The sequence below is a fragment of the Rickettsia endosymbiont of Polydrusus tereticollis genome (assembly GCF_964026385.1).
Taxonomy (GTDB): Bacteria; Pseudomonadota; Alphaproteobacteria; order Rickettsiales; family Rickettsiaceae; genus Rickettsia.
The window spans coordinates 1614803-1730145 of record NZ_OZ032142.1 but is presented as its reverse complement, the minus strand read 5'-3'; the positions used below and the strand labels follow the sequence as shown (position 1 = coordinate 1730145).

Below are 115343 nucleotides of genomic sequence, written 5' to 3'. Positions count from 1 at the left end.
TAATTATGTATTAGAAAATTATAATCAAGAGATACATAATTTTTTATGTTTGAATATTGAGAAGCACAGTTTAAATCCTTATACATTATCTTGCGATCTTGGTTTTCATAACTCAGTAATTCAACAATTTATTACAGATACTACTGCAACAAGGACATTAACTACACCAGTCATTATTGCTGTAGCAGATTATTTTAAAATATCTATTGATGAAATGATTAACAGGATTTCTTCAGAAAACAGTATTAATAATTAATAAGTTTGTAGCATTATGTACAAGTCTGTACAATACAACACAATATAAACTAGTAACATAAAGCAAAATTATGGCTTATATAGTATCCGTTATACAAACTAAGGGTGGAGCAACTAAAACTACTACTAGTATTAATCTTCTTGGTGCCTTACTAGAATGTAGATACAAAGTGGTACTATGCGACATGGACAAAGATAAGCCGGATGCTATATATTGGTCTGACTTAGGAAATTCTTTAAGAGAACATGTGATACCATTATACGAAGATAATCCCAAAGACACGCTGCATAAATTAAGTTTAGAGTATGATTTTATAATAATAGATACTCCACCCAATATGCAGGCTGCATCACTAAAAGCTGCAATTCTCTCTGATTTCATTATAATACCATGCTCCGTTTCTGAACTAGATAAAAATTCATTGAACCAATCAGCATCTGTAGCAATAATGGCTAACAAGCCATATTCATTTTTAGCAAGTAGAACAACAAAAAATACCAAATCTACTAAAGAATTATTAAAACAGCTTGCTGAAACAAACTTATATTTTGAAACAGATATAAGTAATAGCGTAGATATGATAGAATGCCAGAAAAAAGGACAATGGATAGGAGAGTACAAACCTTTTTGCAATAATCATCTACAATATTCTTCTCTTATAAAAGAGTTGATAAGCAAAGTAAAAAACATCCCCGCTGCGGACAACAAGGTATTTTAGAAGAAAAATAACTGATAATCCTAATGTATGCAGTTTATTATATTCTTTGTCCTGACTAATTTCTCATTAATAACCGCTTATGTAGTTATATATGCGGTCATCCAGTAATCCTCCCTTTATATTATGTCACAAGCAGCGGAGAATACAGCCCAAAAGCGATTAAAGGTATAATTATATTGTACAAATGTGTATATTATTGTATTATACAGTACTTAATGAAACTGTTACAAAACGAATGTTTTGTTTCAAATTTTCTAATTTGAGAACGAAAGTATCAGGATTTCGGGGTCTATATTTTATAATGTTATCACAGTCTCTTAACACAAATACGAGGAGCTTATGTCAAACAGAGGTATAATTAGTACATTGAATATTGCAGAAAGACTAAAAGCTGCACAAAAAGAAATTGATAATCCAATAGAACATAAGGCTAACTCTTCCTTACAACCAATTTTATTTGTAAATGGCAGATTAAACAGAAAAAATTACCCTTATGTAGCTAAAAATTTTGCTATCTTAAAAGGAATAGAAGATGAAATAAAACATATATGCCGTGGACTTGACTTAGTAATACTCAATTATTTACTGTTTAGGGGTATAGAATCTATTAAAAAAGAAAAGGATTTATTATCTATAGATTATCCCGAGATTGAAAAATTATATAATTCTATAAAGGATAAAGTCGGGGATAATCTGCCGTAGATTATTTTGTATTGACACTACATATTAAATGCAATAGATTAATACTAGATGTAATGTGAAATATCAATCTAAATAACTAAATGATCCTAGCAAGTGCTATCTAACTTTTGCCGGTTTAATGTACTTGCTGGATCTGTAACTAACCTTAAGCAAAGGTATCGTACCATGAATCTAACATATATCCTTCACAAAATCAAGTCCCTGTTATCTTTTGAACATACCAAATTCTCAACAAATCATCTATTCAAGCAAAATTCTAACAATCTAGCATCTTTTACATCTAGATTACACTGTTGCTTACAATTAGTGCCTTTCATTTGTCGGTTCGTTTGCTTGAGCCATTCTTCGCAGTTTCAAGCTGCAGGAGGGTATTAATATGAGTCTTCCTGAAATCAACACCAAGTTACAGAATATAGAAAGCAGTATCCGTGCATTATCAGGTATGATGATGTCCTCCATGACTAGTACTGCTAACAATAATAGACGCTTTGAAACTTATTTAAGAATGATTGCTAAAACACAAATGGAGATGAAAAAAGATATTGGACTCCTTTTAGCTAATTTAGAGATCAGAAAAGCTTGGGATGAGGAAGAGGGATTGGATGAGTTCTTTAACAATTTTAACAAGGAGTTCAAATAATGAACTTATTACAAACTCAACTACCTATTTTACCAAATGATCCTGAATTATTCAGCTCTTTAAATCAAAATAGGAAAGAAACTCCTGATAATAATAAACAATATATCTCTATAATTCCTTGTTTATTTGAAGTGATCTTAAGGCAATACTCCAAAGAACTCTCACCTCGGGACATAGTATTTTTCTCTCAAGTGTTAGCTTTATATCAGTCAACCTTAAGCAAAGGTAAAGAATCGATCATCTATTCTTCAGAGAAAATAGCAGGACTTCTTGGATACAAGTCCAAGAATAAAAGCAATATGCGTAGTATTGCTTTAAGGATAACAAAAAAACTTGAACAGATAGGACTTTTGCAAGTTACTAGAGGCAAGACCAAAAAAGGCACAGATAAAATAAATGAAATAATCCCAATGCTGCCTGATGATCTATATGAGTACATTAAATATGAACCTGATAAGCATAACGGAGATAGTAGCAGACTTGCTAATGAATCTAATCTTGAGCATATCCTGCGCACTAAACTTTATGTACCTATTACCATAGAATTTGCTAAATCTTTATTTGATAATCCAATGTCAAATAAATATAAGCTCTTCTTCTTTAACTGTGTAATTACTGCTTATAAGAATTATAGGATTAATGGTAATTTATCTTTTGCTGCTACATCTCGCGAATTAATACAAAAAAATAATATCAGTAAACGTACTCTATTTAACATATTGCAATATATCAAAAACCAAGCTCCTGATTTTTTTATAACAGCAGAACACAAATATACAAATTCAGATGATATCGATAGCAATAGATATGATAAATCTATATTTACTATCTCTATTAATCCACTTGTAATACCTAATTGCCAAATTGAAGCTGCAGATTCTAAAAAATCTACTGAAAAACCTTATACTTATACAGCTTCTGAGACGGGAGTGCAAATTTGTAAGCCTAGTAGTGCAAATTTGTACGCCATAATAATAAAGAATAAAGAAAAAAGAATTAGTATTAAAAATATAGATTATATAAATGAGCAAACTAATGAAAATAATCTTGATAGTCCACCAACGTTAGAGCAAACATCAAATATTTGGCATTTAGAAAATGAGCTTTGCTCATTTCCATCTAAATTTTATAAAAATTCTATTAAGGATGTTATAGATACTTCACCTTCTTCATCCAACATTCACTCTGAGCTTGGTTCTAGAACCATCAATGATGATATAACAAAAGAAAGGAATAAAAGAAACAGAGTTTTCTGTAATGCTACAGACAAAACAAGAGACACGGCAATACGTACAGAAACAAACACCACAATAAAAAAAACCGCTGTAGAAAGTAATGCAAAGGCAAATAAGGTAAAACGTTACGATCAAAATAAAACCCTGAAATGTTACTATCCCCTAACCAAAGGAGAAGTATGTTCTATTAATTGGGATTCTGGTAGGGAATTCTCTACCAATTTTGCCAATCAGCTCATGCTGAAGCTTATCTCAAAATTCCCAGAGAATAAATTCGCCACGAAAAATCATATGAAAAAATACATGACCAAAGCTTTTAAATATGAATTACATCAAGGACCACTTGTTAACCACGAAACATTCAGACTTAGTTATAATTTGAATAATAATGCAACAAAAAACAATAATGAGCCTGATCTTAAAACTATAGAAAGATTCCTAACTGAAGTAGAAAATAGTTATGACACAAGTTATGAAATGCAACTCAAACGTAAAATAGCTGGTTTACTTGAAAATAAAAAAGCTTATGAAATACTAATAAATAGCTATTTTAGTTATTGTGACAGTGTCTTTAGTATCGAATTCCGTAACAAAATAGTCCTTACAACAAGAAAAGAAGAAATACTTAAAAATGCTATCAAATCAGTTTATGGAAACGATATTGATATTCAGATCATAAATCCAAATGAAATTAACGATAAATTCAATAGTATATCAGAAACAAACAAAAATAATTCTATCTTTAATTCATTTAAACGTAACAACTTAAGCTTGCGGGAATCAAAAGATAAAAGTAGCGATGAGACAAACCAATATCCATTAAGAGCAGTAGATAAGAATAGTTCTTGGTATAAGATTAGAAAAGGATTAATAGAGGAGCTAGGATTAGATATAGATAAAGCTTGGTTCTCTAAACTTATAGCAGAGGAAAATCTAGATACTAAAACTTTAATCTTAAAAGCTCCTACTAATTTTATGAGAGATTGGATAAGTGGCAAATATGGTTATGTAATTCGCAGATTATCTAATGAGTTCAATTTTCAATTTGTAGAATATAGTTATGATGATAATAGCTTATGAAAAAAACAAACTTTTTAAATCTTCTACATATATTATCAATTTTAACTTATCGTTAATAAAATGATAAAAATGTTACATATTTCCTTCTAACAGTGAAGCTCCTACTAAAAATTCTTATGTCATTGTACTATAATAGAATTAATATGGGTATATAAAATGTTTGAACGACTAATTGTACAAAAAACACCACAGGATAGTACTTTATGCAAACATATCATAAGATTGTGGAATCAATGATGAGAAGCTGAAAATGATGAAAATAACAGTAGATGTTAAAGAAGCAAATGATAATAGCCCTATGAATGTAGATCATATACCTAATCAACAGCCTAATAAACGTAAGTCATCTGAACATAGATCATCTTCAAAAAAGTTGAAAACATCAAATTTAAACATATCAAATTTATCAGATGAACAAACAAAAATTATTAAAGATCTAGTACAGAGCTTCAACTTCGATAATAGCAATATATCTATAGAAGAAATACCAAATTATGGTGAGTCTGCGAGATGAAAAATTTTTGATAAAATTATAAATATATACTTCTTTAACTTGAAAAGTTGGAAAATGAATATTTAGATGAGCGAATAATCAATGTTCTTATGGATAATTAATATCTAATACTACCAATTCTTCAGGTAAAAGAAGTATATACCCTAAAATCCTGATACTTTCGTTCTAAAATTAGAAAATTTTAAACAAAAAATTCATCTCGCAACAGTCCCATTGTCTGCGTTAATCTAATTTTATTTTGCAAAACTCATAATTATTTTGTTTCCAAAATATATTTTTTATGATTTTATTATATATGTTTAAAAAGTTCTGAAGGAGTAAATAATAAATTATCAAAGGTATGTGACTTTAACTGATATAATTTTTATTAACAAAGCTGGTGTATAATATTATTTATGACTAAGTAAGCACAGATAAAATTTAAAAAATAAAGAAAATTAATATTCAGCAACATTATCTAAGAGGATATAATGAAGAGAATAAGTATAGAAGATTTGAAAAAAGAGCAAGCTGCAAGTAAGTTATATAAAGAAGCCAAACAGATATCGCATGAAGCATGGGAATTTGCAATAGCTAAAGCTGATGATAAGTATGATAAAGAATTTGATGCAAAGTTTCAAAAATTCAAAAGTAAATTAGCTGAAGCAGATGCACTTATTCCTAGTAATAGTGAATATCAGAAGTGGACTATAGTCGAAAGGTTTTTAGCAAGTTCTGTAGCAGAGGATGATCCACATTGTGATGTAAAACGTTTTGAAATTAAAAAATGGTTTGAATATCATACACGTTTTCTTAATAAACAGATAAAACACCCAAGTGATTATATGGTTGAAACTATCTATAACATATTATCTGATAGTGAATGTTGGAATAATCTTGAGCTTAATAGAACTACTGTTGCAAAAAAATTAATGACATCTAAAATGTTAGATGGTGAAAAGTTGGAGGGTTTTGAGTTATACCATATTGCTTGTCAGTTTTGTTTAGAAGATGAGATTAATAATATATTTGAGGAAAGTAAAAAAGAAGGATATCCTATAGAAGAATATATACGTAGTGCTACTAAATTACCAAATCTGAAAATTTTTTGGTATTATCATGCAAATGTTATTAATGTTGAAAACCCTGATCCAGAGATGGTTAATAAGTTTAAGAAACTAGCAGGTAATATAGAAGATAAGCAAGTCTTGTATAGATATGGGATTGATTGTGCAGTAGAGCGTGGCAGCAAGGAAGCAGTAGAGTTTTTCTGGAATAAACTACCTAATAAAGATCCTGAAATTCTAATAGAGGCAGCAATAAAAACTAAAAATAGTAGTTATGCACCTAGTAATTCTTATATTGTAGCTTTTTGTGTTGATCAATTAGATTCTTATGGACAACCAGATATCTTTAGGAAGCTTATAAGAAAGGATTTGATAAAGAATAGTGATTATTATGATAGTTATTCTCATGTGATGGGTAATTTAAGGCCAGATCATTTTTATAAACATATAGAAAAAGTAATTAAACATTTAAATCCAAGTGATTTGCCTGAAAAAGAGTATGAGAAGTTAACTTGGAACACATGTGAGAGTATAGTTTCTGGTCCTAGGGCTGTATTTGACCAAGCAGTACATTTCTTAACTTGGCTATGGAATTTACCAGGTTATGAAAATCATCAACAACATTTTCACGATACTGTAGAAACAACATCTAGTATGTTAGGTGATCTTATAAAAATTGGGGTATTAGAACCTGTTCATAAAATCCTTGATCCAATGGATAGTTTTCATACTAAATTATTTACTCTAACGTGCCAAGAAGGAAATAATGTTTGTTACAGTTTATACACTCAAAATGAAGGAAAGTTATTACAAAAACTTTTAAGCTCTATTAAAACTACTGTTAAGAAACCTACTAAGAAGTTTTTAGAAAAACTAGACCAAGATGTACTGCAAAAATTAGAGAGCGTGTTATGTGATGATAAGAAACTAGCCTCCCATAAAGGAGAAGGTGATAGTTGTTCAAGTGATAATGTTTCAATTTCTTTACAAGCATTTAATTTTTACAAGCAATATGATAGGCAATCGCTAGAAAAACTATTATGTAATATACTTGGTGATGCTAAAGGAGGAAAACTTTTACACAAAATAGATCAAGTAATGTCAAATAAATTAGGTAATATGATTGCTAATACTCAGAAATCATATAAAGAGTCTCTATTTTATAACTCTAGTGATAGTGATCACCATGAAGATCTACAAGATGATAGTGATTCATTAGATTTTTCAGTATTAGTAATGGGAGAAGAAAATGTTGCTGAATTTACTAACAGTTAATAGTAAATAGTTTTAATAATGAGCTATTTTTATCTTTTCAGTAGATAGTGATTTTGTTTTCTTAATTTTAGTAAATACTATTTTTTCTTAAAAAATTAAGTTGTATTGTTATAGAATTTATGTGACACTCATATTAATAAGCATAACTTGTTGCATAAAGATATGGAGGTAGTTATGAAGACCATGGAGAGCAGTAGCTGGAATAAAAAATGGCAGCTAAAGGAAGGAAATATTGTCAATGATAATAAGGAGTTATCATTAAATCCCACCACAAAAAATAATCTCAATGATGACTTAGAATTTGCTGAGTCTCCAACACAAGAAAATCCACAAAATCTTATAAGGTATCGCCGTTCCAATGGTGATAACAATCAACCACCAAGCATATTTGTGCCTGTTGATGTACCAGGGGATGGTAGTTGTTTGTTTTGGGCTACTGCCTTAGCTTACTTAATTCCTGTTGAAGATAATTCTGTTGCTTTTGCAGAGAGGTTTAAAAGATTATTTGGAGAAGAAGAGTCTGGTAATATAGGGCATATAAGGGAGTTAATTAGAGAATATGGTCCACTTTCAAATAATGTTCGTAGTGATAGAATTTTTAATAGGTTAATTACAAGAATATTACGTAATAGGGTAGTTGATTATATATCATCTGATGCAGATAGATACAGAGAATTTATTACAGGTGATTTTAATCAGTACCTGAATAACATAAGAGATCGAAATAGTTGGGGTGGTGAGCCTGAAATCGAAGCCATGGGTCGTATGCTTGGTGCAACTATTAATGTAGATGCTGATGGAGTGGTGCATACTCGTGGGAATGGTAATATTCCAATAAGATTATATCATGTGAATGCAGCAAGAAGTGCGAGTCAAGGTAATGAAGGTAATCATTATAATTTTGGTTTAGAAAGCAATCTTCATCAACAAGTTACTAATGAGGTTGTGCCTGAATTAGTTGACCATCTTTTTCAAATAGATGAGAATAATAATTTTAAACAAAGGTTTCAATCATTTTTAGATCAAATACCAAGACCAAGTGGTGTAGGTGCAGCACCAGCAAAGAAAGGATTTTATGTGAATTTTTTTGCTGGGATGTTTACTACTTTAAAAAATACAGAACTTTTTGATAGGTTAGGATTAGCCGAACTTCATTTTAAGCTTTGTACTATAAGTGATGCTGATGAAGTACCATTTTTAAAAATTGTTGCTATTACTGAAGAACCTACTACTAAAAAATTAGAGGAATATGTTTTTGTTATTTCTGAGAAGAGATATAGCAGACAGATTATGGGAGCAATATTTAGTAGAGATGATAGAAGGTGGTTAGAGGAAAGTAGATTATTATTTAGTGAAGGAGATGATACGTATCATTTAAGATCTAGAGCTCACACAAAAGCTGATGATATAGAATTTAAATCTGGGGCTGCAATAATAATCAGTAAAAGAAATAACAAAGATAGAGTTAATGTAAGAGCAGAACAACTTACAGATCAGGAACTACCTGAAAGAATGAGAGTTAAATTTAGAAGAATAGAGCAGCATCGCAAGCATAAAATAGGTGAGTATAAATCAAATCTTTTAGAAGATATTGTTAAGAATCTTAGCAAAGAGACTATAAATGATCCTCGTAGAGATATAGACATTGTACAAGCAGTGCAAAGCAATGTTAAGAAACTATTTGAGTATATATATGATATTAATGGAATATATCATAAAAGATTACCTAATATTCAAGGAGCATTAGAGGCAGCTGATCATGGCTTTACAGCTGGTGCTTTAATAAACTTTAAATATCGCTATAATTTAGAGTTATATTTAGAACTATTATTAGGAATAGAGGGCTATATTGACATAGCTTTATTGGTACGTGGGAGTCAGCGTGTTAAGAAGGCCATGCCAATTCTTGTGGAAATAAAAACTGGGCAGGAACAAAATGGTAGGACAAATCCTCAGCAGGCGTTAAGAGAAGCTGAAAGTTATACGCAAGGTTTACAGCAGAATAATAGACCTTTTGTTACTCTTGCTGATCGAGTAGTGCGTGTTGGTTTTAATATGGATTATGCTAATCCTATTGAGACAAGTGTGGCTGAATTACAACCTCCAGCTCCTATTATTAGAAGCATCTTTAAAAGTGTTAATAGTATATTAAGAGGTCAAGAAAGACGTGATGATATAAAGACAAGTATTACAAATCAATTAAAGAAAATTTATAAGTTATCGCCAGCTATACAAGGTTCAAGTGAACCACAATATTTAAGTAGGCTGTTTATTGGACATTCAATTTTAAATTCAGTAGAAACTAGAGGAAAAAGAATAGATAAGCATATACTGACCTATAGGAAATTACAGGACACAACGAGGGGAACTCGTCGTAGCCATGATATTACTACATCCGTGTTTATTGAAAGAATAATAGCAGGAAGTAATACAGGAGATAGTAGGGTATTGGTTATACATTTTCATGAGGGAGGACGTGGTGACGTTGATATAAATGATCCAACACTAAGAGTTCCTCTTAATGGAATAATAAACCAGGCTAATTGCAAGGAAGTAATAGAAGTATATGTTGATGCTAGATCTGGTAATGATGGTTCTTTGAAATTTTTAGGAGAAGATAATGGTGTAGTAATTCAAGATTTTACTAATTCTGTAAATGATTATTTCCAGGCAAATGTTGTTAATCATTGGGAAATACATAATATGCCAGATTTCAATCAGGCTGGCAATCTAAAGAAAACACTTGATGCAACAGTGAGTTATCAACCTCAAAGAGGTCAGAACAATAAAGTAGATTTAGGGCCTTATGGTGATATGTTTACTAATATAGGAAAAAATCTATTCTCTGTTAAGTCTTTAATTACAAGTGAAGCGTATTTTGCAGCAGTTTTATCTGGATTGCTTAACAGTTACAGTGATATTGAATTTGATCAAGGGGACTTTAAAATTAACGTAAGACCTGAATTTCAAGTAGGGGGTGGTGAGAGAATTGATTTATTCATCAATGTGATGAGCAAGAACCCTGCTGATAGTGATGTGTTAATTGGTTTGGAATTAAAATATGGTGACGGTAGAGCCACTGTAGATAGTATGGATAGGGCACTTGAAAAAGCTGAAAAAGTGCAACTAAGAAGATATGGGATAAGTCGTAATATAAGAGCGATAACTGAAGGAGCCAATTTTTTTGTAACGTTACCTGTTGGTTTTGTTAGCCGTGCTGAAGCTCCTGATTCTTTAGTGATAACAAGGGAACAATTTGTTGCTTATGATATTGAGCGTAGTTTCCTTGGTCAGGTTCATCAACTAGGCAGAAGCGTACAGCGTAATGAACAAACTCTTGAAAGTGTGACATTACAACAAAATCCTGATTACAGATATTGGTTATCGGACCAGGACATTAGAAGGATTGCTCACCTAGATAATACATATAGCAATATGTTTGATGTACATGCGATGAATAATAATTATGACACTAGTGGTAGAGGAGTTGTTGTAGTTACAGACCGTGATCAAGGTATAAATACTGGAGAATTACGTGAGCAAATACGTCAATTTATAGATAATGTTGATAATAATAGAATAGTGCAGCAACAAGGGGTGCCAAGACGAACATTTATTGTTAACCAAGGAGGTGATCATTGGACTACTTTAGTTATTTCTCAGCAAAATGGACAATATCATGGATATTATGTGGACTCATTAGGTAGTGGGATACCAGACAATATTCGTCAAATTTTGCAACAAACCCAAATAGCTGATAATAATATTCATGATATTCAAATTAGTCAACAAGCAGATGGTTACAATTGTGGTCTTTGGGTACTCGAGAATGCTAGAGACATTAACACTATGTTGCAGGAGAATAGAGATGTGCAGTGGCTTAGAGCGCAACTAGCTCCTGAAAGACTTAGTAGAAATAGTGAACAATATTTTATAGACAAGAGAAAAGGATTTTCACAAGTCCTACATGATAATCAACCAAATGGAGATAGTTCTCAGAGTAGTGATACAGACTCTCCACCAACAAAGAAACGAAAATTAGACTTACAATGCTTACATGGAAGTAGGAGTAAGAGAAGTGTTAATGATTGTCTGTATTCATGGGAGGATGTAGATGAGTTTAATGCAGCAGAGCAAGAAGATAGGAGAAATAGAGACAAGATTAAAATTGATAGTGAGAAATTCTTGAATCACATAAGAAATACAGAAGATAATGATAAACGTGTTCAATTAGTTCAGTTTGCTGATGAGATAATTCATTCAGCAAGTGATGGTGAAGAGAAAGTTGTAGGTAGGTTCCAGAATCTAGTTAATAAACTTATTAATAATCATAAAGTTACTGATCATTTGGATAAAGTGGGAAGAATCTCAGGAATGACTATGTACGGAATGATGGGTAAACATGCTCTAGCTGATTTCTTTCAGGGAGACTATAAGGGAGTAGCAATTAACATAGGTTTTATTGCTGGTGGTCAAGGTTTAGCTAAAGTTTCTGAAATTGTGTCGATGAAAGGATTAAAATTAGTTTCAGGAGGAAAACTAATACTTGGAAGATCTCTAGGAGCAGCATCACCTTTTCTTGCCCGAGGAACTTCAGCCTTTGTTGTATACGATTTAGTGAATCAAGTTAAGGAACTAAAAGCTGGTAATAAAGATGCATTAGTTGGAGTAATAGGAGATAGTGTTTATTTAACTATTGATGTAGCTGAAGTTGGAGTAGAACTTGCTGAAGTTTTCGGGGCATTAGAAGGACTTTCATCAGTTACTGGTCCTGTTGGAGCCGCAGTAGGAGCTGTAGTGTTTGTTGGAACTGATATTTACTTTGCTGTAAAAAAAGTTGATAAAATTGATCAAGTAATCCATTTAACTCGATGGGAGAAGTTTAAAGAAGGATGGCGTGCATTTTTAGGTATGAATCCTGAGGGATATTTAGAAGAAGTAATAGAAGAAAAAGAGGCAAATAACCGGCTTGTTAGACAAAAAATTGAATTTTTAAAACAACATCCTGATATTCAAAGGTACGTTTTCCCTACTAATGAGGTCATTATAAATTGTAAAGAAGTTATAGATACAGAGTGGGATTGTAATGATCCTTGGGGTGGTGTTGGTACAGCTATGCAATCCTGTAGACCAATAGAAGTACCACATGAAAAATGTACGACCAAGATTCAGGAATACTTAGATAATACAGTTTTACTTGATGAAAAAAGAACTAATATAAAATGGATTAGAGCAAAACCTGATAATCCAAGTGGAGGAAAAATATTCTGTTATCCTGAAGGATATTACGAACAAGTACCAAGTGGTAGTGCTTATAAATGTAAAAATGCTATTGGTATTACTGATTCAGTAGTTAAATCAGGGAATTATACCCTTATTGATTTAGGAAAAGGTCATGATAAAGTAATAGGGTTCCCAGATAGTCCTAATATTTTTCTTATTGATGATGGAAGGAAGAATATATCTGGTGGCAATAAAAATGATGTTTTTATTCTACATGGAAATAGTACTGTAGGCTACATTAATGGAGGTAAAGGAGACAACGTTATAGATTTAAGTGATTTTGCCACAAGAGAAAAGGCGCTATTGGTTATGTTGTCTATTACTAGTTATCTATATACGTGGAATGATGATCATGATCTAAGTCTTGTTGAGGCATTGATATTAGAAAATAATCTAAGTCTTGATGAGGCATTGATATTAGAAAATATCAATAGTATTGTAGGTAGAAAAAATAAACGGGACATTATATACAGCGACAGCTGTGATACAAAATATATTAATAGCAGAGGTGGTAGTAGTTATGATGAAGAAGATACAATTATAATTGAATCTTTAAGTGGTTGTTTTCATAACATACAACTACAGTTAGAATATAACACTCAGGTGAATAACTATGCATTACAAGGAAACTTTTCTTATATTATTACAGCTGGAAATGGTGTAACTAATATTATTACAAATGGAACAAATTTAAGAAATAATTTCTTTTTTAATTATACATTGTTTGAGGTTCAGAATGTTACTAATACCAATAATAATATTACTATTTCTTTTTTAAATTGGTATAGAAATGATTCTTCCTTGAAAGTAAACATTTATCCGAATAGCAATAATAACTTTTATCGTTTAAGTGATAATACTGAAATGAAATTGAGTGGGAAAAATCTATATGCAATTCAAAACACTAATAAATCTGTAGACAAAATTATTCAAGAATATCCGGCTATAGCACATAGGCTAGAGATGTTTATGGTTGTAAGATCTTCTGTAAGTAATGAGACTGTGTCTATAGGACACGGAAACCATGAAGTAATTTCTAATGATGCTTTTCACAAGAGTCACTTAGTTGGTGGTAAAGGTGAAGATATATATGTTATTACTTCAGGTTATGGAAAACTTAATAGTACTGATGAACTAAGAATTCCTGAAACAACTATATATAGTTTTAATGGATCAAATCAAACAGATATCATAGATTTACGCCAACTGTCACAGCAGATAGAAAGATATCTGGGAGATGAGTTATTACTAGAGAGTGTGCGTAAAGATGGAAGAGATGTACTAATAGAACTATTTATACCAGGCAATGATCTTCAAGATATGAAGTATGTGACAGCAATTAGATTAAAGGATGCATTTGAAAGCAAGTGGTATGAAAAATTACAAGTAATTTTGAATAGTGTACCTATGAAGATAAATTATAGTGAAGATAAATTATCTTTAATACCAGAACCTATAGTTTTTGGCAATGATACACAAATTATTGTTATTACAGAAAGAGACATAGATAGAAACACGGAATTAGTAATACCAAAGAAAATAGGTCAATATAGTTTTTTTTATATTGAAGATAATTCACATAATTTTGAGAATGATTTGGTTGTAACTAATGTTTTTGATTCTAATATAGGAAAAGAAAACTGGTACACTATCTTATTAAGTAATTTTTATGAGAAACCTGATAAGATGCAGACACTGTACGTTAAATTTGTGGACAAAAGAATAGCATTAAAAGATGAACTCGAGAAAATAAATAATGCAACGGAATTTTTGGATCAGTTAGGTCAGTACGAGAGTGATATTTATAGTTCTATTTTTGATCAAATGGATAGTCAAATTGTTAATATTACGCCTGGTACTGCTGAATCTCATCACCATGGTGAAGGTAGTAATTACCGTCATTCTCGTGCAATAAGTGAAGGTGATGAAACTATTGCTCAATCTATGTCTTCTAGTGCATCTAGATTAGAATTTTGGCCGGTTAATTTAGTTAAAAGTATGTGGTCAACAGCGATAGATGCAGTGAACTATTTAAGTTCTAACTCTTCTGAAAAAAGAGCCCAATCTTTATCCAATACTAATGATACAACAAGATTAGGTAGCAGCTTTGAACCCTATCCAAGTAACATGGGGAATAATACAAAATCACAACAGAATAATATTACAACTCATCACCATCGTCATCTTCGAGCAATTAATGTAGCTGATGAATATGTCGCTAGTAGTTCAGCTATAACGCTCTCCTTACCTATAAATAGTAGGGTTAATTGGTTTAAAGAAGCAGGTATTGTGTTAATCAACGTAGTAAAACCAATAAATAGATGGTATAGTGTAGAGAATGATAATACAGAAGATAAAGTAAAAATTAATGGGAGTGCAAGTTTAGTAGAGAATAAAGCAGTAAAGGATATAAATGCAAACATGCCATTTTGGTGGACAAGTAATGTATATAAGGTAAAAGAGCAAATAGTTACACAACATCAACAATATGGACCAACTACCCTTGATATAGGTGATCAGTTAGTAAATCAGACCAATAAAAACGGTATTCTACAATTACTAGATTTATTTATCAGAAAATGGACTGGCCAAAAATTGCCGAGATGGAGAGTAGATGTTTCAGATTCTGCGGTAGAAGTTGTCGTACAAGCAGAGAGTATTATTGATGAGTTTATGCAACAAATTAAGGAAAGTGCAATGAGCTGCGGTATACAACCTACAGTCAAAAAAATTATCAATTCCTGTGATTTACAAGTTGTAAAAGCAAAAATACAGCAAAAGCTCAATGCTGGTCAAATAGAAGATATACCACAAATATTATATGACAAGATTGTACAAGCTAATATAGGAAGAATAGAGTTATATTCAACGCCAAAACAATCTAAAAAATTATCACAAGATATGCTTGGTAAGCTTTCTAAAATAAAACAATTATTATTAAACAAAGAAGTAGAGTTACCTATAACACAAAAAGCTATATTTGGTCACTGTACCCGTAATAGGTTTAATGGTTATATAGGAAGAAGGAGCCATAATAACCTATTGTCAGCTAAACTCAATAAAGATCAGCATGTTAAGCAAAATAACTCTATGAATATCAATAATGATGGTAATGATCAGGATAGTGATAGTATAATTTCAACAATCAAGAATAATGATTTGAAAATGCTAAAAGCATATCTTGAAGCAGGAAAAGATGCTAATACTTTTTCTCGTGGAGGTATGACTCTGCTTATGAGAGCTGTAAGTAATAATTGTAGTACTGATTTGGTAAAACTTTTAATAGAGTATGGAGCGGATGTTAATACAGAAGATAAAGATAGAGAAACTGCTATTAATATAGCTTCTTATAATGGGAATTTGGAGTTAATAAAAGTCTTGATATCTGAAGGAGCTATAATAAAAAATAAAACTGCAAGAAATTCTCCTTTCAATAGTGTTGCAGAAAGTTCTATGCCTCAAAATATTAAAAATAAAATAATAAAATTGCTATCTAATAATCTAAGCAGTGTAGATAGCAGTAATAATAAATTAAATAAAGATAATTATGTAATAAGTAATTTAGTAGAACAAATGTCAGCAATGAATAGTAGTAATGGTAACGTTGGATTCTCTACTGCAGAATCTACAAATGTAGTGCCACCATATTTAGGCCAGAACCCAAATTGTTATAATGAGGTTAAAGTATTTGCCTAGGTTTAGGTGTTATTAGCAAGCTAAGTAGCATGGGGGACAATATGATTTATATGTTACAGGTAGTATCAATAAATAAGGAGTACTGATCTTATTAGGTAGGTAATAGTTATAACAAAATGCTGTCAATATAACTTATGATTTATGGGGTGTATGACAGAAAATGTAAAAACAGCTATGGCATGTAGTAGGTTACTATTGCAGTTAGTGGGAATTAAGGTTACCGAGGATGTAATTCAGCACTCTAGTCAGAGTAGTGATTTGGGTTCTTCTCAGGATATCAGCACTAGTTTGACAAAGCTGAGTAAGACTTATAATGTAAAGCTACAACAGAAGAGACTAGTTTATAATAAATTAACTATTAAAAATTTACCGCTAGCATTTCTTGCTAATGATGGAGAGTACATAGTACTTGCTAAGATGGATCAAGATAATGCTTTAGTGCAACATCCATTTAAGTCTAATACTGAGTTATGGTCTAGGGAGCAACTATGCCATCAATGGAGTGGAGCAGTGATTATCTTATCTACTCCATCATTTAAATTCAATATATCATGGTTTGTACCAGTTTTTTGGCAATATCGTTATATTTTAGCTGAAATACTATTCTTGTCACTAGTACTACAGTTACTGGGATTGGTGTTACCTTTATTCTTTCAAATAGTGATGGATAAGGTTCTGGCTTATCAGGTTGTAGCTACACTAGATGTATTAGTGTTTGGTTTAGTAATTACTAGTATTTTTGAGGTTTTATTAAAGGGATTACGGGAGTATCAATATAATCATACAGCAAAACGTATTGATATTTTACTTGGTATAAAACTAGTAAAACATCTTCTTGGACTGCCGTTAATTTATTTCAAAAATCGCTCAGTTGGTTCATTAGTAGCTCGTGTTCGTGAATTAGATAGTATCAGGGAATTTTTAAGTAGCTCACTATTTACTCTATTTGTTGATATTAGCTTTATGGGTATATTTTTAGCGGTAATGTGGTTAATATCCCCAGCATTAACTGTAATAGTGCTTATTTCTATACCTTTTTATGTAATAGTAGCTTGGTGGTTTACTAAGCCGTTGCAAGCAAAATTAGAGACTCAGTTTCGCTATAGTGCAGCTAATACTGCCTTTCTCACAGAAACTATCGCTGGAGCTGAAACAGTTAAAAGTTTAGCAATAGAGTCACGTTTAACAAGACGTTGGGAGGAGCAAACTCGAAACTTAGTAAGTACTAGTTATCAAACGCAAATCTTCTCTTCTTTATCTGAACATTTAGTTCAGGGAGTTGGTAAAGTAACAAGTGCTCTAATTTTATGGTGTGGAGCTAGAGCAGTGATTAATCTCGAGATTACTCTTGGTCAATTAATTGCATTTAACATGCTATCGCAGCATTTTGCTCAGCCTTTAGCTAAATTAGTTGAGTTATGGCGTAAATTTATCCAAGCACGAGTAGCAATAGATATACTTGGTGATACTTTGAATTTACCAGTAGAACAAGAATCTGAAGGTAAGAAAACTAATTTACAAGGTGAAATTACCCTAAAGCAAATTAGTTTTCGTTATCAACCAACCGCTCCCTTGGTATTACAAGACATTTCATTATATATTCCATCTGGTGAGCAAATCGGTATAGTAGGTGAATCAGGCTCTGGTAAAAGTACACTAGCTCATTTATTATTACGACTCTTTTTACCAGAACAAGGACAAATATTATTGGATAAAGAGCTATTAAATAATTTAGATGCTTACCATTTGCGAAAACAAATGGCAGTAGTACAGCAGGAAAATTACCTCTTTAATAGTACTGTTCGTGATAATATAGCAATATCACAGCCACAAGCTTCTTTAGAGGCAGTAATTAGATCTGCTAAACTTGCTGGAGCTCATGAGTTTATTTTACGTTTGCCACTTGGTTATGATACAGTTATTGCTGAAGGTGGTAGTTCGTTATCAGGAGGACAGCGTCAACGCATTGCTATTGCTAGAGCCTTATTAATTGAACCTAAAATACTAATTTTTGATGAAGCAACAAGTAGTTTAGATGATGAATCACAATCTGTGATCCAAACTAATATGGCTAAAATAGCTTATGGTCGTACAGTAATTACTATTGCTCATCGCTTATCTACCGTACAACGATGTGATCGCATCATAGTATTACAGCAAGGAAGAATTATCGAGCAGGGGACACATCAGGAGCTGTTAATATTAGGTGGTAAATATGCTTATTTGTGGCAACTGCAACAAGATTTACGACAGGCAGTCTGATGAATATAATAAAACAATTATTATTGTTAAAAAATTACTGTCAGCAAGCTAAACTAAATAATAGGCTTAAAAATATCACTAGCAAAATTAAATTTTGTTGGTACCGAGCTAGGTCTTATTTTCAGACTCATGATGTAAAATATGAGTTTTTACCGTCTTATCTTGAGTTAATGGAATGTCCTCCTTCTGCTACTGCTAGAATTACAGCAATGGCAATAAGCATATTAGTATTATTAGCATTAATTTGGGCTTATTTTGGTCAGTTAGATATTCATGCCACTGCTACAGGTAGATTAATTTTACCCAGCCGTTCTCAGACTATTCAAGTCTATGAATTAAGTGAGGTAGCAGAGATTTTGGTCAAGAATGGACAATATGTTAAGAGTGGTGATAAGTTGTTGGTGCTTAACATAGTAGGTATTACGCAAGAAATTCGTCGTCTTCAAGAACAAAGATCTTTTCAGCAACTGGAATTAGCCCGTTATCAAGCATTACTTAGTGATGAGCCATTAAATGCACTGACAATGCAGGATAATATTGAAGAATCAGCTGCAATAAGGTCTAGAGCTCATCTTATTAGTATCTGGCAGGAACATCAAGCAATCTTAGCTAAATTTGATGCTGAATTAGCAGCTAATCAATCTGAACAAGTCGCTAATCACGCTAGTATAGTTGGGCTACAAAAATTGCTACATAATATTCAACAACGCCTTGCTCCAAGTCGTGAGTTGTTAAAGTCTAAATTTGTATCTAAAACTGAGTTATTAGCGAAAGAAAAAGAAGCATTAGAGACTGAATTATCAATTACAGTTAAGCAGCAGGAATTGGAAGTATTACAGGCTCGTGCTAACACCATACGGGAGAATAAAGCTAGCTATATTGCTCAAAAATATCGTGAGTGGCATGATAATTTAAATAAATCTCAATCTGTTTTGTTAATAACAGAACAAGAGCTAGCTAAAGCCAAGGAGCGAGATCGCTTACAAATCTTACGAGCACCAATGGATGGTATAGTACAACAACTAGCTGTTCATACTGTTGGTGGGATTGTGCAAGGTGCTCAGAAATTAATGATAATTACTCCTCATGATGCACCGCAACAAGCAGAAGTCAATATTGCTAATAAAGATGTAGGTTTTATTAGCCCTGGGCAACCTGTAACAGTTAAAATTGAAGCATTCCCATATAGCCGTTATGGTACTATTAGTGGTCAAGTACAAAGTATCTCTCTTGATTCAGTTAAACTTAATGAGTCAAGTGCTGAGTTAGTATTTCCAGCTCAGATTGAATTAGCTCAAGATCATGTCATGATAGATAATAGTTTAGTTACTTTAACCCCTGGTATGTCTGTTGTTGCTGAGATTAAAATTGGTAAACGCCGAGTTATTGACTATTTATTGAGTCCAATTCGAGAATATAAATCAGAAGCTTGGAGAGAACCATAATGGGTCAAAAGATGATTACTGGTACACATGGTATACCAGCAATTATTAGAGCTGTTAAACAGTTTCAAATATTAGTAACTGAGGAGTTGTTACGTCATAAACTTGGTATAGATTGCCAAGAATTAACATGGATAGATGTTTGCCGAGCAGCTCGAGCAGTAGGATTGCGGGCAAAATATTATGAAGAAATTAGTGGTGATCTGCAAACATTACCCTTACCTATATTGGTTTGTTTAGCTAATCAATGGAGTGTGATTGAAAAAGTTGAAACAGAATATTGGTGGCGTTATGATGTAGCTACTGGGGAGCTTAGTAAGGAGCTACTTCCTACAGCTAATAATAGTAAATATAACCTATCAATAATATTATTAGCAGAGCAAGAAGTGCAAATTACAGATGTTAAATTTGGCTTTAATTGGTTTTTGCCTTCGATATTGCGGCATATAAATCAGTTACGTGATGTATTAGCTTTATCATTAATGTTGCAGTTGATTGCTTTAGTAGGTCCTAAATTATTCCAAAATGTTATAGATCGAGTATTAGTTAGTCGTGGTATTTCAAGTTTAAAGGTACTAGCTATTGCTATATTAGCACTTGCTCTAGCTGAGCCTTTATTTAGTTATTTACGAGGTAAAATCTTTAGCAATTTAGCTAGTAAGATTAACTCTGAACTTTCCGGTAAATTATATCGTCACTTGTTAGTTTTACCACTAAGCTATTTTAGTAATCGACAAACTGGTAAGATTGTTGCTCGTGTGCGTGAAATGAACCAGATTCGCCAGTTTTTAACTGGTTCAGCTTTAATGTTGGTATTAGATATTATTTTTATTCTGATGTTTTTAGTAGTAATGTTTAGTTATGCTAAAATGTTAACTTGGATAGTACTTGGATCCCTAGTGTTATATGTCGTATTTTGGTTAAGTATTGGGCCGATATTAAGACAACGAGTTACCAAAGAATATGACGCAAGTAGTCTTGCTACAGCTTATTTAACTGAAACTATTACTGGCATTGAAGTATTAAAAACTACTGCTACAGAATCAGCTTTTTTAAAGCGTTGGCAGCAAGTTTTAGCTTGCCAGTTACGAGTAATATTTTCAGCTAAGAAGGTATCAATAATTGCTAGTCAGGGAATTAGCTTAATACAAAAATTAACTTCAGCATTGCTATTATGGTTTGGCGTTAAGATTGTACTACAACATGAGTTAACAGTTGGAGGGTTAGTAGCTTTTAATATGCTGGCTAATCATATAACTCAACCAATTCTAAGATTGGCACAAATATGGCAAGAGTTTCAGCATAGTTTAATAGCGTTACGTCGTATTGGAGATATTTTGGATACTAAGTCAGAAGCAGTTGGTAAGGGAGTTGCTACTATGCCAAAATTAACCGGAAAAGTAGAATTTCAATATGTGCGTTTTCGCTATCAAGCTGATACACCGGAAATATTAAGAGATTTATCCTTTATAATACAACCAGGAGAATTTATCGGCATTACCGGTCCATCTGGTTCAGGTAAAAGTACACTAACTAGATTATTACAACGCCTCTATATTCCTCAGCATGGTCAGATTTTAGTAGATGGTATGGATATAGCCATAGCTGATCCTACTTCATTACGTTGCAATATGAGTGTGGTATTACAGGATAATATGTTATTTGCCGGCTCAATATTAGAAAATATTAAGCTCTGTTGCCCAGAAGCTGGTGAAGAAGAAATTGTACAAGCAGCGAGGCTAGCTGGTGCAGATGATTTTATTAGACGATTACCGCAAGCTTATCAAACCATGATCGGCGAAAAAGGCAGTGGTCTATCTGGCGGCCAGCGTCAGCGAATAGCTATTGCTAGAGCTTTGTTAGTAAATCCAAGGATTTTAATTTTAGATGAAGCAACTTCAGCACTTGATTATGAATCTGAGGCAGCTATTATGGCTAATATGGATCAAATCTGCCGTAATCGTACAGTAATTAGTATTGCTCATAGATTGAATACTATTAAGTATGCTAATCGCATTCTGGTGCTAGATCAAGGCATGATTGTCCAACAAGGCAGTCACGCGGAACTATTACAGCAGCAAGGTATATATGCTAAGCTTTGGCACACTCAAACTAATAGTAAACCCATGGCATAATCTTAGTGTGGTAGCTCATGTATCTATTAAATCTAAACTTCTACACATGATTAGCCCTTTTCTTCCTGTTTATTAGTAGCTAAGCTTACGAAGCGTTGGCCTGAAGTATCTAGGGCTCGGCACGCTATAGATTGTACTTGTTGTGTTGCATTATCAGCTTTGGCAGTTAGCTCTTGGATAGTATTTTCCTGCTTCTTGATTTTATCTTCAAGATAGATTATGAAATGACAGATATGATTGCCGCGGGGTGACAGGAATCTTTGCCGCTGATAAAGTAGGCATCTGAACTAATTTTGGATTAAACAGATGCCCGGTAAAAGAATAACACACCAACAATGCAAGGTATATATGACATTAAGAAAAACAGGTTTAAATCAAACAATTTGTGCGGCTAAAGCAGGGTTTTCGCCACGCAGTGGTAGGAATGTAGAACATAAAGATATTTTATCTTTTGAATCGCAAAAAAAGGTTTTAAAAAAACATAACGATCCATTAGAAGGAGTATGGCAAGCAACACTAGTACCTTTATTAGAGCAAGTACCGTACTTAACCTCATGGACATTACTTGAGCATCTTCAAGATCAATATCCTGGACAATATCCAGACAGTATTTTAAGGACAGTGCAACGACGTACCAGTAAGTGGAGAGCATTATATGGTCCAGAGAGGGATATTATCTTCCGGCAACTGCATGCACCCGGTCGTCAAGGTTTATCAGATTTTACCAGCTTAAAAGACATAGAGATCACCATTAGCGGTCAATCATTCAAGCATCTTTTGTATCATTTTCGTCTAGCTTATAGTAACTGGTCATTTATAAAAGTGATTCAAGGCGGAGAAAGTTTTACTGCACTCTCTAAATCGCTACAGGAGGCATTATGGAGTTTTGATCTGTCAACAGTTTTCCGGACAGTTTTTTACGCACATTTTTGTATTTTTTCGTATTGTACTGGTGATAGATAATCGTTAGCAGAATGCATTCTTATACGATTATAAAATACCTCTATATATTCAAATATAGCATGTTTTGCTTCCTCCCTAGTTTTAAATTTATGTTGATAAATTAATTCTGTTTTTATAGTATGAAAAAAGCTTTCAGCAACAGCATTATCCCAGCAATTTCCTTTACGACTCATACTCTGTATAATACCATGTTGTTTTATAAGTTTTAAATGACTATCAGAACAATATTGGCTACCTCTATCAGTATGCCAAATAAGCTTTTTAGGTGGTTTACGTTGCCATATTGCCATTAGCAAAGCATTATTAACTAAATCAGCTTTCATATTACTATTCATTGACCAGCCTATTACTTTTCTAGAAAATAGATCAATAACTGTTGCTAAATATAACCATCCTTCTCCAGTTGGGATATAGGTGATATCACCAACCCAATAACAATTAACATTAGAAACTTTAAACTGTCTATCCAATAAATTAGGAGCAACTTGCTTATTATGCTTAGAATCAGTAGTTGCTTTAAATTTATACTTAGTTTTACATACTAAGCCAGCTTCATTCATTAGTCTTGTAATTCTCCTACGACTAACAATTATGCCTTGCCTCAACAAAGCCTTTTTAATGGGTCTAGATCCATAATTTCGTCTACCTTCCTGAAAAATAGCTCTAACCTTACAGGTTAATTCTCTATTTTCTTTATCCCTATTGCATCCAGGGTTATTTAACCACTCATAATAACCGCTACGTGATACCTTCATACATTTGCACATAATTGCAATTGAGAAATCATCTTGATGCTTCTTTATCCATGCATACCTTACAGGGACTCTTTTGCAAAGTACGCTGCAGCCTTTTTTAGTATATCACGCTCCTGTGTTACTATCACCAGCTCTTTCTTTAATCTTTTTAATTCATCATACAGATGTTCATCTGTTCTTGTTATTGATTCTTCAAATTGTTTAGAATATTTATCTATCCAACTATATAAAGTATTCTTACTGATACCTAATTCTTTTGCAGTCTGAATAACAGGTCGCTTCGATTCAGTTGCCAATTTAACTGCTGATTCTTTAAATTCACTAGAATACATTTTTGTTTTTGTCATACTGTATTTCCTTTCTGTTAATATTGTCTCATACTAACTGTCCGGAATACTATAGCCACATCACTTTTATAAAAGGCGTAATTGTTAGCAGTATTTTTATAAAAAAATAAACAGTGGAAAAATAGTTTTGGACTTTTTCAACAGCCCCGAACGTTTCCGTACACCCCTTGTTCCTATGTCCATAAATTATATTGACTTACTTTAGTACAGACCTTATATTCAGGACACCCTTTTTAATACAATTTACACTATCTTCTATGTCTCGTACTTTTGCATATGCCCGCGTTTCTAAACTCGAACAAATACCTGAAAATCAAATCAGGGAAATTGAATCAGCTGGATTTATTATTGCACCACATCGTATAATTACTGAAACGGTTTCTGGTTCTATGCCTATAGCTAAGCGTCAAGGTTTTGCACATCTGTTAAATAAGATGGAAAATGGCGATGTTCTAGTTGTTACCAAGTTAGACCGATTAGGACGTGATGCTATTGATGTCAGCATCACAGTTAACAAATTAGAGAAAATAGGAATTAAAGTTCATTGTCTTGCACTTGGGGGTGTTGATCTTACCAGTTTAGCTGGGAAAATGACTATGGGAGTAATTAATGCTGTTGCTCAATTTGAGCGTGATTTGTTAATAGAGTGTACTCAATCTGGGCTTGCGAGAGCTAAAGCAAATGGTAAAACTCTCGGACGACCACAAATTTTAGCAGAATTACAAAAAAAACAGGTTATACAGCAACTACAAGTTGGCAAAACTATCACATCTATTGCAAGACATTTTAATACAAGCAGGCAAACCATTATGCGTATCAGAGATAATAACCTCTAATACTTGCTTGTACCGCTTTACATTCATTGATGATAATAAACACCCAAGATTATGTAAAACAAATTTATAACTTACTTATCTTCTATTTTGTGCTATAATATGTTAATGTATATACAAATATTAGTAACTAATTATGGCAGTTTCAAAGTTCCTCGATCCTAAAAATGATGTCGCCTTCAAGAAAATCTTTGGTTCTGAAAAGAACAAAGACATTCTTATTCACTTTATTAATGATATCATGGAATTTAAAGATGATGAACAAATAAAGGATGTTACTTTCCTAAGTCCTGTCCAAGACCCTGATATTGCTTATAAAAAACAATCTCTTGTTGATGTTCTATGTAAAGCTCAAAATGGCACACAAGTCATTGTAGAAATGCAAGTCTCCCCTTCTAAAGGCTTTGAGAAAAGAGCTCAATATTATGCTGCTAAAGCCTATTCTCGACAACTATCCCAAGGACAAAAACAAGACGGTCTCTATGCTAACCTCAAGGAAGTCATCTTTATTGCTATTAGTGATTATATTATCTTCCCTGATAAAGCTGATTATATCTCTCATCATGTCATCCTTGATAAAGTTACTTTTGAACATGACTTAAAGGATTTCTCTTTTAGCTTTATTGAACTACCTAAATTTAATATAGATAAAATTGAAGACTTAAAAACTATTACCGAAAAATGGTGCTATTTCTTTAAGTATGCTGCTAACACAAGTGAAGCTGACCTGCAGAAAATTATAGGTAGTGATCTTGTAGTAGGGCGTGCTTATGAAGCATTAAATCAGTTTAACTGGAATGAAGCAGAACTCCTTGCTTATGAGCAGGAAATTAAACGCATCATGGATAACAAAGCAGTAGAACAATATGCTCTAGAACAAGCTGAAGCTAGAGGGGAAGCCAAAGAAAAAATAGCCATAGCAAGAAACTTGAAAAGATCAGGAGTGGCAATTACGATAATATCTGAGTCTACTGGCTTAACTAAAAAGCAAATTGAAGAATTAGATGATTAAATTTAAGTTGAGTTTACTATAAAGTAAGTGCATATTTAAATAACAGACCAGCCATTGGAATTACTAAGAATCAGTTAACTATATTGGTATAGAATACATTGAATGGCATGACCCAATATGGTTTGTAAGCGTCTGGTGAAGGCTTAGCATTACCCATAAGTTTCTATATCTCTATTCCAACTAAAATCTTGTAATCACTAACCATATTCATCAACCTAGTCCACCCACGCCATAAGCTTATAATACCAGGTGGATGATCACGGTTTCTACCAATATACCCACCCAATTTAGCAATCAATTTAATTGCTTCTTTAGCTGATAACTCTTTAGGTGGATTAGCACCATTATTAAACCTTTTAAATAACAACTTCTGTTCTAAAGGAGTGTAGAAGTCAAGATTTAATCTTACAGACACTATAAATTTTATATCTGAATGTCTGATAAGTTATGACTGTCAGACGAGTACTCAAGATATAAGATTTTGTTATTCTTTTCAACAGCTAATTTTTTACTATCCTTGAAAGTTTGCATAGGAGTTTTTCCATAACAATATTTTCCAGCATGTGGTCTTTCATTATTATAATGTTCTAACCAAATGTCAATATCTAGTTGTAGATCGTCAAGATCAGTATAAATCTTTTTCCGCATAGCTGTATCAAAGAATTCTTGTTTTATAGTTTTATTAAAACGCTCACACATACCGTTTGTTTGAGGAGAATATGCTTTAGTAGTAGTATGCTCTATACCTTCGATACTTAGAAACAATTCAAAAGCATGATGCTCTATATTGCCCTTATATTCACTACCTCTATCAGTTAGAATACGAAGTATTGGTATTTGTTGACTCTCATACCATGGTAATACCCGATCATTAAGCATATCAGCAGCGGTAAGTGCTGTTTTATCAGTATATAGTTTAGCATCAGCGACTCTGCTGTAACTATCAATAAATACCTGAGAATAAACCTTACCTATACCTTTAAAATTGCCCACATAATATGTATCCTGACACCCTAAATAACCCGGATGCTGCGTATCAATCTCTCCATGTGCTTCTTTCTCATTACGACGCTTCTCTAGCACTTGTAACTGAGCCTCGGTAAGAACAACACCATCCTGAGCCATCTTAGCTTCTAATGCTTTAAGTCTTTTACTGATATTATTTAAATCATTACGCAACCAAATTGATCTTACTCCTCCAGGCGATACAAGAATACCAGTCTTTTTAAGTTCATTTGATACTCTCATCTGACCATAAGCCGGGTATTCTATTGCCATATCTAGTACTGCTTTCAAGATCAAAACGATAAATCTTCTCTTGTTTCAAAGATCTCCAAAAACGTTCAATAAATACATTATCTAAGGCTCTGCCTTTGCCGTCCATACTAATAGCTATGCCTTGTTGCTCAAGTATTTGAGTAAAATCTTTTGATGTAAATTGTACTCCTTGATCCTATTAAAAATGTCAGGCTTGCCATGTATAGATATTGCTTCATTTAGAGCTTCAATACAAAAATCATTTTCTAAACTAATCGACACCCGCCAACTCAAAATATAACGACTATACCAATCCATTATAGCAACCAAATATACAAAACCTTGCTTTAATCTTATGTAAGTAATATCTGCACAGTAAACTTGATTGGGGCAAACCACCTCTATATTATTTAATAGATATGGGTATACTTTATGAGCCTGATTCCTACGGCTTAAATTAATCTTTGGGTATACTGCTTCAATACCAAGTATTTTATAATATTTTCTTATCATCTTACGACTAACATTTAACCCTTCGGATTTTAGGACATGAGACATTCTTCTAGTACCATAATAGGGATGCTCTGTAAAAATCTCATCAATTCTGTTCAGTACTCTATACTCCTTATCATCTAAGGTATTCCTAGCTCGGTAGTAGTAACTTGAGCGGTTTAAATCTAAAAGTTCGCATTGTCTTGCTATGGTTAATTTTGAAGCATAACTTATCATTTTTTTCCTAACCTCTAAATCCAAAGATACTAGATTTTTTTTTGAGCCAGTCTCTTTCAACTGTTAACTGGCCTATTTGCTCAAATAATGATTTAATTAAATCTTCTTGGCCGGTATCTTGTTGTTTAGATTTCGATTTAAATCCAGAAACCATAAAATCTAAAGCTTCTTTCTTCCATTTATAAATCTGATTAGCGTGAACACCATATTTGCTGGTAATTTGAGCTATAGTCATTTCTCCAGATATTGCTTCAATTGCTATTTTTGCTTTTTCTTCTGCACTATATTTTTTAACTTGTTTTTTCATTTTTTGCTCCTTTTCCTAGGAGATATTATACCTACTTTTCTCTATTTTCTTGTCTAGTTTTTGGGTACCATTATACTTATAGAAATGATGGACTGGTCCATGACCTTTTCCTACGCTTTGATCTTCTGCTGCCTGAATTGCTTCAAATAAATATTGCTTGGCAAGTTTGCAAGCTTCAAGAAGCCCTACGCCTTGAACTAGAAAGCTGCTAATTGCAGCAGATAATGTACACCCTGTACCATGTGTATTTTTTGAAATAATGCGTTTTGAAGATAGGATGTGCAAGCCATCATTACGGTCTAAGAATATATCATCAGATGTTGAACCACTTTCATGCCCACCTTTAAGAAGTACAGCGCTGCATCCTAAGTTTAGTAAATGATTTGCTAACACTTGCTTCTTATGCTCTCCTGCAATTAAAGTTCGAGCTTCGGGTAGGTTTGGTGTAATTATTGTAGCAAGCGGGATGAGTATTGATTTTAAGGCTTCCACTGCATTTTCTTGCAACAATAAATCGCCGCTCTTGGCTATCATGACAGGATCTAAAACAATGGGAATATTCTTAGCTCGCTCACGTAAGCACTTTGCAACAAGCTCAATGATCTCAGACGAAAATAACATACCGATTTTTATTGCATCCGGCACAATATCATCAAAAATAGCTTCTAATTGTTCCTTGATACAGGTTAGTGAAATATTATAGCAGCCTCTAACCCCACATGTATTTTGTACAGGTAAGGCTGTTAGAACGGTCATGCCGTAACAACCAAGAGCAGAGAAGGTTTTAAGATCTGCTTGGATACCAGCACCACCTGATCCGTCAAATCCAGCAATGGATAAGCATTTATATTTCATAATTTTTCTCCGAAATGGATAAATGGCTGGATAAGCCAATTTATAAATTCGTTATTTTCTCTGAAAGATACAGATGTCAACCCCGGTCGAAAAATGATACAGATTTTTAATATGAGCCGACTGAAAATTAATACAGTATCATAAAAAAATTATCCGATATTTAAATCATAAGATTATCCTCCTGTTTGTTAATGATTCCCGTTGGTACAAAACCAGCTTTCTTTTTATCCTTAAGCCTGAAACTATCACCTTTAATATTGAGTATAGTAGAGTGGTGAAGTAGACGATCTAAGATAGCAGCTGTAAGAGCAGCATCCTGAGCAAGACTATTATGCCATTGCCCAAATGGAAGATTGCTTGTTAGGATTATGCTCCCCTTTTCGTAACGCTTTGCTATAACCTGAAATAACAGATTGACCTGTTCCTGTTTTAACGGCAGATACCCAAACTCGTCTATTATAAGTAATTTATATGGTAGTATTACTCTTTTGAATATGGAGTCCAGGGTTCCCTGATTTGTAGAAGTCAAGATTTGATCTTACAGACGCTATAAATTTTGCACCTGATTGTCAGTTAAATTTTGACTGTCAGACGAGTATTCAAGATACAAGATCTCATTATTTTTTTCAATAGCTAATTTCTTACTATCTTGAAAAGTTTTCATAGGAGTTTTACCATAACAATATTTTCCTGAATGTGGTCGCTCATTATTGAAATGCTCTAACCAAATATCAAGATCTAATTGTAAATCATCAAGATATGTATAAATCTTTTTCCGCTTGGTTACGTAATGATTTAAACAATATCAGTAAAAGGCTTAAAGCATTAGAAGCAAAGATGGCTCAAGATGGGATTGTTCTTACTGAAGCTCAGTTACAAGTACTAGAGAAGCGTCGTAATGAAAAAGAAGCACATGGAGAAATTGAGACGCAGCATCCAGGTTATCTAGGATGTCAGGATACGTATTATGTAGGTAATTTTAAAGGTATAGGTAAGGTTTATTCTCAGGTATTTATTGATAGCTATACTAGGGTAGCGGATGCTAAACTATATACTGATAAAACAGCAATTACTGCTGCTGATATGCTTAATGACCGGGTGTTACCATGGTATGAGAGCCAAGGGATACCAATACTGCGTATTCTTACAGATCGTGGGTCAGAATATAAGGGCAATATAGAGCATCATGCTTTTGAGTTATTTCTTAGCATAGAAGGTATAGAACATACTACAACTAAGGCATATTCTCCCCAAACAAATGGTATGTGTGAGCGTTTTAATAAAACCATGAAACAAGAATTCTTTGATACAGCAATGCGGAAAAAGATTTATACATATCTTGATGATTTACAATTAGATCTTGATATTTGGTTAGAGCATTTCAATAATGAGCGACCACATTCAGGAAAATATTGTTATGGTAAAACTCCTATGAAAACTTTTCAAGATAGTAAGAAATTAGCTATTGAAAAAAATAATGAGATCTTGTATCTTGAATACTTGTCTGACAGTCAAAATTTAACTGACAATCAGGTGCAAAATTTATAGCGTCTGTAAGATCAAATCTTGACTTCTACACTCATACTTAACTCTTTTTTGGGCTTGAAGTAGTTATTATGAGCTCGATCTGCTTTAGGTTTATTACTTAGTACAATCTGAATATCAATATCGTTTCCATAGACAGATTTGATAGCATTTTTAAGTATTTCTTCTTTTCTTGTAAAAGGACTATTTTGTTACGGAATTCGATTCTAAAAACACCGTTTAAATAGCTAAAAACACTATTTGGACCAGTGTTAAGGTAGCTGCGATGAGCCGCCACATTTAATGTAAAGTTCCAACATTTTAAGTTCCTAAAAGAATATTGTTGACACTTTTTAGTATTTATATTAAAAGATACAGCTAATAATATTTGATTATAGGTAGTATTGTTCGTAAATAGTACCGACATTAGGTATTCTAGGAACATACAAAATAATATATGTCAAATTTACTATCATTAGAAGATTTTAATCTATGCAACACAAAAACTGGTAAAATCAATCAACTAGCTTTTGGAGTAATGTTAATTTATTTTCGGTCTCACATTAAATTCCCTGCAGCAGAAGAAAAACCAATATCATTAAAATTAATATCAGCCATTGCTTCAGAGTTGGATATTGAAGAGTCTATTCTTTCAAAATTTAATTGGAGCGGTAGAACAGCAGAAAGATATCATCAGGATATTAGAAAATATCTGGGATATCGCCAAGCAAATAATAATGATGTTTTAATATTTACAGAATATCTAACAAATAATATTCTACCTCATTATCCATCTAATGAATTATTAATGGAGCAGACTAGGTTATTTTTTGACCAAAATAAAATTGTACTATTCAAGAAAAAACAGTTGGATCGTTATGTTGCTTCAGCAAAGCATCAATTTGAACAAAAACTTTTTGAAAAGATATTTAACCCGGATATTGCATGAAGTGAGATTTAAAGTAAGAAATTGAGTAATTTATAATATTAGCAATGATACTTTTGTAAAAATTTTGCCAAAAAGTGCTTTGAAGCCGTTATTTTCAAATTTTAGATGTAATGCCCCTTACCCCATTTTTTCTAAGCACCGGGAACAGTGCTAATCTAGGTTATTCTAATGCTAATTTCTTCATCACATGATTCCATACCTGTCGGTAAGGATATGATGAAGATAACAAAAACTTAATACGCCTAGTATTACGGATAATTACTACCCCAATTTTTAATAATTTTAAACGTATTGTACCTATTTGTGCTTTTGCTAATGCACTACCTTGTAATAAATTACCTCTGATATATTCTACTAAAGTGTATGCAAGACCCGATAAAATCATTCTGAGCTGATTAGCCCACCATCTATGACAAGAAGTACGATCTGCAAATAATTCTAGTTGTTGCTCTTTTATACGGTTTTCCATATCACCACGACCACAGTAAACTTTGTCGTATAAATCTTCAGGTTTATCTGATAAATTAGTTACTATATACCTTGGATTTTCTCCAAGCATTGTCATTTCTGCCTTACCAATTATTCTACGTTCATGACTCCAACTACCAGCCTTATATGGAAACTCACTAAAAAGACGTTGCTTTTCTTGGGTTATAATAAATGCTGCTTTTGACTTCTCCATTGTAGGTTTCAGTAACTCATTTAGTCTGTTATTTTGGGGCATTCCTACAATATATTTTATATTATGAATATCACACCAATCAAACATCTGATGACGACAAAATCCACTATCACCACGAAAAATAATCTTTACCTCTGGCCAAGCTTGGCGAAAACGTTTTACTAACAATGATAATATTGCCCAAGAATGTTTTGCTTGATCCTGCTTTGACGTCCTAAGATAACTAACTAACAGATGCTTTCCACAAAAAACATACAAAGGTAAAAAGCAATTATGACCGTAATAACCATGATAAAACTTACCTTCCTGTTGCCCATGAATTTCATCATCCGTAGCATCAAAATCAAGTATTAGCTGCTTTGGTACTATTTTATGAGACTTAATAAATTTATCAAGCATTAGTTCATGCACTTTAATTGCAAAGTGTCTATCAGCATTGTTTTCTATACGACATAAGGTAGAACTACTTGCCATATCATCAATTGTTTCCATAGCTGTTTGCATAGCAGGACATTTTCGTAGATAATTGTGGTCATTTAAATCTTCATAACCTAATGCAATACCATAAATTCGTTGCCTCAGCATTGTTGCCATATTATGGGTAATTTTACTACCATCTCGTCTATCAGGAAATATTTTAGCAAGCTCCTCTGTTATACCAAGCCTTTTATCTGCTTCTCTTAATAACAACACACCTCCATCGCTACTAATATCACCTCCAGTGAAATTTATCTCTATTGTCCGATTTTTTACTTTGGAAAACTGGTAACTATATGCTATACAATTTGTCATGACAAAATCCTTTGTATTATTCTAATGAAATACCAGTATTATACAGCTTTACGAGGATTTTGTCTCCTATATCTCATGCAATATCCGGGTTAAAAGTTTAAGTCAAGATAACTGTTATTTGATTGACCAAATCCTTGAACAAAGCGAACAGTCAAAGAATGGTATTATAGAATTATCAGAGTTAAAAAATGATATACCTGGGGTTAGGCTAAAAAATGTTAATTTTGCTTTGGATAAGATCGCTTTATTAAAAAAAATTACTTTGCCCAAATCGATTGTAGATTTAGTAGATAGAAAATTACTGCTGAAATATTATGATCGTATCATGGTTTTATCGCCTAGTAATATTTTAGAGTTTAGCCCTGTGGCAAAATATGCGACTATGGCAATATTCTGTTATATAAGATTGCAGCTAATATTAGATAGTTTAGCTGATACATTAATTAAGCTTATAAAACGTATACGTTCTAGTTCTGAAAAATACGTAGATAACTATATTGTAAAGGAGGTTAAGCGTGTTGATGGAAAATTTGATATTCTAGAGAAATTAGCATCTTTATCAGTTAACAATCCTAAAAGTACAATTGAAGATAAGATTTACCCTGAAGTTTCTAAAGAAAAACTAGAAGCAATAATTACTGATTTACAGCAACGCGGTAAATGGTATCAACAACAGGTACAAAATAAGATTCATTCAAAGTATGCGTATGGAAGTAGAACCACACTACTACCAATACTACAAACTTTTCAGTTAAAAGAAGATCACTCTAGTTATCAACCGATTTTGAAAGCTGTTGAATTTATTAATAAGTACTGGAATGAATCAGACTCAGAGTATTATGAAACGGAGCCGCCTATTGAAGGTATAATACCTACAAATTGGCATCCAATGGTTGTTCAAGTAGATAAAGATGTGATTAAAGTTAATAAATATAACTATGAGCTTGCCGTTTTAGAAGAATTGAAGCGTTTTTTAAACTTCAAAGCAATATGGATTAAAAGAAGTTATCGATATAGAAATCCTGAAGAAGATATACCAAAAGATTTTGAACAAAAAAAGCAACAATATTATCAAGAACTTGGTCTACCTTTAGATGATAAGGAGTTTATTACAAAGTTACAAAATGCCTTAGAAAGGGGTTTAGAAAATCTAAATAGCAAAATACCTAATAATAATCTTGTTAAAATCAAGACAAGTACTGTTGGGAAGAATATTACTATTACCCCATCAGAAGCACAAAAAGATCCAAATAACATCATTGCACTACAAAAGGAAATTACAGGTAGGTGGTCAAGTATAAACCTTATTGATATTTTAAAAGAAACTGATCTACTTACCAATTTTACACGGCAAATGGAAACTATTGCTAAAAGTAGTAGTATTGAACCGTCAGGCCTTAGAAAAAGACTTTTATTGTGTTTATATGGTATAGGTAGCAATACAGGATTGAAGAGAATAAGTATTGCCAATGGTGATGTTAATTACAGCGATTTACGTTATATTAAGAAGAGGTATATTAATGCTACAAATGTTAGAAACTCTATTCGTCTAATTATTAACAATATTCTCAAAATACGTAATCCAGATATTTGGGGAGAAGCAACAACATCAGTAGCATGCGATTCAACAAAGATAAGTAGTTGGGATCAAAATCTTATTAATGAGTGGCATCACCGTTATCAAGGTCGAGGAGTAATGATTTATTGGCATGTCGATAAGAAATCATTATGTATTTATTCACAATTAAAAAGTTGTTCATCTTCAGAAGTAGGGTCAATGATTAAAGGTATAATTGATCATGATACAGAGATGAACATGAACAGAGTATTTGTTGATACTCATGGTCAAAGTGTGATAGGTTTTGCTATTAGCTACTTACTTGATTTTGATTTACTACCTAGATTAAAAGCAATAAATAAACAAAAACTTTATGGGGTTGCATCTGGAGATAAATGGAAATACCAATATATTTCTGAAATAATTAAAGGTGGTATCAATTGGAAATTAATTGAGGAGAATTACAATGAAGCCGTTAAACATCTTGTAGCATTAAAATTGGGTATTGTAGAACCTGATGTACTAGTAAAACGTTTTAGTAATAATAATTACGAACATCCTGTATATAGAACTTTGTTAGAAATTGGTAAAGCAAATAAAAGTATTTTTCTATGTAAATACCTAGATTCAGAAGATCTTAGAATTGAAATCAATGAAGGGTTGAATGTAGTAGAACGCTTAAATTATATAATGGATTTTATTTTCTATGGGAAACTAGGAGAGCTCACAACAAACAATATTGGTGATCAAGAATTATCAATATTATGTCTACATTTATTACAAGCTTGTATTGTCTATATTAATACTCTTATTATTCAGCAAGTATTATCTGAGCCTCACTGGCAAAACAAACTGACTCCTGAAGATTACAGGGCATTAACACCGTTACTTTCAACGCATATTAATCCATACGGCTTGTTTCCAATTGATTTTAACCAACGTATATTAATATATTCGCAAGCTGGGTCGGGGTATTACCGATGACAATAATAAACCGTACTCCTGTAAGAGAAAAAGCCAGATACTTTTTGAAGGATTTAAAAAAGGAACAACCAGATTATAATTACTTGAGAGAATTATTTAGACATATTCGTAAAGAACTCGATGTAAAAGTAGACAATAGCACCACAAAGAAATTACCTTATGTACCAACAGAAGAGGAAATTAGTAAGTATTATAAGGCTGTATGGAAATCAAGAAATATGAAGCATGTAGTAATTATTAAGACGTTACTTTATACTGGGGTACGAGTATCGGAATTGGTAAAAATAAAAATATCAGATATAGATTTAGATAGTTGTCAAATTAGAATTAACCACGGAAAGGGTAGTAAAGATAGAATAGTTCCGTTTCCTAATGCATTTACAGAAGTATTAGCTGTACACATTGAAAATGCAAAGAAAAATAAGACAGTTTACCTATTTGAATCTAGTTGGAAGAAACCGTATTCTGATCGAGGTATTAGGAAAATATTAATGAATTACACAAAAGAAGCTGGCATTGAGAACTCAATATCACCACATAAATTACGGCATTTTCTTTTTACATGGATGAAGAAAAAAGGCGTGGATGATGCATTAATCCAACCTTATTCGGGGCATGAGAGTCGTCAATCACTTGAAATATATTCAAAATTATCACTCGTAGACTGCCAACCAGAGTATGAAAAAAAGATTAAAGAATTCCCTGTTTAAATATGGCGGCTCATCGCAGCTACCTTAACACTGGTCCAAATACCGGTACTAAATATTCTCCTTCAACCACAGGAAAAGTTTTTTAAGTAGGTTAGTATTTTCGTTTAATTCAATATAAAAAGATTCTTTTTGTTGTTTTAAGGCATGAATTTTTAGCATACCGATAATTGTAGAATAAATAGCCGGGTTATAATCTTCGGCAAAGCCGTCGATAATATCCGGTTTGCCGATTCTAGCTTGTCTCTCAAAAATTCTACTAGCAAGTTCCTTTACTCCTCTAAGCATTGACCCGCCGCCGGTGATAATAGTCCGAGAAACAACCATTTGACCTTTTGTTGCTTTATCATATTCTATTTTTACCATGGTTAATATTTCTTCTACCCTAGGACCGATTACTTCGGTAAGCTTGTAAATAGTGATTGCCGTATTAAGATTATAAGGATTATCAATTTGTAAATCTTCTAAATTGATAATAGAGTCTTTGTCAAATGAAGATAATATTGCATTACCGTAGAGAATTTTTAATTTTTCTGCCGTGATAATATCCACCCCAAAAACTTTGGCGATGTCGGAGCTAATATGAAAACTCCCTAGATCTACGTGAGCCGTATATATTAATTTGCCGGCAAAAAAAATACCGAAGGAAGTGGTTTTATCTCCCATATCTATAATAAGAGAGCCGAGTTTTTTCTCATCTTCCGAAAGACAAGCAATTCCTGAGGCATAAATTGCGAGTATGATGTTAGTAACCTCAACGTGACATTTAGCAAAACAATTAACGATATTTGAAAGCATATTGCTATTTGCGGCTATAACATGCAGTTCGCAAGCTAATTCTTTACCGTACATGCCGATAGGGTTTTCAACCGCATTATTATCAAGGGTGAATTCTATAGGAAAATAATGGATAATTTCTTGATCTTTAATTTTAAATTCTAATAATGCTTTTTGTAGTAATTTTTTAACGTCTTGGTCTGAAACAATTGTATTTGCAAGTTTTATTTTATAATTCACATAATATGATTTAGTAGCGGCTCCCGATAAAGAGACAATTACTTTTTTGATATTTTTACCGCAGTCTTTTTCCAAAGCGTAAATTGCTCCAATAAGGCTGCTCTCTGCGTTTTTTAAATCTAATATAATACCTGACTTAATGCCTCTAGAATGATGTAAATTTTGGCTAACTATCTTAGTTTCGCCTTTTTTACCGATATAAGCGGCAATACAGGCAATTTTACTACTGCCGAAATCCAACGCCACAAAATTCGATATTTTATCTTTCATGTCCTAAACATCTAAATTTACTACATTTAAAGCATTCGCTTGGATAAATTGACGTCTCGGTTCAACTATATCTCCCATTAACGTTGAAAAAATTTCTTCGGCACTGTCAATTTCCGTTACTCTTACCTGTAATAAAGTCCTGGTAGTAGGGTCAAGGGTAGTTTCCCATAATTGTTCGGAATTCATTTCACCAAGACCTTTAAAGCGTTGGACGGTTATACCTTTCTTACCGTATTCCATAATAACATTTAACAGCTGATGGGGAGTTAATATATTAAATTCCTGATTTTTAGTTACAAATTTTAAGGGATTTTTGAAAATATTAGAGAAAGCAAGAGCCATTTTAGATATTTGCCCAAATTCAAAAGACTCTAATTGTTCCCGCAATAATATTTTACTTTCCTTCAAGCCTCGACTAAAACGGAAAAATTCTACACTATTTTCATGAACTAGAACTTCCCAAACAGTTTTATCAAGTGAGATTTGCGTAGCATTTAAGATATCTAAGGCTTTTTTAAGATCAGCTGCCCTTTCTGTATTAAATATTTCGTTATTTAGTAAATTATTAATGGCTAAACTTTCGGCAATCGGGCGATTAAATTTTTTGCTGGCATGATCAAGCAAACCGTTAAATTTAATTACCTTGGCAATAAACTCTTCCAAATCTAGAGCTGTTAGTTGCTCTTGATCAGATAAGATCAGAGAGGCATCGTTAATGGTTGATTTTATTAGATAATCTTGCAGTGCTTGTTCATTTTTTAAATAAAGTTCTTGGCTGCCTTTTTTTACTTTATAAAGCGGTGGCTGTGCTATATACAAATATCCTTTATTAATAAGTTCCGGCATATGACGATAAAAAAATGTTAGCAACAAGGTTCTAACCCGGATATTGCATGAGATATAGGAGACAAAATCCTCGTAAAGCTGTATAATACTGGTATTTCATTAGAATAATACAAAGGATTTTGTCATGACAAATTGTATAGCATATAGTTACCAGTTTTCCAAAGTAAAAAATCGGACAATAGAGATAAATTTCACTGGAGGTGATATTAGTAGCGATGGAGGTGTGTTGTTATTAAGAGAAGCAGATAAAAGGCTTGGTATAACAGAGGAGCTTGCTAAAATATTTCCTGATAGACGAGATGGTAGTAAAATTACCCATAATATGGCAACAATGCTGAGGCAACGAATTTATGGTATTGCATTAGGTTATGAAGATTTAAATGACCACAATTATCTACGAAAATGTCCTGCTATGCAAACAGCTATGGAAACAATTGATGATATGGCAAGTAGTTCTACCTTATGTCGTATAGAAAACAATGCTGATAGACACTTTGCAATTAAAGTGCATGAACTAATGCTTGATAAATTTATTAAGTCTCATAAAATAGTACCAAAGCAGCTAATACTTGATTTTGATGCTACGGATGATGAAATTCATGGGCAACAGGAAGGTAAGTTTTATCATGGTTATTACGGTCATAATTGCTTTTTACCTTTGTATGTTTTTTGTGGAAAGCATCTGTTAGTTAGTTATCTTAGGACGTCAAAGCAGGATCAAGCAAAACATTCTTGGGCAATATTATCATTGTTAGTAAAACGTTTTCGCCAAGCTTGGCCAGAGGTAAAGATTATTTTTCGTGGTGATAGTGGATTTTGTCGTCATCAGATGTTTGATTGGTGTGATATTCATAATATAAAATATATTGTAGGAATGCCCCAAAATAACAGACTAAATGAGTTACTGAAACCTACAATGGAGAAGTCAAAAGCAGCATTTATTATAACCCAAGAAAAGCAACGTCTTTTTAGTGAGTTTCCATATAAGGCTGGTAGTTGGAGTCATGAACGTAGAATAATTGGTAAGGCAGAAATGACAATGCTTGGAGAAAATCCAAGGTATATAGTAACTAATTTATCAGATAAACCTGAAGATTTATACGACAAAGTTTACTGTGGTCGTGGTGATATGGAAAACCGTATAAAAGAGCAACAACTAGAATTATTTGCAGATCGTACTTCTTGTCATAGATGGTGGGCTAATCAGCTCAGAATGATTTTATCGGGTCTTGCATACACTTTAGTAGAATATATCAGAGGTAATTTATTACAAGGTAGTGCATTAGCAAAAGCACAAATAGGTACAATACGTTTAAAATTATTAAAAATTGGGGTAGTAATTATCCGTAATACTAGGCGTATTAAGTTTTTGTTATCTTCATCATATCCTTACCGACAGGTATGGAATCATGTGATGAAGAAATTAGCATTAGAATAACCTAGATTAGCACTGTTCCCGGTGCTTAGAAAAAATGGGGTAAGGGGCATTACATCTAAAATTTGAAAATAACGGCTTCAAAGCACTTTTTGGCAAAATTTTTACAAAAGTATCATTGCTAATATTATAAATTACTCAATTTCTTACTTTAAATCTCACTTCATGCAATATCCGGGTTAACAATCCCTGACCTGTTAAATCTTTAAAACCTTGACGTTTTGTGTTTACCGCACCAAGAGACGTAAGTGTTAACCCTTCAACTCCTTTACTACTTGATGCAAGACCGCTTAACATACTACCGATAAAGGCATTTTTGATATGTCTATTGCTTGTGGCAATTACCTTGCCTTTAATACCGTTCATACCATCATCACCATGCACAACCCCTATTACGTCACTTGTAGTGACTAATTCCGTTTTTGGATCAATACAAATTAATTTCTCAGCCCGAATAATAACTCTCTCACTAGAGATATCCCCGTAACTACTACCTTGTATTCTACATTTGCTAATATCTACATTGATGTTTTTTGGTAAGTTGCCTCTACTGCTTAATCTTATTACTACCGGCGTTGCATTCTCACTTGCCGTATTAATCCCAGTAGAAGTCACAATTCCGCCTAAAGTATAACCGCTCACAAAACTAGTCTCTGGCACAAACTCGTGATCTGTCAACAGTTTTCCGGACAGTTTTTTACGCACATTTTTGTATTTTTTCGTATTGTACTGGTGATAGATAATCGTTAGCAGAATGCATTCTTATACGATTATAAAATACCTCTATATATTCAAATATAGCATGTTTTGCTTCCTCCCTAGTTTTAAATTTATGTTGATAAATTAATTCTGTTTTTATAGTATGAAAAAAGCTTTCAGCAACAGCATTATCCCAGCAATTTCCTTTACGACTCATACTCTGTATAATACCATGTTGTTTTATAAGTTTTAAATGACTATCAGAACAATATTGGCTACCTCTATCAGTATGCCAAATAAGCTTTTTAGGTGGTTTACGTTGCCATATTGCCATTAGCAAAGCATTATTAACTAAATCAGCTTTCATATTACTATTCATTGACCAGCCTATTACTTTTCTAGAAAATAGATCAATAACTGTTGCTAAATATAACCATCCTTCTCCAGTTGGGATATAGGTGATATCACCAACCCAATAACAATTAACATTAGAAACTTTAAACTGTCTATCCAATAAATTAGGAGCAACTTGCTTATTATGCTTAGAATCAGTAGTTGCTTTAAATTTATACTTAGTTTTACATACTAAGCCAGCTTCATTCATTAGTCTTGTAATTCTCCTACGACTAACAATTATGCCTTGCCTCAACAAAGCCTTTTTAATGGGTCTAGATCCATAATTTCGTCTACCTTCCTGAAAAATAGCTCTAACCTTACAGGTTAATTCTCTATTTTCTTTATCCCTATTGCATCCAGGGTTATTTAACCACTCATAATAACCGCTACGTGATACCTTCATACATTTGCACATAATTGCAATTGAGAAATCATCTTGATGCTTCTTTATCCATGCATACCTTACAGGGACTCTTTTGCAAAGTACGCTGCAGCCTTTTTTAGTATATCACGCTCCTGTGTTACTATCACCAGCTCTTTCTTTAATCTTTTTAATTCATCATACAGATGTTCATCTGTTCTTGTTATTGATTCTTCAAATTGTTTAGAATATTTATCTATCCAACTATATAAAGTATTCTTACTGATACCTAATTCTTTTGCAGTCTGAATAACAGGTCGCTTCGATTCAGTTGCCAATTTAACTGCTGATTCTTTAAATTCACTAGAATACATTTTTGTTTTTGTCATACTGTATTTCCTTTCTGTTAATATTGTCTCATACTAACTGTCCGGAATACTATAGCCACATCAAACATATGGAGCTTTAAACCCATGTCCATTATTATTGAAATATTCTTCTAATGTATGAGCTGAAGTTGCACGAACATTTCTAGAATGTAATCCCTGAGAAAAATTTTCTGTTTTTGGGTTATTTTCTCCAACATCTGACCACTTTTTTTCCTGTGATTGTAGTATTTGATGAATATCCTTAGGGTAACCGTCATTTACTCCTAGCTTATTCATATAGCTCCAAAATTTTGCTAAGTTATTACTACTGTCTTGAAATATCTGCTTTATTTTCATTCATCCCTCCAAAGGTAATTGGTTTATGTAATACATAAGCAACATTAATAGAAGAGGTAAGACAAAAAATCAGTGTGAAAAATAGGAGGTTATTTTAGGTAGCAATAATTAGATTTGAGAATATTAACTTTGACTTTTAAGACGGTAGATACCCAAACCGTTGTGGTGGCGTGGTGGCGTTGTTGCCTGGATCGAGTTTTTGCAAAGCGTACGGTGTCATGCCGTGACTTGATCACGGCATCCAGAAAAAAATGAGGTGGTACCCTTTGTCTAGACAAATTTTTTAAATTTTAGAGGTGTAATTCTCCTGTATTAATGTATTGGTTTTTCAAAGTAAAGTTTGCATTTTCTATGTCATATAGCCTCTTGATAATTTTCTAGTTTTTCTGCAAAATGTATCATTTCAGGTGTCTTATATTCAAGCGATTGATGAGGTCTTTGCTTATTATAAAATTCTATATAATCTCTGATAGCTATCTTTGCTTCACGTACCGTTTCAAGATCAAAACGATAAATCTTCTCTTGTTTCAAAGATCGCCAAAAACGTTCAATAAATACATTATCTAAGGCTCTGCCTTTGCCGTCCATACTAATAGCTATGCCTTGTTGCTCAAGTATTTGAGTAAAATCTTTTGATGTAAATTGTACTCCTTGATCCGTATTAAAAATGTCAGGCTTGCCATGTATAGATATTGCTTCATTTAGAGCTTCAATACAAAAATCATTTTCTAAACTAATCGACACCCACCAACTCAAAATATAACGACTATACCAATCCATTATAGCAACCAAATATACAAAACCTTGCTTTAATCTTATGTAAGTAATATCTGCACAGTAAACTTGATTGGAGCAAACCACCTCTATATTATTTAATAGATATGGGTATACTTTATGAGCCTGATTCCTACGGCTTAAATTAATCTTTGGGTATACTGCTTCAATACCAAGTATTTTATAATATTTTCTTATCATCTTACGACTAACATTTAACCCTTCGGATTTTAGGACATGAGACATTCTTCTAGTACCATAATAGGGATGCTCTGTAAAAATCTCATCAATTCTGTTCAGTACTCTATACTCCTTATCATCTAAGGTATTCCTAGCTCGGTAGTAGTAACTTGAGCGGTTTAAATCTAAAAGTTTGCATTGTCTTGCTATGGTTAAATTTGAAGCATAACTTATCATTTTTTTCCTAACCTCTAAATCCAAAGATACTAGATTTTTTTTTAAGCCAGTCTCTTTCAACTGTTAACTGGCCTATTTGCTCAAATAATGATTTAATTAAATCTTCTTGGCCGGTATCTTGTTGTTTAGATTTCGATTTAAATCCAGAAACCATAAAATCTAAAGCTTCTTTCTTCCATTTATAAATCTGATTAGCGTGAACACCATATTTGCTGGTAATTTGAGCTATAGTCATTTCTCCAGATATTGCTTCAATTGCTATTTTTGCTTTTTCTTCTGCACTATATTTTTTAACTTGTTTTTTCATTTTTTTTCATTTTTTGCTCCTTTTCCTAGGAGATATTATACCTACTTTTCTCTATTTTCTTGTCTAGTTTTTGGGTACCATTATACTTTCATAAAAGACCAATTACTATAAGCTAACCGAAAATGATACAATAGATGCTTAAACGGTTTACCACAAATAGTAATCTCTATGCCTTTTAAAGCAGTAAAATCCGATAAACCTTGACGACCGGGTACATGAAGCTGGCGAAAGATAACTTCCTTTTCCGGACCATATAATGCTCTCCACTTGCTAGTGCGTCGCTGAACAGTTCTTAAAATGCTGTCCGGATATTTTCCTGGGTATTCGTCTTGAAGATATTCTAATAATGTCCAAGATGTTAAATATGGTAGTTGTTCTAATAAAGGAACTAATACACCTTCCCATACTCCTTCTAATGGATCGTTACGGTACTTACGTACTTTCTTCCCTTTCGATAAAGATAACACTTCCCTACGTTCTAAATTCCTACCACTACGTTGTGAAAAACCTGCTTTAGCTGAACAAATTGTTTGATTCAAACCTGATTTTCTTAATTTCATATATACCTCGTATTGCTGATTTGTTATTCTTCTACCGGGCATCTATAAACTCCAAAAGTATTCAGATGCCTATTTTATCACCGGCAAAGCTAACTGTCATCCCTCGGCAATCTTACATGACATTACATACTTTTTCAATTTAAATTTAGCCATAATTTAAGAGCGTTATCCAATTTTACTATTTCATCAGACATTAATTTACCAATTGTTTGAGCAATTTTTTCGGATTTAATAGAAACAATTTTATCGATCATAATTTGAGATTGTGATGTAAGACCATTTAGTTGTGTAGGAGCTAATAAAAGGCGAAATAATGGTGTGTCTACTAGATGTGATGTTATAGGGCAAATTGTTATACTGGCATGCGTTGGATTAAATAAGTCGGACTGAACAACAACAGCAGGTCTTGGTTTACCATAATCTCCGGCTAATATACAAATTATAATATCTCCTCTTTTCATTAAGAAGTCCATCTCTCTTGATCGCTATTTATCTCCCATAAATCGGCATCTGGGTCTAAATTTTTTTGTCTACTAACAAGCAAAGATTGTCTCCTAGCCTCTCCAACTAAGTTTGAATTTTCTAATTGTTTAAGATATATGCGTATTGCTTCACTAATTACCCAATTCTTGCGACGATGTAAGTCAAGAGCTGCTTTTTCAAGCTTTTTACTTAAGTCTACCTCTAAACGTATGCTAGTTGTAATGCTTTTTGTCATTTTTATCTCTGCTCATATATACTTATAATATAACACAAAGTATTACACTTCACTAGTTTATTTATGTCAGCATGTTTTATTTTTTTAGTAATTTAGATTTAAGATTAGATAAATTCCATTTTTGAGCTAATTCTTTTACAATTTTTGAACCAAATTTTCCCTTACTTTTTATGTATACTAATTATATTGTTTTTAAATCCATCCATATATTAACTTTTTACTAACTTAATATCCCTTGTGGAAATTATTTTATCGACCAAACCGAATTTTTTTCCTTCTTCAGGTGACATGAAATTATCACGTTCCATATTTTTTTCAATGTGTTTTATATCATGACCGGTATGTTTACTATATAAGACGTGAAGTAATCTTTTAACTTTTAAAGTTTCCTGTGCATGAATTTCTATATCGGTAGCCTGCCCTTGATAACCTCCTGAAGGCTGGTGGATCATTATGCGGCTATGCGGTAATGAAGAACGCATTCCTTTCTCGCCGGCACATAATAATAGTGATCCCATAGAACAAGCTTGCCCTATACAGAGTGTAGCAATTTTTGGTTTTATATATTGCATGGTATCGTAAATAGCAAGACCGGCCGTAACCACGCCGCCTGGCGAATTTATATACATGTAGATATCTTTTTCCGGATTTTCTGCCTCAAGGAAGAGCAATTGTGCTACTACAACATTTGCCATATAATCCTCGACAGTACCGCACACAAAGATTATGCGTTCTTTGAGTAGTCTTGAATATATATCGTAAGCTCTCTCACCTCTTGAGGTTTGCTCAATCACTATCGGTACATACGACATTTAATTTTCTCCTGATGTTTAAAACTTTGTGCGTCCTCAATGTCGCTCTTACAAGGTATTGCCTGCGTGGATAGGCGTTGTTGCGTGGATCGAAAAATGGTTCCAATGTCATACCGTGGCTTGACCACGGTATCTCATAAGCAACCTGTGGTAGCGTATTTCAAGGGGTCCCGCGATCAAGTCGGCATTGTTACATGACTCTAAAAAAGCGACGTATGTCATTCCCGCGAAAGCGGGAATCTAGAAAAAACACTTAAAATAAGCAAAATTATATAAAAATTTACTATATAATTCGCTTAAACATTTTCTGGATTCCTGCTTTCGCAGGAATGACATACTGCTACTTTTAATCAGCCACGCAACAACGCCGACTCACAACAACTCTCTATGTTTTTACTCCTTATCCAAAGCACCGGCAATTATATCGCCGATATTCATAGCATTATCACTAGAGCCGTGTTCTTTAATTGCTTTCTCACGCTCTGCTATTTTTAGTGCTTTTATCGATAATGAAATTTTATTTGATTTATCAATAGAGATAATTTTTGCCTCTATTGTATCTTCTAAAGAAAACATTTCAGGTTTTTGCTCTCCTTTTTCTTCGGATAACTCTGATTTTTTAATAAAACCGTGAGCTTTATCATCTATCATTACTTCTAAACCGTCATCTTTAATTGCCATTATCACGGCTTTAACGATGGCGTTCTTTTTATACCCTTCGGAAGGCTCTTGAGCAAGATTTTCACTAAGTTGTTTTATACCGAGGCTAATGCGTTCTTTTTCAATATCGACAGCTAAAACTTTGCATTCTATTACATCATTCTTTTTGAATGATTTTAATAACTCCGCACCGTTACCTTCCCAACTTATATCCCCTTCATGAATCATACCGTCGATATTATCGCCGAGAGCTACAAATATACCGAAATCCGTAACATTTCTAACCGGTGCCGTAAGTACGGTTCCTACCGGATTTGTTTCTGCAAATTTTATTAAAGGATTATCCCGACATTGTTTAATACTTAAAGAAACACGATGTTTTTCCGTATCGACTTCTAAAACTACAAATTCTACTTCCTGCCCGATGGTAATCGTTTTTCTCGGATATTGATTAGATTTTAGCCAACTAATTTCACTTGAGTGAACTAACCCTTCCACGCCGTCTTTTAGCTCAATAAACACTCCGTAATCAGCAATATTCGTTACTTTACCGATCATTTTTTTACCGACAGGAAATTCTCCTTTAATATTATGCCACGGGTTATGGTCAAGTTGCTTCATACCTAACGATATTCTTTTTGTCTCTTCGTTAAATTTAATAACCATCACTTTAACTTTTTGACCGAGCGTTAGAATTTCTGAAGGATGGTTAACTCTACTCCAAGAAATATCGGTTAAATGTAATAAACCGTCAACACTTCCTAAATCAATAAACGCTCCGTAATCGGTTATATTTTTTACAACTCCCTCAAGTACCATACCCTCTTTAATTTTCGACAACATTTCATCTCTAGCTTCCGACCTTGATTCTTCCAAAATAGCTCTTCTTGAAACTACAATATTACCAAGCTTTTTGTCCATTTTTAAAATCTGGAATGGCTGTTTAATATCCATTAATAAAGAAATATCTTTAACGGGTCTAACATCCACTTGACTACCAGGCAAAAATGCAATTACCCCTGATAAATCTACAGTAAACCCACCTTTAACACGACCAAAAATTATGCCGTCGACAAATTCACCTTTAGCACAAGCAACTTCCAATTGTCCCCATAACTCTTCTCTAACGGCTTTTTCACGGCTTAATATAGTTCTGCCGTTACGACCTTCGATTTTTTCAATATAAACATCGACTACATCACCGATTTGCGGCATCATCTGATTAACAGATAGAGCAAATTCCGTTTTTGGCACCCTTCCTTCGTTTTTTAATCCGACATCAACAATAATAACTCCTTCATCAATCCCTACTACCTGCCCTTTAACTACAGTACCTTCTTTAATATGGCTTGTATTTACGCTTTCAAGCATCTGGGCAAAATCACCGTCAAATTGGCTATTAATTTCTGCCAGCTGCGGGACGAATCTTTTCTTAAATTTCGGCATATTTTTCTCGATTAATATTAGTCAGTGCTAAACTAATATAATGTTTTTTTATAGGTTAATAAAATTAAGTATAAATAACTTAGCACTTCGGAGTTTTAAATAATTAATTTTAAAACTTCAAGTTATTTTACTCGTGCTTAAAATAAATTATAGGCGTTAGTTTACAAAGTAAAGATATATGTTTGTCATTGCGAGAAGGCATTAGCGTTGTTGCACGGATACCCCAAACGTCATTGCGAGCGACTTGATCGGCGTTGTTGCGTGGCTCGAATTTTCGATGTCATTCCTGCGAAAGCAGGAATCCAGAAAAAACACTTAAAATAAGTAAAATTATATAAAAATTTACTATATAACTCGCTTAAATATTCTCTAGATTCCCGTTTTCACGGGAATGACATCGAACGTGCTTTAATCTATTTATGCAACAAAGCCGGCATATCCTAGCAATGACGAGTCTTATTTTTTATCTCTTCCTAACGCTCCCCCACATAAAATAAATTTTGTTATTTTTTCGACAATTTCCAAAGGAGTAAGCTCGGAGGTATCGATCACTAAAGCGTCTATTGCCGGCAGTAACGGTCCTGATTCTCGCTCTTTATCTCTTTTATCTCGTAGCTTTATCTGTTGTAAAATTTCCGTAAGCATACAAGCTTTTCCCTTTTTTTGCAACTGATTATATCGCCTTTGAGCCCGAAGCTCGGCATTCGCAGTGATAAAAATTTTTAAATCGGCATCGGGGGCTATAACAGTACCGATATCCCTCCCCTCCATAATAATCCGAGGGGTAGATTTTATCAAATTTATCAAATATTTATTTAAGTTATTTCTAACCTCGCTTATTGCGGCAATTTTAGAAGCAATATTTCCTATATATTCATCCTCTAAATCAATATTTTTCGTGATTTCTAAAGATTCCGATAAAGAAATAATTGCCTTAATATCATTAATATCTATTTTTTGATTAATACAATTAAAAGCAAGATTTCTATAAACGATACTTGATTGAAAATATGTAAGAAAAAATTTGCTCGCTAGCATTTGACCGACCGTACCTTTACCGGAAGCAGCCGGACCGTCAAGAGCAATTACAAAATTTTGAGTGATATCAAAAGCTTTAGATTTCAGAGTCATAATTTAAGAGTCATTTTAAAAATATTATAAATACCGCAAATAAAGCTTGAAATCTAGACTATTATACAATAAATATAAAAGCGTAAAATTTATGCGTATATAAATAAGGACGATTAGCTCAGTTGGTTAGAGCATTACGTTGACTTCGTAAAGGTCGGGGGTTCGAGCCCCCCATCGCCCACCACCTTATCTCCTAGCTTTTCATAATCTACTAATTTTACCTCCCTACTCTGTATGCTGCTTATATGCTCCTCGCATTTTTAAAAATACTGCTTTAATTGCCTTATTACCTCGATTAAACCTGATGTTTAAGTTGAGGTCTTATGCACACTATATGCTGCTCACATTTCACTCCTGATTGTGTAATCCATAATCATAGTGATAAAAATCACACTATTTTCTACAATTTTGTTGGTAATTTTATTCCACCTGAATGGAATAATCTGACCTCTAATAATGGTAAGATATTAAGCAAAACTGCAAGGCAGCTACTATCTCTAATAGTCTTCCGCATGCAAATATACTACAATAATAGTATCGATGAACTTCAAGAAACTTATCATTTCTTTGAGGAGTCTCTAGGAGTATGTCAAGAGCGTGTAAGACAATGCTTACTTGAATTAAAAAAGAGCGGCTTCATTGAAGTTTATAAAGCAACTATTGTCAAATATAACATTAAATGCCGTAATACTCCTTGTATTAGGCTTATTAAAAACTTCCAACCTGCTTCTGGCAACATTCCTCACGAAAATGAAAAAAATTTTGCACCAACTCCAAAAAAGTTTGGGATGAAACCCAAAGAAATTTTGCCTCAACCCCAAAAAAGTTTGGATGAGACAATATATATAGATAATAATAAAAATATATCTAATAAATCTAGATCTAGCGAATCTACAATTTTTCAAAATGAAAAAAATATATTTAATCATAATAACCAAACTCAGTTACAACAACAAAAACGTGCAGCAAATTTACAATCTAACCCGGATATTGCATGAGATATAGGAGACAAAATCCTCGTAAAGCTGTATAATACTGGTATTTCATTAGAATAATACAAAGGATTTTGTCATGACAAATTGTATAGCATATAGTTACCAGTTTTCCAAAGTAAAAAATCGGACAATAGAGATAAATTTCACTGGAGGTGATATTAGTAGCGATGGAGGTGTGTTGTTATTAAGAGAAGCAGATAAAAGGCTTGGTATAACAGAGGAGCTTGCTAAAATATTTCCTGATAGACGAGATGGTAGTAAAATTACCCATAATATGGCAACAATGCTGAGGCAACGAATTTATGGTATTGCATTAGGTTATGAAGATTTAAATGACCACAATTATCTACGAAAATGTCCTGCTATGCAAACAGCTATGGAAACAATTGATGATATGGCAAGTAGTTCTACCTTATGTCGTATAGAAAACAATGCTGATAGACACTTTGCAATTAAAGTGCATGAACTAATGCTTGATAAATTTATTAAGTCTCATAAAATAGTACCAAAGCAGCTAATACTTGATTTTGATGCTACGGATGATGAAATTCATGGGCAACAGGAAGGTAAGTTTTATCATGGTTATTACGGTCATAATTGCTTTTTACCTTTGTATGTTTTTTGTGGAAAGCATCTGTTAGTTAGTTATCTTAGGACGTCAAAGCAGGATCAAGCAAAACATTCTTGGGCAATATTATCATTGTTAGTAAAACGTTTTCGCCAAGCTTGGCCAGAGGTAAAGATTATTTTTCGTGGTGATAGTGGATTTTGTCGTCATCAGATGTTTGATTGGTGTGATATTCATAATATAAAATATATTGTAGGAATGCCCCAAAATAACAGACTAAATGAGTTACTGAAACCTACAATGGAGAAGTCAAAAGCAGCATTTATTATAACCCAAGAAAAGCAACGTCTTTTTAGTGAGTTTCCATATAAGGCTGGTAGTTGGAGTCATGAACGTAGAATAATTGGTAAGGCAGAAATGACAATGCTTGGAGAAAATCCAAGGTATATAGTAACTAATTTATCAGATAAACCTGAAGATTTATACGACAAAGTTTACTGTGGTCGTGGTGATATGGAAAACCGTATAAAAGAGCAACAACTAGAATTATTTGCAGATCGTACTTCTTGTCATAGATGGTGGGCTAATCAGCTCAGAATGATTTTATCGGGTCTTGCATACACTTTAGTAGAATATATCAGAGGTAATTTATTACAAGGTAGTGCATTAGCAAAAGCACAAATAGGTACAATACGTTTAAAATTATTAAAAATTGGGGTAGTAATTATCCGTAATACTAGGCGTATTAAGTTTTTGTTATCTTCATCATATCCTTACCGACAGGTATGGAATCATGTGATGAAGAAATTAGCATTAGAATAACCTAGATTAGCACTGTTCCCGGTGCTTAGAAAAAATGGGGTAAGGGGCATTACATCTAAAATTTGAAAATAACGGCTTCAAAGCACTTTTTGGCAAAATTTTTACAAAAGTATCATTGCTAATATTATAAATTACTCAATTTCTTACTTTAAATCTCACTTCATGCAATATCCGGGCTAAGGCAACAAGCTCAACCAATGATCAACAACAAGCTGACAATACCAGTTCATCTAATGCTAATAGCACAACAGGTGCTACACGGATTAATACTGCACTACAAGCAGTTATTAATAAAATCTCTAAAAAACATGATTTTACAGCATCAAATAGCAATAATGCAGCAATTAATGCCGTTAACCCGGATATTGCATGAAGTGAGATTTAAAGTAAGAAATTGAGTAATTTATAATATTAGCAATGATACTTTTGTAAAAATTTTGCCAAAAAGTGCTTTGAAGCCGTTATTTTCAAATTTTAGATGTAATGCCCCTTACCCCATTTTTTCTAAGCACCGGGAACAGTGCTAATCTAGGTTATTCTAATGCTAATTTCTTCATCACATGATTCCATACCTGTCGGTAAGGATATGATGAAGATAACAAAAACTTAATACGCCTAGTATTACGGATAATTACTACCCCAATTTTTAATAATTTTAAACGTATTGTACCTATTTGTGCTTTTGCTAATGCACTACCTTGTAATAAATTACCTCTGATATATTCTACTAAAGTGTATGCAAGACCCGATAAAATCATTCTGAGCTGATTAGCCCACCATCTATGACAAGAAGTACGATCTGCAAATAATTCTAGTTGTTGCTCTTTTATACGGTTTTCCATATCACCACGACCACAGTAAACTTTGTCGTATAAATCTTCAGGTTTATCTGATAAATTAGTTACTATATACCTTGGATTTTCTCCAAGCATTGTCATTTCTGCCTTACCAATTATTCTACGTTCATGACTCCAACTACCAGCCTTATATGGAAACTCACTAAAAAGACGTTGCTTTTCTTGGGTTATAATAAATGCTGCTTTTGACTTCTCCATTGTAGGTTTCAGTAACTCATTTAGTCTGTTATTTTGGGGCATTCCTACAATATATTTTATATTATGAATATCACACCAATCAAACATCTGATGACGACAAAATCCACTATCACCACGAAAAATAATCTTTACCTCTGGCCAAGCTTGGCGAAAACGTTTTACTAACAATGATAATATTGCCCAAGAATGTTTTGCTTGATCCTGCTTTGACGTCCTAAGATAACTAACTAACAGATGCTTTCCACAAAAAACATACAAAGGTAAAAAGCAATTATGACCGTAATAACCATGATAAAACTTACCTTCCTGTTGCCCATGAATTTCATCATCCGTAGCATCAAAATCAAGTATTAGCTGCTTTGGTACTATTTTATGAGACTTAATAAATTTATCAAGCATTAGTTCATGCACTTTAATTGCAAAGTGTCTATCAGCATTGTTTTCTATACGACATAAGGTAGAACTACTTGCCATATCATCAATTGTTTCCATAGCTGTTTGCATAGCAGGACATTTTCGTAGATAATTGTGGTCATTTAAATCTTCATAACCTAATGCAATACCATAAATTCGTTGCCTCAGCATTGTTGCCATATTATGGGTAATTTTACTACCATCTCGTCTATCAGGAAATATTTTAGCAAGCTCCTCTGTTATACCAAGCCTTTTATCTGCTTCTCTTAATAACAACACACCTCCATCGCTACTAATATCACCTCCAGTGAAATTTATCTCTATTGTCCGATTTTTTACTTTGGAAAACTGGTAACTATATGCTATACAATTTGTCATGACAAAATCCTTTGTATTATTCTAATGAAATACCAGTATTATACAGCTTTACGAGGATTTTGTCTCCTATATCTCATGCAATATCCGGGTTAATCATAAAAGCTGGTTCAAAAGAAAAAAATTAACAGATTTCCATCCATTAACCCAAGAAGAGGCTGATTTATTACAGATAAAATCAAATCGAGAATTTAATCTTACTTTTATTAACAAGCTCTTATTGAAATTAGCCGAACAATACCCAGAACACCATTTTGGTCATAAAAAAGTGTTTTTAAATTACATGGCTAAAGCTTTAGCTCATGAACTGAGAGAAACTACTCAAGCTAATTGTGAGAAGTTTCAGTTTAAATCTAGCGACTTAAACAACGCTAAAGAGCAATACCTAGATAAGATAGAAAGTAGCCTTGATACTAGCTTGCAAGCTCAGCTAAAACGTAAAATTGTTGGTAGTTTTGATCCTGATTCAGCTTATGAATTACTAAGCTCCTGCTTATTTATTGGGGTAGTAGGTAATAGCTATCAAATAAAACTGCTTAAAAATATTACGCTTTCAGAAAATGCACAAGATGAAATACTACAGCAAGTACGAATGATTTATGGCAGTAGTATTGGGAAGTTGGAAATCATACCATTTGCTGAGCTTGAAGCGAAGCAGAATAATACTGAAGATGAAACACAAGATTATCTACTGCAGCTAAGTAAACAATTAAATCCTAATTCAGTATGGTACAGGGCACGGAAATTTCTTATTGAACGTTATAACCAATATATTGATTTTGGGGTATTAAGTAAATTAGTAGTGGTAGAGGAAGATATAGTCAATAACAAGGTAATCCTTAAATCAACAACGGCTTTTAATGATTACTATGTTAGAAATCGTCATATGCAAGATCTAGAAGAAGCTTTTAAGACGCAAGATTATTGCTTTGAATTAATCAAGTTTGAATATAACTAAGCTATTGTGGTAATTGATAATTTGTAATAACTACTTCATCAGATATTTTATTGTGCTCAGGCATAGAATATTTAACCTTAATAGTACTAATATTAAAATTTTTGTATAAGTTTCTAATAAAGGGAGTATTACTATTAGAAACCATTATTTTAACATTTTTATCATTGAGTTCTGTAGCAAAATCTTTAAGTCTCGTTTGCTCATTTTCATCAAAGGGTAATCTGGTATAAAATTTCTCACCTGATTTATGATAAGGAGGATCAAAATAAACAAAATCACCTTTTTGTGGTTCAATGAAAGAAAAATCCATAGCACAAATAAATGTGCCAGCTAAAAGCTGACTACACTGTTTTAATCTAAAGGCAAGATCAGATTTACTATAATTCCTACCAGAGAAAGTTTGAGCTGGTTTGCCATCAATATTAATCCGGTAAATGCCTTTAAATGAATATCTATTAAGATAGATAAACCTTGCAGTAATTTTTGCTGGATCATTACTGTCATTATTACTTCTAACCTGATAATAATGCTCTTTAGAGTGTTTTTCTTTATAGGAGTTTAGTAACTTACTAACCTTATCTGGATTCTTCTTAACCGCATTATAGGACGTTACTAGCTCTAGATTAATATCAGATAGGAAGCAATGTTTAAATTTATCTCTAACTTGAAAGAATAAAGCACCACCTCCAAGGAATGGTTCATAGTAATTATTCAGTGTGGACGGAAGAAACTTAATTAATTGATCGGTAATTTTTCTTTTACCTCCGACCCATTGTAAGAATGGTTGTGCCTTGTTTGAGTTATTTACTGACATGAAATTATGATTAAAATATTTATACTATAATTATAGTATAAAATAGGCTTAAATGCCAGCAAAATACTGTATTACAAGGGATTTTCAAGGAATTCTTGATGTTTTCTCTAGCATCATTAATGCTAGTTTTGATTTGTGTTTAATAGACAAAGAGCTGAGCTAACACACAATAGAAATTTAGCGGTGTCTCATTTATGCAGCTGTTTGCCTAATTGTATAAAAATCTGTCAAAAAAGCTCTTAAATCCTCTGTACTTCGCAGAATTGTGGTGATATCTGTCCTTACCATGAGCTGCATGGTGCAGTTCTGGTTCAGAGGTTAAATTCAAGACTTCAACATTCTAACACTTTAACCTCTGAGCTGTTTTCTTAACTTTAACAGCAAGGAGATGCTATGATAATTAATAACACAAATCAACAACAAGATCACAATAAAGTTAAAAATATGGTGCAGCAAGCTTGGATATTGCAATTATCTCCTATATCTGTCACATTAATGCCATCTGACCCAGAATATAGTTTTACAGATAAGCATCAAGAATTAGAGCAAGAATTACAAAAGGCAAAGCATGAACTAAAAGAATCTAATATATTTAAGATAGATTTAATTAAAAATATTAGTAATAAATTAGATATATCGTGTAATGAAATGCTCTTACAGCTGCTGACACTTTATGGAGCAGAAACAGATCCTAATAAGAAGAACTCCTTATCTAATATTGTTATAGATTGTGCTAAGGGACTATTAGATTATTCTCATAATCTGGTTAATTTGCTACATAAAGATGCTAAACTAGTTCCCATAAATCTACAAGCTTTTGATCTAGAGCAATTAGTAAATGAAACTGTTGATAAACTTAACCAAGAAGCTAAAGATAAAGGTTTAGATCTTTTTTGTAATTTTCAGTACGATATAGCCAAGATTATTATTGGGGATAGTTATTGGATAGGAGCAATATTAGAACAATTAGTATCTAATTCAGTTAAATTTACTGAAGCAGGCAAAGTTATTGTGACAATCAATCTATTTCCTACTACTATAGACGAAGATAATAAGGATATGATACTACAACTTATCATCCATGATACAGGTATTGGCATGTCTGAAGAAATACAGCAATATATTAGAGGTAAGAATATTGAATTTGATTCTGCAACTGGGTATAAAGGATTAAAATTAGGACTTACCTTTGTTAAAAGACTTATCCATGAAATGCGTGGAGATATTAACGTCGAAAGCGAAGAAGGTAAGAGTACAACTGTTACATGTAATATACCAGTAAAATTGCCTATATATCATCAATAATTACTAAATAACTTAAAGTCTTGTAAATTTTATTTTACAAGACTTCACTTAACTATCTATAAAACTATAGTCCTAGTAACCATGCTGTAGTAAAAATATCTTGACTATTATTAGTTTAGTTAACTAAACTTAAGATAGGATAGTAAAGAATGACAAAATATGGTTAAAAATCAAGTTAATTGTAAATATGAGGAGTCTTTAAATTGTTGTTATAGTAAAAGATTATTAAAAAAACTTTTACTACTAAACAAATATACAACAAATACGATAGATTTTGATCAAGTCACTAAGGCTATTTACTATGCCAAAAAATATCATGGTGGGCAAAAACGCAAAACTGGAGAATTATTTTACACTCATACTTTAGAAGTGGCATATATGATTTCTGATTACTCATTTAAAACTGATCTTATTGTTACTGCCATATTACATGATGCGATTGAGGATACAGAGTTGACTCAAGAAATGATAGCAGAAGCATTTAGTGATAAGATAGCAAGTTATGTTGAAGATTTAACCAGAATCAAGAAAGATTATAAGATTAGTGCCGTAGAAATGGTTAAGATGTTATATATACAAAAGAAGGATGATTTATTACTAATTAAGCTGTTTGATAGATTACATAATATACAAACGGTTAGAGCTAAGTCTCTTGACAAGATCTGGCAAACCACCTCTGAAACTCTGCAAATATTTTTAGCATTAGCTGCTTACTTAAAAATACCTGAGATTGCGGGGCAATTAGAAAAACACTGCCTACGAGTAGTCTTTAATTATGAAATCTTACAGGATCAAATGTTGGTAAATAATTAAAATAGTGAAGATCATAAGATAACTCAGTCAATAAATTTATTACAATAGAACCATTAAATGGTTAGAGCATTTCAATAATGAAAGACCTCATTCCGGTAAATATTGTTATGGAAAAACTCCTATGCAAACTTTTAAGGATAGTAAGAAGTTAGCTGTTGAAAAGAATAATGAAATCTTGTACCTTGAATATTTATCTGAACAAACAAGTCATATTAATGTTAAAAGTGTATTTATGTTGTCTATATCATTAAATAGCAAGTTTTATAAAATTATAAATAAGGAAACAGCAGAAATCTTAATTAAAGAATTAAAAGATACTCACATTTCCTCTCTAATCCTTAGTCATTATAGAATAACAAAAGAAGGAGGTGAAGCACTAGTACAAGGGTTAAAAGACACTCAAATTACACATCTGAAATTTTCTAAAAATAGTATAGATAATAATGGGATACAAGCATTTGCTGAAGGTTTAAAGGATACAAAAATTACACATCTTAATATGAATTTTGGCTTTGATAATATAGGGGATGCAGTAATTACACTAGTTGAAAAATTAAAAAATACTAAGATTACACATCTTAGTTTGCATGCTTATAAAATGAAAAAAGAAATTATGCCTTTTTTAGCACAAATTTTAAAAGATACTCAAATTACTCACTTAGATTTGTCCAATAACCATATAGGAGATTCAGGCACAGTTGCGTTAGCTTCTGGTCTTAAGGGTAGTAAGATTATAAGCCTTAATTTAACATCTAATGATATAGAACAAAAAGGAGTGCAGAGTTTAGCAAATTCTTTAAAGGATACAGAAATTACAATTCTGAATCTGTGTGCTAATAAAATAGGACAAACAGGAGCAATAACCTTAGCTAATTCTTTGAAAAATAGTCAAATTACAAATCTTGAGCTTGGTGGTAACCGCATAGGAGATCACGGAATACATATTTTGGCTCAAAATTTAAAAGGTACACAACTTACCTATTTAGGTCTTCATTATAATGATATAGGAAATGATGGGGTACAAGCATTAATTCATGGTATACAGGATACTAAAATTATAAATCTTAAGCTTAGTTCCAATCACATATGGTATGAAGAATCTGAAACCTTAGCTAGAAGTTTAAAACATACTCATATTACACATCTTAGTCTTGCAGGCTCTATTGGTAGAGGAGTATTAAAAGTTATATCTGAAAACCTAGTAGGTACTCAAATTATAAACCTTGATCTTAGTTGTAATAGAAGTATTACAAGCAAAGATATGAAATTTTTGGCTAAAGACTTGAAGAATACAAAAATTACAGAACTTAATTTTTATAACAATAGGATGGGAGAAGAAGGAGCAATAGCTTTGTCCGAAGGATTAAAAGATACTCAAATTACAAACCTTGATCTTAGTTATAATAGAATAGGGATAGAAGGAACTAAGGCTTTAGCAAATGTTTTGGATAGAACTAATATTATGTCTCTTAATCTTCGCAAGAGTAGAATGGAGGATGACGGTGCTAAAGCATTAGCTGTAGTATTACCAAATACCAAAATTAAATATCTTAACTTGTACAAAAGTTTAATAGGAGACGAAGGAATAAGAGCTTTGGCGGAATCTTTAGAAAATACTCAGATTACTAATCTTAATCTAGGTTTAAACAGTATAGATCAAGCAGGAGCAATGGCTTTAGCTAAAGGATTGAAAAATACACAAATTACTCACCTTCACCTCTATGCTACCTTCAGAAGTTATAAAAAAGACCAAAGAATACAAATCTTTGTTCAAGGTTTAAAAGGTAGCAAAGTTATAGACCTTGATCTTAGTTCTAATGATGTAGACGATATAGAAGTGCATACTCTGGGTGAATCTCTTAAAGATAGTAAAATTATAGATCTTAATCTAGGTGGTAATAGTATAAAAGACAAAGGAGCAGAAATTTTAGCTAACTGCTTAAAAGATACTCAGATTGCATATCTTAATCTTAGTTATAATAATATAGGTAGCGAAGGAATACGAACACTAGCTGCATGTCTGAAAGACACTCAAATCATACATCTTGTTTTGAATGAAAAAAGTATAGGAAAAGATGGAGCACAAGCTTTAGCTACAGGTCTCAAAAACACGCAAGTGATAAACCTTATTCTCACTTCCCAGCATTTAGGAAAAGATGGCATGAATTCTATGATTAAAGATTTTCAAGATTCGCATATAGCATGTCTTGATATTAATTTTGAATATATAGGATTAAATACTTACTGGGAGCTAAGGAATGTTTTATATCAAAATTGGATAAATGCAAAACATTTAATTCATATATTTAAAAATGTGGTGTTTGAAGATAATAACAATTTATTAGCATTTTCTACTATAATAAATGATCTAAGTTTAGAACAATATACAGATCAATGCATCTTCTTTATAAACTCTATAAACTGTACTCCTGGTATGGTTTCTCATATTATTAACGATAATAGTATAACATATACACGAGAACAAATAGTAAAATTTATAAAAAGTATTTCAGATGAATTTGCTATATTTAATACTAAATTAGAGGCAGATATAAATACTAAAATAAATATTCTAAAAAAATGTGAAGATATGGAATTAAGTAGTACTGTCGAAAGTTTGTTATATCATAGACCGATTTATTTGATTGATGAAAAACAATGTATATTACATCCATATATGTACAAGATGCTAAATAAATATAACATGCCTTTATATAATGAGCAAATTGAGCCTGATATAAAAGAAAAAATAATATCCTATTATGCTAATCATCCAGAAGTTGATGATGCTCAAGACATCATTGATTTATTAGGGCAAGTAGAAATTACCTAAACAAAAACCTAGATTTAGTATTATGAATACGTATTTCTTAATAGTGATGAGTTATAAGAAAAGATTATTACAATTTAAAGGTAATAATAGAACCAAAAGTTATTATATAATAATACTATTACTTTTTATATTTGATAATATTATTGCACATGCTAATTCAACAGTGATATCTTCATGTGATAAAATACCTTTAGGTTATAACGATAGGATCTTTCAAATTAAGGTTAACTATCCAACTAAAATTCATAATACAGAAAAACCATGGCAACACATATCATTTAAAGAGGAGCCATCAAAATATGGCTATACAGTGTTAAAATATATATATAATGGCAATATTAACTGTGATTTTGATTTGCACTGTAATAAGATTGCTAATTGGTATCATGCACCATGGATGCATTATGGGGTTACTGGTAGAGAATTTGTGCACGGTTTAACCAGAGAGAGATCATTTAAACCCGGTGAGTTACATAGTAAGCAAAAGTCTATAATACAAAATTGGGCAATCTCTATTATTAATGAACAAGGAGCTTACACATATGGACAGGTATGGCGAGATATCAACAAACCCGATATTACCAAAGGTATATTCCTAGATGGTACAGTTAGTGCAAAATTAGTATTTACAGAGGCCACACCAGAAGATATCCCAACTCTTAAAAACAGTATTACCTGGACTGGTTATATTAATCAGAATAACAAAGGTACGCCAAAAGTATTTAAACAACTGAGATTATTTCAAATTGACTTTTTAGTTAAAGATAGGCGTTCAAAGGAAACAGGATGGGTTGCAGGTACATTTATTTATGATAATACTATGAATAATGAAAACCCATGGTTTAATATGAAATTAGTAGGTATTACGTGGGGTAATGATCCTAATTATTTTACATCAAGTTACGAGAATAGAAAAAAACTATCAGAGTGTTGGATCAATCCTAATGTATCTACAAACTCTTTAGGATATTTAGGTAGACTTAATGGCCCCATAGATAATAAAAACTCTTCATGCCTATCATGCCATAGTACAGCACAATATCCTGAAAAATCTCCATCAGTACCACCAGCAAATGCAACAGAAGCAGAAATAAAATATTGGTTTAGAAATCTAAACGAACAATCATTTAATAATGGAACGTTTAATTTTGATTATTCTAAGCAAATAAGTCATAGTGTTAAAAACTATTATAGTGCTCAAAAAGAAAACGATCCTATTGGATGTAATACTTTTAATCAACTACTACCGGCTGAGGGCCGGTAGGTTGGTTAAGTTATGAGATTCATGTAAGATATAATGGACTAATGGTATGGACCTCCTGATATACAGAATGAAAAGCAGTTGCTAATCTTCTAGAGTTAATATTAAATATATTAAAACAACTAATTCAGGAGGTCCATATGGAAGTTACCACAATTGGTATAGATATTGCAAAAAGAATTTTTCAAATTCATGGTGTAGATAAAAATGGTAATACGGTATTAAAGAAAAAATTGATGAGAGAACAGATTTTAACATTTATGGCTAATTTGCCAAGATAATGGTATGGACCTACCCTATATACAGAATGAGAAGCAGGAGCTAATCTTCTAGGATAGGAAATGAATCCTAAACAACAATAAGGAGGTCCATATGGAAGTTACCACAATTGGTATAGATATTGCAAAAAGAATTTTTCAAATTCACGGTGTAGATAAAAATGGTAATACAATATTAAAGAAAAAATTAATGAGAGAGCAGATTATAACTTTTATGGCTAATTTACCAAGATGTCTAGTAGGCATGGAAGCTTGCGGTGGAGCTAGCTATTGGGCAAGAGAATTAACAAAATTAGGTCATAATGTAAAACTAATGGCTCCACAATTTGTTAAGCCTTATGTTAAAACTAATAAAAATGATCAAGCTGATGCAGAAGCAATATGTGAGGCAGTAGCAAGACCTAATATGAGGTTTGTGCCTATCAAAACTGTAGAGCAACAAGATATTTTATTTATTCATAGGGTAAGACAGCGATTGGTAAAAAATCGTACAGCTCTTGCTAATGAGATCAGGGGATTATTACATGAATTTGGTTTTGTTATTCCGCAAGGAATTAATAAGATTATGACAAAATTAACCGAAATTTTAGATGAAGGGGATTTAAGTCAGCTAAGCTATCGAACGTTTAGTGAGTTAAAAGAAGAATTTCTAGAGAATAATAAAAAAATAAAAGAATTAGAACAAAGATTAAAAATTATAGCTAGCCAGTATAGTAATCACCAACAACTAATGACGATACCAGGTATAGGTTTAATAACTGCTACAGCCTTAATAGCGTCAATAGGTAATGCTAGTTGTTTTAAAAATGGCAGGCAATTATCAGCATGGCTAGGATTAGTGCCAAGGCAACATTCTAGTGGTGGCAAAGATAAGTTGCTTGGTACTAGTAAAAGAGGTGATATCTATTTACGCACTTTGTTGATTCAAGGAGCAAGAGCAGTACTGAATAGTAAGATAAGATTTACCACGGAAGAGCAAAAATCTAAAAAAGATTATAGCAAGTTTACCGAGTGGATGTTTAATTTATCTGAACGAAGTGGGCATAATAAAACAACTGTTGCAGTAGCTAATAAACTAGCAAGAGTGGTGTTTGCAGTACTCAGTTCAGGTAATGATTATACCGAGAGTAAAGTTTGTAGCTAAAGAATTGGTATAAATAGTTGACGAGATAATATTATAGGTAAGTAGAAATTTAATAGATTTTAATCCGGAATATGCGAAAGAATGATAATATTGATGGTAAATAAGACGAACCTTAGCTTACAAAAAAACTGAACCAGACAATGACTCTTTAGAAGTCGACAAAATGATGTGGCTATAGTATTCCGGACAGTTAGTATGAGACAATATTAACAGAAAGGAAATACAGTATGACAAAAACAAAAATGTATTCTAGTGAATTTAAAGAATCAGCAGTTAAATTGGCAACTGAATCGAAGCGACCTGTTATTCAGACTGCAAAAGAATTAGGTATCAGTAAGAATACTTTATATAGTTGGATAGATAAATATTCTAAACAATTTGAAGAATCAATAACAAGAACAGATGAACATCTGTATGATGAATTAAAAAGATTAAAGAAAGAGCTGGTGATAGTAACACAGGAGCGTGATATACTAAAAAAGGCTGCAGCGTACTTTGCAAAAGAGTCCCTGTAAGGTATGCATGGATAAAGAAGCATCAAGATGATTTCTCAATTGCAATTATGTGCAAATGTATGAAGGTATCACGTAGCGGTTATTATGAGTGGTTAAATAACCCTGGATGCAATAGGGATAAAGAAAATAGAGAATTAACCTGTAAGGTTAGAGCTATTTTTCAGGAAGGTAGACGAAATTATGGATCTAGACCCATTAAAAAGGCTTTGTTGAGGCAAGGCATAATTGTTAGTCGTAGGAGAATTACAAGACTAATGAATGAAGCTGGCTTAGTATGTAAAACTAAGTATAAATTTAAAGCAACTACTGATTCTAAGCATAATAAGCAAGTTGCTCCTAATTTATTGGATAGACAGTTTAAAGTTTCTAATGTTAATTGTTATTGGGTTGGTGATATCACCTATATCCCAACTGGAGAAGGATGGTTATATTTAGCAACAGTTATTGATCTATTTTCTAGAAAAGTAATAGGCTGGTCAATGAATAGTAATATGAAAGCTGATTTAGTTAATAATGCTTTGCTAATGGCAATATGGCAACGTAAACCACCTAAAAAGCTTATTTGGCATACTGATAGAGGTAGCCAATATTGTTCTGATAGTCATTTAAAACTTATAAAACAACATGGTATTATACAGAGTATGAGTCGTAAAGGAAATTGCTAGGATAATGCTGTTGCTGAAAGCTTTTTTCATACTATAAAAACAGAATTAATTTATCAACATAAATTTAAAACTAGGGAGGAAGCAAAACATGCTATATTTGAATATATAGAGGTATTTTATAATCGTATAAGAATGCATTCTGCTAACGATTATCTATCACCAGTACAATACGAAAAAATACAAAAATGTGTGTAAAAAACTGTCCGGAAAACTGTTGACAGATCAAAATGATAAGTAATATAGTTTGTAAGCCAGCGAATTCCATCAGGGCTATAGGGTAAATTTAAAGTGATTTATTAACTATAAGCCGGATACATGACTGCATTCGATTTTTTTGCTGTTATATATTATTTTTTTCTTGCATTATCGGGTAGGTCCATACATGGTCAAGTGGTGATTTAACAACAGCTTGCATACATCTATCCAAAATAATAGGTAAACCTAAAGGTCTAAGTTTGCCTTTTCGTTTGGGAATATACACACGCTTGATCGGTTTAACAGATGATAGATTATTATTTGCTAACTTCTCCATTAACAAATTTCTTTCTTTATCTGTATTAATGTTAGCAACGGAAGTAAAATGATACAGAGCAACGGCTAAAAATTGATACAGTATTAAAGTAGAATCCTCTGGATAAGGAGGTAATGAACAATGATAATACTGGAGCAAATAATGGAAATAAAAATATTGAATAAACATGGTAAAAGCCTAAGAACAATAGCCGGAGAAGTAGGTGTATCAGTAAATACAGTACGTAAATATTTAAAATATGATGGTAACCCTAAATATAAGGATAGGCCAAAGTTGGTAACAAAGCTTGCCCCATATAAAGACTACTTGAGTGACAGAATAAAATCAGCCCACCCTGTGCCTCTACCTGGTACTGTACTGTTTCAAGAGATAAAGGAGTTGGGTTATCCAGGAGGTATAACCCAACTAAGAGATTATTTAAGAAGTATAAAGCCGGTAGCTAAACAGGAGAATATGATAAGATTTGAGACTGCTTCTGGCAAACAGATGCAAGTTGACTGGATAGAATTTCGTAAGGGGAAAAATCCTCTATCAGCTTTTGTGGCTACATTAGGATTTAGCCGGGCAAGCTATGTAGAATTTGTTACCAATGAAAAGCTGGTAACATTAATAGAATGTCATAAGCGGGCATTTGATTATTTTGGCGGAGTACCGGAAGAAGTACTTTATGACAATATGAAGACAGTAATACTGGATAGGGATACATATGGTCCTGGGATACACCGTTTTAATAAAGGCATGCTGGATTTTGCAAAACATTATAGTTTTCGATTAAAAGTGTGTAGACCTTATCGAGCACAGACTAAGGGCAAAGTTGAACGATTTAACAGATATATAAGAGAAAGCTTTTATAATCCATTAGTAACAAAATTAAAAACTGCAGAGTTAGTGTTAGATGTGGATACTGCAAATTCGGAGGTACTAAAATGGTTACGTAATACTGCAAATCTGCGTGTACATGGCACAACAGGTGCAATACCTGCAGAAAGATTAAAACTTGAAAGGAATCATCTTCAACCACTACCATTGGATTATAGCGGTAGTCATCCTACAGCACTAGAGATTATGAGAGATAAAGGGGAACGATTTTCTACAGTTTCCTTACAACATTCCCTCTGCATATACCAAAGTATACTGGAGGCATTATGAACCTGCAGCACCAACGTATAGAAGAGCTGTGCCGCTCTTTAAACCTTATGCAGATAGCTGAAAATTATCTTGATATTGCATAATCCTCTAGTAAAGAAGACTCAAGTTATACGGATTTCCTGGAGTCAATATTAAAAACAGAGCTATTGGCACGGCAGCACAGGAGTAAATCAATACTCACCAAAATGGCAGGCTTTCCTGCTATCAAAACGCTGGATGATTTTGATTATGATTTTGCTACAGGAATAAAACGCAAGGTTTTGGAAGGTTTAAGGTCTCTGTCTTTTGTAGAAAGACAAGAAAATATTATTCTGCTTGGTCCTTCTGGAGTAGGAAAAACCCATATAGCTATGGCCCTTGGTTATGCAGCAACACAATGCGGAATCAAAACTAAATTTACAACAGCTGCAGATTTGATGCTTGTACTTAATGCTGGGCTAAACCAGGGAAACCTGGACTCCATATTCAAAAGAGTAATACTACCATATAAATTACTTATAATAGATGAGTTTGGGTATCTGCCGTTAAAACCGGAACAAGCTAATCTGTTATTTCAAGTTATAGCAAAGCGTTACGAAAAGGGTAGCATAATTCTTACAAGTAATCTGCCATTTGGACAATGGCATAATAGTCTTGCTCAGGATAGTGCTCTTACAGCTGCTATCTTAGATCGTCTGCTTCATCACTCCACTATACTCAATATTAAAGGTGATAGTTTCAGGCTTAAGAATAAAAAGAAAGCTGGTCTTGTGCCAATAGAAATTATTAATAAACAGGAGGATAATTTTATGACTTAAATATCAGATAATTTTTTTATGATACTGTATCATTTTTCGACCGCTGTTGACACTAAGTTTAGTTTCATAAACCTGTAACTTAAATTAGCTAATTAAACAATATATAATTCAATAACAAGGTAGCTCAGGCTTTACTCGTAGTATATAAATAAATCTCTTTAGCTTGATTATATTTTTATTGAAAATTTAGTTTAAAATTTCTCTAGAGCTTTGGTATTACTAAATTTTCTTAAATATAGGTATAAAGTTTCACGGCTAACACCTAGCTCTAGTGCAATATGGCTTTTCTTTTCACCATTTGCTATTTTACTTTTTGCAAGTAATACTTGCTCGTCACGTAAAGATTTGTTACGTCCTTTATACTTTCCTTTCTTTTGAGCTATAATAATTCCTTCTTTTTGTCTTTCGGCTATTAAAGCCCGTTCAAACTCCGCGACTCCCCCAATTACAGATAATAATAATTTTGAAATAGGTGAATCATCTCCTGTAAAAATAAGGTTTTCTTTTATGAACTGAATTTTTATTTGTTTGTCGGTTAGTTGTTTTACTAATTTTCTAAGATCGTCTAAGTTTCTAGCTAGCCTGTCCATACTATGAACAATAATCGTGTCCCCCTCTCTTATATAATTAAGCATATTTTCAAGGGCAGGGCGAAATATATCTTTACCTGAAGCTTTATCAATAAAGGTTTTATCAAGTTTTACTCCTTCTAATTGGCGTTCAGGATTTTGTTCATATGAACTGACTCTTATATAACCGATTACTTTTCCGCTCATAACTATTATTATTTAGTTTGTACTATTTTTAAATAACCTAAATTAGCATACTGGATAATTTTTTGATCAAAAGTTAGTAAATAGGAATTATTTGCTCTCGCAGAAGCTATAATAAATCTATCAGCAGGGTCTTTATGCTCATAATGAGTTAGGAAACAGCTTTGTATTAAAACCGAAACTGAGAGATCAATTAAGTTTAAGCCCGGGATAGATAATAATTTATCGATCCAGTCAGCTAAACTAACTGAAAGTGCTATTCTGCCTTTACTTTCAAGCATGGCTATTTCCCAGATAGATATGGCAGAAATACATAGCATATTTTTTTCTCTAGCTTTTTCTATTAATCCTATCTGAGATTCAGATAATTCTATTCCTTCTACATACCAAATTAATATATGAGTATCCAAAATTAAGCTTTCTGAATCATTAATTTCAACATTGGTCATTATTTACTTCCCAATCAGCTTCACAAGAATAGTTTATTATATCATTATTTATTTTGACCGTTCCCTTTAGAAAACCAAAATAACTTTTTCTATTTTCTTTGTCGTCAACTTCTAGAGGTACTACTCTAGCGACCGGTAGTTTTCTTTTTGTTATAATAAAAGAATCATGTTTACTTTTGACTTGATCGACTAGATTTAAGAAATGTTTTTTAAACTCAGTAGCAGATATGAGTACATTATTATCTTTCATATATTAATATAGTTATATTATATATAAACATATTAATATAAAATGACTATAATAGTAACCAAATAATAATTATAGTTTTTATTAGTGAGCTTATTTTTAATTAATGTCTAATTTATTTACTACATGGTTAGTAATATAAGTCATATAGTAAATAAGATATAGTCATTAAATGCAAAATCTGTCAAGTTAGGTTCTTGGGCTTGCGTTGACAAGTGTCAGATAATTCTAATAAGGGTTCTATTCTGACATATTTTCTTATAGGTTGCTAGTGTCAGGTTAGGGTATACTCCAGATACACACATTATTTATAGATTTTATATAAAGAAAGAAAATATCTACTTGAGGAAATAAACTAGGAGAATTAAAACAATAATTTGTTATGGAGCTAATCTCTCTACTAGCCCGGATATTGCATGAAGTGAGATTTAAAGTAAGAAATTGAGTAATTTATAATATTAGCAATGATACTTTTGTAAAAATTTTGCCAAAAAGTGCTTTGAAGCCGTTATTTTCAAATTTTAGATGTAATGCCCCTTACCCCATTTTTTCTAAGCACCGGGAACAGTGCTAATCTAGGTTATTCTAATGCTAATTTCTTCATCACATGATTCCATACCTGTCGGTAAGGATATGATGAAGATAACAAAAACTTAATACGCCTAGTATTACGGATAATTACTACCCCAATTTTTAATAATTTTAAACGTATTGTACCTATTTGTGCTTTTGCTAATGCACTACCTTGTAATAAATTACCTCTGATATATTCTACTAAAGTGTATGCAAGACCCGATAAAATCATTCTGAGCTGATTAGCCCACCATCTATGACAAGAAGTACGATCTGCAAATAATTCTAGTTGTTGCTCTTTTATACGGTTTTCCATATCACCACGACCACAGTAAACTTTGTCGTATAAATCTTCAGGTTTATCTGATAAATTAGTTACTATATACCTTGGATTTTCTCCAAGCATTGTCATTTCTGCCTTACCAATTATTCTACGTTCATGACTCCAACTACCAGCCTTATATGGAAACTCACTAAAAAGACGTTGCTTTTCTTGGGTTATAATAAATGCTGCTTTTGACTTCTCCATTGTAGGTTTCAGTAACTCATTTAGTCTGTTATTTTGGGGCATTCCTACAATATATTTTATATTATGAATATCACACCAATCAAACATCTGATGACGACAAAATCCACTATCACCACGAAAAATAATCTTTACCTCTGGCCAAGCTTGGCGAAAACGTTTTACTAACAATGATAATATTGCCCAAGAATGTTTTGCTTGATCCTGCTTTGACGTCCTAAGATAACTAACTAACAGATGCTTTCCACAAAAAACATACAAAGGTAAAAAGCAATTATGACCGTAATAACCATGATAAAACTTACCTTCCTGTTGCCCATGAATTTCATCATCCGTAGCATCAAAATCAAGTATTAGCTGCTTTGGTACTATTTTATGAGACTTAATAAATTTATCAAGCATTAGTTCATGCACTTTAATTGCAAAGTGTCTATCAGCATTGTTTTCTATACGACATAAGGTAGAACTACTTGCCATATCATCAATTGTTTCCATAGCTGTTTGCATAGCAGGACATTTTCGTAGATAATTGTGGTCATTTAAATCTTCATAACCTAATGCAATACCATAAATTCGTTGCCTCAGCATTGTTGCCATATTATGGGTAATTTTACTACCATCTCGTCTATCAGGAAATATTTTAGCAAGCTCCTCTGTTATACCAAGCCTTTTATCTGCTTCTCTTAATAACAACACACCTCCATCGCTACTAATATCACCTCCAGTGAAATTTATCTCTATTGTCCGATTTTTTACTTTGGAAAACTGGTAACTATATGCTATACAATTTGTCATGACAAAATCCTTTGTATTATTCTAATGAAATACCAGTATTATACAGCTTTACGAGGATTTTGTCTCCTATATCTCATGCAATATCCGGGCTAGAGATCAAAAAATTTTTACTTGGACTGATATTAAATCATTGCTAGCCTAACTACCTTCTGATTTCTACTAATTACCTCTAATTGCTCCACCTTTTAATATATTTAGCTATATGCAAAATAATTATGCTCATATAATGCAATTTCATTATGTACGTTACAATACTATGGTAAAAACTTTTTTATAAATTTTTAGTTGATAAATAAATAGTTAATTATGATATAATAAATTCATAAAATTTAAATAATTAGAGGTTTTTATGAAAGTACAACATTATAGCCCCCATAATTCAAATCCAAATTCTCCAAAAAGTAATCAAGCTTCTTTAACCACTTTTGGATCAGTTGTAGAATCATATACTATAGCGTTAAAAAAGCTCGAAAGTGATCAGAAACCAATAGAAATAAATAATTTAGCAAAATATTTTAAAGGTGATGAAGATGGAAATTGTTATATTTCTAAACAAGTTGCGGATGGAAACCTTGATGAGATAAAAACAATATTACATTTAGAAGGAAAAGAAGAGAGAGAAATATTAAGAGAGCTTGCATTTAAAATGTGTGATCCTCCTTATAGAGAGAAAGGTGGAATAGAAAATCAAGTTGCTACAGGGATATTTGTAGATGCTACAGATCAGTTAGATAGGTTAGGAGAAAATACTACCGATCTTTTTAATAGTTATGACATACCGTATTAATAAAAATGAAAAATAAAGATTTAATAGCTTTCCCAAAAGAAGATAATTGGAATAAATTTGATTATAATTTTCGAATTTTCGATGCTCTTGCAAGTTTACTTCATTTTAAAAGCGCATGTTCAGGAATTTTTAAGGGTAAGGATGATGTATTACACCTCTCTTATAATACTCAAGTAATAGAAGCGGATACATTAACAAAAAAACAAGTAGAGTTAGTAAACCTCGTATTCACAAAGGTACAAAAGAGCAAATATTAAGTTTATATTTATTACTTAATATTGATTATGGTGATTTTATAAATAATCAGATAAGACATGAAAACAATAATGAATTTAAACAGATTTTAATAAAATTTCAGAAAAGTTATAAAATTTTAAAAGTAAAGTTAAAAGCAATCCTTAATACTAAAGGATTAAATATAGAAGATATAAACGAATATCAAGATATAAATGAACATTATTATAAATTAATTGAAGGTATTAAAGTTCAAGATAAAACTTCAACAGAAGTTATGGAAAATTTATTTCGTCCTCTGCAAGACTTGAGGTGGTACCCTTTGTCTAGACAAATTTTTTAAATTTTAGAGGTGTAATTCTCCTGTATTAATGTATTGGTTTTTCAAAGTAAAGTTTGCATTTTCTATGTCATATAGCCTCTTGATAATTTTCTAGTTTTTCTGCAAAATGTATCATTTCAGGTGTCTTATATTCAAGCGATTGATGAGGTCTTTGCTGATTATAAAATTCTATATAATCTCTGATAGCTATCTTTGCTTCACGTACTGTTTCAAGATCAAAACGATAAATCTTCTCTTGTTTCAAAGATCGCCAAAAACGTTCAATAAATACATTATCTAAGGCTCTGCCTTTGCCGTCCATACTAATAGCTATGCCTTGTTGCTCAAGTATTTGAGTAAAATCTTTTGATGTAAATTGTACTCCTTGATCCGTATTAAAAATGTCAGGCTTGCCATGTATAGATATTGCTTCATTTAGAGCTTCAATACAAAAATCATTTTCTAAACTAATCGACACCCGCCAACTCAAAATATAACGACTATACCAATCCATTATAGCAACCAAATATACAAAACCTTGCTTTAATCTTATGTAAGTAATATCTGCACAGTAAACTTGATTGGAGCAAACCACCTCTATATTATTTAATAGATATGGGTATACTTTATGAGCCTGATTCCTACGGCTTAAATTAATCTTTGGGTATACTGCTTCAATACCAAGTATTTTATAATATTTTCTTATCATCTTACGACTAACATTTAACCCTTCGGATTTTAGGACATGAGACATTCTTCTAGTACCATAATAGGGATGCTCTGTAAAAATCTCATCAATTCTGTTCAGTACTCTATACTCCTTATCATCTAAGGTATTCCTAGCTCGGTAGTAGTAACTTGAGCGGTTTAAATCTAAAAGTTTGCATTGTCTTGCTATGGTTAAATTTGAAGCATAACTTATCATTTTTTTCCTAACCTCTAAATCCAAAGATACTAGATTTTTTTTTAAGCCAGTCTCTTTCAACTGTTAACTGGCCTATTTGCTCAAATAATGATTTAATTAAATCTTCTTGGCCGGTATCTTGTTGTTTAGATTTTGATTTAAATCCAGAAACCATAAAATCTAAAGCTTCTTTCTTCCATTTATAAATCTGATTAGCGTGAACACCATATTTGCTGGTAATTTGAGCTATAGTCATTTCTCCAGATATTGCTTCAATTGCTATTTTTGCTTTTTCTTCTGCACTATATTTTTTAACTTGTTTTTTCATTTTTTTTCATTTTTTGCTCCTTTTCCTAGGAGATATTATACCTACTTTTCTCTATTTTCTTGTCTAGTTTTTGGGTACCATTATAGTTTTGAGAAAGATATACCGCTGCAGTTTCAAGGTTGTACAAATTTAGCAGAATTAAAGACTAAATTAGGTCTAGTCTATACCCTAGCAACTCCTGCAACGCAAACTACTACCACAACCACTACAACATCTACTACATTTGAAGGCTTAATGCCCTTCAATGTAGATAGCCTAGCATCTGATATTAGTGCAATGAATTTAGCCCGGATATTGCATGAAGTGAGATTTAAAGTAAGAAATTGAGTAATTTATAATATTAGCAATGATACTTTTGTAAAAATTTTGCCAAAAAGTGCTTTGAAGCCGTTATTTTCAAATTTTAGATGTAATGCCCCTTACCCCATTTTTTCTAAGCACCGGGAACAGTGCTAATCTAGGTTATTCTAATGCTAATTTCTTCATCACATGATTCCATACCTGTCGGTAAGGATATGATGAAGATAACAAAAACTTAATACGCCTAGTATTACGGATAATTACTACCCCAATTTTTAATAATTTTAAACGTATTGTACCTATTTGTGCTTTTGCTAATGCACTACCTTGTAATAAATTACCTCTGATATATTCTACTAAAGTGTATGCAAGACCCGATAAAATCATTCTGAGCTGATTAGCCCACCATCTATGACAAGAAGTACGATCTGCAAATAATTCTAGTTGTTGCTCTTTTATACGGTTTTCCATATCACCACGACCACAGTAAACTTTGTCGTATAAATCTTCAGGTTTATCTGATAAATTAGTTACTATATACCTTGGATTTTCTCCAAGCATTGTCATTTCTGCCTTACCAATTATTCTACGTTCATGACTCCAACTACCAGCCTTATATGGAAACTCACTAAAAAGACGTTGCTTTTCTTGGGTTATAATAAATGCTGCTTTTGACTTCTCCATTGTAGGTTTCAGTAACTCATTTAGTCTGTTATTTTGGGGCATTCCTACAATATATTTTATATTATGAATATCACACCAATCAAACATCTGATGACGACAAAATCCACTATCACCACGAAAAATAATCTTTACCTCTGGCCAAGCTTGGCGAAAACGTTTTACTAACAATGATAATATTGCCCAAGAATGTTTTGCTTGATCCTGCTTTGACGTCCTAAGATAACTAACTAACAGATGCTTTCCACAAAAAACATACAAAGGTAAAAAGCAATTATGACCGTAATAACCATGATAAAACTTACCTTCCTGTTGCCCATGAATTTCATCATCCGTAGCATCAAAATCAAGTATTAGCTGCTTTGGTACTATTTTATGAGACTTAATAAATTTATCAAGCATTAGTTCATGCACTTTAATTGCAAAGTGTCTATCAGCATTGTTTTCTATACGACATAAGGTAGAACTACTTGCCATATCATCAATTGTTTCCATAGCTGTTTGCATAGCAGGACATTTTCGTAGATAATTGTGGTCATTTAAATCTTCATAACCTAATGCAATACCATAAATTCGTTGCCTCAGCATTGTTGCCATATTATGGGTAATTTTACTACCATCTCGTCTATCAGGAAATATTTTAGCAAGCTCCTCTGTTATACCAAGCCTTTTATCTGCTTCTCTTAATAACAACACACCTCCATCGCTACTAATATCACCTCCAGTGAAATTTATCTCTATTGTCCGATTTTTTACTTTGGAAAACTGGTAACTATATGCTATACAATTTGTCATGACAAAATCCTTTGTATTATTCTAATGAAATACCAGTATTATACAGCTTTACGAGGATTTTGTCTCCTATATCTCATGCAATATCCGGGTTAGCCAATTCTTGGAGTTTATCGAACGGGAAACGTAGAGAGTAATGCACTTTGCAGCCCTTCAATGTTAGGTTCGCAAATACAAAATTTAAAAATTCACGTTTTTCGGCAATCGTCGAACCTTTAAAAGTTTCATAGGCGTTTGTCATAATATTTATAAAGTCTAAAAGCCTTTTGGAAAGCTTATCATCCACTGTGTCATAACTTTTAATTAACTCGCTTAATTCATATTGACGTTCTTTTAATATGAATATTTAAAAATAATTACAAAGTTTTTTCCATAGTTGAGGTTAGTTAATAAAAGTAGAATTTTTTGAAATAATGTTTGACTTTTGATTGCAACATGATTAAATAATCCTATTTAATTTTTAAAGGATAACATTTTATGTGGAATGCAGAACAGTGGGAACAGCATAGGGAAGGGGAAAGAGAAAAAGCAAAAATTTATGCTGCCGATGAGCATCATCGAAAACAAAGAAATAAGTCTTCATCTGATAGTGGAGACGGAGAATTGCTTGGGGCATTAATAGTATTCGGTGGCATAGCGGCATATAAAGGAGCAAAATTTCTAGGGAAAGCTGCTATAGAAGGCGGGAAAGTAGCAATAGAAGGTGGAAAAATTGCCGGCAAGACTGCAGCGAATGCTTATAAATTACACAAAGGAGATATCGAAATTGTAAGCAAGGATAATGAAGGCAATATTATAGAAAAAGCACCTGAACCTGCAAGTATTGAGCCTCAAGAGAATTCCACTTTTTCTAAGCGAGAAAAAGTAAAAGAATGGATTGGAAAAGGGATAAAAAGAAGTAAATCAGCTAGTGAGTTGATGACAAGTGCTTATAAATTAACTACTAGTACTACAGAAATAGTGAGTACTGATGAGGAAGGTAAACAAAAAGTTATTATCACAACTCCTAAACCGACTATACAATATATATCTTCTAAAATGAGCCCACTTATTTATGAGAAGCAGACTTACGGAGAAGTGCGTGAAGATATTATAAACATTATAAATGTTCCGCTAAAATATAAGTTTGATAACAAGATTATTGAAGTTACAGCATATAGATATCTTACTTTTACCGATACTATAAATCCAGGCAGTTCGTTTCTGTTAAAATTCGCTTTAAGTAATCGTATCGATGAAAGAACAGATATAAATAAAGCTTGCTTTGAAATTAATTATGATGCAAACGGCAAATTACAAAAATTAGCTTTACCAAATCCTCCCGCACTGTGTCATAATCCTAATTATCCTGTGTTAATCAGCTACCACAATAACCTATATATTGTACCGGTAAATAGCGGGCATTATCAGCATTTAACTCAAAAAATTCATGAAAATAATGGAGTAGTAGAAATAGGACATGCTGACTCTGCGTACCATATAGAAGCTATATATGATTAATAATCATAACTTATTTCTGACTATGTTAGTATAAAAGCATTCTATGTCATTCCTGCGGAGCATTGGCGTTGTTGCATGGATCAAGTCGCGGGATGACACACTGATTTCTCGAGCCATGCGGGCAACACCGCACTACAAACCAAATGCCGGCAGATACTTTATTATTCGGTAATTTTGCCGATTTAATTATAGGGCAATGGGGAGTGTTAGACGTATTAGTTGATCCATACGCCTTAGGTACTAGCGGCGGCATCCGCATAAGGCTTATGCAAGATATCGACGTTGCTATGAGTTCGTTTGCCATGCACTATAGCATGAACACGGCTCGGCGGTACATCAATATCACGAGCTAATTGATTTTGACTTATATTTAAAGGTTTCATAAATTCTTCATATAAGACATTACCAGGGGTTATAAGCATAACTGTTGAAAGTGAGAAAGTAGTAATTAAGTTATTACAATTTTTTACTACTAAAGAAGGAAATAATCGTAATATTGCGATATTATTAGTAGTAATTTTTACCTCATATAAAGAATATTTTAAGATACTCTTTCTCACTTTCAATAGTTATGGGGTTATAAGGTCAAGTAATTGAGGCATAAATATTATCCTAATGATAATCAACAATTTCAACATTATGTGCATTTCCATTATGCCAAGTAAAACATATACGCCATTGACCATTGATACGAATACTATATTGATTTTTACGATTGCCTTCAAGTAACTCTAATCTATATACAATATTGAACAAAAATTAGTTAAACTTTGTCATGACATGATTAAACAACAAACTAATTTAAAAAAGATGACTTTAAAAGAAAAAATTCTTGATGCTGATAGTTACCTCGAAGTTTTTCAAGCTCTGCAAAGTGAGTAACTCCCCAATAAAAAGCTGTTCCTACAGGCATCATAATAAGAAGGATACCATAATTTCCTAGTATATTCACTAAATAAACCATACCAAAAGAAGTTATGATAGTTATAAAAATTTTTGCAAAGGCATATATAACAGTGGTAAAAGTAAATCGTTTAAATACAGGGAAACTTTTGTAAATTATAGGAACAGCTGTACCAATGGCAATGCTAATTATAATAAATAACACCTGTACTTTAAATAAATCAAAAACAGTAGATATATTATTTAAAAAATAAATACCGATCGGCATAAAAAATAAAAATATAATTCCTTGAACTTTTAATATTTTAAGCGGATGAAATTTTAATGCTAAAGAAGTTACTATAGATACTATAATTAATTGAATAATAGAAATATACAAATTATTTTCCATAATTTCAGTAGCTGAATAATTAAAATGAGTTCTAAATAAACCAGCACAATGTATATAAATAAGATAGAAACAAGCCGACCCTGAAGGTAAGATAAGAAAATAAGCTAAACATGTTTTTTTATTAACTTTTTCTTCCATATATTCTTTATAAGGTAATTTTTCAGTATTTATGCCAAAATCCTCTAAAGTTTTTTTTATTCGACGTTTTGCATCAACAAATTCTGTAGTCTCTCTTAACCTTGTCCTTGCTAAAAATCCGACTAAAGCTATTATTGCCCCACCCCAAAAAGCATAACGCCAATTTAAAAGATAATTAGTACTAATCATACCAAATATTAATGCAGACATGCTCCCCATAAGGGAAGCTATACTAATTATACCTACACATATATATTGAGCGGGCGGCTTGGTTGTTTCCGTCACATATAATTCCGCACCTATTATTTCTCCCATTGAAGATACACCTTGCGACATGCGGCAGATTATCATAATCCAAGAAACTAGAATACCTTTTTCCTCATAGGTTGATAAATTCGCCATAACAAAGCATGATGCAGCCATTATAAGAGTAGTGATAATTACTGTAGATTTACGCCCGATATTATCACCTACCCATCCCAACCCATAAGCTGCAAACGGTCTTAGCACATAAGTAGAACAGAATGCGGCTGCCGATAAAAGTGAAGCAACTTTCGGGTCAGTTTTAGGAAAAAATAAATCGTTTAGTAGTACTGCCATATGGATATAAAGTATCAAATCAAAATACTCAAGAAACGTGCCTATGGATAGTAGTCCGATAGCTTCTTTTTGTTCTTTTGTTAAACTTCTTTGCTCAGCTTGATAACTTAACATCTTCTTAAGATTTTAATTAATTGTAAAGAAATTATATTTTTTCTATTAAAAGTCAATATTTTTTTGCTTAAGGGATAAATATGCGTTAATAATAAATTTCAACCAGCATTCAAAGCTGGATATCCGGAGCTTTACGTGCTGTTTTTCAAAGAAACGAATAATAGAGTGTTTAGTTAGTTTTTTAATAAAACATTAATGACTAAGAAATTTAATATACAAATTATACTTTAAGTAACCCTTACGCTTTAAAAGTTTTAACTGCTAATAAATTCTATAAAGTAGTTAATAAGCAATTACTAAAAGAAAGTTTACAGGAGCAAGGAATTAAAGATGTTGAATCCATGTTAAAAAAGGTAGACGATTTTATTAAAATGAAGCCCTTTACTATTGCCGGTGTGTGTAAAGATATGCAACCAAATACGGGGATTGTTGCCGATGAAGGGCATATATTACATTTACCTATTGAAATAATATTACATATTATAAATTTCCTTGAACCGGGTACTTTAGGAATAAAATATAGTGAATCAACTTTAGAAAACACCGAAGTTGAGAACATCGAAGTTGAGAATATGGGAGTTACAGAAATACTTGAAGTTGTAGAAAATAGTTATTGCATTTTGTTATAAATTACGATTTATTTTCTTGCCCATAAATCCTTTTACCTTTAAATAAGATGAATTTATTATCGATTCCGTATGTATATAGGGTAGATCCATACCATTACATCAATTTTGATTCTTAATAAGACCTGTAATTAAATTATAAAATTACTCATTCTACTTTTAAATTGACGGTAAAAAATTATCAATGAAGCTCACTGCGTAATAACTCTACTTTATCCAATTGCTCCCAAGTAAAATCCTCATCCTCTCGACCGAAATGACCGTAAGCAGCGGTTTTTTGATAGCATGGAGTATGGAGTTTAAGATGTTTAATAATTTTCCCGGGACGCATATCAAAATGTGTTGTTATTATTTTGGTAATTTGCTCGTTATTTAATTTACCCGTACCGAAAGTTTCAACATAAATCGAAACGGGTGCAGCAACGCCGATTGCATAGGATATTTGTATTTCACAGCGATCAGCAAGACCTGCCCCGACGATATTTTTAGCAATATAGCGAGCCATATAAGCTGCAGAGCGATCTATTTTAGTCGGGTCTTTGCCTGAAAAACACCCGCCGCCGTGTCTTGCCATCCCGCCGTAAGTGTCTACTATGATTTTTCTCCCCGTTAAGCCGCAATCTGCAACAGGTCCGCCAATCACAAATCTACCTGTCGGGTTAATGAAATATTTAGTATCTTTATTAATCCAATCGCTCGGCAATTCAGGTTTGATGATTTCATCCATTACCGCTTCCTTAAGGCTTGCGTACGGTATATTCTCGCTATGCTGCGTTGATAAAACTATCGTATCAATTGCTACGGGTTTATTATTTTCATATCTTAACGTAACTTGCGATTTCGCATCGGGACCAAGCCATGGCAAAATTCCTTGTTTTCGTAGCAAAGCTTGCTTTTTCATTAAACGATGAGCGTAATAAATAGGGGCAGGCATTAATGAAGTCGTTTCATTGCAGGCATAGCCGAAAACCATACCTTGATCGCCCGCTCCTATCTCATCTTCATCAATATTGTTAACGCCCATAGCTATATCGGGTGACTGTGTGGAGATTGAAGATATTACAGCACAAGAATCCCCGGTAAAGCCGAGAGATAAATCATTATAGCCGATTTCCTTTACTTTATTACGCACGATTTGCGGGATATCAGCCCATGCACTGGTAGTAATCTCACCGCCGACAAGTACCATACCGGTTGTTACAAATGTTTCACAAGCTACTCGACAATCAGGATCAAGGGCAATAATTGCATCTAGGACAGTATCGGAAATTTGATCGGCGATTTTATCAGGATGCCCCTCTGAAACCGATTCTGACGTGAATATTGTATTTTTCATAAATTGCTCTGCTTATAATATGAATTGTCATTCCTGCGAAAGCAGGAATCCAGGCTTTTCTTTGTCATGCTGAACTTGTTTCAGCATCTTTTTTAGTAGATACTGAAATAAATTCAGGATGACTATAATTTTTCTGGATTCCCGCCTACGCGGGAATGACATATAGTACTTTTTTTGATCTATACAACGACGCCGGGATGACATAAAGAGTGCAGGTATAACATAATTGATATTACCATAACAATATATGTTACTTCAATAAAATTTTATGAACTTAATGTATTTCCATCCAGCTATTACCGACTCGTGTTTCGGCGATAATCGGTACACCTATATCAGTAGAATTCTCCATAATTTTCTTGATGATCGGTACAATAATTTCTACCTCATCAAGCGGTGCTTCAAATAGTAATTCATCGTGAATTTGTAATATTAACCTAGTTTTAAGTCCTAACTTTTCTATTTCTCGATCTAAATTAATCATGGCAATTTTTATTATATCGGCATTAGTGCCTTGAATAGGGGCGTTAATGGCAGCTCTTTCCGCAAATTGCCTCAACGAGGCTTTTTTATCGTAAATTAACGGCACAAAGCATTTTCTACCGAATAAGTTAGTAACATAACCTCGTTCTTTAGCTTCTGATTTTATAGATTCCATATAACTTTCGACGCCTTTATATTCAGCAAAATATTTCTTTATATACTCAGCTGCTTCTTTAGAGCTAACATTTAATTGCTTAGCCAAACCAAAGGCACTAATGCCGTAAATAATACCGAAATTTATTGCTTTTGCTTTGCGTCGATGCTCATGGGTTAGCTCTTCTTTTTTCAGGTTAAAAATCTGGCAAGCGGTTTGACTATGAATATCTTCGCCGTTAATAAATAATTGTTTAAGTTCCGGCATATCTGCGATATGGCTTAATATTCTTAACTCAATTTGTGAGTAGTCGGCAGATATTAATTTATAGCCTTCTTCAGCTATAAAAGCCTCTCTAATTTTATTACCCTCTGTTGAGCGAATCGGTACGTTTTGTAAATTAGGATCGTGGGAGCTAAGCCGTCCGGTAGTAGTAGAAGTTTGCAGAAAAGTCGTGTGTACTCTGCCGGTTACCCGGTTTATTTGTTTCGGTAAGCTATCGGTATAAGTATTTTTTAGCTTACTAAGCTGCCGCCATTTTAACAATAAATCAGCTACCCCGTAACCGTGTTCGCTAAGCTTCTCAAGAATTTCGGCACCTGTGGAGTAAGAAGCTGCTTTAGCGGAAGTTTTGCCGAAGGGTAATTGCATTTTATCAAATAATATTTCGCCTAGTTGCTTAGGCGAACCGATATTAAATTTAACGCCGCTAAGGGTAAAAATTTCCTGCTCAAGCCTTATGATTTCCTCGCCGAATTCTGCGGATAATTTATTGAGATAATCGGCATTTATTTTTATGCCGACTTTTTCCATCTTATCTATTACATAACATAGCGGCAAGTCAATTTCTCTATATAACCTAAAAGCTTTATTATCTTTAAGCTCTCGAGTCCCTTGTTCATAAAGAGCAGTAAAACCTGCAACTATTTTTGCTGATTCGATAATTATATTTTCAATTTGGCTTTCTTTCTTAGCCTCTAGAAATAAGTCCTTTTGAGGCATTCCCGCCGACATTGCATAATGCATTAGCTCCAAATCTTCAATAGCCGAAATTTTACTAGTTTCTTTATTAAATATCTTAAGAAGCTGTTTTAAGCCGTAAGTAATTTTTTTGATAGATGTATCGCCTAGTAATTTATAAATAGCAGGGAAAAACTGGTTGGTTTCATTTTGTTTAGATGTTATTATGTGATTCCTCAAAGCATCCTCGGTGTCATTCCTAGTCTCTATGTCATCCCCGTGAAAACGGGGATATAAACTTAATTTTTCTAGATTCCCGCCTTCGCGGGAATGACATAGAGCATTTTGTTTATTACTATAGGAAAAAAGATCATTAATTGAATTATCAGTTTTTAAAATATATCCTTCATTTTTTAATGACAAGGCAAAAGCAATTAATTGGTTTTTATGCTCTATTGGATAAATCCCTATAACTCCTTCTTTTTCTGCTGCTTTTAAAACGTTATCAAGTTCTTCAGTAGTATTAATTTCCTTGATAGTAACCGCTTTGTTTTCTTCTATTATCTCTTTATGCTCGATAAGTTTAATGTCGAATAAATTTTCTGCTCTTTTATATAAAGATTTAAAACCATATTCATGCAAAAATTTTGATAATTTGTCGGCTTCGGGGGGTGACCATTCTAAGCTATTTAATTCAAAATCTAAATCAACGTTAAAATCAAGCCCAACTAATTGCCAAGAAATTAAAGCAAGCTCTCTTGAAGACTCCAAAATTTCCCTTTGCCTTGGGCTTACAATTTGCTCAAGTGAAGTTAATATATTTTCCACCGAATCAAATTGCTCAATAAGTGTGCTAGCGGTTTTCGGTCCGATAGACGGCACGCCCGGGATATTGTCCGATCTATCTCCTATTAAAGCCATAACTTCACGGACTTTATTTGGCTTCACACCGAATTTTTTAATAACATCGTCTTCTGTAATATATTTTGCCTTTATCGGGTCATATATTTTTACGTGATCATTTATTAATTGCAGTAAATCTTTATCGGAAGAAATAATAACGACATTTTCTTCCAATGCAGCTGCTTTAGCAGCAAAAGTAGCTATAATATCATCAGCCTCATAGCCGTTTTTCTCTAAGATAGGGAAATTAAGGTTAGTTGCGACAGTCCGCACTAATGGTAATTGAGTAATTAAATCTTCGGGCGGTGTCGGTCTATTTGCTTTATACTGATCATAAATTTGATGACGGAAGTTTTTGCCGCCGGTGTCAAAAACCACCGCTGCATGTTTCGGTTTAAAGTCATTTAAGACTTTAAGCAGCATTGAAGTAAAGCCGTAAAGAGCACCGACGGGCTCACCGCTCGGTGAAGTTAACGGCGGTTGTACATGATAGGCACGAAAAACAAACCCGTAACCGTCTATTAATAGCAAAGTATTTTTTTTAGTCATTTTATTTAATTATTAAAGTGTATTGTAGCAAAAGAAATTAAATAGTCATTCCCGTAGGACAAGGCTTTGTTGCGTGGGTATCCCAACAGTCATTGCGAGCCACGCAACAACGCCCCGCATTGCGGGAATAACATCAATTTATTATATAATATCATTATAACTTAACTACCTTAATAAACTAAACATTATTTTCACTTAAATCTATTGTTAATATTACTAGTTTTTATTTGGCATTCTTTGCTATTACAAAATATAAGTATTACCGGTTTTTTGTCTAAAAAATCTTTGTTAACGGTAATAAGGCTACCGTGGCATTTATTATTGCGAGTAAGATTAATATATATTTCTGCTTCTTCGCACTTTTTACTTTTTACAAAATTCTCATCGTTAATAATGATTTTCTGCCCATAATTAGTTGCAAAGTTATTATCTTTTAAAGGATAAACAAAACTATCTTTTTGCCCAAAGCAGTTAGCCCAGTACAGCCTATTAAATGCCGGCATTTTGTCGGCGTAAATTTCTAACTCGTTATCTTGATTTTTAACTCCCACGGCGTTCGCACTAGCATCAAATATTAAATCCGGTTTCGGTGAGTAAAGCATTAATATAAAAGACACCCCCATAATCCAAAATCCCCAAAGACGCCAATTTGTTTTCCATATACATATCCAGAAAAAGCCGAATAAAAAGAGTAAATTACTTAAATTCGTTATATAACCGAAATACCAAACTGCACCTTTAAGGTTATTAAAATACTCTGCCGAGTAAATAATTATGCTAATGAAAAAACCCATTATTTTTAAAATAAAGCCGTCTATATTTAACCACATTAAAGGTAATGACAACAAAGCCAGAGGCATAAGAAAAAATGACATTATCGGTACAACGATAAGATTATTCGGAATAGAATAAGTTGAAAATATGAAGAACTGATTTATTACTACCGGTGCCGTGATAATGCTGGCTAAAAAACTAGAATAAATATTTGATGCCGTATAAAATTTTATGGAGGCAAAGATTCCTTTATTATCACCGAGTAACCATTGATTTTTTAAATAAAACTCATAGCCTGCGACTAAAGATAGCACGGCAATAAAAGACAGCTGAAAACTTGGGTGGAATATATATTCAGGATTTAATGATAATATTATGAAAGCCGCAATAGCCAGCGACCGCAACGGAAAACAAGAGCGTTCTATAATGACGGCATAGATAAAAATCGCTGCCATAATAAAGGCTCTAGTTGCGGCAATCTGCATGCCGCTTAGCTCTAGATAACCGAAGCTACCGATCAGCGAACAGATAGCGGCAACTAACTTTACATTATAATTGTAAGAAAGATAATTAGAGAGATTTAATAAAAAACGTGTCGATATAAATAAAATCATCGCCACTAGCGATAAATGTAGACCCGAAACGCAAAGCACATGAGAAATACCGCTTTGCCTCATATCTTGCATTAATTGCCGATTGATGCCTTTTGTCTCGCCGAGCAATATCGCAGCAGCAAAATTACCTTTAATGCTCCCTAATTTCTTCACTAAATTTTGATAAATATTAAATCTAATTTTATAAATAATCCTGTTAATATATTCTTTTTGGTGTAATAAAATTTTCGGCTTACCGATAGTGCTACCTTGTAAATTTAAGACTCTATATTTACTAATCACTAGACCAAAGGTAAAGGCGATAACTAGCCCACTAATAAATTGCCAAAATATTCCGTATTTTTTTGTAAGAAGTAATAACAAGGATAAGAGAAAAATAGCTAGGATTGCTAAAAACGACGGCTCAAAATTTAGCGAAAAATAAACGATAATACCGCAAATGAAACTAACAAAATACCATAAGCTAAGATTATTATACTCCTCTTCAAGAGTATCTCTTAAATATTTCAGCACTTTTGCAACTTTAGGTTAAAGTCGGTATTATATGCAGTTAAGGGCTAAGTGCAATGGATTTGTTGCGTGAAAGCTTCTCAAGGTTATTGCGGACGACCGAAGTGTTGCATGGTTCTAAAAAAGTGCTATATGTCATTCCTGCGAAAGCAGGAATCCAGAAAAAACACTTAAAATAAGCAAAATTATATAAAAATTTACTATATAATTCGCTTAAATATTCTCTGGATTCCCGCTTTTGTGGGAATGACATCAAAAATTTGAACCCTGCAACAATACCTTACGCAGCTCGCAATGACGTTTGGGGTAGACGAAGATGAACTTCAAAAAGAGCAAGGAGTCTATAAGTCGAGGAGCACAGCGTATACTTAATACGTGGCTACCTGCGAACTTATAAGACGACACAGCCAATTTTTGAAGTTCATCGAGTATACCTATATACCTAAAGCTTGGCGATAAAGCTCAAGCATCGCATCTTGCTCGGCTAATTTATCTCTATCAAGTTTTTTTAATTTTATGATAGCTTTCATTGCTTTAGCATCAAAGCCGTGAGAAGACGCATCTTGAAAAATATCTTTTATTTCTTCGGATAATTCTGCTTTTTCTTGTTCTAATCTTTCTATTTTATTTATATATTGTTCTAATTGTTCTTTTACTATTACTTCCGACATAAAAATTATTTAACCGTTTAAAATTTACTATATAATCGAAAAATTATTTTTCTTATTAATTTTATAGATAATTTTAATAAAAATACCAGAAGAATATTGAAAAGCTTTATCTTTGATTAAAGCACTTATAATTATTGAAAATACAAAGTTTTTGTATATCTTTATAATTTAGGTTGTTTATAAAAAATTAATTTAACTAAAATATAATAATGCAATTATATCCTTTAAGGCTGCTACCCGATAAAATCGATTTTGATTTTATGAATTTTAAAAAAATAAGTTATACGTTATCTATTATATTATCGCTAATCAGCATATTATGGGTAGGTATCTATAAATTTAACTTCGGCATTGATTTTGCCGGCGGTATCGTTATCGAAGTAAGGCTTGATCAAGCACCCGACTTACCGAAAATGCGTGAAGTGCTAGGAGGTCTCGGCATCGGCGAGGTGGTACTGCAGAATTTCGGCAGTGAGCGGGATTTATCTATTAGGTTCGGCAGTAGTAGTGAAGACAATTTAAGGAAAAATATTGAACTCATTAAATCGACTTTACAAGAAAATTTTCCTTATAAATTCGAATATCGTAAAGTAGATTTTGTCGGTCCGCAAGTTGGTCGGCAATTAATTAACGCAGGCGTTTTGGCGATGTTATTTTCCTTTGCGGCGATTATGGTTTATATTTGGATAAGGTTTGAATGGTATTTCGGTCTTGGGATATTAGTTGCTTTAGTGCATGACGTTATTTTAAGCCTTGGCTTTATGAGTATGACGGGTCTAGATTTTAATTTAAGCACCATTGCGGCAATCCTTACTATAATAGGTTACTCGGTTAATGATTCGGTAGTAATATATGATAGAATCAGGGAGAATTTACGCAAATCGCATAAAAAAGTTATTACCCAAATTATCAATGTTAGTATTAACGAAACATTATCACGAACGACCTTAACGGTTGTTACTACCTTGCTTGCCAATTTGGCACTAGTAATTTTCGGCGGTGAGGCGATTCGTAGCTTTAGCGTGTTAGTATTTTTCGGTATCATCGCAGGAACATATTCGTCAATTTTTATTTCTGCTCCGATACTCACGTTATTTGCTACTAAGAAAATAGCTAAATGATGTAGATTGTTAATGAGTGGATGCCGTGGTCAAGCCGGCATTGTTGCATGGCTTTAAAAAGATACCGTACGTCATTCCCGCGAAGGCGGGAATGACATCAAAAATTCGAGCCATACAACACGGTCACAAGTTTGCTGCATCTTAAGTTAAACGAGATAAATCTTTATTAATGAGCAATATATGCTAAAAGCAGAAGATAGAATTTTTACTAACCTGCAAGGCACAGAAAGCCATGATATAAAAGCCGGTAAAAAACGAGGAGATTGGGATAATACGAAGGCTTTAATGAGTAAAGGGCGGGAATGGCTAATTGAAGAAGTAAAAAAATCCGGTCTGCGAGGTCGCGGCGGTGCCGGCTTTTCTACAGGCACTAAATGGTCGTTTATGCCGAAGGAATCGCTAAAACCTTCTTATTTAGTAGTCAATGCCGATGAATCCGAGCCTGGAACTTGCAAAGATCGTGATATTTTAAGGTTTGAACCGCATAAATTAATAGAAGGTTGTTTATTGGCAAGTTTCGCAATAAATGCACATGTATGTTATATCTATATTAGAGGAGAGTTTTACAACGAAGCTTCCAATATTCAACAAGCTTTAGATGAAGCGTATAAGGAAGGATTAATCGGTAAAAATGCTTGCGGCTCAGCTTTTGATTGCGATATTTATTTACATAGAGGAGCAGGAGCATATATTTGCGGCGAGGAAACAGCATTACTTGAGAGTCTAGAAGGAAAAAAAGGCATGCCTAGGTTAAAACCGCCTTTCCCTGCAGGCTACGGTTTGTACGGCTGCCCGACCACTATTAATAACGTTGAATCTATAGCGGTAGTGCCGACTATTTTAAGACGTGGAGCCGGTTGGTTTAGCAGTATCGGCAAGCCGAATAATGCCGGCACTAAAATTTTCTGCATTTCAGGACATGTCAATAAGCCTTGTAACATTGAAGAAAAAATGGGCATTCCTTTAAAAGAGCTAATCGATAAATATGCCGGAGGAGTACGAGGCGGATGGGATAATCTTAAGGCTATAATCCCGGGCGGTTCTTCCGTGCCGTTATTACCTAAATCTTTATGTGAAGTAGATATGGATTTTGATAGTTTAAAAGCCGCAGGATCGAGCCTTGGAACCGGCGGTATTATCGTCATGGATCAATCTACCGATATTATTTATGCCATTGCCAGATTAAGCAAGTTTTATATGCATGAGTCGTGCGGTCAATGCACTCCTTGCAGAGAGGGGACAGGCTGGATGTGGCGGGTTATGATGCGTTTAGTACGAGGAGAGGCAAAAAAGCATGAGATTGATGAGTTGCTTGAAGTAACCAAAGAAGTTGAAGGGCACACTATTTGTGCTTTAGGTGATGCTGCCGCTTGGCCTATTCAAGGGTTAATACGTCACTTTCGTGGTGAGATTGAAGAGCGGCTCAAAGAGTATGGTGTTGCATGATAGGTTAAGCATATTCAATGTCATTCCCGTGAAAACGGGAATTTAGAGAATATTTAAGCGGATTATATAGTAAATTTTTATATAATTTTGCTTATTTTAAGTGTTTTTTCTGGATTCCCGCTTTTGCGGGAATGACATCGAATATTCGAGCCATGCAACAACACAGGATCACACGATATGACAGAGTAATTAACCATATTAATTATAAATATATGCAAACAAATATTGAACCACAGAAAAAACAAATAAATTGGCAAGAATGGCGTTCTTTTTCTTTTGTTATATTGATCGCTTTAATGATTCGGATATTAGTCATGGAGCCCTTTACTGTCCCAACCGCATCAATGAAAGCAACTATTTTAGAAAATGATTATGTTTTTTCAACGAAATATAATTACGGTTACAGTAATTATTCCCTATCTTTCTTCGACTCTTTTAATCTCTTTAAAGGACGAATATTTGCACGTCAACCGCAAAGAGGAGATATAATAGTTTTTCGTCCGCCTCATAATATGGATGTTAGATATATAAAACGTTTAATAGGCTTGCCCGGGGATAAAGTGCAATTAATTGACGATGTAATATATATTAACGATCAAAAAATAGAACGCATAGAAGACGGCATTTTTATAAGCGAAGAAGGTCGAAAATATAAAAGATATAAAGAAACATTACCGAACGGCATGTCTTATTTTTCTTATAAAATTGCTCCGATTAACGGAACATTAATAGAAAATAAATACGGCAACACGGAAGTTTTTTATGTGCCGCAGGATAAATATTTTTTCCTAGGCGATAACAGAGACGAGTCAAATGATAGCAGAATAGATTTAGGTTATGTACCGTTTGAAAATTTCATTGCTAAAGCACAATTTATTTACTTTTCTACCGAACTAAAATTATGGGATAACGATATCGGTATTGTAAAGCAAATACTTCGAATCGGTCCTTGGCTTTCTTCTATTAGATTTAACAGGATATTTAAAAGCCTTTATAAAATGGATGCTGCTAATGAAAATAATTGATAAAAAATTAGAGAAATTATTAGGGTATAATTTTAAAGATAAAAATCTTTTAATCGAAGCATTAAGCCATCCTTCCCTAAAACAACATTCTTCAAGTCAATATGTAGATTATGAGCGACTGGAATTTTTAGGGGATGCCATATTAAGTTTTCTAATTACCGAAATTTTATTTAGTAATTTTGCCGATTATGATGAAGGAAAATTAGCAAAAATTAGAGCCTATTTAGTTTGCAAAGAAACACTTTGCAAAGTTGCTGCTAAGCTTAATTTAAGCAATTATATTATAATGACGCAAGGAGAGGAGCTTTCAGGCGGGCGTGATAATCCGAATAATATAGAAGATGCGACGGAAGCTTTAATTGCTGCTATTTATCTTGATAGTGATAGTGATATTAATATTGCACGCAAAATTGTTCAGAATCTATGGGCTGATTTTATTGTTGTTAAGGATTTAACTAACTATGACCCTAAAACCCCATTGCAAGAATGGGCACAAAGCAAAGGATTTCCCGTGCCGATATATAAGGTTATTAACAGGAAAGGTGCTTCTCACTCTACGACTTTTACCGTATCAGTAACAGTAAAAGGTCACTCACAAACCGGTACCGGTCAATCCATTAAGGAAGCTGAAAAAGACGCTGCACGAGAGTTGTTGCGTACGATCGGGTTGTTGTGACAAAGCAAGCTCAAAAAACCGTTTCTGTTTGTATAATCGGTAGACCGAATAGCGGCAAGTCGACTTTATTAAACAAGCTTATCGGGCAGAAAATTTCCATAGTTACTCCGAAGGTTCAAACTACACGCTCAATCATCACCGGCATAGTTACCATTAAAGATACGCAAATAATTTTATATGACACGCCGGGTATATTTGAGCCGAAAAGTCGACTAGAAAAAGCCATGGTTCGGTGTGCTTGGTCAAGTTTACATAGTGCCGATATCGTGATGTTAATTATCGATAGCTTAAAGCCTTTGGATAAAATTACCCTTGAGATATTAAAAAAACTCTCATCTCTTAAAATAACACCGGTATTTTTATTAAACAAAATAGATGTTACGTCAAAATATTTTGCCGATATTCAAGCTATGTTAACTGCTGATCACCCTGAAAGTTTGGTTTTCCCTATCTCTGCTTTAGTTGGTAAAAATATTGATGAGTTGCTAGAATATATCATATCACAAGCAAGACCCTCGCCGTGGCTTTATGAAGAGGATGATATGACTGATTTGCCGATGCGTTTTTTAGCGGCAGAAATCACGAGGGAACAGTTATTTTTAAACCTGCATCAAGAATTGCCTTATAAGCTAACCGTTCAAACTGAGGGTTGGGAAGAACGGGGCGACAAGTCGGTAAAAATTCATCAAGTCATAGTGGTAACAAGAGAGAGTTATAAAATAATAATACTCGGAAAAAACGGCAGCAAAATAAAAGAAATCGGTGCACAGGCTCGGCAAGAAATGGAGCAATTTTTTAACTGCAAAGTCCATCTCTTTTTATTTGTAAAAGTTCGTGAGTTGTGGGAAGATAATCCCGATTTTTATCGTCATATGAAATTATAGAAAAATTTATAGTGGGAGGGCGTTGTTGCATGGCTTGCATTTTTGCAAAGTGTTCGGTATCATACCGCAGCTTGACCCGCTAGTGTACGAACGTTGAAAAAAGGCTGTGTCATTCTAGTTCCTTGATCACGGCATCTAGTCTTTTTATTAAGGTTTTTCTGAATACCGTGGTCAAGCCACGGTATGACACTATACTTGTAATAACCATAGTATGGCAAATTATGAGCTACGCAACGACGCCCATCTTTTAAAAACCGCTCTTTTCTCTTCCCCTAAATTTAAATTATTTTAAACCCTATTATCTAAGGGGTTTTCTACTAAAAATATATATAAAAAACCATGAAATGTGGTTTTTTTATTGACAACGGGAATAATATATAGTAAAAGTTCTTTCAAGTGTTTCCTTAAATTTTATAAATCAACTAGGTTTAAGGCATTATGTTTTTATTAAGTCCGTACTGCTAACGTAATATAAATCGGTTATAATTATAAACATATAAATCACTTGTGCAAAAGTCAACTATTTAGCATCCACACTTTTTGCATATCTTAAGTTAACAAACTAGTATGCGGTTTTAAAGTTAATTTAAAAGAACGCACCGATTGGTAAAGCCTATAATATAGGGCATAATAACCACGTCTACTTTAAAATTCTCCCTAAATCCTCGTTTGGAAACAACTCTATTGGCTATAATAATAATATAGTGAGTATAATATACGATGAATAAAGATAGCAATGCCGGGTATGAAGATGATGAATATACCGAAACATTAAAAAAGATAAATAGTAAATTAATGAGTTTGTCAGGTAAATTGCTTGCAATGAGAGCGGATAATAGCGGCGAGCAAAAAAAAATATCGAATGACTTAAAAGCATTAGTTAAGCAGTTAAATAGCATAAAAAGAAATGTAGAAATATATTTTATCGTTACGTTATTATTAGTGATTATTATAATTCAAAAAATGCTCTGGATGGGTGCGGCCTCCCGTCTTTTTTTCTCTTAATAAAGAACTATTTATTTTTTCTAGCGTTCTCTTGAAATCACTCAAATATATCTGGCTATCAAAATTTTTCTTTCAAAAATTCTTTTTCTATAATTTTTGCGGCTGTTAAAGAAGGAGTTTGGCTTGACTTAAAACCTAGTTGTTTTAGAGCTGCTTGACTTTCTACTATTTGCACCTGCGATTTTTGTGGGCTCAATAATAATTCTTCAAGTTTTGAGGTAATAAGGGCGGAACGGCAGTTAAATTGAATAAACTCCGGTATTATTTCTTTGTCGGCTATAATATTAATTAAACAAGCATATTTAATTTTGATTAATAATTTTATAATAAAAAAGCTAAATATATTGAGTTTATAAGCGACAATCATCGGCGTGTTAGACGCTGCTATTTCTAATGTATTAGTTCCCGATTTTGCTAAGGCTAAATCAGCTACCGCATAACTTTTTAGCCGCTCGTTAGAAAATATATAATTAAATTTTGTATTTATCAAAAACGGTTGTATTATTTTTTCGTGGCTCGGGTCGGCAAGGGTAAATATTACCGTAAGATTGGGATAATTTTTAGCAATATTATTAATAGCAGGGATAAAAATCGGCAAATGTCTTAAGATTTCTCCTCGCCTACTGCCGACTGTAACACATAAAATTTTTTCCTTATCCCCTATTTTCAGCTCTCTACGCAAAGCTAATTTATCATTATAAAATTCCTGTTCTATGATCGGATGACCGATATATCGGCAATCGAGCCCTACCTTAGTAAAATAAGGCGGCTCGAAAGGTAGTAACGCAAACAAACAATCGTAAATTTTTGCATATTTTATAGCTCGACCCGGTTTATATGCCCAAACCGACGGTGCTACTATATGAATCATTTTTAACTCAGGTAAGGCTTTTTTTAGGCGTTTTGCTACTCTATAAGTAAAACCCGGGGAATCGATAGTAATTAATATATCCGGTGTGCTGTTAATAATATCCTCTACGGTAAGGGCAATTAATCGTTTAATCTTTAAAAATTTCGGTATAATTTCGATAAATCCCATTAGGCTTATTTCGGAAATAGGGAATAAGCTTTTAGTAATACCGGCTTCTTCCATCATTTTTCCGCCTATACCGGTAAATTCGAGTTCCTTGTTATTTTTCAGATGCCCAATTATTCGGGAGCCGATAAAATCGCCCGATATTTCACCGGCTATAAAATAGATTTTTGCCATTAACTTATCCTATATCTGTTTTCCGCATAAACTTAAATCTTTATCAATTATTTCGGAACCAATATTCAGGCAATCAAGAATCGAGTGGAAAACATAATCATGGCTAATTTCGCTATTTACGTGGTTTTCTATAGAGGCTACTAACTTTGGGTGTTTAGATTTAAACTTGTCGGAAACCCACGCTATAAAAGGCACGGTTATTTGCTGATCTAATAAAGGACCTCCGTGACCGTAATAGCCGTCTTCACCCAAAGATTCACCGTGATCAGAGATATATATAAAAAATGAATTTTTATCTTTTAATAAATTTATTACGTTATGCAAAAAAAAATCGGTGTATAAAGTTGAATTATCATAACTATTAATTAATGCCGATTTATTACAGCTACTAGAGTCAGTTTTAGCTCTAGCATTGCAAATAGGGGTAAAATGCTCAAATTCTTTCGGATATCGTGCGTCATAATTCCAATGACTCCCTGAAGTATGAATAACTAAAAATTGTTTTTCTGCATGCTTTAATATTTCTTCTATAAAGGGCAGCATTTTTGTGTCATGATCATTTAGGGTAAATAATGCTGAGCCGCCCGGGATAATCGTAAAATTAACTTCATCATAAATGGTGCCTAAGTCAAAATTTGCGAAATTCCTCATTAAAGTTTGTGTGCCTATCCAATTGGTATTAAAACCTAATTTAGTCAAAACCGATAAAAAACTAGTCTCTCGCTTGTTATCTTCTAAGTTACTTGCATTATGACGCGAAAACAATGACGGCACAGAAATATAAGTAAGATTTGAGGCAGATTTAGCTTTAAAGGAAAATACATTCGGAGTAGAGTTTAAATAAGGTGTAGTATCTCGCACATAACCGTTAATACCGAAATGATCAAATCTTGCCGATTCTCCTATCACCAAAACCCCGATAATAGCTTGATCGGAATTATCGACAAAATCGTATTTTTTACTAATATCTATTTTTGCTAAATGCCTATTACTAAAGTTTTGTGCAAAATTTAAATAAGTATTATGTAAATATTGAATAGGAAAGTAGTTATTTAATACTTTAAACGGCGGCGAAATAATAGCGTTAACAAAAATAAATAGGCAAATCGCCGATAGTAATTTAGTAATAAATGAGTTAGTATTAGTAGTAGTAAAGTTTTTCAGCGTATAAAGACAGGCAAATAAGCTAAAAATTAACCATATTATCAATCTAATACTTATTAATTCATAAATTTCGTTTAGATCGGTTGAAAAAAAGCTGCCCATCATTTCTTTAGTAGGCTTTATTTTGAAAAAATAAAGATAATAACTAGCTATAGCCGATGTTATAAATAAAAAGACCGTACCGATAGTTAAAACTAACCGATATATGGTAAAGCCGAAGAATATTATAAAAGAGAATATATAAATATAACAAAAATCTTTTGTTAGTTCTAATATGGCTTTAAAAAAACTAGCCTTGTAATAATCAAATTTATAGATTAGCACGGCAGAATTAAAAAGCAGACAATAGATAAAAGCTAGAACTAAGGCTAATTTAATTAATTTGGTATCTAAGTGTTTTTGTATTATTTTAAGCATTATACTACTCATCTTTCAAGAATTAGATTTCATTTTATCGAGGATTCGCATGCTCACTTATTAAGTATAAGTTGTGCGTGCTCACCTCTCAAAATAAAATCTAATTCTTGAAATACGAGCAGTATATATACTAATAATGGAGTAATCTTATTTATCATGATAATAAAAAATCTTCAAGAATTTTATCGACTTTTACCGGTTAATTATCCTCTTATCGCCTTAGATCACGGGACTAAAAAGATCGGCGTTGCACTCTCTAACCAAGAGCGTACCATTGCTATGCCTTTATGCGTTGCAAATGCAATAAATAAAAAAGCCCAAATTACTACTATACTAAATTTAATCGAAAAATACAAAGTTTGCGGTATAGTGATAGGGTTACCGATTAATATGAGCGGCGAAATAGGAACGCAAGCGGAAATAGTATTAAAATTTGCCGAAGATTTTACGAAACATACCGACCTACCGATATATTTGCAGGATGAGAGGCTTACTACGAAAGCGGCGAATAATTTGCTTAAATCATTCGGCGTAAAACGAAAAGAACGCAATAACAACGATGATGTAATAGCCGCAAGTATGATTCTGGAAACTACCCTTGATTCTATTAAGAAGTACAGCGTCATTCAGGAAGCTTGATAGCGTTGTTGCATGGATACTCCAAACGTCATTGCGAGCCGCTGCAAGCGGCGTGGCAATCTAGAAAATAATAATTTTCATAGCATTTTTTGCTGTTTTTTTCCTAGATTGCCACGTCGGCACTACGTCCCTCCTCGCAATGACGGGGTTTTTTGTAATGATTCCGATACACGCAACAATGCCTCGCAGGAATGACATCAAAAATTTGAGCCAGACAACAACACCTTTAGTCGCTCGCAATGGTGGTATCTATATTTAGTTAGGAATTCCAATAAATTTTTATATTATAGGACCGCTTTAGCCGTTGCTTAAAATCCTTCAAAGACCTTTATGTAAAGGCGGTTCTCATATGCCTGAACTAAAAGAATAGTAACAGACAGGGATAAGATCCTGAAGTAATAATTGTAGTCCCAGGTAAATAGTAAGCTGACGAGCTAAGCAGTCCCGTTTTGTAAGATATCACTTTCCCATCTTTTGTGCAAGATTTTCTAGATAGCTTGCTATAGTAGTTAATGTTTCTGCAAATTTCTCTTCATCACCACGGACATTTTTAATATCCATTTTATCAAATTTTTCCGTTAAATTTTGTATTTCCGATTGAATACCAAGGGCTGCCATAACAAGTAATAACTCAAAGGAAGCGGTAGGATTTACTAATTTAATTTCAATTATTTTGTCGTTTAATTTAGCTGCTAAATTAAATAATTCCTTTTCTCCTCCATCATTACAATAAAGCTGAAAATTTTTATTATTTAATGTTATTGTGACAATTGACATAATTATTTTTGTGTTTAATGGTACTCGAATGATTTGGATAATTGAATTTGTTAGCAAATGGTGATAACGCACAGCACACACTTGGTAGCGTTGTTGCATGGATACCCCAAACGTCATTGCGAGCGACTAAAAGGAGCGTGGCAATCCAGTTAAACATATTTTTATACTAAACTTGTTTAGTATTCTAATTAAATCCCTCATATATTCGGGATAGCCTGGATGGCCACAGCCACTTCGTGGCTTCGCCATGACGGATTTTTATTAATTTCTCGATCCATGCAACAACGCCACGTAAGCACACGAATCCATGAGATAACGAAGGGCAATTCTTCAAAGCAGAAGGGTATGTTTTATTTCTTCAAGTTCCTCTATATAAACAGTAATTTGTGTAAGAATTTTTGAATAATTATCCGTTAACTGCTTATTTTCAGATCGCAACCTACTAATCTCATTTTGTTGATTTGCTATTAATAACAATAATTTATCAATCTTATGATCAACTTCCTGCATTAATCTTTGCAATTCTTCATTCTTTATGGTCATTTATTTGAGTTTTAATGTTATTCTATATAAATCATAATTATTGTATTATGGGTTATTACAAGTATGGATGTCATGCCGTGGCTACGACAGTGTTATTGCATGGATTAAATTTTTTGATGTCATTCTAGCTAAAAGCGGGAATCCAGAAAAAACACTTAAAACAAGCAAAATTATATAAAAATTTACTATATAATTCGCTTAAATATTCTCTGGATTCCCGCCTTCGCGGGAATGACATACGGCACTTTTTTAGATCCATGCAACGACGCCTAGAGCATTATACTATTGGATAAATTATAATTATTACTAATAACATCAAGATCGATACAACAACTAATTGTTTTTTATGTTTATAATTAACTAATGATCTACTTCGTATGTCTTTTAATGAGTCTTCTTTTTCATAAATTCTATCATTAATAGGCTCTAAATTAACTTCATCTTTTATATTAAGATAATCTAAATATAATTTTAAATAACCTTTTACGTATACTTCCCCCGGTAAGAGCTCGAAATTCTCTTCTTCAAGAGCTACTAAATATTTTTTTCTAATTTTTAAATCAGAAGATACTTGTTGAAGAGTCTTACCGGAATCTAGTCGTGCTTTTTTAAGCGCAGGTGACATAATTTACTCAAGCTTTTGTAAGAATTTTTCAAATTTTTTATTTGCTAAAATAATGATATTTAAATCTACATTCTCTTGAAGTTTAATTTCCTTCATAAAATCAAGAAAATTTTGAACTAAACTTTTATTATTATCAATCCACAAATCTAAATCAATTATTGATTTAGATTTATTTATTATTTTGATCAATAATTTTCTTTGTTTGTCATATAAGTCATCTTTTAAAGACTGAATGCCGAGCCTGCTCCAATAAGAATTATTTAATTGTTTCTCACAAGCTTTGCGAAGCCAATCAATGTTAAACCTATTACCGACGGAAAAGTATAAACTTGCTATCTCTATGTTATTGCCTCCTGTTTGTTTAGTAATATATATTATATCAAAAACCGAAACTAAGCTGTCAAGTGTGACTATTATATTCGCAAATGATTCATCTACCCCGGAAGCAATATAGTATTTTAATTTATCTTCAAGCTTTGCTTTAGCTTCTTCTACCAACAACCCGCCGACTATCTTCCTTAAAATTTGTGTAGGTTCAAAAAACTCTTCGATGGTATCGCTAATATTAATAGGATGTTTCGCATGTTTAATAAACCACGCAATACCTCGACGCATAAGTTTAGCTATTTCAGTGAACATATCAATTTTAATATTATAATCGATATTAGCAGGTAGCAACTCCACTTGTTCCCGAATATTATCAAGGTCAAATATTTCGCAAATAATTATAAATGAACGTACTATATCACAAAGTGCAGCACCGGTTTCACGTTTTAATATACTAACTAAAGGACCGCCTAGGTGATTAATGATTTTATTGGTTACAACGGTTCTAATAATTTCATGTTTAAGCGGGTGTGCTAAAATCTCTAAACGGAATTTATCCCTCATTAATTCGGGGAAATAATTTATAAGGCAAGAATCAAAATATTTATCATGTGAAAAGGTAGCAGTTATTAATTCGTGGTAAACCGACCTTTTACTATAAGAAAGAAGAATGCAAAGCTCAGGACGGGTTAACGTCTCGCCGTTTACGGCTCTTTTGTTTAACTCTTCAGCCGTCGGCAAAAACTCGTTACTTCGTACTAATATTTTTTCCTCTTCTAAAATATCGATAAATCGGCTAAATATTCCAACGGTTAAAGTCGGAGATAGCTGCATAACGGTTATAGCTTGCGTTTGCTGATAATTATCGACAAGTACTAACTCTTCCACTTGCTTTGTCATATCTATTAGTAGCTTATTGCGTTCCTCCAAGGTAATTTTACCGGAAGTTACGGCACTAGTTAGGGCAATTTTTATATTCACCTCATGATCCGAGCAGTCAACTCCGGCGGAATTATCTATAAAATCGGCGTTTATGCGTCCGCCTTTCTTAGCGTATTCAACTCTACCTCGTTGAGATACGCCGACATTTCCTCCTTCAGCTATAACTTTTGCTCTAATTTCCTCGCCGTTGCATCTAAGATTATCGTTTGCTTTATCGCCGATTTCTAAATTACTTTCCGTTTTAGCTTTAATATAAGTTCCTATTCCGCCGTTCCAAAGCAGATCGACATTTGCTTTTAAAATAAATTTTATAAGTTCTTCGGGCGTTGCTTCGTTTGCATTTATTTCAAGTAATGCTTTAATTTCCGGTGTTAATTTAATCGATTTACTACTACGTTCAAACACTCCGCCGCCTTGTGAGATAAGCTTAATATCATAGTCCGACCAATTAGATTCGCGTAAATTAAACAGACGCAGACGCTCATTAAAGCTAAGCAACGGATCAGGAGACGGATCAATGAATATATGTTTATGATTAAATGCGGCAACTAACTTAACTACCTTCGATCTAAGCATGCCGTTACCAAACACGTCACCCGACATATCACCGATGCCTACCATTGTAATAGGGTCTTTTTGAACATCTATTCCCATGATTTGGAAGTGATTTGTTACTGCGATCCAAGCACCTTTAGAAGTGATGGCCATTTTCTTATGGTCATAGCCGGCAGAACCGCCTGAGGCAAAAGCATCGCCGAGCCAATAGTTATATTCATGTGCAATGCTATTTGCATAATCTGAAAATGAAGCCGTACCTTTATCGGCGGCAACTACTAGATAAGGATCTTCTTGATCGTAAATAACGGTATCTTTCGGCTGCACCACTTTCCCGTCAATAATATTGTCGGTAATATCTAGCATACCTCGTAGAAAATTTTTATAGCACTCAACTACTTTTGCCATATATTCTGCACGGCTTAAACCTTCCGGAGTAAAATTAACAAAAAATGCACCTTTAGAGCCTACCGGAACAATAACCGAGTTTTTTGTCATTTGTGCTTTCATAAGTCCAAGTGCCTCTAGCCTATAATCCTCTGCTCTATCTGACCATCTAAGTCCACCGCGTGATACTTTCCCACCTCTTAAATGAACGGCTTCAAAATCCTTGGAATATACAAATATTTCGGCAAATGGGATGGGCTGCGGTAAATTCGGTACTTTACTTGAGTCGAACTTAAAAGCAAGATAGTGTTTATTAACAATCTTATTATCGGAATCGTTAGGTACAAGTTGATAATAGTTAGTCCTTATAATAGCTTCGATAATATGAAACATGCTACGCAATACTTGATCTTCACTGCTGATAGTTACCGTAGCAAGATAATTAGTAATATTCTCTTTTATTTCAGCTAATTTTTTATCAGCTAGACATATTGGATTAAATTTTACATTAAATAAAGCCACTAGCATTTTAGTATATACCGGATGCTTTATTAAAGTAAGTTGTACATAGCCTTTGCCGTAGATAAAACCGGTTTGATGTAGATATCTAGTTAAAGCTTTGACGAGCTTCACCTGTTTCCAATTAAAGCCGGCAAGTACTATCAGCTTACTTAAAGAATCATTGGCAAGAAGTCCGGAAGTTATTTTATCCAAAGCCTCTTCAACATTTATTTTTAATTCAGTGATATCGTCTTTCACCGGCACAGGACTAGTCAAGATAAAGTTATATACCCAGCTTTCTTTAATTTCCCCTACTTCTTTAATAACAAAGCTTTGTTCATCAATTGCTTTAAAGCCTAAATTCTCTATCGGCGGAAGTATATTAGAAAGGATTAATTTGACGCTGGGGCTGTATATTTTTAAGTGAAACTCAGATTCATTAATAGCTACTAAATTAAACAGGCATTTTTGTTTATTACTAGCTTTCGTTAGATATTCAATATCTACTAACGCTGTTTCAGGAGGAAATTTTTGGCGATAATCTGCGGGGAAAATAGCATCGAAAAGTTTTAAATTAATTCCTGCCTGATATTCGCCGAATTTTTTAGAAAGTTTAAGATAAAAATCTTCACTCCAGCGAGTGGAAATACGGTCTAAATCTTGTTGTATTATTTCCGCTTCAAAATTTATTTGGTTTTTATCAACAGCTTCTAAAGTAACAAATAAATAGGAAAAACTTCCTGCTACTTCGGTGATATAATTAGATAATATTTTGCTGCCGAATTTTTCCGTCAAATAACAATCTATCTTATTATGTATTTCTGAAGTTAGCCGCTCTCTCGGTAGAAAAATTATTATATTAAGGAAAGAACTTGACCAATCATATTGAATGAATAATTTAAGTTTTTTGCTCATCATACTTGAAAGCATGTGCAGACACATACAATATAAATCTCCTTCATCAACTTGGATAAAAGCTTCCCTAGGTAGCGACTCTATTAGAATTTTTAATTTATCGGCATTATAACCCGATAACGAAAATCCGGCTTTTTCTAGTACAAAATTAAGTTTTTGTCTTAACAGTGGAATATCACTTATCGATTGGTAGTATATAGGGAAGTTGTAAATGCCGAAAATGATACTTCCGGAAATATATTCACCGTTTTTATCAAGGTTTTTAACTAAAATATAATCTACTAAATTATCCGGATGAATAAGCGAAACGCTATTGACTTTACCCAAAATAATCAATTGATTTTGATGTAGCGGATTTGCCGAGCATTTTATAATATCGTCGATCTCCGATTTTATATTTTGCCATATTTTTGTTACGCCTTCTTCTTTCGTTAATTTTAAAGATTTCACGTCAAAATCAAGCATCCCTAAGAAAATTAAATTATCATTCTTTAACCAACGTAGAAACTCGCTAGACTCGTTACAATTTAATTTATCATTCTTGCATAGTTGTTGATTGTTGGAAATCAGCAAAGCTAGCTCATCTAACCTTGCTATTAATTTCTGCGAAACGTTATAACCTTGTTCAAGTTCATCTAATCTTGCATTTAACGATTCTTTTAAATCGGCAATAGCTTTATTATCTAGATTCCCTAAAATAGATATATGCACTACCGATTCAGCTTTTGCGTCATTAGTAGGAGTATCTACTATCTTCAATAAATTGCCCTTATCGTTGCGTATACAATTAATAACAGGATGTAGTAAAAACTTAGTCGATAAATTAATATTGGCAAGTAAACACACTATAGCGTCGACTATATGAGGCTTGTTATCGATTAATATTAAAATATTAACCGCCGGATCATTTTCAATAACCGTGCTTGTTACCGCTAATTTTTTGCTGCCTATCGTCCTTTTTTTAAAAAACTCGAAAGCTTGGTCGGCAAAATTTTGAAATAATTCTCGTCTATTATTAAAATCATAATCTATCGGAATATAGGTTAAAAATTTTTGAATAAATTCAATATAAAATAATTCCCCTTTACGTGTCGTACTAAGCTCTAAAATCTCTGTTTTATAGCTCGGCACTTGACAGTTTAATCTACTTGCATTTAACGATGATAAGTTTGTTACCATATTTACCCTAAAATTATATATTCTGTTGTTATTCCTGCGAAGGCGTTGTTATGTGGTTCTAAAAAAGTGCTGTATGTCATTCCCGCGAAGGCGGGAATCCAGATTTTTTACTGTCATGCTGAACTCGTTTCATCATCCCTTGAAAAATATCCTGAAATAAATTCAGGATGACTATTATTTTTCTGGATTCCCGTTTTCACGGGAATGACATCGAAGGTGCTTAATCACACCACACAAAAATGACAAATATTCAAAATTCCCTTAAATTCACATTATATATATGCTATATAACTTATATTATATTAGATAAAATAACTTACGCAAGAGGGATAGAAATATAGTGGACACAATATTTGCTCAAAGTTCGGCACCGGGTAGAGCGGGAGTAGCGGTTTTTAGAATTTCCGGCTCTAAAAGCTTAGAGGTTTTAGCTATGCTGACTAGGAAAAAGAATTTTAAACCGAGATTTATGTATTATCAAAAACTTATCGATCCTGAGAGCCTTGAGCTAATCGATAATGCTATGGTGGTATATTTTCCTGCTCCTGCTAGCTTTACCGGTGAGGAGGTCGTAGAAATTTACCCGCACGGCAGTAAAGCAATTGCAATAATGCTTACGAGTGTGCTACTAAATATTGCCGGTATTCGAATAGCGGAAGCAGGTGAATTTACCAAAAGAGCTTTTTTAAACGGTAAATTTGACTTAACCGCTGCCGAAGGGATTGCCGATTTAATTGAAGCAGAAACTATTATGCAACATAAGCAAGCAATCAGACAGGCAGGAGGAGCACTTGAACTTTTATATGGCGAGTGGCGTAAGAATCTTTTAAGAATAATCAGTTTACTTGAAGCCTATATAGATTTTCCCGACGAAGATATTCCAAATGCCGTACTTACTGAAGTAATGAATATTAGTACTAAACTCAAAGACGAACTAACAAGTTATCTTAACGATAATCGTCGAGGGGAATTACTCCGAAGCGGTATAGAATTAGCAATAGTCGGGGCACCGAATGTCGGCAAATCTAGTTTGCTAAATTTTTTAATGCAACGAGAAATAGCTATTGTTTCAAATATCGCCGGTACTACGAGGGATATAATTGAAGGTCATTTAGATATCGGCGGCTATCCTATCATTTTACAAGATACCGCCGGTATAAGGTCTGGAAGTGACGATTTAATTGAACAAGAAGGCATTAAAAGAGCTATAGAATCAGCTAAAAAAGCCGATATTAAAATCATTATGTTTGACGTAGAACAATTAACCTTATTAGGTTCAAATTTAAATAAGGCTATTATTGATTTAATTGATAATAACACTATAATAATTATCAATAAAATTGATTTAAATAAGTCCAGTAAAATATTTTCTATTGAAAGTAAATATAATTGTTTAAAAATTTCGATAAAAGAAAATATCGGCACACAGGAGATACTCAAAAATATTGAAAATATTGCCGCAAATATTGCCGGCTTAACCGAAACACCTTATATAACACAGGAACGTCATCGTCGTTATTTAAAGCAAGCCCTAGCGGCGTTAACAAGCTTTAATTTGGAAAAAGATTTAATTCTGGCCACCGAAGATATTAGAATGACAATTAGAGCTATTAGTGCGATTACCGGTTCTATCGATATAGAAGAAATACTAGGTGAAATATTTAAAAATTTTTGTATAGGGAAATAAAAAAGAAATTATTATAGGCAAGTGGTGGTATTGTGTGGCTCGAAAAAAGTGCTATATGTCATTCTAGCTATACAACAACACTTTTAGCCGCTCGCCATGACGTTTGGGGTATCCACGCAACAACGCCTTAGAACAACATAATTCAACAACAAAAAATTAAAATCAATGAATAACCTATATCCCGAAATTAAAAGTAAAGAGCTACCGCCAAAAAAACTAGTGGTGTTATTGCACGGTGTCGGTTCTGACGGTCACGATTTGATAGGTCTAGTGCCGTATATCAAAGATGATTTACCGGATTGCTATTTTATTTCTCCGCATGGGATAGAACCTTACGATATGGCACCTTACGGGCGACAATGGTTTAGTTTACAAGATCGCACTCCCCGTAAAATACAAAAATTACTGGAAAATAATGTTGCACTTCTTGCAGAAATAATTAAGCAAAAACAAGCCGAGTTAAACTTGACCAATAAAGATACTATTATTATCGGCTTTTCTCAAGGCACAATGATTGGGCTATATTTAACTATCCTTCAACAAGAACCGTTTTTATGTAGTATAGGTTTTTCGGGGATGCTAATCATCCCGCAAGAATGTGTTAATAAATCAACCCCTATTTGCTTAATTCATGGCGAACTTGACGAGGTAGTTAGTATTAGCGAAATGGATAATGCAGCAAAATATTTATCCAAATATCAGATACCTTATGAAAGCCGTAGGATTGCCCGACTTGCCCATTCTATTGATGCAAGAGGGCTAGAATTTGCAATTAATTTTATCAAAAAACAATAGGTTAGACTAATGGATATTTTTACCGATAAATTAGCTGATACAGATAAAGAAATTTATGAAATTATCAGTAACGAAAAACATCGACAAAGAGACGTGGTTGAGCTTATTGCGTCGGAAAATTTTACAAGCCAAGCCGTGCTAGAAGCTCAAGGTTCGGTACTTACCAATAAATACGCTGAAGGTTATCCGGGGAAGCGTTTTTATAACGGCTGCGAGGAGGTAGATAAGGCGGAGCTGCTCGCCATAGAGCATGCAAAAAAATTATTTAATTGTCAATACGCCAACGTTCAGCCTCATTCAGGTTCACAAGCTAATCAAGCAGCTTTTTTGACGTTATTACAGCCAGGCGATACTATCCTTGGTATGTCTTTAGATAGCGGCGGGCATTTAACACACGGTGCTCCTCCTAACATGTCCGGTAAATGGTTTAATGCGGTTTTTTATAGCGTCGACAAAGATAACTATTTAATTGATTACAATGAAATAGAAAAGCTAGCAATATTACATAAACCGAAATTAATTATTGCCGGTTATTCCGCTTATCCAAGAAACTTAGATTTTGCCAAATTCCGAGAAATTGCCGACAAAGTAGGTGCATATCTTATGGCAGATATTGCTCATATCGCCGGACTTATTGCTGTTGGCACACATGCAAGCCCGCTGTCTTTTGCTCATGTTGTAACCTCTACCACTCATAAAACTTTGCGAGGTCCAAGAGGCGGTTTAATTCTGTCAAACGACGAAGAGGTTGGGAAAAAAATAAATCTTGCTTTATTTCCCGGGATACAAGGCGGACCGTTAATGCATATTATAGCCGCAAAGGCCGTAGCCTTCAAGGAAGCTTTACAGCCTGAATATAAAAACTACATAAAGCAGGTTTTAAGTAACGCTAAAGCTCTAGCTAAAAGCGTGCAAGAAAGAGGATATGATATTTTAACAGGCGGCACCGATAACCATATCGTGTTAGTTGATTTACGCAAAAACGGTATCACCGGCAAAATAGCCGCCAACTCTTTAGATAGAGCCGGCATTACTTGTAATAAAAACAGTATACCTTTTGATGAAACTTCGCCTTTTATTACTTCAGGGATTAGGCTAGGCTCGCCTGCTTGTACAACTAGAGGATTTAAGGAACAAGAATTTATACTAGTCGGACAAATGATTGCCGATATATTAGATAGTCTTAAAAACAATCAGGATAATAGCGGATGCGAGGAAAAAATTTACGCACAAGTAAAAAATTTAGTCAAAAACTTTCCTTTTTATAATGTCTAACTGTTTGAAAATTATAAAATAATAGTCATGAATACAAAATTAGTCTTTCCCGGATTTTCGTCAGAAGCAATTAATTTTCTCCAACAATTACAAGCTAATAATAACCGTCTATGGTTTAAAGAAAATAAACATATATTTAAGGATTTATTAGAACCGGCAGCTCATATATTTGTTGAACAAATGACTCAAAACCTTCAGGAAATTGCCAAAGAACCTATGCAAGGCAAGATTTTCCGTATTTATCGTGATGTACGCTTCAGTAAAAATAACACTCCTTACGATCCGTCTTTAAGAATAGGATTCACCCGCTTAAATACTAAGCAAGCTCAATGTAGCGATTACCCTATGTTTTATTTCTCGCTACAACCGGATAAGCTTATTCTCGCTTGCGGTCTACGTGAGTTTTCTAAAAATGGGTTAATTGCTTACCGTGAGGCAATAATTGATAATCAAAGAGGTGCAAAGCTTGAAGCTCTTCTCAACACCTATATCAAAAAGAATTTCAAACTTGATCCGCCGGACTTAAAAAATGTACCAAACGGTTATGATAAGAATCACCCTAGAGAAAATTTATTGCGTCGTAAAAAGCTTGCTATCTGGAGTTATTTCTCCTCCCTAGATAACATTACTACCCCGAATGCTCTAAAATTTTGTCTTGAACAATATCGTATTATGCAACCTATTTATGAATGGCTAAAGATACTCAAATCGTCATTGCGAAGCCACGAAGTGGCTGTGGCAATCCAGTCAAATAAATTTTTATACTAAACTTGCCACCTATATAAATTTTTTGGTATTCTAATTAAATCCCTCATATATTCGGGATAGCCTGGATGGCCACGACGCCAAGAGGCGTCTCGCCATGACGATTTCGGGAACCATGCAACAATGCTTTCAGTCGCTCGCAATGACGTTTAGGGTATCCACGCAACAATGCCTTGCGAGGAGCGTAGCGACGTGGCAATCTCTCTTAAATTCAATTAGATTGCTTCGTCGGCATAAATGCCTTCTCGCAATGACAGAGAGACACAAGACTAGATTCCCGCCTTCGCGGGAATGACATACGGCATTAGGAATCCTATTATCATTTCGTGTATTGTTTGCGTATCGAGATTTGAAGCATCTATAGTTATTATCCGTTCAGGGAATTTTTTACTAATATCTTTAAAGCCATTATAAATATCTTGATGAAAATCTAAATGCTTTTTATCAAATTTATTATTAGCATCTCGTTTAGCTATTCTCTCTATCGCAATTTCCGGTTTTACGTCTATAAAAAATGTAATATCCGGCATAAGACCCGCCATTAAAGATTTATGCAGGTCATAAACTAAATTCACGCCTATCTCTGAATATTGCCCTTGATAACAAGCGGTAGAGTCTATAAATCTATCGCAAATAACCGTATAACCCTCTTGAAGACCGGGCAGAATTTTTTTATGGAGATGATCATAGCGAGCTGCCATAATTTGCAATAACTCCGACATAGGCAGTAAATCCTCATCAATCAAAATATCCCGCATCTTTTCGGCTACGTTAGTCCCGCCTATTTCTCTCGTTAAAATAGCGGGGATATTTTTCGATAGTAAATACTGGTACAACATCTTACTTTGCGTAGATTTACCGCACCCCTCACCGCCTTCAAAGGTAATAAATTTTCCTAGCTTTAAGTTATTCATTTATTATAATCGCATTCATAAAAAGTTAAAAATAAATATAAGCAGTATAAATGAAAAGTTCTTTTAATAAAAGAGATATATCAATCTTGATCGGCAATGCTATGGATCATTTTGATACAGCACTTTACGGTTTTCTTGCTCCTGTGCTTGCCGGTATTTTTTTTCCAAATCACGATAAAATAGTAGGTTTAATACTTACTTACAGTGTTCTTGCGACCTCTTTATTTACACGTCCGCTCGGTTCTTATTTTTTTGGCGTTATTGCTAAAAAATACGGCGATGTTTTTGCTTTATCTCACTCTTTAATCGGCGTTGCTCTGGCTACCGCCCTTATCGGAGCAATACCTGCATATGAACAAATAGGGTGGCTTGCTCCGCTATTATTAGTGGTAATCAGAACTATACAAGGCATATATTCCGAAGGGGAGTGTGCTATTGCTAAATTATATATTTTAGAAAATAAAGAACAGCGGCAAGCATTTAAAGCTTCATATTTTTATCAAACCTCTACTATGGTCGGCATTATTTTTGCTTCGTTTATTAGTAGTATAGTTTTAAATGTAGATTATAATAAATATTGGCGAGTATGCTTTATATTCGGCGGAATTACTGCAATGATAGGTTATTTTCTAAGAAAAAGCGATTCTATTAGATGTCATTCCCGCGAAAGCGGGAACCCAGAAAATAATAGTCATCCTGAATTTATTTCAGGATCTATTAATGAGATGCTGAAACAAGTTCAGCATGACAAAAAAAGCCTAGGTTCCGCTTTTGCGAGAATGACATTTTTACATGATTTCGTTACAATCTGGAATAACAAACTAAATATTTCACGCGTTAGTCTTGTAGTAGGTTTTTCTTACTTAACTTATATCATGCCTTTTGTATTTATGAATAGCTTTATTCCGCTTATTACTGATATATCCCTCAAAACGATGATGGCTTTTAATACAGGGCTATTGATTCTTGATATGGTAATGATACCGATAATCGGGCGTTTAGTAGAAAAATTACCTTACATAAAACTATTGAGTTACGCCCTTACAATCATGATTTTAACTATAATTCCTTTATGGCTATTTCTTAATAATGCTTCTTTATGGTATGTTAACTTTGTCCGCATATGGATTGTAATTTTGGGAGTAACGCTTTTATGTCCGCTAAATTGTTGGTTAAATGATTTATTTAAAACACCCGACAAATATATGTTAGTAGGAATCGGCAGCAGTATCGGCTCTTCGCTAATCGGTCGCCTAACTCCTTCGATTTGTTTAACACTTTGGCATGTAACAAACAGCTCTCTATCCATCGGGATATATATAACCGTAACGGCTTTAGGAGCATTATGGGCAATTAAAACTCCGAATCGAATATAGCTTCAACCATTAAGCTATAGACACTAAATTTTGCAAAGTGTTCGGTGTCATTCTAGTTCCTTGATCACGGCATCCAGTCTTTTTATTAAGGTTTTTTCTGGATACCGTGGTCAAGCCACGGTATGACACCATACTTGTAATAACCATAATACGGTAAATTCTATCCATACAACAACACCCTACTATATAATATAAATATTACACCTCTTTTTGCCTATATTCCTCCATCTGCATTACCAACTGTTTTATTTCAGCGGCTTTTGATTTATCTGCTACTAACAGACCATTTTTACTATTAATAACAATTATGTTATCCAGCCCCACTACCGTTGTTAGTTTACTATCGGAACTAATATAAGAATTTGTCGTATCACTAATTATGACGTTGCCCTCACAATAATTATCGGTGATATCTTTTTGCTTTATCTGCCATAAAGAATGCCAAGTACCAAGATCACTCCAGGCAAAATTTGCTTTTATCATAATCATTTCGGGAATATGCTCTATTATGGCGTGATCGATAGAAACGGCTTTAGCTTTATTATAAATTTCTAAATCTAGCTTTGTAGTATTTGCATTTTTTGTAGCTGAGTTTAACGCATTTTGTGCTATGTCCCATAAATCAGGCTGGAATTTACACACATGATTTAATAAAAAATCAATATTATAAATAAAAATTCCCGAATTCCAACAATACCTGCCGTTTTGGATATAATTATGAACCTGCTCTAACGAAGGCTTTTCGATAAAATGACTAGTTTGATAAATATTTTCGGCAATAAGAGTTTCTGCTTTTATATAGCCATACTCGGTATTTGGGCGATCGATGGGAATACCGATAGTACAAATTCCCCATTTTTCTATGTAACTTAAAGCCTTATTAATAGTTGTAAAATATTTCTCTTCATCCGATATATAATGATCGGAAGGCAGTAATATTACAGTATTAAAACCGTTATTTTTTGCAGCTAGTGCCGTAATAACAGCACACATAGCAGTATTTTTTGCTAGCGGTTCGGTAATTAACTCTATTTCCGTATTAATTTCTGCTGCTTGTTCTTTGGTTATAAATTCATGCCTGTCACCTGTTATTACTAATGGCATACCAAATGGTTTATTTCTCATTAAAGTTTTTTGCAATAAACTTGACTCTGTAAGGGTTTTTAAAAATAGCTTAGGGTTAATTGAGCATGACAACGGCCATAACCTTGCACCTTGCCCTCCTGCCATAATAACGGGTTTTATTTTCATGTTTTACAACTAATAATTAAAATTTAAAGTAAAAAAATTTATAGATAATTACAATTTAAATGTCAACTATTAGTTTTTGAAAATTGTATTGATATTATTCCTGCGAGGCATTGTTGCGTGGATAGAATTTTTGCAAGCGTACGGTGGTGTCATTCTAGTTCCTTGATCACGGCATCCAGTCTTTTTATTAAGGTTTTTTCTGGATACCGTGGAAGGGGCCTCGGTATGACACCATACTTGTAATAACCATAATACGGTAAATTATAAGCCACGCAGCAATGCCCGCCCGCAATGACGATTCTTCTTATTCCCCTTGTGCTTATTCAGCTAAAGGCTCTCCGGAAGTTTCGTCATGTTCTTTTAACATATAGCCACGTCCCCAAACCGTATCTATATAGTCTTTTCCACCGGCAGCATCACTTAATTTTTTACGTAACTTACATATAAACACGTCGATAATCTTCATTTCCGGTCCACCGACATTATTATATAGGTGGTTTAAAAACATTTCTTTAGTTAATATCGTTCCCCTGCGTAATATAAGCAATTCTAAAATTGCATATTCCTTATTAGTCAAATGTACTTTCCTTTCGTCGACTTCAACACTTCTAGTATCCAGATTCACACTAACTTTATCGAATCTAAATACCGATTCTGAATGCCCTTTAGAACGTCTAACTATTGCTTTTATACGAGCAATTAGCTCTTCTCTGACGAACGGTTTAGTTAAATAATCATCGGCACCGGAAGAAAAGCCGGTAATTTTCTGGTCCATACTAGTAAGACCGGATAAAATTAAAATAGGTGTTTTTACCTTTACCGCCCTCAATCTTAGTAGAACTTCAAACCCGCTAATATCCGGTAGCATAATATCTAAAATAATCAGATCGTATTTATAAATTTTACCGACTTTTAAACCGTCCGTACCGACTGAAACTATGTCACAAACTATTCCTTCAGAGGCTAAAGTTAGTTCAATTAAGTTAGCCATTTGCGGCTCATCTTCAATTAAAAGAACCCTCATTATATCTTTCTCCTTAATAACAAATTTATTTTTTTATCTAATTTCATATAGCTCTCCTTAATTTCTCAATAATTAAATAATTTTTATTTAAATTGCTTTATACATTTGTTAACAAAATAAGTAAAGATTATTTAATTCTATTTTAAATTTTTTATTCTCTTTAACAAAAAATTTAAAATACGTCATGGCAAGAAAACGTTGAGTTTGTTGTATGGCTCTAAAAAAGTGCCGTATGTCATTCTAGCTAAAAGCAGGAATCCAGAAAAAAATATTTTTAAGTCATCCTGAATTTATTTCAGGATCTACTACAAGAGATGCTGAAACGAGTTCAGCATGACAAAAAAAGTCTGGATTCCCGTTTTCACGGGAATGACATAGAAAATTCGATCCATACAACAACTCCCCTGCTACACGGGAATGACATCAGAAATTATATTAATTCTGATGTTCTAACATTTTTTTATGATATAAAGCACCGAAATCTATAGGATCAATCATTAACGGCTGAAACCCACCGTCTTGCGTGACGCTTGCAATAATCTTTCTGGCAAACGGAAAAATCATTGACGGACAATGAACGGATAACAAAATTTGATGCTGTTCAGGAGCGATATTAATTAAATTAAACACTCCGGCGTATTTTAATTCTACTAAAAATAATTTATATTTCTCATTTCTTGCGGTAGCTTCAATATTTAGTTCAACCTCATAAAAATTTTCTTCCGGTAAATTAGAAATATTTATATCAAGTGATAAATCAATTTGGGGATTACGTTCTAAAGCGGCAAGCGATGAGGGTGCAGAAGGGCTTTCAAACGATAAATCTTTTATATATTGTGCATTAACGGAAATGTGAGGTGTCGCTTCAGGAGCATTAGGGTTTGGTATATTCATAAAATCCTTATTTTTAATATTATTTTAAGTTCAATGGCATTGTTGAATGGAACGAATTTTTTGGTGTCATTCCCGCGAAGGCGGGAATCCAGAGAATATTTAAGCGAATTATATAGTAAATTTTTATATAATTTTGCTTATTTTAAGTGTTTTTTCTGGATTCCCGCTTTCGCGGGAATGACATACAGCACTTTTTTCGAGTCATACAACAACGCTTAAGTTAACGGTAGGGTAACTCCGAGTTGTTTCATATATTTCCCTTGCCGGTCTGCGTAGGAAAGGTCGCAAGCTTGGTCTCCTTTTAAAAACAAAAATTGACAAGCTCCTTCATTGGCGTAAATTTTAGCAGGCAAAGGAGTAGTATTTGAAAACTCTAACGTAACATGTCCTTCCCATTCCGGTTCTAACGGCGTAACGTTGATGATTATACCGCATCTGGCATAAGTAGATTTACCTACACAAATAACTATCACGTCCCGAGGAATTTTAAAATACTCAACTGTTCTACCAAGGGCAAAGCTATTCGGCGGAATAATACATACATCCACTTCCCTGTCCACTAAACTACATTTATCAAAATTTTTAGGGTCAACGATAGCGGAGTTAATATTAGTAAATATTTTGAACTCCCTTGATACTCTTGTATCGTAACCGTAAGAAGATAATCCGTAAGAAATAATTTTTTCCGAATTATGAACCCTAACTTGTTTGTCTACAAAGGGCTCAATCATCCCGTGGCTACCGGTCATTTCTTTAATCCATTTGTCTGACATGATTGACATTATACTAATACTTGACAATTAAATTAATAAAGTGATAATTATAACTAAATATTATTAAAATACAAAATATTAATTGTAAATATTAATTTTATTTTTAGATTTAGTTACTAAGTTATTTAAAAATAAAAAACTAAAAGTATATAGGGCGTTGTTGCACGGATCGAATTTTTGATGTCATTCCTGCGAAAGCAGGAATCCAGAGAATATTTAAGCGAATTATATAGTGAATTTTTATATAATTTTACTTATTTTAAGTGTTTTTTCTGGATTCCCGCTTTTGCGGGAATGACATATAGCACCTTTCTCGATCCATGCAACAACGCCAGTATATAGTGGCAATTATACCACTTTGCGTATTAATTAACCTTGAAAATTATATATTATTCCTAATTCTTGTGGTAAATTTTAAGAACTGCATTATATTTAGTTTATAAAATTTAACCCATATTTTAGTTAAGCTCAAAATTGGTAATAAAAATTTGGTAATAAAACTAGATATTTTAATGAGTAAGAGGTTTAAAATGAAAAAATTATTATTATTAGCAACTATAGCTTGCTTTACTCAATCAGCTTTTGCAGCTGATTATACGCCTACTATCAAAATTGCTAACCCTAATACCGAAATAAAATTAGAAGGTTTCTTTGAATTTGAAAGCGGTTTTGCAAGCCAAAATCATCTATTAGGATATGAAAAAAATGTTTCCGATAATAGAAAGAAAACAGCTTTTTATACGGAAGCCGCATTTGACGCTACTATTTCTCAAACTCTTAATGACGATGTAACGGCCGGTGTTAAAATCGTGTTGTTACCTACTACCAGACCTAAAACTTCCACAAGTTATAACGGTTCTCATATTTTCTTGAAAACGGATTACGGAAAAGTTGAAATCGGTTCTCCTTACGATGCAGGAGCTAACATGCGTATCACCGGCGGTAACGTAACGGCAGGCACGGGCGGCTGGTCTAGATATGTGATTCTTGACGGTCAATATATGAGATATCACACCCTTAAACCCGATTTTGATTCTAGTAGTAATTTTTATATCGAATCATTTTCTAATAACTTTGACCAAATTAACGATAAAGCAGAGGCAGCTAGAAAAGTTTCTTATTACACACCTAAATTTAGCGGCTTTCAAGCCGGTATTTCTTATACACCGGATTCGGCTAACACCGGCGGTAATAGAGATATTAATAACTTAACACTTGAAAACTCAGCTAGAAGCGGCATCAGCAAATCAAATACCGGTATCAGGAATGTACAGTTAGATGACGGCACAACCATGAGAATTAATCAAAATGTTAAGGATGCAATATCGGCCGGTATGACCTACGAGCATGAAATTGCCGACGATGTAGCTTTAAAATTATCGGTTACGGGCGAATATGCTAAGCCGGCACGACAACTTATTCAGTCTAAAAAAGAAGGCACGACAACAACAGTGTTAGCAAGCTATAAACTCTCTGATTTAAAAGCTTATAATCTCGGTGCCGTCTTCACTTACGGTAATGTTTCATGTTCCGCTTCTTACGGTAGTTTAGGGAAAAGCTTAACCGCCAAAGAATTTCATAAAGTCGGGCGTGATACTTATTATTATAACGGCGGTCTTGCTTATGCTCAAGGACCGATTAAAACGAGTGTCTCGTATTTTAAATCATCAAGATATAAAAATACCGTTGATACCGTAAGTTTAGGTACGGAATATAAAATAATGCCGGGGCTATTGCCTTATGCCGAAGTGTCATATTTTCAAGCAAAAGGCAAACCGGTTTATTACGTAGAAGCACCTAATAAGAAAATTAAAGGAACCGTCGGACTTATCGGTGCAAAACTTAAATTCTAAGTTTTATATCGCCTATTTGATGTTCGATGCCATCCCGCATAGGCGACGCAGTCTTGTTGTGTGGTTCTAAAAAAGTGCCGTATGTCATTCTAGCTAAAGGCGGGAATCCAGAAAAATAATAAAAACTCCGTCATGGCGAAGCCACGAAGTGGCTGTGGCCATCCAGGCTATCCCGAATATATGAGGGATTTAATTAGAATACTAAACAAGTTTAGTATAAAAATATGTTTAACTGGATTGCCACGCTCCTTTCAGTCGCTCGCAATGACGTTTGGACAAATTCTCGATCCATGCAACAACGCTGGCACCTTCTTGCGGTGATCTACACAATAATATTTCAGGAATGCAAATCTTCTTTGAGTAGTAATATGTTATTTTTACTGATTATTGACCTATAGACTTGCATATTTTCAAATACTCGTTGAACATAATTTCTTGTTTCGGCAAAGGGGATTAGTTCAATCCAATTAATTACTTGCCGCATATTTTTTAATTTTCTTGGATCACCGAATCGTTCTATCCAGTTTTTTGTTCTACCAGGTCCGGCATTGTAGGAAATAATAGTTAGAAGGTATGAATTATCATATTGCTGTAGTAATAATTTGAGATAATTCGCACCTAAATTAATATTATATTGGGGATCTTTGGTAAGTTTTACTATATCACATTTAGTATTTATAGATTTGGCGGTATCACAGGCGGTATTTTTTACAAGCTGCATTAATCCCATAGCGTTAGCACTGCTAACGGCAGAGTGGTTAAAGACGGATTCTTGCCTAATTATGCTATAAGTAAAATGCGACTCTACAGGCGAATTTAAAATTTGATAAGGAGTAGGGAAGGCATGATCTAAAATACAAGTATGATATTGGCAAGCAATTTTTGCAACGTCAACTGTATGATGAGTATTATTATTAGCTTTGATAATGTTAGTAATTAGCAAAATTTCTGCAGGATTTGAGGTTACCGCAATGGTAGCTTTAGCGTAGATAACTGCTAAATTAGCTTTACCGTATTTATTTAATAATTTCGCCGCTTTAAGAATCTCGTTATTTT

Annotated in this window: 92 protein-coding genes, 1 tRNA gene and 11 pseudogenes (2 of these 104 running past the window's edge); 51 read left to right on the top strand and 53 right to left on the bottom strand. The window is 33.2% G+C overall.

Annotated elements, in window-relative coordinates:
* The 12 genes from AAGD48_RS08335 to AAGD48_RS08280 all read left to right on the top strand — a co-directional run.
* A protein-coding gene (locus AAGD48_RS08335; RefSeq protein WP_341789713.1) for a hypothetical protein crosses the window boundary here: on the top strand, window positions 1-256 show its 3' portion. It extends 242 nt beyond the left edge of the window; only the last 256 of its 498 coding nucleotides appear in the window; its start codon lies beyond the left edge, outside the window; its stop codon occupies window positions 254-256.
* A 70-nt stretch (window positions 257-326) separates the two neighbouring features.
* Entirely contained in the window at window positions 327-974 is a 648-nt protein-coding gene (locus tag AAGD48_RS08330) for a ParA family protein (protein WP_341789712.1), read from the top strand.
* A 339-nt stretch (window positions 975-1313) separates the two neighbouring features.
* Entirely contained in the window at window positions 1314-1676 is a 363-nt protein-coding gene (locus tag AAGD48_RS08325) for a hypothetical protein (RefSeq protein WP_341789711.1), read from the top strand.
* Window positions 1677-2052: 376 nt separating this feature from the next.
* The gene (locus AAGD48_RS08320; RefSeq protein WP_341789710.1) at window positions 2053-2316 is read left to right on the top strand and encodes a hypothetical protein; all 264 of its coding nucleotides are present in this window, start codon (window positions 2053-2055) and stop codon (window positions 2314-2316) included.
* On the top strand, window positions 2316-4631 hold the full coding sequence (locus tag AAGD48_RS08315) for a DnaA N-terminal domain-containing protein (protein ID WP_341789709.1): 2316 nt from the start codon (window positions 2316-2318) through the stop codon (window positions 4629-4631). Before AAGD48_RS08320 ends, AAGD48_RS08315 begins: the two co-directional genes overlap by 1 nt.
* 253 nt (window positions 4632-4884) lie before the next feature.
* Complete coding sequence (locus AAGD48_RS08310) at window positions 4885-5145, top strand: hypothetical protein (RefSeq protein ID WP_341789708.1); 261 nt, start codon at window positions 4885-4887, stop codon at window positions 5143-5145.
* Between the two features lie 470 nt (window positions 5146-5615).
* Window positions 5616-7466, top strand: a complete 1851-nt coding sequence (locus AAGD48_RS08305; protein ID WP_341789707.1) for a hypothetical protein — start codon at window positions 5616-5618, stop codon at window positions 7464-7466.
* A gap of 174 nt (window positions 7467-7640) precedes the next feature.
* A complete protein-coding gene (locus AAGD48_RS08300; RefSeq protein WP_341789706.1) occupies window positions 7641-16445 on the top strand; it encodes an ankyrin repeat domain-containing protein in 8805 nt (2934 codons plus the stop codon).
* Between the two features lie 150 nt (window positions 16446-16595).
* The gene (locus tag AAGD48_RS08295; protein ID WP_341789705.1) at window positions 16596-18707 is read left to right on the top strand and encodes a type I secretion system permease/ATPase; all 2112 of its coding nucleotides are present in this window, start codon (window positions 16596-16598) and stop codon (window positions 18705-18707) included.
* The gene (locus AAGD48_RS08290) at window positions 18707-20152 is read left to right on the top strand and encodes an HlyD family type I secretion periplasmic adaptor subunit (RefSeq protein WP_341789704.1); all 1446 of its coding nucleotides are present in this window, start codon (window positions 18707-18709) and stop codon (window positions 20150-20152) included. The genes AAGD48_RS08295 and AAGD48_RS08290 overlap by 1 nt, the downstream gene beginning before the upstream one ends.
* Entirely contained in the window at window positions 20152-22284 is a 2133-nt protein-coding gene (locus tag AAGD48_RS08285; RefSeq protein ID WP_341789703.1) for a type I secretion system permease/ATPase, read from the top strand. Before AAGD48_RS08290 ends, AAGD48_RS08285 begins: the two co-directional genes overlap by 1 nt.
* 306 nt (window positions 22285-22590) lie before the next feature.
* Entirely contained in the window at window positions 22591-23247 is a 657-nt protein-coding gene (locus tag AAGD48_RS08280; protein WP_341789702.1) for a hypothetical protein, read from the top strand.
* On the opposite strand, the gene AAGD48_RS08275 is transcribed toward AAGD48_RS08280, so the two are convergent.
* Window positions 23202-24349, bottom strand: a protein-coding gene (locus AAGD48_RS08275; RefSeq protein WP_410526007.1) for an IS3 family transposase whose coding sequence is annotated in 2 segments (ribosomal slippage) — window positions 23202-24103 and window positions 24103-24349 — 1149 coding nt in all. Because the reading frame shifts where the segments join, the coding sequence is not laid out codon by codon here. The two genes, AAGD48_RS08280 and AAGD48_RS08275, sit on opposite strands and share 46 nt — an antisense overlap.
* 257 nt (window positions 24350-24606) lie before the next feature.
* Between AAGD48_RS08275 and AAGD48_RS08270 the strand changes: the two genes are divergently transcribed.
* Window positions 24607-25185, top strand: coding sequence for a recombinase family protein (locus AAGD48_RS08270; protein ID WP_341789701.1), 579 nt, complete (start codon window positions 24607-24609; stop codon window positions 25183-25185).
* Between the two features lie 133 nt (window positions 25186-25318).
* Window positions 25319-26194, top strand: coding sequence for an Rpn family recombination-promoting nuclease/putative transposase (locus AAGD48_RS08265; protein WP_341789700.1), 876 nt, complete (start codon window positions 25319-25321; stop codon window positions 26192-26194).
* 163 nt (window positions 26195-26357) lie between these two features.
* Here the strand turns inward: AAGD48_RS08265 and AAGD48_RS08260 are convergent, their stop codons facing one another.
* The 8 genes and pseudogenes from AAGD48_RS08260 to AAGD48_RS08225 all read right to left on the bottom strand — a co-directional run.
* Complete coding sequence (locus AAGD48_RS08260) at window positions 26358-26609, bottom strand: hypothetical protein (RefSeq protein WP_341789699.1); 252 nt, start codon at window positions 26607-26609, stop codon at window positions 26358-26360.
* Between the two features lie 8 nt (window positions 26610-26617).
* A pseudogene (locus AAGD48_RS08255) lies at window positions 26618-27493 on the bottom strand (IS481 family transposase); the annotation flags it as partial.
* Window positions 27426-27578 carry a hypothetical protein gene (locus tag AAGD48_RS08250; RefSeq protein ID WP_341789698.1) on the bottom strand — a complete coding sequence of 51 codons (153 nt, stop codon included), beginning with the start codon at window positions 27576-27578 and terminating at the stop codon, window positions 27426-27428. The gene AAGD48_RS08250 and the pseudogene AAGD48_RS08255, both read right to left, overlap by 68 nt.
* Window positions 27579-27586: 8 nt before the next feature.
* Window positions 27587-28180, bottom strand: a complete 594-nt coding sequence (locus AAGD48_RS08245) for an IS3 family transposase (protein ID WP_341789697.1) — start codon at window positions 28178-28180, stop codon at window positions 27587-27589.
* Window positions 28181-28187: 7 nt separating this feature from the next.
* Entirely contained in the window at window positions 28188-28487 is a 300-nt protein-coding gene (locus AAGD48_RS08240; RefSeq protein WP_045812944.1) for a transposase, read from the bottom strand.
* A 15-nt stretch (window positions 28488-28502) separates the two neighbouring features.
* Complete coding sequence (gene thiD, locus AAGD48_RS08235) at window positions 28503-29342, bottom strand: bifunctional hydroxymethylpyrimidine kinase/phosphomethylpyrimidine kinase (protein WP_341789696.1); 840 nt, start codon at window positions 29340-29342, stop codon at window positions 28503-28505.
* Window positions 29343-29502: 160 nt separating this feature from the next.
* A pseudogene (locus AAGD48_RS08230) lies at window positions 29503-29859 on the bottom strand (ATP-binding protein); the annotation flags it as partial.
* 30 nt (window positions 29860-29889) lie between these two features.
* Window positions 29890-30120 (bottom strand): annotated as a pseudogene (locus AAGD48_RS08225) (IS481 family transposase); the annotation flags it as partial.
* Here AAGD48_RS08225 and AAGD48_RS08220 point away from each other — a divergent pair.
* Both AAGD48_RS08220 and AAGD48_RS08215 read left to right on the top strand, forming a co-directional pair.
* Window positions 30117-30890, top strand: a pseudogene (locus AAGD48_RS08220) (integrase core domain-containing protein); the annotation flags it as partial. The pseudogenes AAGD48_RS08225 and AAGD48_RS08220 sit on opposite strands and share 4 nt — an antisense overlap.
* Before the next feature lie 433 nt (window positions 30891-31323).
* On the top strand, window positions 31324-31815 hold the full coding sequence (locus tag AAGD48_RS08215; RefSeq protein ID WP_341789695.1) for a DUF4158 domain-containing protein: 492 nt from the start codon (window positions 31324-31326) through the stop codon (window positions 31813-31815).
* 160 nt (window positions 31816-31975) lie between these two features.
* On the opposite strand, the gene AAGD48_RS08210 is transcribed toward AAGD48_RS08215, so the two are convergent.
* Window positions 31976-33289 carry an IS1380 family transposase gene (locus AAGD48_RS08210; RefSeq protein WP_341789277.1) on the bottom strand — a complete coding sequence of 438 codons (1314 nt, stop codon included), beginning with the start codon at window positions 33287-33289 and terminating at the stop codon, window positions 31976-31978.
* A gap of 118 nt (window positions 33290-33407) precedes the next feature.
* Between AAGD48_RS08210 and AAGD48_RS08205 the strand changes: the two genes are divergently transcribed.
* Both AAGD48_RS08205 and AAGD48_RS08200 read left to right on the top strand, forming a co-directional pair.
* The gene (locus AAGD48_RS08205; RefSeq protein ID WP_341789694.1) at window positions 33408-35831 is read left to right on the top strand and encodes a Tn3 family transposase; all 2424 of its coding nucleotides are present in this window, start codon (window positions 33408-33410) and stop codon (window positions 35829-35831) included.
* Window positions 35828-36541 carry a tyrosine-type recombinase/integrase gene (locus AAGD48_RS08200; RefSeq protein WP_341789693.1) on the top strand — a complete coding sequence of 238 codons (714 nt, stop codon included), beginning with the start codon at window positions 35828-35830 and terminating at the stop codon, window positions 36539-36541. The genes AAGD48_RS08205 and AAGD48_RS08200 overlap by 4 nt, the downstream gene beginning before the upstream one ends.
* Window positions 36542-36589: 48 nt before the next feature.
* On the opposite strand, the gene ftsA is transcribed toward AAGD48_RS08200, so the two are convergent.
* Together ftsA and AAGD48_RS08190 are read right to left on the bottom strand one after the other, a co-directional pair.
* The gene (gene ftsA, locus AAGD48_RS08195; protein WP_341789692.1) at window positions 36590-37825 is read right to left on the bottom strand and encodes a cell division protein FtsA; all 1236 of its coding nucleotides are present in this window, start codon (window positions 37823-37825) and stop codon (window positions 36590-36592) included.
* 3 nt (window positions 37826-37828) lie between these two features.
* A pseudogene (locus AAGD48_RS08190) lies at window positions 37829-38707 on the bottom strand (DNA gyrase subunit B); the annotation flags it as partial.
* A gap of 88 nt (window positions 38708-38795) precedes the next feature.
* On the opposite strand from AAGD48_RS08190, the gene AAGD48_RS08185 reads away from it, so the two are divergent.
* A complete protein-coding gene (locus tag AAGD48_RS08185) occupies window positions 38796-40109 on the top strand; it encodes an IS1380 family transposase (RefSeq protein ID WP_341789277.1) in 1314 nt (437 codons plus the stop codon).
* A gap of 135 nt (window positions 40110-40244) precedes the next feature.
* Here AAGD48_RS08185 and AAGD48_RS08180 read toward each other — a convergent pair whose 3' ends face one another.
* The 11 genes from AAGD48_RS08180 to cmk form a co-directional block, all read right to left on the bottom strand.
* The gene (locus AAGD48_RS08180) at window positions 40245-40784 is read right to left on the bottom strand and encodes a TraB/VirB10 family protein (RefSeq protein ID WP_341789691.1); all 540 of its coding nucleotides are present in this window, start codon (window positions 40782-40784) and stop codon (window positions 40245-40247) included.
* Between the two features lie 19 nt (window positions 40785-40803).
* Window positions 40804-41951, bottom strand: a protein-coding gene (locus tag AAGD48_RS08175) for an IS3 family transposase (protein WP_410526007.1) whose coding sequence is annotated in 2 segments (ribosomal slippage) — window positions 40804-41705 and window positions 41705-41951 — 1149 coding nt in all. Because the reading frame shifts where the segments join, the coding sequence is not laid out codon by codon here.
* Between the two features lie 60 nt (window positions 41952-42011).
* Window positions 42012-42287 (bottom strand): hypothetical protein, encoded by a 276-nt coding sequence (locus AAGD48_RS08170; RefSeq protein WP_341789690.1) that lies wholly within the window; start codon window positions 42285-42287, stop codon window positions 42012-42014.
* 354 nt (window positions 42288-42641) lie between these two features.
* Window positions 42642-43478, bottom strand: a complete 837-nt coding sequence (locus AAGD48_RS08165; RefSeq protein ID WP_341789689.1) for an IS3 family transposase — start codon at window positions 43476-43478, stop codon at window positions 42642-42644.
* A 7-nt stretch (window positions 43479-43485) separates the two neighbouring features.
* On the bottom strand, window positions 43486-43785 hold the full coding sequence (locus AAGD48_RS08160; RefSeq protein WP_045812944.1) for a transposase: 300 nt from the start codon (window positions 43783-43785) through the stop codon (window positions 43486-43488).
* 80 nt (window positions 43786-43865) lie between these two features.
* On the bottom strand, window positions 43866-44387 hold the full coding sequence (locus tag AAGD48_RS08155) for a hypothetical protein (RefSeq protein ID WP_341789688.1): 522 nt from the start codon (window positions 44385-44387) through the stop codon (window positions 43866-43868).
* A 92-nt stretch (window positions 44388-44479) separates the two neighbouring features.
* On the bottom strand, window positions 44480-44806 hold the full coding sequence (locus tag AAGD48_RS08150; protein ID WP_341789687.1) for a type II toxin-antitoxin system PemK/MazF family toxin: 327 nt from the start codon (window positions 44804-44806) through the stop codon (window positions 44480-44482).
* Window positions 44806-45063, bottom strand: coding sequence for a hypothetical protein (locus AAGD48_RS08145; RefSeq protein WP_341789686.1), 258 nt, complete (start codon window positions 45061-45063; stop codon window positions 44806-44808). The genes AAGD48_RS08150 and AAGD48_RS08145 overlap by 1 nt, the downstream gene beginning before the upstream one ends.
* 209 nt (window positions 45064-45272) lie before the next feature.
* Window positions 45273-45875 carry an ATP-dependent Clp endopeptidase proteolytic subunit ClpP gene (clpP, locus tag AAGD48_RS08140; RefSeq protein WP_341789685.1) on the bottom strand — a complete coding sequence of 201 codons (603 nt, stop codon included), beginning with the start codon at window positions 45873-45875 and terminating at the stop codon, window positions 45273-45275.
* 393 nt (window positions 45876-46268) lie between these two features.
* Window positions 46269-47981, bottom strand: coding sequence for a 30S ribosomal protein S1 (locus AAGD48_RS08135; RefSeq protein WP_341789684.1), 1713 nt, complete (start codon window positions 47979-47981; stop codon window positions 46269-46271).
* A gap of 456 nt (window positions 47982-48437) precedes the next feature.
* Window positions 48438-49115: a (d)CMP kinase gene (gene cmk / locus AAGD48_RS08130; RefSeq protein WP_341790775.1), complete on the bottom strand. Its 678-nt coding sequence runs from the start codon at window positions 49113-49115 to the stop codon at window positions 48438-48440.
* A gap of 104 nt (window positions 49116-49219) precedes the next feature.
* Here cmk and AAGD48_RS08125 point away from each other — a divergent pair.
* The 3 genes and pseudogenes from AAGD48_RS08125 to AAGD48_RS08115 all read left to right on the top strand — a co-directional run bounded on the left by AAGD48_RS08125 (window position 49220) and on the right by AAGD48_RS08115 (window position 51497).
* Window positions 49220-49296 (top strand) — tRNA-Val (locus AAGD48_RS08125).
* Window positions 49297-49435: 139 nt separating this feature from the next.
* Window positions 49436-50089 (top strand): annotated as a pseudogene (locus tag AAGD48_RS08120) (hypothetical protein); the annotation flags it as partial.
* A 94-nt stretch (window positions 50090-50183) separates the two neighbouring features.
* Entirely contained in the window at window positions 50184-51497 is a 1314-nt protein-coding gene (locus AAGD48_RS08115; RefSeq protein WP_341789277.1) for an IS1380 family transposase, read from the top strand.
* Window positions 51498-52030: 533 nt separating this feature from the next.
* Here the strand turns inward: AAGD48_RS08115 and AAGD48_RS08110 are convergent.
* Complete coding sequence (locus tag AAGD48_RS08110) at window positions 52031-53344, bottom strand: IS1380 family transposase (RefSeq protein ID WP_341789277.1); 1314 nt, start codon at window positions 53342-53344, stop codon at window positions 52031-52033.
* A gap of 88 nt (window positions 53345-53432) precedes the next feature.
* Here AAGD48_RS08110 and AAGD48_RS08105 point away from each other — a divergent pair.
* A pseudogene (locus AAGD48_RS08105) lies at window positions 53433-54299 on the top strand (hypothetical protein); the annotation flags it as partial.
* 1 nt (window position 54300) lies between these two features.
* Here the strand turns inward: AAGD48_RS08105 and AAGD48_RS08100 are convergent.
* Window positions 54301-55113: a Dam family site-specific DNA-(adenine-N6)-methyltransferase gene (locus AAGD48_RS08100; protein ID WP_341789683.1), complete on the bottom strand. Its 813-nt coding sequence runs from the start codon at window positions 55111-55113 to the stop codon at window positions 54301-54303.
* A gap of 393 nt (window positions 55114-55506) precedes the next feature.
* Between AAGD48_RS08100 and AAGD48_RS08095 the strand changes: the two genes are divergently transcribed.
* The 8 genes and pseudogenes from AAGD48_RS08095 (at window position 55507) to AAGD48_RS08060 (ending at window position 64122) form a co-directional block, all read left to right on the top strand.
* Window positions 55507-56418: a HAMP domain-containing sensor histidine kinase gene (locus AAGD48_RS08095; protein WP_341789682.1), complete on the top strand. Its 912-nt coding sequence runs from the start codon at window positions 55507-55509 to the stop codon at window positions 56416-56418.
* Between the two features lie 159 nt (window positions 56419-56577).
* Window positions 56578-57231: an HD domain-containing protein gene (locus tag AAGD48_RS08090; protein ID WP_341789681.1), complete on the top strand. Its 654-nt coding sequence runs from the start codon at window positions 56578-56580 to the stop codon at window positions 57229-57231.
* A gap of 58 nt (window positions 57232-57289) precedes the next feature.
* Window positions 57290-57415, top strand: a pseudogene (locus AAGD48_RS08085) (IS481 family transposase); the annotation flags it as partial.
* Between the two features lie 48 nt (window positions 57416-57463).
* Window positions 57464-60064: a hypothetical protein gene (locus AAGD48_RS08080; RefSeq protein ID WP_341790774.1), complete on the top strand. Its 2601-nt coding sequence runs from the start codon at window positions 57464-57466 to the stop codon at window positions 60062-60064.
* Window positions 60065-60107: 43 nt separating this feature from the next.
* Window positions 60108-61328 carry a hypothetical protein gene (locus AAGD48_RS08075; RefSeq protein ID WP_341789680.1) on the top strand — a complete coding sequence of 407 codons (1221 nt, stop codon included), beginning with the start codon at window positions 60108-60110 and terminating at the stop codon, window positions 61326-61328.
* A 137-nt stretch (window positions 61329-61465) separates the two neighbouring features.
* On the top strand, window positions 61466-61606 hold the full coding sequence (locus tag AAGD48_RS08070; protein WP_410526013.1) for a hypothetical protein: 141 nt from the start codon (window positions 61466-61468) through the stop codon (window positions 61604-61606).
* A 91-nt stretch (window positions 61607-61697) separates the two neighbouring features.
* Window positions 61698-62747 (top strand): IS110 family transposase, encoded by a 1050-nt coding sequence (locus tag AAGD48_RS08065; RefSeq protein WP_341789679.1) that lies wholly within the window; start codon window positions 61698-61700, stop codon window positions 62745-62747.
* Between the two features lie 227 nt (window positions 62748-62974).
* Window positions 62975-64122: pseudogene (locus AAGD48_RS08060) on the top strand (IS3 family transposase).
* Between the two features lie 145 nt (window positions 64123-64267).
* Here AAGD48_RS08060 and AAGD48_RS08055 read toward each other — a convergent pair.
* On the bottom strand, window positions 64268-64597 hold the full coding sequence (locus AAGD48_RS08055; RefSeq protein ID WP_341789678.1) for a hypothetical protein: 330 nt from the start codon (window positions 64595-64597) through the stop codon (window positions 64268-64270).
* A 3-nt stretch (window positions 64598-64600) separates the two neighbouring features.
* Here AAGD48_RS08055 and istA point away from each other — a divergent pair, with 3 nt between their 5' ends.
* Together istA and istB are read left to right on the top strand one after the other, a co-directional pair.
* On the top strand, window positions 64601-65608 hold the full coding sequence (gene istA, locus AAGD48_RS08050; RefSeq protein ID WP_341789677.1) for an IS21 family transposase: 1008 nt from the start codon (window positions 64601-64603) through the stop codon (window positions 65606-65608).
* Window positions 65605-66405 (top strand): annotated as a pseudogene (gene istB / locus AAGD48_RS08045) (IS21-like element helper ATPase IstB). Before istA ends, istB begins: the two are co-directional and overlap by 4 nt.
* A gap of 191 nt (window positions 66406-66596) precedes the next feature.
* Here istB and AAGD48_RS08040 read toward each other — a convergent pair.
* The 4 genes from AAGD48_RS08040 to AAGD48_RS08025 form a co-directional block, all read right to left on the bottom strand.
* Window positions 66597-67181, bottom strand: coding sequence for a recombinase family protein (locus tag AAGD48_RS08040; RefSeq protein WP_341789676.1), 585 nt, complete (start codon window positions 67179-67181; stop codon window positions 66597-66599).
* An 8-nt stretch (window positions 67182-67189) separates the two neighbouring features.
* Window positions 67190-67627, bottom strand: a complete 438-nt coding sequence (locus AAGD48_RS08035) for a type II toxin-antitoxin system VapC family toxin (RefSeq protein WP_341789675.1) — start codon at window positions 67625-67627, stop codon at window positions 67190-67192.
* Complete coding sequence (locus tag AAGD48_RS08030; protein ID WP_341789674.1) at window positions 67614-67877, bottom strand: type II toxin-antitoxin system Phd/YefM family antitoxin; 264 nt, start codon at window positions 67875-67877, stop codon at window positions 67614-67616. Before AAGD48_RS08030 ends, AAGD48_RS08035 begins: the two co-directional genes overlap by 14 nt.
* 577 nt (window positions 67878-68454) lie before the next feature.
* Window positions 68455-69768: an IS1380 family transposase gene (locus tag AAGD48_RS08025; protein WP_341789277.1), complete on the bottom strand. Its 1314-nt coding sequence runs from the start codon at window positions 69766-69768 to the stop codon at window positions 68455-68457.
* 349 nt (window positions 69769-70117) lie between these two features.
* Between AAGD48_RS08025 and AAGD48_RS08020 the strand changes: the two genes are divergently transcribed.
* Both AAGD48_RS08020 and AAGD48_RS08015 read left to right on the top strand, forming a co-directional pair.
* Window positions 70118-70555 (top strand): hypothetical protein, encoded by a 438-nt coding sequence (locus tag AAGD48_RS08020; RefSeq protein WP_341789673.1) that lies wholly within the window; start codon window positions 70118-70120, stop codon window positions 70553-70555.
* Between the two features lie 5 nt (window positions 70556-70560).
* The gene (locus tag AAGD48_RS08015; protein ID WP_341789672.1) at window positions 70561-70812 is read left to right on the top strand and encodes a hypothetical protein; all 252 of its coding nucleotides are present in this window, start codon (window positions 70561-70563) and stop codon (window positions 70810-70812) included.
* 387 nt (window positions 70813-71199) lie between these two features.
* On the opposite strand, the gene AAGD48_RS08010 is transcribed toward AAGD48_RS08015, so the two are convergent.
* From AAGD48_RS08010 to AAGD48_RS07995, 4 genes are all read right to left on the bottom strand, one after another.
* Window positions 71200-72036, bottom strand: a complete 837-nt coding sequence (locus tag AAGD48_RS08010; protein ID WP_341789327.1) for an IS3 family transposase — start codon at window positions 72034-72036, stop codon at window positions 71200-71202.
* A 7-nt stretch (window positions 72037-72043) separates the two neighbouring features.
* The gene (locus AAGD48_RS08005) at window positions 72044-72343 is read right to left on the bottom strand and encodes a transposase (protein ID WP_045812944.1); all 300 of its coding nucleotides are present in this window, start codon (window positions 72341-72343) and stop codon (window positions 72044-72046) included.
* Window positions 72344-72805: 462 nt separating this feature from the next.
* Window positions 72806-74119 carry an IS1380 family transposase gene (locus AAGD48_RS08000; RefSeq protein ID WP_341789277.1) on the bottom strand — a complete coding sequence of 438 codons (1314 nt, stop codon included), beginning with the start codon at window positions 74117-74119 and terminating at the stop codon, window positions 72806-72808.
* A gap of 73 nt (window positions 74120-74192) precedes the next feature.
* The gene (locus AAGD48_RS07995) at window positions 74193-74357 is read right to left on the bottom strand and encodes a hypothetical protein (protein WP_341789671.1); all 165 of its coding nucleotides are present in this window, start codon (window positions 74355-74357) and stop codon (window positions 74193-74195) included.
* Between the two features lie 236 nt (window positions 74358-74593).
* On the opposite strand from AAGD48_RS07995, the gene AAGD48_RS07990 reads away from it, so the two are divergent.
* Together AAGD48_RS07990 and AAGD48_RS07985 are read left to right on the top strand one after the other, a co-directional pair.
* Entirely contained in the window at window positions 74594-75616 is a 1023-nt protein-coding gene (locus AAGD48_RS07990) for a hypothetical protein (protein ID WP_341789670.1), read from the top strand.
* Window positions 75617-75759: 143 nt separating this feature from the next.
* Window positions 75760-75846: pseudogene (locus AAGD48_RS07985) on the top strand (hypothetical protein); the annotation flags it as partial.
* A gap of 3 nt (window positions 75847-75849) precedes the next feature.
* Here AAGD48_RS07985 and AAGD48_RS07980 read toward each other — a convergent pair.
* The 3 genes from AAGD48_RS07980 to AAGD48_RS07975 are packed head-to-tail and all read right to left on the bottom strand — an operon-like array spanning window position 75850 to window position 77762.
* Window positions 75850-76176 carry a hypothetical protein gene (locus AAGD48_RS07980; protein WP_341790815.1) on the bottom strand — a complete coding sequence of 109 codons (327 nt, stop codon included), beginning with the start codon at window positions 76174-76176 and terminating at the stop codon, window positions 75850-75852.
* A gap of 52 nt (window positions 76177-76228) precedes the next feature.
* Window positions 76229-76372 carry a type II toxin-antitoxin system RelE/ParE family toxin gene (locus AAGD48_RS10675; protein WP_410526012.1) on the bottom strand — a complete coding sequence of 48 codons (144 nt, stop codon included), beginning with the start codon at window positions 76370-76372 and terminating at the stop codon, window positions 76229-76231.
* A 40-nt stretch (window positions 76373-76412) separates the two neighbouring features.
* Window positions 76413-77762, bottom strand: a complete 1350-nt coding sequence (locus AAGD48_RS07975) for an MFS transporter (protein ID WP_341789669.1) — start codon at window positions 77760-77762, stop codon at window positions 76413-76415.
* Between the two features lie 341 nt (window positions 77763-78103).
* On the opposite strand from AAGD48_RS07975, the gene AAGD48_RS07970 reads away from it, so the two are divergent.
* Window positions 78104-78391 carry a hypothetical protein gene (locus AAGD48_RS07970; RefSeq protein ID WP_341789668.1) on the top strand — a complete coding sequence of 96 codons (288 nt, stop codon included), beginning with the start codon at window positions 78104-78106 and terminating at the stop codon, window positions 78389-78391.
* Between the two features lie 178 nt (window positions 78392-78569).
* Here AAGD48_RS07970 and metK read toward each other — a convergent pair whose 3' ends face one another.
* The 4 genes from metK to AAGD48_RS07950 form a co-directional block, all read right to left on the bottom strand.
* Complete coding sequence (gene metK, locus AAGD48_RS07965; RefSeq protein WP_341789667.1) at window positions 78570-79724, bottom strand: methionine adenosyltransferase; 1155 nt, start codon at window positions 79722-79724, stop codon at window positions 78570-78572.
* Window positions 79725-79998: 274 nt separating this feature from the next.
* Window positions 79999-82773 carry a DNA polymerase I gene (gene polA, locus AAGD48_RS07960; RefSeq protein WP_341789666.1) on the bottom strand — a complete coding sequence of 925 codons (2775 nt, stop codon included), beginning with the start codon at window positions 82771-82773 and terminating at the stop codon, window positions 79999-80001.
* A gap of 191 nt (window positions 82774-82964) precedes the next feature.
* Window positions 82965-84224, bottom strand: coding sequence for a ComEC/Rec2 family competence protein (locus tag AAGD48_RS07955; RefSeq protein WP_341790773.1), 1260 nt, complete (start codon window positions 84222-84224; stop codon window positions 82965-82967).
* 881 nt (window positions 84225-85105) lie between these two features.
* Complete coding sequence (locus AAGD48_RS07950) at window positions 85106-85342, bottom strand: DUF2312 domain-containing protein (protein ID WP_341789665.1); 237 nt, start codon at window positions 85340-85342, stop codon at window positions 85106-85108.
* 209 nt (window positions 85343-85551) lie between these two features.
* Between AAGD48_RS07950 and secF the strand changes: the two genes are divergently transcribed.
* The 6 genes from secF to AAGD48_RS07920 all read left to right on the top strand — a co-directional run bounded on the left by secF (window position 85552) and on the right by AAGD48_RS07920 (window position 91499).
* Window positions 85552-86463 carry a protein translocase subunit SecF gene (secF, locus tag AAGD48_RS07945; protein WP_341789664.1) on the top strand — a complete coding sequence of 304 codons (912 nt, stop codon included), beginning with the start codon at window positions 85552-85554 and terminating at the stop codon, window positions 86461-86463.
* 180 nt (window positions 86464-86643) lie between these two features.
* Window positions 86644-87909 (top strand): NADH-quinone oxidoreductase subunit NuoF, encoded by a 1266-nt coding sequence (gene nuoF, locus AAGD48_RS07940; protein ID WP_341789663.1) that lies wholly within the window; start codon window positions 86644-86646, stop codon window positions 87907-87909.
* 212 nt (window positions 87910-88121) lie between these two features.
* Entirely contained in the window at window positions 88122-88934 is an 813-nt protein-coding gene (gene lepB, locus AAGD48_RS07935; RefSeq protein WP_341790772.1) for a signal peptidase I, read from the top strand.
* Entirely contained in the window at window positions 88921-89610 is a 690-nt protein-coding gene (gene rnc / locus AAGD48_RS07930) for a ribonuclease III (RefSeq protein WP_341789662.1), read from the top strand. Before lepB ends, rnc begins: the two co-directional genes overlap by 14 nt.
* On the top strand, window positions 89607-90494 hold the full coding sequence (gene era / locus AAGD48_RS07925; protein WP_341789661.1) for a GTPase Era: 888 nt from the start codon (window positions 89607-89609) through the stop codon (window positions 90492-90494). The genes rnc and era overlap by 4 nt, the downstream gene beginning before the upstream one ends.
* Window positions 90495-91214: 720 nt before the next feature.
* Window positions 91215-91499, top strand: a complete 285-nt coding sequence (locus AAGD48_RS07920) for a hypothetical protein (protein WP_341789660.1) — start codon at window positions 91215-91217, stop codon at window positions 91497-91499.
* Between the two features lie 58 nt (window positions 91500-91557).
* Here AAGD48_RS07920 and lpxB read toward each other — a convergent pair whose 3' ends face one another.
* Entirely contained in the window at window positions 91558-92709 is a 1152-nt protein-coding gene (gene lpxB / locus AAGD48_RS07915; RefSeq protein ID WP_341789659.1) for a lipid-A-disaccharide synthase, read from the bottom strand.
* Window positions 92710-92718: 9 nt separating this feature from the next.
* Window positions 92719-94290 carry a phosphoethanolamine transferase gene (locus AAGD48_RS07910; protein ID WP_341789658.1) on the bottom strand — a complete coding sequence of 524 codons (1572 nt, stop codon included), beginning with the start codon at window positions 94288-94290 and terminating at the stop codon, window positions 92719-92721.
* 156 nt (window positions 94291-94446) lie between these two features.
* On the opposite strand from AAGD48_RS07910, the gene ruvX reads away from it, so the two are divergent.
* Window positions 94447-94929 carry a Holliday junction resolvase RuvX gene (gene ruvX / locus AAGD48_RS07905; RefSeq protein ID WP_341789657.1) on the top strand — a complete coding sequence of 161 codons (483 nt, stop codon included), beginning with the start codon at window positions 94447-94449 and terminating at the stop codon, window positions 94927-94929.
* A 459-nt stretch (window positions 94930-95388) separates the two neighbouring features.
* On the opposite strand, the gene AAGD48_RS07900 is transcribed toward ruvX, so the two are convergent.
* The 4 genes from AAGD48_RS07900 to AAGD48_RS07885 form a co-directional block, all read right to left on the bottom strand.
* Window positions 95389-95706 carry a cell division protein ZapA gene (locus AAGD48_RS07900; RefSeq protein ID WP_341790771.1) on the bottom strand — a complete coding sequence of 106 codons (318 nt, stop codon included), beginning with the start codon at window positions 95704-95706 and terminating at the stop codon, window positions 95389-95391.
* A gap of 330 nt (window positions 95707-96036) precedes the next feature.
* Window positions 96037-96249 (bottom strand): hypothetical protein, encoded by a 213-nt coding sequence (locus AAGD48_RS07895; RefSeq protein ID WP_341789656.1) that lies wholly within the window; start codon window positions 96247-96249, stop codon window positions 96037-96039.
* 277 nt (window positions 96250-96526) lie between these two features.
* Entirely contained in the window at window positions 96527-96874 is a 348-nt protein-coding gene (locus AAGD48_RS07890) for a helix-turn-helix domain-containing protein (RefSeq protein ID WP_341789655.1), read from the bottom strand.
* A 3-nt stretch (window positions 96875-96877) separates the two neighbouring features.
* Entirely contained in the window at window positions 96878-101680 is a 4803-nt protein-coding gene (locus tag AAGD48_RS07885) for an NAD-glutamate dehydrogenase (RefSeq protein WP_341789654.1), read from the bottom strand.
* 340 nt (window positions 101681-102020) lie between these two features.
* Between AAGD48_RS07885 and mnmE the strand changes: the two genes are divergently transcribed.
* From mnmE to AAGD48_RS07865, 4 genes are all read left to right on the top strand, one after another.
* Complete coding sequence (gene mnmE, locus AAGD48_RS07880) at window positions 102021-103367, top strand: tRNA uridine-5-carboxymethylaminomethyl(34) synthesis GTPase MnmE (protein WP_341789653.1); 1347 nt, start codon at window positions 102021-102023, stop codon at window positions 103365-103367.
* A 165-nt stretch (window positions 103368-103532) separates the two neighbouring features.
* Window positions 103533-104162: a dienelactone hydrolase family protein gene (locus AAGD48_RS07875; RefSeq protein ID WP_341789652.1), complete on the top strand. Its 630-nt coding sequence runs from the start codon at window positions 103533-103535 to the stop codon at window positions 104160-104162.
* Between the two features lie 9 nt (window positions 104163-104171).
* Window positions 104172-105437 (top strand): serine hydroxymethyltransferase, encoded by a 1266-nt coding sequence (gene glyA / locus AAGD48_RS07870; protein ID WP_341789651.1) that lies wholly within the window; start codon window positions 104172-104174, stop codon window positions 105435-105437.
* A 27-nt stretch (window positions 105438-105464) separates the two neighbouring features.
* Window positions 105465-106205 carry a DUF2461 domain-containing protein gene (locus AAGD48_RS07865; RefSeq protein WP_341789650.1) on the top strand — a complete coding sequence of 247 codons (741 nt, stop codon included), beginning with the start codon at window positions 105465-105467 and terminating at the stop codon, window positions 106203-106205.
* Window positions 106206-106471: 266 nt separating this feature from the next.
* On the opposite strand, the gene tmk is transcribed toward AAGD48_RS07865, so the two are convergent.
* Entirely contained in the window at window positions 106472-107116 is a 645-nt protein-coding gene (gene tmk, locus AAGD48_RS07860; RefSeq protein WP_341789649.1) for a dTMP kinase, read from the bottom strand.
* Between the two features lie 50 nt (window positions 107117-107166).
* Here tmk and AAGD48_RS07855 point away from each other — a divergent pair, with 50 nt between their 5' ends.
* Window positions 107167-108492 (top strand): MFS transporter, encoded by a 1326-nt coding sequence (locus AAGD48_RS07855; protein ID WP_341789648.1) that lies wholly within the window; start codon window positions 107167-107169, stop codon window positions 108490-108492.
* 198 nt (window positions 108493-108690) lie between these two features.
* Here AAGD48_RS07855 and AAGD48_RS07850 read toward each other — a convergent pair whose 3' ends face one another.
* From AAGD48_RS07850 to dcd, 4 genes are all read right to left on the bottom strand, one after another.
* Window positions 108691-109743, bottom strand: a complete 1053-nt coding sequence (locus tag AAGD48_RS07850; protein WP_341789647.1) for a mannose-1-phosphate guanylyltransferase — start codon at window positions 109741-109743, stop codon at window positions 108691-108693.
* 319 nt (window positions 109744-110062) lie between these two features.
* Window positions 110063-110767, bottom strand: a complete 705-nt coding sequence (ctrA, locus tag AAGD48_RS07845; protein WP_341789646.1) for a response regulator transcription factor CtrA — start codon at window positions 110765-110767, stop codon at window positions 110063-110065.
* A 435-nt stretch (window positions 110768-111202) separates the two neighbouring features.
* Window positions 111203-111661 (bottom strand): protein-export chaperone SecB, encoded by a 459-nt coding sequence (gene secB / locus AAGD48_RS07840; RefSeq protein ID WP_341789645.1) that lies wholly within the window; start codon window positions 111659-111661, stop codon window positions 111203-111205.
* A gap of 215 nt (window positions 111662-111876) precedes the next feature.
* Window positions 111877-112443, bottom strand: coding sequence for a dCTP deaminase (dcd, locus tag AAGD48_RS07835; protein WP_341789644.1), 567 nt, complete (start codon window positions 112441-112443; stop codon window positions 111877-111879).
* Window positions 112444-112964: 521 nt separating this feature from the next.
* Between dcd and AAGD48_RS07830 the strand changes: the two genes are divergently transcribed.
* Window positions 112965-114287: a porin gene (locus tag AAGD48_RS07830; RefSeq protein WP_341789643.1), complete on the top strand. Its 1323-nt coding sequence runs from the start codon at window positions 112965-112967 to the stop codon at window positions 114285-114287.
* Between the two features lie 337 nt (window positions 114288-114624).
* Here the strand turns inward: AAGD48_RS07830 and AAGD48_RS07825 are convergent, their stop codons facing one another.
* On the bottom strand, window positions 114625-115343 hold the 3' portion of the coding sequence (locus AAGD48_RS07825; protein WP_341789642.1) for a lytic transglycosylase domain-containing protein. Its footprint extends 1237 nt past the window's final position; only the last 719 of its 1956 coding nucleotides appear in the window; the start codon falls outside the window, past its right edge; its stop codon occupies window positions 114625-114627.

Bases quoted from the DNA above. Each gene is read 5' to 3' on its own strand.
- AAGD48_RS08115 (WP_341789277.1), top strand. From the start codon at position 50,184: ATGACAAATTGTATAGCATATAGTTACCAGTTTTCCAAAGTAAAAAAT.
- AAGD48_RS08200 (WP_341789693.1), top strand. From the start codon at position 35,828: ATGACAATAATAAACCGTACTCCTGTAAGAGAAAAAGCCAGATACTTT.
- AAGD48_RS08025 (WP_341789277.1), bottom strand. From the start codon at position 69,768: ATGACAAATTGTATAGCATATAGTTACCAGTTTTCCAAAGTAAAAAAT.
- ruvX (WP_341789657.1), top strand. From the start codon at position 94,447: ATGATAATAAAAAATCTTCAAGAATTTTATCGACTTTTACCGGTTAAT.
- AAGD48_RS08320 (WP_341789710.1), top strand. From the start codon at position 2,053: ATGAGTCTTCCTGAAATCAACACCAAGTTACAGAATATAGAAAGCAGT.
- AAGD48_RS07920 (WP_341789660.1), top strand. From the start codon at position 91,215: ATGAATAAAGATAGCAATGCCGGGTATGAAGATGATGAATATACCGAA.
- AAGD48_RS07830 (WP_341789643.1), top strand. From the start codon at position 112,965: ATGAAAAAATTATTATTATTAGCAACTATAGCTTGCTTTACTCAATCA.
- AAGD48_RS08000 (WP_341789277.1), bottom strand. From the start codon at position 74,119: ATGACAAATTGTATAGCATATAGTTACCAGTTTTCCAAAGTAAAAAAT.
- AAGD48_RS08005 (WP_045812944.1), bottom strand. From the start codon at position 72,343: ATGAAAAAACAAGTTAAAAAATATAGTGCAGAAGAAAAAGCAAAAATA.
- AAGD48_RS08310 (WP_341789708.1), top strand. From the start codon at position 4,885: ATGAAAATAACAGTAGATGTTAAAGAAGCAAATGATAATAGCCCTATG.
- AAGD48_RS07890 (WP_341789655.1), bottom strand. From the start codon at position 96,874: ATGTCACCTGCGCTTAAAAAAGCACGACTAGATTCCGGTAAGACTCTT.
- AAGD48_RS08295 (WP_341789705.1), top strand. From the start codon at position 16,596: ATGACAGAAAATGTAAAAACAGCTATGGCATGTAGTAGGTTACTATTG.
- AAGD48_RS07855 (WP_341789648.1), top strand. From the start codon at position 107,167: ATGAAAAGTTCTTTTAATAAAAGAGATATATCAATCTTGATCGGCAAT.
- AAGD48_RS08215 (WP_341789695.1), top strand. From the start codon at position 31,324: ATGTCAAATTTACTATCATTAGAAGATTTTAATCTATGCAACACAAAA.
- AAGD48_RS08010 (WP_341789327.1), bottom strand. From the start codon at position 72,036: ATGATAAGTTATGCTTCAAATTTAACCATAGCAAGACAATGCAAACTT.
- AAGD48_RS08155 (WP_341789688.1), bottom strand. From the start codon at position 44,387: ATGCCCGGTAGAAGAATAACAAATCAGCAATACGAGGTATATATGAAA.
- AAGD48_RS08240 (WP_045812944.1), bottom strand. From the start codon at position 28,487: ATGAAAAAACAAGTTAAAAAATATAGTGCAGAAGAAAAAGCAAAAATA.
- AAGD48_RS07885 (WP_341789654.1), bottom strand. From the start codon at position 101,680: ATGGTAACAAACTTATCATCGTTAAATGCAAGTAGATTAAACTGTCAA.
- AAGD48_RS08250 (WP_341789698.1), bottom strand. From the start codon at position 27,578: ATGGACGGCAAAGGCAGAGCCTTAGATAATGTATTTATTGAACGTTTT.
- AAGD48_RS08065 (WP_341789679.1), top strand. From the start codon at position 61,698: ATGGAAGTTACCACAATTGGTATAGATATTGCAAAAAGAATTTTTCAA.
- polA (WP_341789666.1), bottom strand. From the start codon at position 82,773: ATGACTAAAAAAAATACTTTGCTATTAATAGACGGTTACGGGTTTGTT.
- AAGD48_RS08080 (WP_341790774.1), top strand. From the start codon at position 57,464: ATGTTGTCTATATCATTAAATAGCAAGTTTTATAAAATTATAAATAAG.
- metK (WP_341789667.1), bottom strand. From the start codon at position 79,724: ATGAAAAATACAATATTCACGTCAGAATCGGTTTCAGAGGGGCATCCT.
- AAGD48_RS08030 (WP_341789674.1), bottom strand. From the start codon at position 67,877: ATGAAAGATAATAATGTACTCATATCTGCTACTGAGTTTAAAAAACAT.
- AAGD48_RS08245 (WP_341789697.1), bottom strand. From the start codon at position 28,180: ATGATAAGTTATGCTTCAAAATTAACCATAGCAAGACAATGCGAACTT.
- AAGD48_RS07955 (WP_341790773.1), bottom strand. From the start codon at position 84,224: ATGAGGCAAAGCGGTATTTCTCATGTGCTTTGCGTTTCGGGTCTACAT.
- AAGD48_RS07895 (WP_341789656.1), bottom strand. From the start codon at position 96,249: ATGACCATAAAGAATGAAGAATTGCAAAGATTAATGCAGGAAGTTGAT.
- ftsA (WP_341789692.1), bottom strand. From the start codon at position 37,825: ATGAAAGATAAAATATCGAATTTTGTGGCGTTGGATTTCGGCAGTAGT.
- ctrA (WP_341789646.1), bottom strand. From the start codon at position 110,767: ATGAGGGTTCTTTTAATTGAAGATGAGCCGCAAATGGCTAACTTAATT.
- glyA (WP_341789651.1), top strand. From the start codon at position 104,172: ATGGATATTTTTACCGATAAATTAGCTGATACAGATAAAGAAATTTAT.
- lpxB (WP_341789659.1), bottom strand. From the start codon at position 92,709: ATGGCAAAAATCTATTTTATAGCCGGTGAAATATCGGGCGATTTTATC.
- thiD (WP_341789696.1), bottom strand. From the start codon at position 29,342: ATGAAATATAAATGCTTATCCATTGCTGGATTTGACGGATCAGGTGGT.
- AAGD48_RS08165 (WP_341789689.1), bottom strand. From the start codon at position 43,478: ATGATAAGTTATGCTTCAAATTTAACCATAGCAAGACAATGCAAACTT.
- AAGD48_RS08185 (WP_341789277.1), top strand. From the start codon at position 38,796: ATGACAAATTGTATAGCATATAGTTACCAGTTTTCCAAAGTAAAAAAT.
- AAGD48_RS07850 (WP_341789647.1), bottom strand. From the start codon at position 109,743: ATGAAAATAAAACCCGTTATTATGGCAGGAGGGCAAGGTGCAAGGTTA.
- AAGD48_RS08330 (WP_341789712.1), top strand. From the start codon at position 327: ATGGCTTATATAGTATCCGTTATACAAACTAAGGGTGGAGCAACTAAA.
- AAGD48_RS08015 (WP_341789672.1), top strand. From the start codon at position 70,561: ATGAAAAATAAAGATTTAATAGCTTTCCCAAAAGAAGATAATTGGAAT.
- secF (WP_341789664.1), top strand. From the start codon at position 85,552: ATGCAATTATATCCTTTAAGGCTGCTACCCGATAAAATCGATTTTGAT.
- AAGD48_RS08265 (WP_341789700.1), top strand. From the start codon at position 25,319: ATGGCAGTTTCAAAGTTCCTCGATCCTAAAAATGATGTCGCCTTCAAG.
- AAGD48_RS07975 (WP_341789669.1), bottom strand. From the start codon at position 77,762: ATGTTAAGTTATCAAGCTGAGCAAAGAAGTTTAACAAAAGAACAAAAA.
- AAGD48_RS08020 (WP_341789673.1), top strand. From the start codon at position 70,118: ATGAAAGTACAACATTATAGCCCCCATAATTCAAATCCAAATTCTCCA.
- dcd (WP_341789644.1), bottom strand. From the start codon at position 112,443: ATGTCAATCATGTCAGACAAATGGATTAAAGAAATGACCGGTAGCCAC.
- AAGD48_RS08210 (WP_341789277.1), bottom strand. From the start codon at position 33,289: ATGACAAATTGTATAGCATATAGTTACCAGTTTTCCAAAGTAAAAAAT.
- tmk (WP_341789649.1), bottom strand. From the start codon at position 107,116: ATGAATAACTTAAAGCTAGGAAAATTTATTACCTTTGAAGGCGGTGAG.
- AAGD48_RS08100 (WP_341789683.1), bottom strand. From the start codon at position 55,113: ATGTCAGTAAATAACTCAAACAAGGCACAACCATTCTTACAATGGGTC.
- AAGD48_RS07970 (WP_341789668.1), top strand. From the start codon at position 78,104: ATGTTAAAAAAGGTAGACGATTTTATTAAAATGAAGCCCTTTACTATT.
- AAGD48_RS08090 (WP_341789681.1), top strand. From the start codon at position 56,578: ATGGTTAAAAATCAAGTTAATTGTAAATATGAGGAGTCTTTAAATTGT.
- AAGD48_RS08285 (WP_341789703.1), top strand. From the start codon at position 20,152: ATGGGTCAAAAGATGATTACTGGTACACATGGTATACCAGCAATTATT.
- AAGD48_RS08170 (WP_341789690.1), bottom strand. From the start codon at position 42,287: ATGAAAATAAAGCAGATATTTCAAGACAGTAGTAATAACTTAGCAAAA.
- AAGD48_RS07950 (WP_341789665.1), bottom strand. From the start codon at position 85,342: ATGTCGGAAGTAATAGTAAAAGAACAATTAGAACAATATATAAATAAA.
- AAGD48_RS08315 (WP_341789709.1), top strand. From the start codon at position 2,316: ATGAACTTATTACAAACTCAACTACCTATTTTACCAAATGATCCTGAA.
- AAGD48_RS08095 (WP_341789682.1), top strand. From the start codon at position 55,507: ATGATAATTAATAACACAAATCAACAACAAGATCACAATAAAGTTAAA.
- AAGD48_RS08145 (WP_341789686.1), bottom strand. From the start codon at position 45,063: ATGACAAAAAGCATTACAACTAGCATACGTTTAGAGGTAGACTTAAGT.
- AAGD48_RS08300 (WP_341789706.1), top strand. From the start codon at position 7,641: ATGAAGACCATGGAGAGCAGTAGCTGGAATAAAAAATGGCAGCTAAAG.
- AAGD48_RS08135 (WP_341789684.1), bottom strand. From the start codon at position 47,981: ATGCCGAAATTTAAGAAAAGATTCGTCCCGCAGCTGGCAGAAATTAAT.
- AAGD48_RS08110 (WP_341789277.1), bottom strand. From the start codon at position 53,344: ATGACAAATTGTATAGCATATAGTTACCAGTTTTCCAAAGTAAAAAAT.
- rnc (WP_341789662.1), top strand. From the start codon at position 88,921: ATGAAAATAATTGATAAAAAATTAGAGAAATTATTAGGGTATAATTTT.
- AAGD48_RS07865 (WP_341789650.1), top strand. From the start codon at position 105,465: ATGAATACAAAATTAGTCTTTCCCGGATTTTCGTCAGAAGCAATTAAT.
- AAGD48_RS08325 (WP_341789711.1), top strand. From the start codon at position 1,314: ATGTCAAACAGAGGTATAATTAGTACATTGAATATTGCAGAAAGACTA.
- AAGD48_RS07995 (WP_341789671.1), bottom strand. From the start codon at position 74,357: ATGACAAACGCCTATGAAACTTTTAAAGGTTCGACGATTGCCGAAAAA.
- AAGD48_RS08150 (WP_341789687.1), bottom strand. From the start codon at position 44,806: ATGAAAAGAGGAGATATTATAATTTGTATATTAGCCGGAGATTATGGT.
- AAGD48_RS07910 (WP_341789658.1), bottom strand. From the start codon at position 94,290: ATGCTTAAAATAATACAAAAACACTTAGATACCAAATTAATTAAATTA.
- nuoF (WP_341789663.1), top strand. From the start codon at position 86,644: ATGCTAAAAGCAGAAGATAGAATTTTTACTAACCTGCAAGGCACAGAA.
- AAGD48_RS08040 (WP_341789676.1), bottom strand. From the start codon at position 67,181: ATGAGCGGAAAAGTAATCGGTTATATAAGAGTCAGTTCATATGAACAA.
- clpP (WP_341789685.1), bottom strand. From the start codon at position 45,875: ATGTCGTATGTACCGATAGTGATTGAGCAAACCTCAAGAGGTGAGAGA.
- AAGD48_RS07900 (WP_341790771.1), bottom strand. From the start codon at position 95,706: ATGTCAATTGTCACAATAACATTAAATAATAAAAATTTTCAGCTTTAT.
- AAGD48_RS07990 (WP_341789670.1), top strand. From the start codon at position 74,594: ATGTGGAATGCAGAACAGTGGGAACAGCATAGGGAAGGGGAAAGAGAA.
- AAGD48_RS08160 (WP_045812944.1), bottom strand. From the start codon at position 43,785: ATGAAAAAACAAGTTAAAAAATATAGTGCAGAAGAAAAAGCAAAAATA.
- AAGD48_RS08035 (WP_341789675.1), bottom strand. From the start codon at position 67,627: ATGACCAATGTTGAAATTAATGATTCAGAAAGCTTAATTTTGGATACT.
- AAGD48_RS07875 (WP_341789652.1), top strand. From the start codon at position 103,533: ATGAATAACCTATATCCCGAAATTAAAAGTAAAGAGCTACCGCCAAAA.
- lepB (WP_341790772.1), top strand. From the start codon at position 88,122: ATGCAAACAAATATTGAACCACAGAAAAAACAAATAAATTGGCAAGAA.
- secB (WP_341789645.1), bottom strand. From the start codon at position 111,661: ATGAATATACCAAACCCTAATGCTCCTGAAGCGACACCTCACATTTCC.
- AAGD48_RS08270 (WP_341789701.1), top strand. From the start codon at position 24,607: ATGTCTCGTACTTTTGCATATGCCCGCGTTTCTAAACTCGAACAAATA.
- AAGD48_RS08290 (WP_341789704.1), top strand. From the start codon at position 18,707: ATGAATATAATAAAACAATTATTATTGTTAAAAAATTACTGTCAGCAA.
- AAGD48_RS08070 (WP_410526013.1), top strand. From the start codon at position 61,466: ATGGAAGTTACCACAATTGGTATAGATATTGCAAAAAGAATTTTTCAA.
- AAGD48_RS08280 (WP_341789702.1), top strand. From the start codon at position 22,591: ATGCCCGGTAAAAGAATAACACACCAACAATGCAAGGTATATATGACA.
- istA (WP_341789677.1), top strand. From the start codon at position 64,601: ATGGAAATAAAAATATTGAATAAACATGGTAAAAGCCTAAGAACAATA.
- AAGD48_RS08305 (WP_341789707.1), top strand. From the start codon at position 5,616: ATGAAGAGAATAAGTATAGAAGATTTGAAAAAAGAGCAAGCTGCAAGT.